The organism is Bradyrhizobium monzae, from assembly GCF_021458635.1.
Taxonomy (GTDB): Bacteria; Pseudomonadota; Alphaproteobacteria; order Rhizobiales; family Xanthobacteraceae; genus Bradyrhizobium.
The window spans coordinates 911-115,004 of sequence record NZ_JAIRDQ010000006.1; the positions used below are offsets into that span (position 1 = coordinate 911).

The 114,094-nt window shown below is 64.2% G+C and carries 109 protein-coding genes, 1 other RNA gene and 2 pseudogenes (1 of these 112 only partly in view); 53 read left to right on the forward strand and 59 right to left on the reverse strand.

Going from position 1 to position 114,094, the window contains the following annotated elements; translation table 11 throughout:
- Positions 1-33 precede the first annotated feature (33 nt).
- A pseudogene (locus tag K3F49_RS39660) lies at positions 34-105 on the forward strand (hypothetical protein); the annotation flags it as partial.
- 280 nt (positions 106-385) lie between these two features.
- Here K3F49_RS39660 and K3F49_RS21865 read toward each other — a convergent pair.
- From K3F49_RS21865 to K3F49_RS21885, 5 genes are all read right to left on the reverse strand, one after another.
- On the reverse strand, positions 386-1,210 hold the full coding sequence (locus K3F49_RS21865) for a TIGR00282 family metallophosphoesterase (protein WP_234683023.1): 825 nt from the start codon (positions 1,208-1,210) through the stop codon (positions 386-388).
- Positions 1,188-1,784: a 5-formyltetrahydrofolate cyclo-ligase gene (locus K3F49_RS21870; RefSeq protein ID WP_234683024.1), complete on the reverse strand. Its 597-nt coding sequence runs from the start codon at positions 1,782-1,784 to the stop codon at positions 1,188-1,190. The genes K3F49_RS21865 and K3F49_RS21870 overlap by 23 nt, the downstream gene beginning before the upstream one ends.
- A gap of 99 nt (positions 1,785-1,883) precedes the next feature.
- Positions 1,884-2,044: non-coding RNA, 6S RNA (ssrS, locus tag K3F49_RS21875), on the reverse strand.
- Between the two features lie 186 nt (positions 2,045-2,230).
- A complete protein-coding gene (locus tag K3F49_RS21880) occupies positions 2,231-2,614 on the reverse strand; it encodes a cell division protein ZapA (RefSeq protein ID WP_234683025.1) in 384 nt (127 codons plus the stop codon).
- Positions 2,611-2,931 (reverse strand): DUF4164 domain-containing protein, encoded by a 321-nt coding sequence (locus K3F49_RS21885; protein WP_375143609.1) that lies wholly within the window; start codon positions 2,929-2,931, stop codon positions 2,611-2,613. The genes K3F49_RS21880 and K3F49_RS21885 overlap by 4 nt, the downstream gene beginning before the upstream one ends.
- A gap of 289 nt (positions 2,932-3,220) precedes the next feature.
- On the opposite strand from K3F49_RS21885, the gene tkt reads away from it, so the two are divergent.
- From tkt to K3F49_RS21925, 8 genes are all read left to right on the forward strand, one after another.
- Positions 3,221-5,215, forward strand: a complete 1,995-nt coding sequence (gene tkt, locus K3F49_RS21890; protein ID WP_346657342.1) for a transketolase — start codon at positions 3,221-3,223, stop codon at positions 5,213-5,215.
- Positions 5,216-5,385: 170 nt separating this feature from the next.
- Entirely contained in the window at positions 5,386-6,393 is a 1,008-nt protein-coding gene (gene gap, locus K3F49_RS21895; RefSeq protein WP_234683027.1) for a type I glyceraldehyde-3-phosphate dehydrogenase, read from the forward strand.
- Between the two features lie 143 nt (positions 6,394-6,536).
- Positions 6,537-7,733, forward strand: coding sequence for a phosphoglycerate kinase (locus K3F49_RS21900; protein ID WP_234683028.1), 1,197 nt, complete (start codon positions 6,537-6,539; stop codon positions 7,731-7,733).
- 51 nt (positions 7,734-7,784) lie between these two features.
- Positions 7,785-8,852: a class II fructose-bisphosphate aldolase gene (fba, locus tag K3F49_RS21905; RefSeq protein WP_234683029.1), complete on the forward strand. Its 1,068-nt coding sequence runs from the start codon at positions 7,785-7,787 to the stop codon at positions 8,850-8,852.
- Positions 8,853-9,083: 231 nt separating this feature from the next.
- Complete coding sequence (locus K3F49_RS21910) at positions 9,084-10,109, forward strand: class I fructose-bisphosphate aldolase (protein ID WP_234683030.1); 1,026 nt, start codon at positions 9,084-9,086, stop codon at positions 10,107-10,109.
- 3 nt (positions 10,110-10,112) lie between these two features.
- On the forward strand, positions 10,113-10,781 hold the full coding sequence (locus K3F49_RS21915) for a thiamine phosphate synthase (RefSeq protein WP_234683031.1): 669 nt from the start codon (positions 10,113-10,115) through the stop codon (positions 10,779-10,781).
- 9 nt (positions 10,782-10,790) lie between these two features.
- Positions 10,791-11,885: a tetratricopeptide repeat protein gene (locus K3F49_RS21920; protein WP_234683032.1), complete on the forward strand. Its 1,095-nt coding sequence runs from the start codon at positions 10,791-10,793 to the stop codon at positions 11,883-11,885.
- 106 nt (positions 11,886-11,991) lie between these two features.
- The gene (locus K3F49_RS21925) at positions 11,992-12,777 is read left to right on the forward strand and encodes an inositol monophosphatase family protein (protein ID WP_234683033.1); all 786 of its coding nucleotides are present in this window, start codon (positions 11,992-11,994) and stop codon (positions 12,775-12,777) included.
- Between the two features lie 29 nt (positions 12,778-12,806).
- On the opposite strand, the gene K3F49_RS21930 is transcribed toward K3F49_RS21925, so the two are convergent.
- The 4 genes and pseudogenes from K3F49_RS21930 to K3F49_RS21945 form a co-directional block, all read right to left on the reverse strand.
- Positions 12,807-13,934, reverse strand: coding sequence for an AAA family ATPase (locus K3F49_RS21930; RefSeq protein ID WP_234683034.1), 1,128 nt, complete (start codon positions 13,932-13,934; stop codon positions 12,807-12,809).
- A 170-nt stretch (positions 13,935-14,104) separates the two neighbouring features.
- A complete protein-coding gene (locus K3F49_RS21935) occupies positions 14,105-17,263 on the reverse strand; it encodes a multidrug efflux RND transporter permease subunit (RefSeq protein WP_234683035.1) in 3,159 nt (1,052 codons plus the stop codon).
- A gap of 6 nt (positions 17,264-17,269) precedes the next feature.
- The gene (locus K3F49_RS21940) at positions 17,270-18,463 is read right to left on the reverse strand and encodes an efflux RND transporter periplasmic adaptor subunit (RefSeq protein WP_234683036.1); all 1,194 of its coding nucleotides are present in this window, start codon (positions 18,461-18,463) and stop codon (positions 17,270-17,272) included.
- 232 nt (positions 18,464-18,695) lie between these two features.
- Positions 18,696-18,938 (reverse strand): annotated as a pseudogene (locus tag K3F49_RS21945) (SAM-dependent methyltransferase); the annotation flags it as partial.
- A 347-nt stretch (positions 18,939-19,285) separates the two neighbouring features.
- Here K3F49_RS21945 and K3F49_RS21950 point away from each other — a divergent pair.
- The 4 genes from K3F49_RS21950 (at position 19,286) to K3F49_RS21965 (ending at position 22,126) form a co-directional block, all read left to right on the forward strand.
- Complete coding sequence (locus K3F49_RS21950) at positions 19,286-20,308, forward strand: flagellar motor protein MotA (protein WP_234683037.1); 1,023 nt, start codon at positions 19,286-19,288, stop codon at positions 20,306-20,308.
- Positions 20,309-20,332: 24 nt separating this feature from the next.
- Positions 20,333-21,361 (forward strand): peptidoglycan -binding protein, encoded by a 1,029-nt coding sequence (locus tag K3F49_RS21955; protein WP_234683038.1) that lies wholly within the window; start codon positions 20,333-20,335, stop codon positions 21,359-21,361.
- Positions 21,361-21,807, forward strand: coding sequence for a GNAT family N-acetyltransferase (locus K3F49_RS21960; RefSeq protein WP_234683039.1), 447 nt, complete (start codon positions 21,361-21,363; stop codon positions 21,805-21,807). The genes K3F49_RS21955 and K3F49_RS21960 overlap by 1 nt, the downstream gene beginning before the upstream one ends.
- A 67-nt stretch (positions 21,808-21,874) precedes the next feature.
- Positions 21,875-22,126, forward strand: a complete 252-nt coding sequence (locus K3F49_RS21965; RefSeq protein ID WP_234683040.1) for a hypothetical protein — start codon at positions 21,875-21,877, stop codon at positions 22,124-22,126.
- Positions 22,127-22,139: 13 nt separating this feature from the next.
- On the opposite strand, the gene K3F49_RS21970 is transcribed toward K3F49_RS21965, so the two are convergent.
- A complete protein-coding gene (locus tag K3F49_RS21970) occupies positions 22,140-23,966 on the reverse strand; it encodes an ABC transporter ATP-binding protein/permease (RefSeq protein WP_234683041.1) in 1,827 nt (608 codons plus the stop codon).
- A gap of 201 nt (positions 23,967-24,167) precedes the next feature.
- Between K3F49_RS21970 and rpmE the strand changes: the two genes are divergently transcribed.
- Entirely contained in the window at positions 24,168-24,395 is a 228-nt protein-coding gene (gene rpmE, locus K3F49_RS21975; RefSeq protein ID WP_027530154.1) for a 50S ribosomal protein L31, read from the forward strand.
- A gap of 207 nt (positions 24,396-24,602) precedes the next feature.
- On the opposite strand, the gene rcdA is transcribed toward rpmE, so the two are convergent.
- Entirely contained in the window at positions 24,603-25,112 is a 510-nt protein-coding gene (rcdA, locus tag K3F49_RS21980; RefSeq protein ID WP_234683042.1) for a protease adaptor protein RcdA, read from the reverse strand.
- A 350-nt stretch (positions 25,113-25,462) separates the two neighbouring features.
- Positions 25,463-26,326, reverse strand: coding sequence for an oxidoreductase (locus K3F49_RS21985; RefSeq protein ID WP_234683043.1), 864 nt, complete (start codon positions 26,324-26,326; stop codon positions 25,463-25,465).
- Positions 26,327-26,414: 88 nt separating this feature from the next.
- On the opposite strand from K3F49_RS21985, the gene K3F49_RS21990 reads away from it, so the two are divergent.
- Positions 26,415-26,849 (forward strand): winged helix-turn-helix transcriptional regulator, encoded by a 435-nt coding sequence (locus tag K3F49_RS21990; protein WP_234683044.1) that lies wholly within the window; start codon positions 26,415-26,417, stop codon positions 26,847-26,849.
- A 27-nt stretch (positions 26,850-26,876) separates the two neighbouring features.
- On the opposite strand, the gene K3F49_RS21995 is transcribed toward K3F49_RS21990, so the two are convergent.
- Positions 26,877-27,068, reverse strand: coding sequence for a DUF1192 domain-containing protein (locus tag K3F49_RS21995; RefSeq protein WP_234683045.1), 192 nt, complete (start codon positions 27,066-27,068; stop codon positions 26,877-26,879).
- 116 nt (positions 27,069-27,184) lie between these two features.
- On the opposite strand from K3F49_RS21995, the gene K3F49_RS22000 reads away from it, so the two are divergent.
- Together K3F49_RS22000 and K3F49_RS22005 are read left to right on the forward strand one after the other, a co-directional pair.
- The gene (locus tag K3F49_RS22000) at positions 27,185-28,183 is read left to right on the forward strand and encodes an NAD(P)H-quinone oxidoreductase (protein WP_234683046.1); all 999 of its coding nucleotides are present in this window, start codon (positions 27,185-27,187) and stop codon (positions 28,181-28,183) included.
- A gap of 138 nt (positions 28,184-28,321) precedes the next feature.
- Positions 28,322-31,198 carry an EAL domain-containing protein gene (locus K3F49_RS22005; protein ID WP_234683047.1) on the forward strand — a complete coding sequence of 959 codons (2,877 nt, stop codon included), beginning with the start codon at positions 28,322-28,324 and terminating at the stop codon, positions 31,196-31,198.
- 149 nt (positions 31,199-31,347) lie between these two features.
- Here K3F49_RS22005 and K3F49_RS22010 read toward each other — a convergent pair whose 3' ends face one another.
- Positions 31,348-31,611 (reverse strand): DUF7662 domain-containing protein, encoded by a 264-nt coding sequence (locus K3F49_RS22010; protein WP_234683048.1) that lies wholly within the window; start codon positions 31,609-31,611, stop codon positions 31,348-31,350.
- Between the two features lie 146 nt (positions 31,612-31,757).
- Here K3F49_RS22010 and K3F49_RS22015 point away from each other — a divergent pair, with 146 nt between their 5' ends.
- Positions 31,758-33,254 (forward strand): GGDEF domain-containing protein, encoded by a 1,497-nt coding sequence (locus K3F49_RS22015; RefSeq protein WP_234683049.1) that lies wholly within the window; start codon positions 31,758-31,760, stop codon positions 33,252-33,254.
- 115 nt (positions 33,255-33,369) lie between these two features.
- Here the strand turns inward: K3F49_RS22015 and galU are convergent, their stop codons facing one another.
- Positions 33,370-34,245 (reverse strand): UTP--glucose-1-phosphate uridylyltransferase GalU, encoded by an 876-nt coding sequence (gene galU, locus K3F49_RS22020; protein ID WP_234683050.1) that lies wholly within the window; start codon positions 34,243-34,245, stop codon positions 33,370-33,372.
- Positions 34,246-34,482: 237 nt separating this feature from the next.
- Between galU and K3F49_RS22025 the strand changes: the two genes are divergently transcribed.
- Together K3F49_RS22025 and K3F49_RS22030 are read left to right on the forward strand one after the other, a co-directional pair.
- Positions 34,483-35,847, forward strand: a complete 1,365-nt coding sequence (locus K3F49_RS22025; RefSeq protein ID WP_234683051.1) for a lytic murein transglycosylase — start codon at positions 34,483-34,485, stop codon at positions 35,845-35,847.
- A gap of 149 nt (positions 35,848-35,996) precedes the next feature.
- The gene (locus K3F49_RS22030) at positions 35,997-37,715 is read left to right on the forward strand and encodes an SGNH/GDSL hydrolase family protein (RefSeq protein ID WP_234683052.1); all 1,719 of its coding nucleotides are present in this window, start codon (positions 35,997-35,999) and stop codon (positions 37,713-37,715) included.
- Between the two features lie 133 nt (positions 37,716-37,848).
- Here K3F49_RS22030 and K3F49_RS22035 read toward each other — a convergent pair whose 3' ends face one another.
- Positions 37,849-38,223, reverse strand: a complete 375-nt coding sequence (locus K3F49_RS22035; RefSeq protein WP_234683053.1) for a CsbD family protein — start codon at positions 38,221-38,223, stop codon at positions 37,849-37,851.
- A gap of 60 nt (positions 38,224-38,283) precedes the next feature.
- The gene (locus K3F49_RS22040; RefSeq protein WP_234683054.1) at positions 38,284-39,021 is read right to left on the reverse strand and encodes an SDR family NAD(P)-dependent oxidoreductase; all 738 of its coding nucleotides are present in this window, start codon (positions 39,019-39,021) and stop codon (positions 38,284-38,286) included.
- A 98-nt stretch (positions 39,022-39,119) separates the two neighbouring features.
- Between K3F49_RS22040 and K3F49_RS22045 the strand changes: the two genes are divergently transcribed.
- The gene (locus K3F49_RS22045; protein WP_234683055.1) at positions 39,120-39,899 is read left to right on the forward strand and encodes an SDR family NAD(P)-dependent oxidoreductase; all 780 of its coding nucleotides are present in this window, start codon (positions 39,120-39,122) and stop codon (positions 39,897-39,899) included.
- Between the two features lie 113 nt (positions 39,900-40,012).
- A complete protein-coding gene (locus tag K3F49_RS22050; RefSeq protein ID WP_234683056.1) occupies positions 40,013-40,900 on the forward strand; it encodes a TauD/TfdA dioxygenase family protein in 888 nt (295 codons plus the stop codon).
- Between the two features lie 196 nt (positions 40,901-41,096).
- Here the strand turns inward: K3F49_RS22050 and K3F49_RS22055 are convergent, their stop codons facing one another.
- The gene (locus K3F49_RS22055; RefSeq protein WP_234683057.1) at positions 41,097-41,741 is read right to left on the reverse strand and encodes a YqgE/AlgH family protein; all 645 of its coding nucleotides are present in this window, start codon (positions 41,739-41,741) and stop codon (positions 41,097-41,099) included.
- Between the two features lie 142 nt (positions 41,742-41,883).
- Between K3F49_RS22055 and K3F49_RS22060 the strand changes: the two genes are divergently transcribed.
- From K3F49_RS22060 to K3F49_RS22070, 3 genes are all read left to right on the forward strand, one after another.
- The gene (locus K3F49_RS22060; protein ID WP_234683058.1) at positions 41,884-42,723 is read left to right on the forward strand and encodes a protein-disulfide reductase DsbD domain-containing protein; all 840 of its coding nucleotides are present in this window, start codon (positions 41,884-41,886) and stop codon (positions 42,721-42,723) included.
- Between the two features lie 295 nt (positions 42,724-43,018).
- Entirely contained in the window at positions 43,019-44,386 is a 1,368-nt protein-coding gene (locus K3F49_RS22065; protein ID WP_234683059.1) for an oligosaccharide flippase family protein, read from the forward strand.
- A 196-nt stretch (positions 44,387-44,582) separates the two neighbouring features.
- Positions 44,583-45,407, forward strand: coding sequence for a sulfite exporter TauE/SafE family protein (locus tag K3F49_RS22070; protein ID WP_234683060.1), 825 nt, complete (start codon positions 44,583-44,585; stop codon positions 45,405-45,407).
- Between the two features lie 134 nt (positions 45,408-45,541).
- Here the strand turns inward: K3F49_RS22070 and K3F49_RS22075 are convergent, their stop codons facing one another.
- The 12 genes from K3F49_RS22075 to cysG form a co-directional block, all read right to left on the reverse strand.
- On the reverse strand, positions 45,542-46,330 hold the full coding sequence (locus tag K3F49_RS22075; RefSeq protein ID WP_200471838.1) for a 3-hydroxybutyrate dehydrogenase: 789 nt from the start codon (positions 46,328-46,330) through the stop codon (positions 45,542-45,544).
- 1 nt (position 46,331) lies between these two features.
- On the reverse strand, positions 46,332-47,507 hold the full coding sequence (locus K3F49_RS22080; RefSeq protein WP_234683061.1) for a DUF3734 domain-containing protein: 1,176 nt from the start codon (positions 47,505-47,507) through the stop codon (positions 46,332-46,334).
- 89 nt (positions 47,508-47,596) lie between these two features.
- Positions 47,597-48,100 carry a CAP domain-containing protein gene (locus K3F49_RS22085; RefSeq protein WP_234683062.1) on the reverse strand — a complete coding sequence of 168 codons (504 nt, stop codon included), beginning with the start codon at positions 48,098-48,100 and terminating at the stop codon, positions 47,597-47,599.
- A 90-nt stretch (positions 48,101-48,190) separates the two neighbouring features.
- A complete protein-coding gene (locus K3F49_RS22090) occupies positions 48,191-49,228 on the reverse strand; it encodes a sulfate/molybdate ABC transporter ATP-binding protein (RefSeq protein WP_234683063.1) in 1,038 nt (345 codons plus the stop codon).
- A complete protein-coding gene (gene cysW / locus K3F49_RS22095) occupies positions 49,218-50,129 on the reverse strand; it encodes a sulfate ABC transporter permease subunit CysW (protein ID WP_234683064.1) in 912 nt (303 codons plus the stop codon). Before cysW ends, K3F49_RS22090 begins: the two co-directional genes overlap by 11 nt.
- An 11-nt stretch (positions 50,130-50,140) precedes the next feature.
- Positions 50,141-50,977 carry a sulfate ABC transporter permease subunit CysT gene (cysT, locus tag K3F49_RS22100; RefSeq protein ID WP_346657338.1) on the reverse strand — a complete coding sequence of 279 codons (837 nt, stop codon included), beginning with the start codon at positions 50,975-50,977 and terminating at the stop codon, positions 50,141-50,143.
- A 36-nt stretch (positions 50,978-51,013) separates the two neighbouring features.
- Positions 51,014-52,015, reverse strand: a complete 1,002-nt coding sequence (locus K3F49_RS22105; RefSeq protein ID WP_452101113.1) for a sulfate ABC transporter substrate-binding protein — start codon at positions 52,013-52,015, stop codon at positions 51,014-51,016.
- Between the two features lie 112 nt (positions 52,016-52,127).
- Positions 52,128-52,850, reverse strand: coding sequence for a phosphoadenylyl-sulfate reductase (locus K3F49_RS22110; RefSeq protein WP_249794890.1), 723 nt, complete (start codon positions 52,848-52,850; stop codon positions 52,128-52,130).
- A 5-nt stretch (positions 52,851-52,855) separates the two neighbouring features.
- Entirely contained in the window at positions 52,856-53,371 is a 516-nt protein-coding gene (locus K3F49_RS22115; RefSeq protein WP_234683067.1) for a DUF934 domain-containing protein, read from the reverse strand.
- Positions 53,358-55,013 (reverse strand): nitrite/sulfite reductase, encoded by a 1,656-nt coding sequence (locus K3F49_RS22120; protein ID WP_234683068.1) that lies wholly within the window; start codon positions 55,011-55,013, stop codon positions 53,358-53,360. The genes K3F49_RS22115 and K3F49_RS22120 overlap by 14 nt, the downstream gene beginning before the upstream one ends.
- Before the next feature lie 11 nt (positions 55,014-55,024).
- A complete protein-coding gene (locus tag K3F49_RS22125; protein ID WP_234683069.1) occupies positions 55,025-55,342 on the reverse strand; it encodes a DUF2849 domain-containing protein in 318 nt (105 codons plus the stop codon).
- Complete coding sequence (gene cysG / locus K3F49_RS22130; RefSeq protein WP_234683070.1) at positions 55,339-56,775, reverse strand: siroheme synthase CysG; 1,437 nt, start codon at positions 56,773-56,775, stop codon at positions 55,339-55,341. Before cysG ends, K3F49_RS22125 begins: the two co-directional genes overlap by 4 nt.
- Positions 56,776-57,011: 236 nt before the next feature.
- Between cysG and cysD the strand changes: the two genes are divergently transcribed.
- The 3 genes from cysD (at position 57,012) to K3F49_RS22145 (ending at position 62,218) form a co-directional block, all read left to right on the forward strand.
- Positions 57,012-57,806, forward strand: coding sequence for a sulfate adenylyltransferase subunit CysD (gene cysD, locus K3F49_RS22135; protein ID WP_234683071.1), 795 nt, complete (start codon positions 57,012-57,014; stop codon positions 57,804-57,806).
- 17 nt (positions 57,807-57,823) lie between these two features.
- Positions 57,824-59,761, forward strand: a complete 1,938-nt coding sequence (cysC, locus tag K3F49_RS22140; RefSeq protein ID WP_234683072.1) for an adenylyl-sulfate kinase — start codon at positions 57,824-57,826, stop codon at positions 59,759-59,761.
- A 291-nt stretch (positions 59,762-60,052) separates the two neighbouring features.
- Positions 60,053-62,218: a malate synthase G gene (locus K3F49_RS22145; RefSeq protein ID WP_234683073.1), complete on the forward strand. Its 2,166-nt coding sequence runs from the start codon at positions 60,053-60,055 to the stop codon at positions 62,216-62,218.
- Between the two features lie 71 nt (positions 62,219-62,289).
- On the opposite strand, the gene K3F49_RS22150 is transcribed toward K3F49_RS22145, so the two are convergent.
- Positions 62,290-62,445, reverse strand: coding sequence for a Thivi_2564 family membrane protein (locus K3F49_RS22150; RefSeq protein WP_084292245.1), 156 nt, complete (start codon positions 62,443-62,445; stop codon positions 62,290-62,292).
- Between the two features lie 275 nt (positions 62,446-62,720).
- Here K3F49_RS22150 and K3F49_RS22155 point away from each other — a divergent pair, with 275 nt between their 5' ends.
- Positions 62,721-64,814, forward strand: coding sequence for a methyl-accepting chemotaxis protein (locus K3F49_RS22155; RefSeq protein WP_234683074.1), 2,094 nt, complete (start codon positions 62,721-62,723; stop codon positions 64,812-64,814).
- Between the two features lie 18 nt (positions 64,815-64,832).
- Here the strand turns inward: K3F49_RS22155 and K3F49_RS22160 are convergent, their stop codons facing one another.
- Positions 64,833-65,486 carry a DUF2865 domain-containing protein gene (locus K3F49_RS22160; RefSeq protein WP_234683075.1) on the reverse strand — a complete coding sequence of 218 codons (654 nt, stop codon included), beginning with the start codon at positions 65,484-65,486 and terminating at the stop codon, positions 64,833-64,835.
- Between the two features lie 18 nt (positions 65,487-65,504).
- Positions 65,505-66,287, reverse strand: coding sequence for a L,D-transpeptidase (locus K3F49_RS22165; protein WP_234683076.1), 783 nt, complete (start codon positions 66,285-66,287; stop codon positions 65,505-65,507).
- Positions 66,288-66,497: 210 nt separating this feature from the next.
- Here K3F49_RS22165 and K3F49_RS22170 point away from each other — a divergent pair, with 210 nt between their 5' ends.
- The 5 genes from K3F49_RS22170 to K3F49_RS22190 all read left to right on the forward strand — a co-directional run bounded on the left by K3F49_RS22170 (position 66,498) and on the right by K3F49_RS22190 (position 70,665).
- A complete protein-coding gene (locus K3F49_RS22170; RefSeq protein ID WP_234683077.1) occupies positions 66,498-67,610 on the forward strand; it encodes an AI-2E family transporter in 1,113 nt (370 codons plus the stop codon).
- Positions 67,611-67,686: 76 nt separating this feature from the next.
- Positions 67,687-68,058, forward strand: coding sequence for a DUF883 family protein (locus K3F49_RS22175; protein WP_234683078.1), 372 nt, complete (start codon positions 67,687-67,689; stop codon positions 68,056-68,058).
- Between the two features lie 90 nt (positions 68,059-68,148).
- Positions 68,149-68,601 (forward strand): hypothetical protein, encoded by a 453-nt coding sequence (locus tag K3F49_RS22180; RefSeq protein ID WP_234683079.1) that lies wholly within the window; start codon positions 68,149-68,151, stop codon positions 68,599-68,601.
- 189 nt (positions 68,602-68,790) lie between these two features.
- The gene (locus K3F49_RS22185) at positions 68,791-69,933 is read left to right on the forward strand and encodes an OpgC domain-containing protein (RefSeq protein ID WP_234683080.1); all 1,143 of its coding nucleotides are present in this window, start codon (positions 68,791-68,793) and stop codon (positions 69,931-69,933) included.
- Between the two features lie 123 nt (positions 69,934-70,056).
- Entirely contained in the window at positions 70,057-70,665 is a 609-nt protein-coding gene (locus K3F49_RS22190; protein ID WP_234683081.1) for a TetR/AcrR family transcriptional regulator, read from the forward strand.
- On the opposite strand, the gene K3F49_RS22195 is transcribed toward K3F49_RS22190, so the two are convergent.
- The 15 genes from K3F49_RS22195 to urtA all read right to left on the reverse strand — a co-directional run bounded on the left by K3F49_RS22195 (position 70,662) and on the right by urtA (position 84,612).
- The gene (locus K3F49_RS22195; protein WP_234683082.1) at positions 70,662-72,320 is read right to left on the reverse strand and encodes a CHASE domain-containing protein; all 1,659 of its coding nucleotides are present in this window, start codon (positions 72,318-72,320) and stop codon (positions 70,662-70,664) included. The genes K3F49_RS22190 and K3F49_RS22195 overlap by 4 nt on opposite strands.
- A gap of 314 nt (positions 72,321-72,634) precedes the next feature.
- Complete coding sequence (gene ureG, locus K3F49_RS22200) at positions 72,635-73,258, reverse strand: urease accessory protein UreG (RefSeq protein ID WP_234683083.1); 624 nt, start codon at positions 73,256-73,258, stop codon at positions 72,635-72,637.
- Positions 73,259-73,296: 38 nt separating this feature from the next.
- Positions 73,297-74,025 (reverse strand): urease accessory protein UreF, encoded by a 729-nt coding sequence (locus tag K3F49_RS22205; RefSeq protein WP_234683457.1) that lies wholly within the window; start codon positions 74,023-74,025, stop codon positions 73,297-73,299.
- Positions 74,006-74,674, reverse strand: a complete 669-nt coding sequence (gene ureE, locus K3F49_RS22210) for an urease accessory protein UreE (RefSeq protein ID WP_234683084.1) — start codon at positions 74,672-74,674, stop codon at positions 74,006-74,008. The genes K3F49_RS22205 and ureE overlap by 20 nt, the downstream gene beginning before the upstream one ends.
- Positions 74,675-74,680: 6 nt before the next feature.
- Complete coding sequence (locus K3F49_RS22215; protein ID WP_234683085.1) at positions 74,681-74,980, reverse strand: putative quinol monooxygenase; 300 nt, start codon at positions 74,978-74,980, stop codon at positions 74,681-74,683.
- 140 nt (positions 74,981-75,120) lie between these two features.
- Positions 75,121-76,836, reverse strand: coding sequence for an urease subunit alpha (ureC, locus tag K3F49_RS22220; protein ID WP_234683086.1), 1,716 nt, complete (start codon positions 76,834-76,836; stop codon positions 75,121-75,123).
- A gap of 37 nt (positions 76,837-76,873) precedes the next feature.
- Positions 76,874-77,413: an HD domain-containing protein gene (locus K3F49_RS22225; protein ID WP_234683087.1), complete on the reverse strand. Its 540-nt coding sequence runs from the start codon at positions 77,411-77,413 to the stop codon at positions 76,874-76,876.
- 3 nt (positions 77,414-77,416) lie between these two features.
- A complete protein-coding gene (locus K3F49_RS22230; RefSeq protein WP_234683088.1) occupies positions 77,417-77,722 on the reverse strand; it encodes an urease subunit beta in 306 nt (101 codons plus the stop codon).
- 11 nt (positions 77,723-77,733) lie between these two features.
- Positions 77,734-78,036 (reverse strand): urease subunit gamma, encoded by a 303-nt coding sequence (locus K3F49_RS22235; protein ID WP_007605424.1) that lies wholly within the window; start codon positions 78,034-78,036, stop codon positions 77,734-77,736.
- 40 nt (positions 78,037-78,076) lie between these two features.
- Complete coding sequence (locus K3F49_RS22240) at positions 78,077-78,919, reverse strand: urease accessory protein UreD (RefSeq protein WP_234683089.1); 843 nt, start codon at positions 78,917-78,919, stop codon at positions 78,077-78,079.
- Between the two features lie 54 nt (positions 78,920-78,973).
- Positions 78,974-79,669, reverse strand: coding sequence for an urea ABC transporter ATP-binding subunit UrtE (gene urtE / locus K3F49_RS22245; protein WP_234683090.1), 696 nt, complete (start codon positions 79,667-79,669; stop codon positions 78,974-78,976).
- 3 nt (positions 79,670-79,672) lie between these two features.
- On the reverse strand, positions 79,673-80,434 hold the full coding sequence (gene urtD / locus K3F49_RS22250) for an urea ABC transporter ATP-binding protein UrtD (RefSeq protein ID WP_234683091.1): 762 nt from the start codon (positions 80,432-80,434) through the stop codon (positions 79,673-79,675).
- The gene (gene urtC, locus K3F49_RS22255; protein ID WP_234683092.1) at positions 80,431-81,600 is read right to left on the reverse strand and encodes an urea ABC transporter permease subunit UrtC; all 1,170 of its coding nucleotides are present in this window, start codon (positions 81,598-81,600) and stop codon (positions 80,431-80,433) included. Before urtC ends, urtD begins: the two co-directional genes overlap by 4 nt.
- On the reverse strand, positions 81,597-83,207 hold the full coding sequence (urtB, locus tag K3F49_RS22260; RefSeq protein ID WP_234683093.1) for an urea ABC transporter permease subunit UrtB: 1,611 nt from the start codon (positions 83,205-83,207) through the stop codon (positions 81,597-81,599). The genes urtC and urtB overlap by 4 nt, the downstream gene beginning before the upstream one ends.
- A gap of 82 nt (positions 83,208-83,289) precedes the next feature.
- Positions 83,290-84,612 (reverse strand): urea ABC transporter substrate-binding protein, encoded by a 1,323-nt coding sequence (urtA, locus tag K3F49_RS22265; RefSeq protein ID WP_234683094.1) that lies wholly within the window; start codon positions 84,610-84,612, stop codon positions 83,290-83,292.
- Positions 84,613-85,087: 475 nt separating this feature from the next.
- Here urtA and K3F49_RS22270 point away from each other — a divergent pair, with 475 nt between their 5' ends.
- The 3 genes from K3F49_RS22270 to K3F49_RS22280 all read left to right on the forward strand — a co-directional run bounded on the left by K3F49_RS22270 (position 85,088) and on the right by K3F49_RS22280 (position 87,443).
- The gene (locus tag K3F49_RS22270; protein ID WP_234683095.1) at positions 85,088-86,653 is read left to right on the forward strand and encodes a DEAD/DEAH box helicase; all 1,566 of its coding nucleotides are present in this window, start codon (positions 85,088-85,090) and stop codon (positions 86,651-86,653) included.
- A gap of 23 nt (positions 86,654-86,676) precedes the next feature.
- Complete coding sequence (gene infA / locus K3F49_RS22275) at positions 86,677-86,964, forward strand: translation initiation factor IF-1 (protein WP_008131890.1); 288 nt, start codon at positions 86,677-86,679, stop codon at positions 86,962-86,964.
- Between the two features lie 266 nt (positions 86,965-87,230).
- The gene (locus tag K3F49_RS22280; protein WP_027530211.1) at positions 87,231-87,443 is read left to right on the forward strand and encodes a cold-shock protein; all 213 of its coding nucleotides are present in this window, start codon (positions 87,231-87,233) and stop codon (positions 87,441-87,443) included.
- A gap of 183 nt (positions 87,444-87,626) precedes the next feature.
- On the opposite strand, the gene K3F49_RS22285 is transcribed toward K3F49_RS22280, so the two are convergent.
- Entirely contained in the window at positions 87,627-88,124 is a 498-nt protein-coding gene (locus K3F49_RS22285; RefSeq protein ID WP_234683096.1) for a pilus assembly protein N-terminal domain-containing protein, read from the reverse strand.
- 158 nt (positions 88,125-88,282) lie between these two features.
- Positions 88,283-89,110 (reverse strand): sterol desaturase family protein, encoded by an 828-nt coding sequence (locus K3F49_RS22290; protein ID WP_234683097.1) that lies wholly within the window; start codon positions 89,108-89,110, stop codon positions 88,283-88,285.
- 257 nt (positions 89,111-89,367) lie between these two features.
- Between K3F49_RS22290 and K3F49_RS22295 the strand changes: the two genes are divergently transcribed.
- The 10 genes from K3F49_RS22295 (at position 89,368) to K3F49_RS22340 (ending at position 98,275) form a co-directional block, all read left to right on the forward strand.
- Entirely contained in the window at positions 89,368-89,532 is a 165-nt protein-coding gene (locus tag K3F49_RS22295; RefSeq protein ID WP_234683098.1) for a Flp family type IVb pilin, read from the forward strand.
- A 77-nt stretch (positions 89,533-89,609) separates the two neighbouring features.
- Entirely contained in the window at positions 89,610-89,750 is a 141-nt protein-coding gene (locus K3F49_RS22300) for a hypothetical protein (protein WP_234683477.1), read from the forward strand.
- Positions 89,751-89,873: 123 nt separating this feature from the next.
- Positions 89,874-90,398 (forward strand): A24 family peptidase, encoded by a 525-nt coding sequence (locus K3F49_RS22305; RefSeq protein WP_234683099.1) that lies wholly within the window; start codon positions 89,874-89,876, stop codon positions 90,396-90,398.
- A 124-nt stretch (positions 90,399-90,522) separates the two neighbouring features.
- Positions 90,523-91,320, forward strand: a complete 798-nt coding sequence (cpaB, locus tag K3F49_RS22310; RefSeq protein WP_234683100.1) for a Flp pilus assembly protein CpaB — start codon at positions 90,523-90,525, stop codon at positions 91,318-91,320.
- An 11-nt stretch (positions 91,321-91,331) separates the two neighbouring features.
- Positions 91,332-92,807 (forward strand): type II and III secretion system protein family protein, encoded by a 1,476-nt coding sequence (locus K3F49_RS22315; protein ID WP_234683101.1) that lies wholly within the window; start codon positions 91,332-91,334, stop codon positions 92,805-92,807.
- 20 nt (positions 92,808-92,827) lie between these two features.
- Positions 92,828-93,562 (forward strand): CpaD family pilus assembly protein, encoded by a 735-nt coding sequence (locus tag K3F49_RS22320; RefSeq protein WP_234683102.1) that lies wholly within the window; start codon positions 92,828-92,830, stop codon positions 93,560-93,562.
- Positions 93,559-94,824 carry an AAA family ATPase gene (locus K3F49_RS22325; protein WP_234683103.1) on the forward strand — a complete coding sequence of 422 codons (1,266 nt, stop codon included), beginning with the start codon at positions 93,559-93,561 and terminating at the stop codon, positions 94,822-94,824. Before K3F49_RS22320 ends, K3F49_RS22325 begins: the two co-directional genes overlap by 4 nt.
- Before the next feature lie 21 nt (positions 94,825-94,845).
- Positions 94,846-96,297 (forward strand): CpaF family protein, encoded by a 1,452-nt coding sequence (locus tag K3F49_RS22330; protein ID WP_234683104.1) that lies wholly within the window; start codon positions 94,846-94,848, stop codon positions 96,295-96,297.
- A gap of 16 nt (positions 96,298-96,313) precedes the next feature.
- The gene (locus K3F49_RS22335; RefSeq protein WP_234683105.1) at positions 96,314-97,291 is read left to right on the forward strand and encodes a type II secretion system F family protein; all 978 of its coding nucleotides are present in this window, start codon (positions 96,314-96,316) and stop codon (positions 97,289-97,291) included.
- Between the two features lie 9 nt (positions 97,292-97,300).
- A complete protein-coding gene (locus K3F49_RS22340; RefSeq protein WP_234683106.1) occupies positions 97,301-98,275 on the forward strand; it encodes a type II secretion system F family protein in 975 nt (324 codons plus the stop codon).
- Positions 98,276-98,338: 63 nt separating this feature from the next.
- Here K3F49_RS22340 and K3F49_RS22345 read toward each other — a convergent pair whose 3' ends face one another.
- The gene (locus tag K3F49_RS22345) at positions 98,339-99,151 is read right to left on the reverse strand and encodes a tetratricopeptide repeat protein (RefSeq protein WP_234683107.1); all 813 of its coding nucleotides are present in this window, start codon (positions 99,149-99,151) and stop codon (positions 98,339-98,341) included.
- Between the two features lie 169 nt (positions 99,152-99,320).
- Positions 99,321-99,524, reverse strand: a complete 204-nt coding sequence (locus K3F49_RS22350) for a hypothetical protein (protein ID WP_234683108.1) — start codon at positions 99,522-99,524, stop codon at positions 99,321-99,323.
- Between the two features lie 190 nt (positions 99,525-99,714).
- On the opposite strand from K3F49_RS22350, the gene K3F49_RS22355 reads away from it, so the two are divergent.
- Both K3F49_RS22355 and K3F49_RS22360 read left to right on the forward strand, forming a co-directional pair.
- Positions 99,715-101,088 (forward strand): leucyl aminopeptidase family protein, encoded by a 1,374-nt coding sequence (locus K3F49_RS22355; RefSeq protein ID WP_234683109.1) that lies wholly within the window; start codon positions 99,715-99,717, stop codon positions 101,086-101,088.
- Positions 101,081-101,935 (forward strand): C40 family peptidase, encoded by an 855-nt coding sequence (locus tag K3F49_RS22360; RefSeq protein ID WP_234683110.1) that lies wholly within the window; start codon positions 101,081-101,083, stop codon positions 101,933-101,935. Before K3F49_RS22355 ends, K3F49_RS22360 begins: the two co-directional genes overlap by 8 nt.
- A 43-nt stretch (positions 101,936-101,978) precedes the next feature.
- On the opposite strand, the gene K3F49_RS22365 is transcribed toward K3F49_RS22360, so the two are convergent.
- Positions 101,979-102,866, reverse strand: coding sequence for an MBL fold metallo-hydrolase (locus tag K3F49_RS22365; RefSeq protein ID WP_234683111.1), 888 nt, complete (start codon positions 102,864-102,866; stop codon positions 101,979-101,981).
- A gap of 91 nt (positions 102,867-102,957) precedes the next feature.
- Here K3F49_RS22365 and K3F49_RS22370 point away from each other — a divergent pair, with 91 nt between their 5' ends.
- The 3 genes from K3F49_RS22370 to K3F49_RS22380 are packed head-to-tail and all read left to right on the forward strand — an operon-like array spanning position 102,958 to position 104,669.
- The gene (locus K3F49_RS22370; protein WP_234683112.1) at positions 102,958-103,287 is read left to right on the forward strand and encodes an ArsR/SmtB family transcription factor; all 330 of its coding nucleotides are present in this window, start codon (positions 102,958-102,960) and stop codon (positions 103,285-103,287) included.
- 24 nt (positions 103,288-103,311) lie between these two features.
- Positions 103,312-103,860, forward strand: a complete 549-nt coding sequence (locus tag K3F49_RS22375; RefSeq protein ID WP_234683113.1) for a rhodanese family protein — start codon at positions 103,312-103,314, stop codon at positions 103,858-103,860.
- 29 nt (positions 103,861-103,889) lie between these two features.
- Positions 103,890-104,669 (forward strand): sulfite exporter TauE/SafE family protein, encoded by a 780-nt coding sequence (locus K3F49_RS22380; protein WP_234683114.1) that lies wholly within the window; start codon positions 103,890-103,892, stop codon positions 104,667-104,669.
- Between the two features lie 90 nt (positions 104,670-104,759).
- On the opposite strand, the gene K3F49_RS22385 is transcribed toward K3F49_RS22380, so the two are convergent.
- The 6 genes from K3F49_RS22385 to K3F49_RS22410 all read right to left on the reverse strand — a co-directional run bounded on the left by K3F49_RS22385 (position 104,760) and on the right by K3F49_RS22410 (position 113,239).
- Positions 104,760-106,397 (reverse strand): ABC transporter ATP-binding protein, encoded by a 1,638-nt coding sequence (locus K3F49_RS22385; protein WP_234683115.1) that lies wholly within the window; start codon positions 106,395-106,397, stop codon positions 104,760-104,762.
- Between the two features lie 7 nt (positions 106,398-106,404).
- Complete coding sequence (locus tag K3F49_RS22390) at positions 106,405-107,583, reverse strand: ABC transporter permease (RefSeq protein WP_234683116.1); 1,179 nt, start codon at positions 107,581-107,583, stop codon at positions 106,405-106,407.
- The gene (locus tag K3F49_RS22395; protein WP_234683117.1) at positions 107,583-108,692 is read right to left on the reverse strand and encodes a microcin C ABC transporter permease YejB; all 1,110 of its coding nucleotides are present in this window, start codon (positions 108,690-108,692) and stop codon (positions 107,583-107,585) included. Before K3F49_RS22395 ends, K3F49_RS22390 begins: the two co-directional genes overlap by 1 nt.
- 2 nt (positions 108,693-108,694) lie before the next feature.
- On the reverse strand, positions 108,695-110,563 hold the full coding sequence (locus K3F49_RS22400) for an extracellular solute-binding protein (protein ID WP_234683118.1): 1,869 nt from the start codon (positions 110,561-110,563) through the stop codon (positions 108,695-108,697).
- Between the two features lie 14 nt (positions 110,564-110,577).
- Entirely contained in the window at positions 110,578-112,473 is a 1,896-nt protein-coding gene (locus tag K3F49_RS22405) for an ABC transporter substrate-binding protein (protein WP_234683119.1), read from the reverse strand.
- Between the two features lie 211 nt (positions 112,474-112,684).
- Positions 112,685-113,239, reverse strand: coding sequence for a c-type cytochrome (locus K3F49_RS22410; protein ID WP_234683120.1), 555 nt, complete (start codon positions 113,237-113,239; stop codon positions 112,685-112,687).
- A gap of 219 nt (positions 113,240-113,458) precedes the next feature.
- On the opposite strand from K3F49_RS22410, the gene K3F49_RS22415 reads away from it, so the two are divergent.
- Positions 113,459-114,094, forward strand: partial view of a 3-deoxy-manno-octulosonate cytidylyltransferase gene (locus K3F49_RS22415; protein ID WP_234683121.1) — the 5' portion only. Its footprint extends 105 nt past the window's final position; 636 of the gene's 741 nt are visible here — the first part of the coding sequence; it begins with the start codon at positions 113,459-113,461; the stop codon falls past the right edge of the window.

Consider the following 114,094-nt stretch of genomic DNA (forward strand, 5'->3'; position numbering starts at 1 on the left):
GGCACCTACTCTAACAGGGCCATTGCCAAGCTCGTGGGTCTCGCCCCAATCGCCGACGATAGCGGCAAGCGAAGAGGCAAGCGGCCGGTCCGCGGGGGACGTTCAGGCGTGCGCTCGATTCTGTTCCTGGTCGCCGCCATCGTCGCCCGCTACGACAAAGCCCTCGGCGCCTTCCGTGACAGGCTGCTCGCCANGAGGAAAGGAAAAAATGGTGGTCCGCATCGCGATCGCCCGCAAGCTGCTCGTTCGCCTCAACGCAAAAGCACGCGATGCGCGTGCCGCCTACGCCAATGCAACTTGACAACACAGATAGTCGCTCATCCGGCGCTTCGCGCCACCTTCTCCCACAAGGGGAGAAGGTGCAGCGAGCCTGCCGCTCGAGCATTCAGCTCAACCAGAATTTTGGCGTCGCCGGCTCCAGCCGGCCGCCCGCGCGCACCGGTGCAATCTTCAGCGCGAGCCCGGTCGCATCATCGGTCTCCACCGCGACGCCGCTCAGCGTCGCCACACCCGCCGCCGGCTCGAACCGGCCCGACGGAATTCCCGAGGTGAACCGCCGCAGCGGCTCTTCCTTCTGCATGCCGATGATGGAGTCGTAGTCGCCGGTCATGCCGGCATCCGTCATGTAGGCGGTGCCGCCGGTGAGGATTTGATGATCGGCGGTCGGCACATGGGTGTGGGTGCCGACAACGAGGCTGGCGCGGCCGTCGCAGAAGAAGCCGACGCCCTGCTTCTCGCTGCTCGCCTCGCAATGGAAATCGACGACGATGGCATCGGCCGCAACGCCGAGCGGACAGGCGCCGAGCTCGCGCTCGAGCGCGGCAAAGGGATCGTCGAACGGGGTCATGAAGACGCGCCCCAAAGCGTTGACGACGAGCGCATGCTTGCCGTTCTTGGTCTCGACCAGGGCGGCGCCGCGTCCAGGCGTGCCGCGCGGGTAGTTCGCCGGCCGCACCAGGCGCTCGGCGCGCTCGATGAAGACGAGCGCCTCGCGCTGGTCCCAGGAGTGATTGCCGAGCGTCACCGCATCGGCGCCGGCATCGAGAAATTCCTGATAGATCGCTTCCGTGATGCCGAAGCCGCCGGCGGAATTCTCGCCATTGACGACGACGAAATCGAGCGACCAGTCCTTGACCATGCCGGGCAGATATTCGGCGATGGCATTGCGGCCGCTACGGCCGACGACATCACCCACGAAGAGAATGCGCAACTTCAGAACTCCGGAAATCAAACACGTCCGATTCCGTTAGCACATAATCCAGCGCCACGTCGTGCGATAGTGCCGGAACCGCCTTGATCTCCTGCGCCGCAAAAGCGAGCCCGATGCCGAGGATATTCTTGACCTTGCGCAGATGCGCGAAGGTGAAGTCGTAGTGCCCCGCACCATAGCCGATGCGGTGGCCGAGACGGTCGAACGCCGCAAGCGGCGTCAGCATGATGTCGGGGATGACTTCGCTTGCTGCCGGCGACGGCTCGGGAATACCGAGCGGGCCGAGCATCAGGCGGTCGTTCGGATGGAAGATGCGGAAGACCAGCGACTGGCCGCGCGCGGTGACGCAGGGCAGCGCCAGCTTCGCGCCCTCCTCGGCGAGCTTCTTCAGCAGCGGCATCGGATCGATCTCGCTGCGGATCGGCGAGTAGCCGGAGACGATGCTGCCTGGCAGCAACTCGAACGGCAGCCCGCGCTTGGCGAGTTTTGCAGCGGCCGCGATGCGCTTCTTCTCGCTCAACGCGTCACGCGCCGCGAGGGCTTTGGCGCGGAGTTCGGATTTCGAATTGGCCATGCTTCCCCCCAAAGGTCGCCTGCAAATGCGAGGCGATCCGATAGTCCAGAAACGCCAGAGCATGCGATTTCGGTAGGCACGACCAGAAGCAAACAAAAGTGCGAAGCCGCGGACGCCGTTGAAGCACTCGATCCCGGAGTTCCCTACGAAAGTAGGTGGGCACCATATGACCGAGCCCACGGGCCCGGCCAGGGACAGTTCCCTAAAGGATCGATAAGGCCCCGGGGATATATGGCTCCGGACGCGCGTCGCAGCCTCGCTCGGGCAATGTAACAACGATGCTGACGAATCGCCAGCCCGGCTCTTGGTTACTCACCTCTCCCGCTTGCGGGAGAGGTCGCGCCGAAGGCGCGGGTGAGGGCTTTCTCCTCTTGGGGATTGTCCCATTGCGGAGACACCCTCTCCCCGACCCTCCCCCGCAAGCGGGGGAGGGAGAAGAAAGCCTCTCAGCCGATCGCGATCCCGTTGCCGACGGTCCGGTTCAGGACCTGGGTCGACTTTTCGATGCGCTCGGCGGCGGCGTTCAGCGCGTTGACCACGGCGGTCTGGGTCATGCGGGCGCGCTCGACGGCGGCATTGCGGAAATCCCGCAATTCGGTCAGCTCCTGCTCCATGGCGCGGATGCGGTTGCCGGCGTCGATCAGCTCGTCGCACACGGTCAGCGCTGCCATCACGGTGAGGCGCGCATCGCCGATCTCGCCGAATTTTCCGCGCAGCGACTGAATCCGCGTCTCCAGGCCTTCGGCGAGCTTCAACAGCCGCACCTCCTGGCCCTCCTCGCAGGCCATGCGGTATTGCCGGGCGTTGATGGTGACGTTGATGTGGCTCATCCATCCTCTCCGGTATCGAGCACCGAACGTATCGTGACGATCGCGGAATCCAGCCGATCGGAGATCTCGCGGTTGGTGCGCTCGAGCTTGCGCGCCTTCACCAATGCGCCGTCGAGCTCGTCGGCAAGCCGCGAGCGGTCCGCGCCCAGCGCCTGGATTCGCGTCGCGAGCTCGTTCTCATCGCGATCGGCATCACGCCTTCGCTCGACCGCGCTTTCGAGCGCGTCGAGCGCGGCCGTGAGCCTGCGGGTCGCAATCTCGATCTCGACGGCAGAGGACTCCGTCATGGCAGCGCTGTTGGATACGCGATCGTTCATGCAGTCAGCGGCGGAACCTGTGGGCCTTGCCCGTGGCCATTACCTGGGAGCTTGCCGTCCGGCAAAAGACTCGGTTCGGCAAGCGGTTAGAAGCAGAAATTTACGTGGCAAGCTAGCGAAGCGCAACGCCGCCGCGAAACTATGCACTGCTAAGCAACTTTTACGGCCAAACCGGCGTTTGATTGCCTTGGCCTGCCGGAACCGAGATGCTATCCCAGCCGCGACTCCAGCCGCCGAAAGGCTCTTTCCGGCGCGACGATGACTGCCACAAGCGCCTCATTTCAGACGGATTTCAGACATGACGCAGGTCGACCCCAACCGTATGGCCAACGCGATCCGCGGCCTCTCGATGGATGCCGTCGAGAAGGCGAAGTCGGGTCATCCCGGCCTGCCGATGGGCGCCGCCGACATCGCCACGGTGCTGTTCACGCAATTCCTGAAATTCGACGCTGCTGCAACCAACTGGCCCGACCGCGATCGCTTCGTGCTCTCGGCCGGCCACGGCTCGATGCTGCTGTATTCGCTGCTGTACTTGACCGGCAATGCCGCCATGACGCTGGACCAGCTCAAGCAATTCCGCCAGCTCGGCGGATTGACGCCGGGTCACCCCGAGAACTTCCACACCAAGGGCATCGAGACCACCACCGGCCCGCTCGGCCAGGGCATCTCGACCGCGGTCGGCATGGCGCTCGCCGAGAAGATGCTCGCCGCCGAGTTCGGCAAGAAGATCGTCGATCACCACACCTACGTGCTCGCCTCCGACGGCGACCTGATGGAGGGCGTGTCGCAGGAAGCGATCGCGATGGCCGGGCACTGGAAGCTCGGCAAGCTGATCGTGCTCTACGACGACAACGGCATCTCGATCGACGGCCCGACCTCGATCGCCGATTCCGTCGACCAGGTGAAGCGCTTCAAGGCGTGCGGCTGGGCCGCCGAGAAGATCGACGGCCATGACCAGGCCGCGATTGCTGCTGCGATCACCCGCGCGCAAAAATCCAACAAGCCGACGCTGATCGCCTGCCGCACCACCATCGGCTTCGGCGCGCCGCACAAGGCCGGCACGGCGAAGGCGCATGGCGAAGCGCTCGGCGCCGACGAGCTCAAGGCCGCCAAGGAAAATCTCGGCATCTCGCTCGAGCCGTTCTCGGTGCCGGATGACGTGCTGAAGGCCTGGCGCGCGGCCGGCTCACGCGGCGCTGTAGCCCGGCAGGAATGGGAAGGCCGGCTCGGTGAGCTCGGCAGCCGCAAGCGCGCCGAGTTCGAGCGCCGCCTGCGCCACGAGCGTCCGGCGTCGCTCGCCAAGGCCGTGCGCGCCTACAAGAAGGAGCTGCTGGAAAAGCCGATGAATGCGGCCACCCGCAAATCGTCGGAAGCCGTGATCGAGGTGATTGCCGGCGCGATGCCGATGGAATTCCTCGCGGGCTCCGCTGACCTCACCGGCTCCAACAACAACAAGGCGAAGTCGGCGACCGCCTTCTCCGCCAAGACGCCGAAGGGCCGCTTCATTCACTACGGCATTCGCGAGCACGGCATGTGTGCCGCGATGAACGGCATCTTCCTGCACGGCGGTTTTGCGCCGAACGGCGCGACCTTCCTGGTGTTCACCGATTACGCACGTCCGGCGATGCGCTTGGCCGCGCTGATGGGCACCGGCGTCGTCTACGTGATGACGCACGATTCCATCGGCCTCGGCGAAGACGGCCCGACCCATCAGCCGGTCGAGCATCTCGCCGCACTCCGCGCCATTCCGAACATGCGCGTGTTCCGCCCCGCTGATTCCATCGAGGTCGCCGAGTGCTGGGAGCTCGCGCTCAATCGCATCGACGGTCCGACCGTGCTGGCGCTGACGCGGCAGAACCTGCCGCAGCTCCGCACCAATGCGCCGAACGAAATTCCCTGCGCGGCCGGCGCCTACGAGCTGGTCGCCGCCCAGGGCGAAGCCAAGGCGACGCTGTTCGCCTCCGGCTCCGAGGTCGAGATCGCAGTGGCCGCCCAGAAGCAGCTCGCCGAGCGCGGCATCCCGTCGCGGGTGGTCTCGGTGCCCTCGCTCGAGCTGTTGTTAGCGCAACCAGAGGCCAAGCGTGCCGCCATCATCGGCAACGCGCCGGTGAAGGTCGCGATCGAGGCCGCGGTGCGCTGGGGCTGGGATGCCGTGATCGGCCAGGATGGCGAATTTATCGGCATGCATTCGTTCGGCGCGAGCGCGCCGGCGAAGGATCTCTACAAGCACTTCGGCATTACCGCCGAGGCCGCGGTTAACGCTGTGCTGAAGCGCGTTTCCTGAGAGTTGAGCTTGCCAAAAAAAAGGACTACGTAATCTCTCATATGATCAAGCACCGCCCGGCCGAACCGGGCGTCCGCCCCTAAAAAACCTTCGCAGGCGCGTAGAGCGCGTTGTGCGGGAAGACTAGGCGTTATCGAGCCCGTCATTGAACGGTCATAAGGAGATGAAACATGACAGTCCGCGTTGGAATTAACGGTTTTGGCCGCATCGGCCGCAACATCCTGCGGGCTATCGCCGAGTCCGGCCGCAAGGACATCGAGGTCGTCGGCATCAACGATCTCGGTCCGGTCGAGACCAACGCTCATCTCCTCCGCTTCGACAGCGTCCATGGCCGCTTCCCCGGCACCGTCACCGTCGACGGCGACACGATCAGCCTCGGGGCTAACAAGATCAAGGTGACCGCCGAGCGCGATCCCTCGAAGCTGCCGTGGAAGGATCTCGGCGTCGACATCGCGATGGAATGCACCGGCATCTTCACCTCGAAGGACAAGGCCTCCGCGCATCTCGCCGCCGGCGCCAAGCGCGTGCTGGTCTCCGCGCCCGCCGACGGCGCCGATGCCACCATCGTCTACGGTGTCAACCACGACACGCTGACCAAGGATCATCTGGTCGTCTCCAACGGCTCCTGCACCACCAACTGCCTGGCGCCGGTCGCCAAGGTGCTGAACGACCTCGTCGGCATCGAGACCGGCTTCATGACCACGATCCACGCCTACACCGGCGACCAGCCGACGCTGGACACGCTGCACAAGGATCTCTATCGCGGCCGTGCGGCTGCGATGTCGATGATCCCGACCTCGACCGGCGCCGCCAAGGCGATCGGCCTCGTCCTGCCCGAGCTGAAGGGCAAGCTCGACGGCGTCTCGATCCGCGTGCCGTCGCCGAACGTCTCGGTCATCGACCTCAAGATCGTCGCCAAGCGCGCCACCGACGCCAAGGAAATCAACGCGGCGATGAAGCGCGCCTCCGAGCAGCAGCTCAAGGGCATTCTCGGCTACACCAACGCGCCGAACGTCTCGATCGACTTCAACCACGACCCGCACTCCTCGACCTTCCACGAGGACCAGACCAAGGTGCAGAACGGCACGCTGGTGCGCGTGATGTCCTGGTACGACAACGAGTGGGGTTTCTCGAACCGCATGGCGGACACCGCCGTCGCGTTCGCGAAGGTGATCTAAGAACGTAGGTCTCGTGTCCCGGACGCGGTGCAGCGCGGTTGCGCTGCTCCGCAGAGCCGGGACCCATCTCCCCGCGTAAGTCCCGGTTCTGCAGCGCACCGCTTCGCGGCTCAGGCAGCGCCCGGGACAAGAGAGAATATCCGATGGCCAACAAATTCCGCACCCTCGACGACGTCGACGTGAAGGGCAAGCGCGTGCTGCTGCGCGTCGACCTCAACGTGCCCATGGACAACGGCCGCGTCAGCGACGCGACCCGGCTCGAGCGCGTCGCGCCGACCATCACCGAAATCTCGGACAAGGGCGGCAAGGTCATCCTGCTCGCGCATTTCGGCCGACCGAAGGGCCGCGATGCCAAGGACTCGCTTCTGCCCGTTGCGGAGGCGTTGTCGAATGTCGTGAAGAAGCCCGTCGCCTTCGCCGATGACTGCATCGGCGAGCCCGCAGCGAAAGCTGTGGCGGCGCTGAAGGACGGCGACATCCTTTGTCTGGAAAACACCCGCTTCCACAAGGAAGAGGAAAAGAACGATCCGGCCTTCGTCGCGGAGCTGGCGAAGCTCGGCGACATCTGGGTCAGCGACGCGTTCTCGGCCGCGCACCGCGCCCACGCCTCGACCGAGGGCCTCGGCCACAAGCTGCCGGCCTATGCCGGCCGCACCATGCAGGCCGAGCTCGATGCGCTGGAGAAGGCACTGGGCTCGCCGACCAAACCGGTCATCGCGATCATCGGCGGCGCAAAGGTCTCGACCAAGATCGACCTGCTCGAAAACCTCGTCACCAAGGTCGACGCGCTGGTGATCGGCGGCGGCATGGCCAACACCTTCCTGCACGCCCAGGGCGTCGGAATCGGCAAGTCGCTGGCGGAGAAGGATCTCGCGCCCACGGCGCTGCGCATCATGGAGAAGGCGGAAGCCGCCAACTGCGCCATCATCCTGCCGGTAGACGCCACCGTCGCCTATCACTTCGCCGCCAACGCGCCGTCGCACGCCTATGGGCTCGATGCGATCCCGGCCGACGGCATGATCCTCGACGTCGGCCCGCAATCGATCGCGCGCATCCACGCGGCCATCGACGATGCCGCCACGCTGGTCTGGAACGGACCGCTCGGCGCGTTCGAGATGCAGCCTTTCGACCGCGGTACGATGGCAGCCGCCAAGCATGCCGCCGAGCGCACCAAGGCCAAGAAGCTGATCTCGATCGCGGGCGGCGGCGACACCGTTGCGGCCCTCAACCAGGCCCATGTGGCCGGTCAGTTCACCTATGTCTCGACCGCCGGTGGCGCATTTCTTGAATGGATGGAGGGCAAGCCCCTGCCCGGCGTCGAAGTCCTGCGCATCAAGTAATCAGACGGCAAGAAACAAGCGGCCCTGAGGCCCGAACGGAGAAAAAGACAGATGGCTCGGATCACGTTGCGTCAATTGCTCGACCATGCGGCGGAGAACGATTACGGCGTCCCGGCCTTCAACATCAACAACATGGAGCAGGCGCTGGCGATCATGGACGCGGCCAACCAGGTCGACGCGCCCGTCATCATCCAGGCCTCGCGCGGCGCGCGCTCCTACGCCAACGACGTCATGCTCAAGCACATGATGGACGCGGTGACCGAGATCTACCCGCACATCCCGGTCTGCGTGCATCTCGACCACGGCAACGAGGCCGCGACCTGCATGACCGCGATCCAGGCCGGCTTCACCTCGGTGATGATGGACGGCTCGCTCAAGGCAGACGGCAAGACCCCCGGTGACTGGACCTACAATGTCGGCGTCACCAAGACCGTGACCGACATGGCCCATCTCGGCGGCATCTCGGTCGAGGGTGAGCTCGGCGTGCTCGGCTCGCTCGAGACCGGCATGGGCGACAAGGAGGACGGCCACGGCGCCGAAGGCAAGCTGAGCCACGACCAGCTCCTGACCAATCCGGACGAGGCCGTGAAGTTCGTGCAGGAGACCAAGGTCGACGCGCTCGCGATCGCAATGGGGACTTCTCACGGTGCGTACAAATTTACCCGCAAGCCGGACGGCGACATCCTCGCCATGAACGTGATCGAGGAGATCCACCGCAAGCTGCCGAACACGCATCTGGTGATGCACGGATCCTCCTCGGTGCCGCAGGACCTGCAGGACATCATCAACACCTATGGCGGCAAGATGAAGCCGACCTGGGGCGTGCCGGTCGCCGAAATCCAGCGCGGCATCAAGCACGGCGTACGCAAGATCAACATCGACACCGACAACCGCATGGCCATGACCGGCCAGATCCGCAAGGTCCTCAAGGACAATCCGGAAGAGTTCGATCCGCGCAAATACCTGAAGCCGGCGATGGAAGCCATGACCAAGCTGTGCAAGCAGCGACTCCAGGAGTTCAACACGGCCGGCCAGGCCTCCAAGTTCAAGAAGATCCTGACCCCCGCCGACATGGCCAAGCGCTACGCCAAGGGCGAGCTGGATCCCAAGGTCGCGTAAAGGCCCGCCCCGCAGGCACCCTCTCCCGTCATTCCGGGGCGCCGCCAAGCGGCGAACCCGGAATCCATGGTGCCACCGTCGACGCGGATCAATGGATTCCGGGCTCGCGCCAAGGGGCCCGCCCCGGAATGACCGATGCCCCCTCCCCTGCGACGAACGTTAACTCGGCAATTGCCCGAGAACCGTCTATTTTCACAGGCAAGGGCAGAATCGTTTTGGGAGGACCTCTCGATGAATCTGACTGAGCTCAACGGAATCGCGACCGCCATGGTCGCCCCCGGCAAGGGCATCCTTGCCGCCGACGAATCCTCCGGCACCATCAAGAAGCGGTTCGACGCGATCGGCGTGGAATCGACGGAAGACAACCGCCGCGACTATCGCGAGATGCTGTTTCGGTCGAAGGAGGCCATGAGCCAGTACATCTCGGGCGTGATCCTCTATGACGAGACGATCTGGCAGAATGCCAAGGACGGCACGCCGCTGGTCAAGCTGATCGAGCAAAGCGGCGCCATTCCCGGCATCAAGGTCGACGAGGGCACGCAAGCCCTGCCGATGTGCCCGGGCGAGCTTGTCACCGTCGGGCTGGACAAGCTCGCCGAACGCCTGACAAGATATTACGAGCGCGGCGCGCGCTTCGCCAAATGGCGCGCGGTGATCGATATTGGCAGCGGTATTCCCTCGATGACCGCGATCAGCGTCAATGCCCATGCGCTGGCGCGCTATGCCGCGCTGTGCCAGGCCGCGCAGATCGTGCCGATCGTCGAGCCGGAGGTGCTGATGGACGGCGATCACGACATCGACCGCTGCTATGAGGTCACGAGTCGCGTGCTCAACAAGACGTTCCAGGAATTGCGCGTGCAGCGCGTCGCGCTCGAAGGCATGGTGCTGAAGCCGAACATGGCGATCTCAGGCAAGAAGTCACCGAAGCAGGCCTCCGTCGAGGAGGTCGCTGACAAGACCATCCGGCTGCTGAAGGCGTGCGTGCCGGCGGCGGTGCCCGGCATCGCCTTCCTCTCCGGTGGCCAGTCGGACGAAGAGGCGACTGCGCACCTCAACGCCATGCACAAGCTCGGCCCGCTGCCCTGGGGCCTGACCTTCTCCTATGGCCGCGCGCTGCAGGCCGCGCCGCAGAAGGCCTGGTCCGGCAAGGCCGAGAATGTCGCGGCCGGACAGAACGCATTCAGTCACCGTGCACGCATGAATGGCCTCGCCTCCAAAGGCGAATGGCAAAGCAGCCTGGAAAAGAAGGCGGCCTAGATCTTGTCGAACAAATCGCCTCCGCCGCGCCCGGCGCCGCGCCTTTATCTCGCGACGCCCGTTGTCGATGATCCCGCCTCGCTCGTCGCCGAATTGCCGGCGCTGCTCGCAGCGGTCGATGTCGCAGCCGTGCTGGTGCGGCTGAAGGAGACCGACCAGCGCACCATGATCTCGCGGATCAAGGCGTTGGCGCCGATCGTGCAGACCGCGGGCGCGGCCCTGCTCGTCGACGGCCATCCCGAGATCGTCGCACGCGGCGGCGCCGACGGCGCGCACCTGCCGGGCATCGCCGCGCTGAAAGAGGCGATGCCGTCGCTCAAGCCCGATCGCATCGCCGGCGTCGGTGGGCTGACGACGCGGCACCATTCCATGGATGCGGGCGAGATCGGCGCGGACTACTTGCTGTTCGGCGAGCCCGACGCCAAGGGTGAGCGACCGTCATCCCAGGCCATTGCCGAACGGATCGACTGGTGGGCCGAGCTGTTCGAGCCGCCTTGCGTCGGCTTCGCGATCTCGTTCGAGGAGGCTCACGACTTCGCCGCCAGCGGCGCCGATTTCGTGCTGGTCGGCGATCTCGTCTGGGCGGATTCGCGCGGGCCGAAGGCCGCGCTGATCGAGGCCGACGCCGCGATCAAGAAGGCCTTCGCGGCTGTTGCCATGGGCCAGGGCTAGCGCGCCGCCATGACGCTCCCGCGCATCATCGCTCTCGCCACGCTGCTGCTGGCGGCGCCGGCGGCCGCGCAGCTCCAGATCACGCCGCCGGCGACGATCCCGAGCCCTGCGCCGGAAAAGCAGAAGCCCAGAGAGCCGGCAAAGGACAAGCCGAAGGTCGCGCCGCACACGATCACCAAGAAGAAGGAGGCCGCACCCGCAGCAAAGCCGTCGGCCTCGCCGAGCCCGACGCTGCCGGCCACCGTGATCCCGGCGCCGGCCACCGACAATTCCAACGTCGATCTGGTGTTCGGCGCCTATCAGCGCGGCCAGTACAAGACCGCCTTCGACCTCGCCAGCGCGCGCGCCAAGACCGGCGACGCCAAGGCCATGACCATGCTGGGCGAGCTCTATTCCAACGCCATGGGCATCCGGCGCGACTACGCCAAGGCGATCGAATGGTACAAGCGCGCCTCCGACGCCGGCGACCGCGAGGCGATGTTCGCGCTCGCCATGCTGCGCATCGCCGGCCGCGGCGGCCCCGTCGACAAGGGCGAAGCGGTCAAGCTGATGGCCTCCGCCGCCAAGCTCGGCGAGCCCAGGGCGGCTTATAACCTCGCTCTGCTTTATCTTGATGGCCAGACCCTGCCGCAGGACGTCAAGCGCGCCGCCGAGTTGTTGCGCCAGGCGGCAGATGCCGGCCTGCCAGAGGCGCAATACGCACTCGCGACCTTCTACAAGGAAGGCACCGGCGTGCCGAAGGACGCCGAAAGGTCGGTGCGGCTGCTGCAGGCGGCGTCGCTGGCCGACAATGTCGATGCCGAGGTCGAATATGCCATCGCGATGTTCAACGGCACCGGCACGCCGAAGAACCAGCCCGCGGCCGTGGCATTGCTGCGCAAGGCGTCCCGCCAGGGCAGCGCGATCGCGCAGAACCGCCTCGCCTGGGTCCTGATCAACGGCATGGGTACATCCGTGGACAAGATCGAGGGGTTCAAATGGCATCTGGTGGCCAAAACCGCCGGCAAGGGCGATCCGGAGCTCGACAAGCAGCTGTCCGATCTACCCGCTGACGATCGCGCCAAAGCGGAGGCCGACGCCAAGAAATGGCTCGGGAACAAATGACCTTGCGCCAAATGGACCGAATGACTTGACGTTTGGCCCCTCGCGGGGCACCCAATCTCCTCAAATAGCGCCCTTTCGCGCCTCCTCCCCATCAAGACCAGAGCTCATGCTGTATTCCGCCACTATCAACGTCATGGTCAAAGCCGCGCGCCGCGCCGGCCGCAGCCTCAAGCGCGATCTCGGCGAGATCGAGCATCTGCAGGTCTCGCTGAAGGGGCCGGCCAACTTCGTCTCGCTCGCCGACAAGCGCGCAGAAGAAATCCTCTATCAGGACCTCGCCAAGGCCCGGCCAGGCTACGGCTTCATCGGCGAGGAAGGCGGCGCGCGGGAAGGCTCCGACAAGAGCCACACCTGGATCGTCGACCCGCTCGACGGCACCACCAACTTCCTGCACGGCATCCCGCAATTCGCGATCTCGATCGGCCTCGTGCGCGAGGGCACCATCATCGCCGGCGTGATCTACAATCCCGCCAATGACGAGCTCTACATCGCCGAGCGCGGCAAGGGCGTCTTCCTCAACGACCAGCGCTTGCGTGTGGCCGGCCGCCGCCAGCTCAACGAATGCGTGGTGGCCTGCGGCCTGCCTCATATCGGCCGCGGCGACCACGAGGAATTCCGCCGCGAGATGACCGCGATCCAGGACCGCGTCGCAGGCCTGCGCCGCTTCGGCGCCGCCTCCCTCGACCTGGCCTTCGTCGCCGCCGGTCGCCTCGACGGCTACTGGGAACGCAACCTGCAATCCTGGGACATCGCCGCCGGCATGCTGATGGTGCGCGAGGCCGGCGGTACCGTGAGTGACATCAGCACGCCGGGCGACGCCCTGGTCACCGGCGACGTCGTATGCGGCAACGAATTCGTGCACGGCGAGCTGGTGAAGATTTTGCGGAAATAGGGGCCGTAGTACGACGGCTCGACCAACGACTAAGAGTCGTCTTCGTCGGATTCCTCGTCGCGATATTCACCGCCAATGGTCAAGCCCTCAATGGTCGTGGCGCCTTTCGACTTGATCACCCGGCGAAGCGGGACCGAGCTCTCGCTTCGCAATGCTTCCATCAGCTGCTCCGAATGGGTGACGATCCAGATGTCGGCGCGGCGTGATGCTTTGACGATCAGCCGGGCCAATGGCGCCAGCAGCGACGGATGCAGGCTGGTCTCGGGTTCGTTCAGTGCAATGAACGGCGGAAGCCGATAGCCCATGAACACCGCGAGCAGGCAAATGTATTTCAGCGTCCCGTCGGATAATTCGTGCGCCCTGAACGGCCGCGGCATATCCGTCAGTTGCAGGTCAAAATCACACAAGCCGTTTTGTTCCCATGCGCGGAGCTCGGCGCCCGGGAATGCATCCTCGATTGCATCCTGCAGATCGGTCGCGTCTTCCCGAATGGTGTAGAGCGTCGCCAGCGCTGCAGCCAAATCGCTTCCATCGGCACTGAGCGAGGGCGTCGTGATCGCCAGACAGGGCTTTCGTATCGGTGACGCCGGATCGGTGCGAAAGTCGTGATAGAATCGCCAACCCAGCATTGCATTTCTGATCAGATCGATCTCGGGGCATTCCTTGCCATCGAAAAAACCCGCAAGCGCCGGCTCGGACGGCAGCACCGCATCCTTGTGGCTGCTCCATGCGCCGCTCTCGCCGCGAACGCTGACGAGCGAATTCTTCCGCTCCATCAATTGGACCGTTCGCTTGCCCTGCGTCGCCTCGATGCTTTCGGCCTTGATCATCGGCTCGCCGGAAAACGCCGCCTCGAGCGGGCCGGGAAATCCGATCTCGATGGAATATTTGATCCTGTCGAATTTGGCCGACAACCGCAGCCGCCCATCTTCGCCGCGTTTGCGAACGCCGGACCAGGAGACGGAATTCAATCCGCCTTCGTCGGCGATCGTGCGCGTGATGCGCCCGGTTGCCGCGTCGCGCAACAGCGACAAGGACTTGTAGAGATTGGATTTGCCCACACCATTCTCGCCCACAAAGACGGACAGGGGATGGATCGGTATGGAGAGCCGCCGGATGGAGCGATAGTTCGAGATCGCAATGTCGGTCGGACGCATCACATGCTCTCAATCGGCAGGTCGGGTGCATTCGCGGCGTAGCGCGAACACACATTTTTCAATCCAGGGATGCAGTCTGGATCGACGCTCCTGCGAGAGCAAGCCGAACGCTCGTTGGACCTCACGCGACCTAGCACCCACGCCCGAAGCAAGCGGGATCGATTCGGCCCTTAGTGGCCGGCCCTTGCCGGCGCTGGCGGACCATACCCTCCGCCCTCGCTCGCGGCCTTCTGCTCCCGGTCCCCAGCCAGCACGCGCTGCACGGAGACAAAGAACACCGGCACCATCAACAAGGCCAAAATCACCACCGCGATCATGCCACCCATCACGATGGTGCCAAGCGATTGCTGGCTGGCGCCGCCGGCGCCGTGGGCAATCGCCATCGGCAGCACGCCGCAGATGAAGGCAAGGCCGGTCATCAGGATCGGGCGAAAACGGAGACGACAGGCCTCGATGGTGGCCTCCACCAGCGGCTTGCCCTCTTTACGCAGATCCTTGGCGAATTCGATGATCAGGATCGCGTCCTTGGCGGCGAGGCCGATGATGGTGATGAGGCCGACGGTGAAATAGACGTCGTTGGGCAGGCCGCGCAGCATGGCCGCAACCACGGCGCCGACGATGCCGAGCGGCACGGTCAAGAGCACTGCGAGCGGAATGGTCCAGCTCTCGTAGAGCGCGGCGAGACACAGGAACACCACGAACACGGACAGCGCGAGCAGGAACGGCGCCTGCGATCCTGACAGCTTTTCCTGAAGCGACTGTCCGGTCCATTCGTAGCCGAAGCCGCGCGGCAGCTTTCCGGCGAGCCGCTCCATCTCGGCGATCGCGTCGCCGGAGGTGAAGCCGGGCTTGGCTTCGCCCGAGATGCGCACGGCGGGATAGTAATTGAACCCGGCGATCTGCGTCGGACCGCGCGACCATTCGACCGTCGCGAAGGAGGAGAACGGCACCAGCTGGCCGCCGGAGTTCTTGACGTTGTAATTGAGGATGTCCTCGGTCTTCATGCGGTCGCGGCTGTCGGCCTGCACCACGACGCGCTGCATGCGGCCGCGGTTCGGGAAGTCGTTGATGTAGTTCGAGCCGAGATTGGTCGAGATGGTGTTGTTGATGTCCTCGAAGGTGACGCCGAAGGCGCCGGCCTTCTCGCGGTCGATCACGAGATTGACCACGCCGGCCTCGGGCAGGCCCTCGACATAGACTTTCTGAAGCACCGAACTCGCATTCGCTTCCGCGATCAGCTGATCGGCCGCGCGCATCAGGGCCGGATAGCCCTTCTGGCCGCGGTCCTGAAGCCGGAACGAGAAGCCGGACGAGTTACCGAGATTGTCGATCGGCGGCGGCTGCAGCGCCGAGATCTTTGCGTCGCGGATCGACGACAGATCGCGGTTGATGTCGTTGACGATCGCAGCAGCGGACTCCCTCGGCCCACGCTCCGACCAGTCCTTCAGCGTGATGAAGGCCTGCGCGGTATTCATGCCCTGGCCGGAGAAGCTGAAGCCGGTGAGGAAGGTGACGTTGTCGACACCCGGCCGCTGCGCCAGATATTTTTCGACCTTTTCGATCACGGCCTCGGTGCGGCCGTAGGACGAGTCGGACGGCGTCTGGACGTCGGTGGTGACAAAACCCTGGTCGTCGACGGGCAGGAAGCCGCCGGGCAGGCTGACGAAGGCCCAGGACAGGCCGACGAGCAGCGCGACATAGACCATCATCAGGCGACCGGTGCGCTTCAGCGAGAAGCCGACGGTGCGGGAGTAACCCTCCTTGCCGCCTTCGAGCATGCGGTTGAACCAGCCGAATACGCCCTTCTTCGCGTGGCCGTGACCGGCCGCAACCGGCTTCAGAATCGTCGCGCACAGTGCCGGCGTCAGCGACAGCGCCAGAAACGCGGAGAAGCCGATCGCCGCGACCATGGTCACCGAGAACTGGCGGTAGATGATGCCGACCGAGCCCGGGAAGAACGCCATCGGCACGAACACCGCCATCAGCACCAGCGTGATGCCGATGATGGCGCCCGAGATCTGCGACATCGCTTTCCGTGTCGCTTCCTTCGGCGGCAAGCCCTCCTCTGTCATGATGCGCTCGACGTTCTCGACCACGACGATGGCGTCGTCGACGAGAATGCCGACCGCGAGCACCATGCCGAACATCGAGAGCATGTTGATGGAGTAGCCGGCAAGCAGCAGCGTGGTACAGGCGCCCAGCAGCGCCACCGGCACCACGATGGTCGGGATGATGGTATAGCGGATGTTCTGGAGAAACAGGAACATCACGACGAACACCAGCACCACGGCTTCGACCAGCGTCGTCAGCACCTTCTTGATCGAGGCTTCGACCACGGGCGTGATGTTGTAGGGGATCTCGTAGGAGATGTTGGCCGGGAAGAAGCGCGACAGCTCCTTCATCTTCTCCTCGACCGCGCTCGCAGTCGCCAGCGCGTTGCCGGTCGGCGACATCAGCACGGAAAGACCGGCCGTCGGCTTGCCGTTCAGGCGCGTGTTGAACTGGTAGCTGAGACCGCCGACCTCGACCCGCGCGACGTCGCGCAGCCGTACGGTCGAGCCGTCGGCATTGGCACGCAGGATGATGGCGCCGAACTCGTCGGGCGACGACAGCTGGCCCTTCACCAGCACCAGCGCGGAGGTGCGCTGGCTGCTCGTCGACGGCTCCGCGCCGATGCTGCCCGAGGCGACCTGCGCGTTCTGTGCGGCAATCGCCTTGTTGACGTCGTCAGCGGTCAGCCCATAGCCGACGAGTTTGGCCGGATCGACCCAGACGCGAAGACTGCGCTCGGTCGAATAGAGCGTTGCGCGGCCGACGCCGGGGATGCGGCGGATTTCGCCGAGCACGTTGCGGATCATGAAGTCGCCCAGGCCGACCTCGTCGAGGCTGCCGTCGGTCGAATTCAGCGTGATGATCTGGAGGACGGCACTGGAGGCTTCCTCGATCAGGATGCCTTGCTGGATCACCGCGCGCGGCAGGCGTGCCTCGACGCGCTTGATGCGGTTCTGCACCTCGACGGACGCCGCGCTGGTGTCAGTGCCCGGCTGGAAATTGGCGATGATCTCGACCTGGCCGAGCGAATCGCTGGTCGATTCGAAATTGAGGATGCCGGAGGCGCCGTTGAGCTCCTCCTCGATCAGGCGGGTGACGCTGTTGTAGAGGTTTTCCGGCGACGCGCCCGGGTAACTCGTCGAGATCGAGATCGAGGGCGGCGCGATGATCGGATATTGCGCGATCGGCAACAGCGGGACCGAGATCGCGCCGATCAGACAGATGAACAGCGCGACGACCCAGGCGAAGATCGGCCTGTCGATGAAGAAGCTCGCCATGGTGCGTTACCGCGCGACCTTGAGGGCGTGCCGGTTGTCCGCGCTCGCCTCGGCTTCGGACCAGGATTGCGGCCTGACCTTGTCGCCGGCCGCGAACTTCTGAAAACCCTCGACCACGACCTTGTCGCCGGCCTTGAGGCCGTCGGTGACGAACCAGACGCCATCCTGCACCGAGCCGGTGCGCACCGGCTGCACGACGATGCGGTTGTCGTCCTTGACGACGAACACCTCGCTGCCACCGCCGCCATTGCGCTGGACCGCCTGCTGCGGCACCGCGATCGCATCGGAATCAAGGCCCTGGTCGAGCCGCACGCGGACATACATGCCCGGCAGCAGCTCGCGCTTGGGATTGCGGAATTCGCCGCGCAACGTCACCTGGCCGGTATGGGCGTCGACCTTGGCTTCGGAGAACAGCAGCTTGCCGTCGAGCCCATAGATGGTGTTGTCGTCGAGCACGAGCCGCACCTTGACGGCATCGGACTCGATGCGATCGAGGTCACCGTTTTCGAAAGCGCGGCGAAGCTGATTGAGCTCGGTGACCGACTGCGTGAAATCGGCATAGATCGGATCGAGCTGCTGCACGGTGGCGAGATTGGTCTCGTTCTGCACCACGAGTGCGCCTTCGCTGACCAGCGCGGCACCGACCACGCCGTCGATCGGCGCGCGCACGGTGGCATAATCGAGATTGAGCTTGGCGCGCGCGAGGTCGGCCTTGCGGCCTTCGACTTCAGCCTGCGCCTGTCGCTCGGCGGCAATGGTCTTTTCGTTCTCGGCTTCGGGCGCGGCGCGCTGGCTGGTCAGCGTCGCGATGCGGCGCGCCTGCTGCTGCGCCTGCATCAAGGCGGCCTCGGCCTTGTCGACCGCCGCGTCGTTGGCCATCACCTCGACCTCGAACGGACGCGGGTCGATGCGATAGAGCGCATCGCCCGCCTTCACCTCGCTGCCCTGGCGGAACAGCCGCTCGACCACGATGCCCGACACGCGCGGCCGCACCTCGGCGACACGCGTCGGCGAGATCCGGCCCGGCAGCTCGCGCACCACGGCGCGCGGTTGCGGCTTGACGGTGACGATGCTGACATCGGGTTCGGAGGGTTGGGCAGCGGAGACGGCGGAAGAGGATTCGTCGCACGCGCCTAGCAGCGGCGCAAAGGCCGCGAGCATCATTGCAACGCATGCCGATCGCGCTCGAAGTCCTGACATGAAGTGGGGTGCCCCAAAATTGTTGAAACTTATCTCGCGTCTCGCGCAACGCCCGTTCTGGGCAATTCAGCGCCGCTGATGCGATCAAAATAGAGGGGACTTGCTGCGGCGCAACGGATCGCGCGGCGGCTCAATGTCACACGCGCTATCGCGCTGAGTTCAGGCTGATTTTTGGGACTCACCAGATTGTGAGTCGGGTTCCATCGTTGCACGCTGCGACAGAACATCGCAATCAGGAGGCCGCCTTCATCCGATAGTGGCTCACGCCCCACTCCGTTCCGTTGGCGTAGCCGAACAGGCCGGCGGTGGCGAGGAAGAACCAGCGCCAGCGCCGCATCCACAAATAGGTCTCGTCGCCATAGACGTTGCGCAAGGAGGCTTCGATCGCATCGCGATGCGCATCGACTTTGGCGAGCCAGTCGATTGCGGTGCGCTGATAATGCGTGCCGCTCCGGCGCCATTCCTTCTCGATGGCGAGCGGCCACAGAGCGCTGCCGGCGCCGACCAGCCCCTCTGCAAAGGTCCAGATCGTATCGACCCAGCCGGAATTGCCGGTGCGCTCTCGCACAACCCAGGCGAACCCCATCAGGAGCGCGAGCGAGAACGCGATGGCCGCCAGTCCCCCAAGAAACATCGCCATGCAAAAAATCCGACCTAAGCCTGTGGAATGCCGACGTTTTGCAAAATACGTCTGTCTCAAAGCCGGGTTTCAGCTGTGGGTTCCCCACACCTCCCCGAAATCCGCACATCCGGCGCTTTTTTTGGGCGAGCGCTGTGCCATAGTACGGATGCAAGCAAGCTTCGTAACGGATGATACCGGCCATGCCGTCAGGCGCCTCGCCCCGCTCCTCCCTCGACATCGAGTACACAAAACTATCCTCCCCCAGCGTCTTCCTGGTGCGGATGCTGGTTTTCCTGGTGCTGTGCACACTGGTCGGCGTGGTGCTCTACAAGCAGATCATCCAGGCATTCTTCGCCAATCCCGGGCTCAATGCCCTGATCGGCGGCGTGATGTTCATCGGCATCATCCTGGCCTTCCGCCAGGTGATCCGGCTCTATCCCGAGGTGTCCTGGGTCAACAATTTCCGCATCGCCGACCCCGGCCTGGCGCCGGCCCGGCATCCCAAGCTGCTGGCACCGATGGCGATGATCCTGGGCGGCGAACGCAGCGGACGGATGTCGATCACGCAGACGACGATGCGGCATCTGCTCGATTCGATCGCGACCCGCCTGGACGAAGCCCGCGACATCTCCCGCTACATGACCGGCCTCTTGGTCTTCCTCGGCCTGCTCGGCACCTTCTGGGGCCTGATCGAGACGGTCGGCTCGGTCGGCAAGGTGATCGACGGCCTCAAGGTCGGCGGTGATTCCGGCGCGCTGTTCGACACGCTGAAGGAGGGCCTGGCCGCCCCGCTCGGCGGCATGGGCATCTCGTTCTCGAGCTCCCTGTTCGGCCTCGCCGGCTCGCTGATCCTCGGCTTCCTCGACCTGCAATCGAGCCAGGCCCAGAACCGCTTCTACACCGACCTCGAAGACTGGCTCGCCACCACCGTGCGCGAGTACGGCAACGGCGAGGTTGCGGTCGCAGCCTCCGGCGGTGGCGGGGTTGCCAGCGGCGAGCTTCAGGCCGCGGTCGAGCGCTTGCGTGGCGTGCTCGAGGAAGGCAGCGCCAGCCGCGGCACCACCGCGGCGATGGCGAGCCTCGCCGAGGCGATCCAGGCACTGGTCTCGCACATGCGCACCGAGCAGCAGATGATCCGCGAATGGGCCGACGGCCAGGGCGAGCAGAACCGCGAGATCCGCCGCCTCTTGGAACGCATCGCGCGTCAACCCGAGAAGAGTTAAGCAATCAGCATTTGAGAGGCGAGCATGGCTCTAGCCCGCGGCCGCCGCAGTGAAGGCGCCTTCAACTACTGGCCCGGATTCGTCGACGCGCTGTCGACGCTGGTGCTGTCGATCGTGTTCCTGCTGTCTGTGTTCCTAGTCGTGCAGTTCTTCCTGTCGCAGGAGGTCACCGGCAAGGACAAGGCGCTCGAGCAGCTCAACGCCAAGATCGCCCAGCTCAACGAGCTGCTGTCGCTGGAGAAGCTCGGCAAGCTCACGCTCGACGACCAGGTCTCGTCATTGAGGGCCGGCCTCGCTTCGGCCGAGTCCGAGCGCGACCGCATCAAGGGCCTCTATGACGGCTTAGCTGCCGCCGGCAACGACGCGCAAGGCAAGACGTCCGAGCTCGGCAAGGCGCTCGACTCAGAGAAGGCGGTCTCGGCGCGGGCGCTGGCGCAGATCGAGGTGCTGAACCAGCAGATCAGCGCGCTGCGCCGGCAATTGGCAGCCCTCGAAGAGGCGCTCGACGCCAGCGAGAAGCGCGACAAGGAATCGCAGAACCGCATCGCCGATCTCGGCTCACGCCTGAACGTCGCGCTGGCGCAGCGCGTGCAGGAATTGTCGCGTTACCGCTCGGAGTTCTTCGGGCGCTTGCGCGCCATTCTCGGCAACCGTCCTGATATCCGCGTGGTCGGCGACCGCTTCGTGTTCCAGTCCGAAGTGTTCTTCGACACCGGTCAGGCAACGCTGCTGCCCGAGGGCCGCGCCGAGCTCGACACCGTCGCCGCCGCGCTGATCGAGCTCGACAAGAAGATCCCGGCCGAGATCGCCTGGGTGCTGCGCGTCGACGGCCACACCGACGTGCGGCCGGTCAGCGGCGCGAACTTCAAGTCGAACTGGGACCTGTCCGCGGCGCGCGCGATCTCGGTGGTGCAATATCTGATCACGCTCGGCGTGCCCGCCCAGCGCCTCGTTGCCGCCGGCTTCGGCGAATTCCAGCCGCTCGACACCGCCAACACCGAGGACGCCTACAAGCGTAACCGCCGCATCGAGCTGAAGCTGACGGAGCGGTAGTGAGCGCGCTCCACCTCCGCCGCTACGTGGACGCTGACGAAGCGGCAACGATCGACCTCTGGCACCGCACCTGGCAGCAGGCCTATCCGCAGATCGATTTCGCCGCGCGGGTGGACTGGTGGCGCGAGCGCTGGCGCAACGAGCTGGTGCCGAAGGCCGCGATCGTGGTTGCCGAACAGGACGGCGCGCTGACCGGTTTCGTCACCATCGACGGCGACGGCTATCTCGACCAGCTCGTGGTCGATCCCGCCCATTGGGGCTCGGACGCGGCAAGGCTGCTGGTCATTGAGGCCAAGCGCCTGTCCCCATCGGGCGTGACGCTGCTGGTCAACAAGGACAACAGCCGCGCCATCCGCTTCTACGAGCGCAACGGCTTCGCGCACGCCGGCGAGGACGTGAACCCGACCTCGGGCCGGCCCGTGCTGAAGATGATATGGCGGCCGTGACCGGTGTCACGGCGAGGCCCGACGCGGTTGCCAGTCGTGGCAACCAACAAGCAGATGGAGAAGATCGATGCGGCTGAACGATCTGGCCAAGGGGTCTTCGGTCCTTCTGGGCGTCATCGTCGCCGGCTATGTGTCGACGATCTATGTCGACCAGCGTCTCGCGCCGCCGCCCAAGACAGCAAGCGAGCCGACGAGCACTTCTGCTCCGACGGACAGCCCGGCTCCGGCCAACGGCGGGTCGCCTTGCATCGGCGAGGGTGGCAGCTGGAAGAACTGGCCGTGGCCGAATGTGCCGATGGGCTCACCGAAGTGCCCGTGAGATCAGCGACGCCTCACGCCCCCTCGAACTGCAACCGCGCCAGCCTGGCATAGAGCCCGTTCGCCGCAACCAGCTCGGCATGCGTGCCCTGCTCGACGATCTTGCCCTGGTCCATCACCAGGATGCGGTCGCAGGACAGCACGGTGGCGAGGCGGTGCGCGATCACCAGGGTGGTGCGATGGCTCATCAGCTCTTCGAGCGCGGTCTGCACCAGCGTCTCGCTTTCGGCGTCGAGTGCGGAGGTGGCTTCGTCGAGCAGCAACAGCGGCGCGTCGCGCAGGATGGCGCGCGCGATCGCGATGCGCTGGCGCTGGCCGCCCGAGAGCGTCACGCCGCGCTCGCCGAGCGGGGTCTCGAAACCTTCGGGCAGGCGGCGGATGAACTCGGTGGCATGCGCGAGCTCGGCGGCACGCTCGACTTCGGCATCGGTCGCATCGGGCCGGCCGAAGCGGATGTTTTCGCGCGCGCTGGCGGCGAACACGTTGGATTCCTGCGGCACCAAGGCGATGTGTGACCGGAAATCGCGCGGGTCGGCAGACTTCACCGGGACACCGTCGAGCGAGATCGCGCCATTGCGCGGATCGTAGAAGCGCAGCAGCAGATGGAAGATCGTGCTCTTGCCGGCGCCGGACGGGCCGACGATCGCGACCTTCTCGCCGGGCCGCACCGCAAACGACACGGTGTCGAGCACGTTGACGTCGGGCCGCGCCGGATAAGAGAAGCTGACGCGATCGAAGCCGACCTCGCCGCGGCCGGGCACCGGCAACGCGCGCGGCGATGCGGGCGCCCTGATGTCGGGCTGCACGTGCAAAATCTCGAACAGGCGTTCGGCAGCGCCTGATGCCGCCGACACCTCGCCCCAGACCTCGCTGAGCTGGCCGAGACCTGCGGCCGCGAAGGCCGCATAGAGCACGAACTGGCCGAGCCGCCCCGGCGTGATCGCGCCGGTCAGCACATCATGCGAGCCGATCCAGAGGATTCCGACCACGCTCGCGAACACGATGAAGATGACGATGGCGGTGAGAACCGCGCGGGCCTGGGTCGAGGTGCGCGCCGCCTCATAGGCCTGCTCGACCTCGCCGCCGAAACGCTTCGCGGCCAGCCCCTCGCTGGTATAGGCCTGCACGGTGCGGATCGCGCCGACCAGCTCGCCGGCGTAGGCGGACGCGTCGGCCAGCGTGTCCTGGGCATTGCGCGACAGCCGCCGCACCCAGCGCCCGAAGGCGACCAGCGGCAACACGATCAGGGGAATCGCAAGCAGCACGAAGCCGGAGAGACGCGGGCTGGTGATCACCATCATCGCGGCCGCGCCAAAGAACATCATGAGATTGCGCAGCGCGATCGACACGGAAGCGCCGACCGCGGATTTGATTTGCGTGGTGTCGGCGGTGAGCCGCGACACCAGTTCGCCGCTGCGCGCGGAATCGAAGAAGGCCGGCGAGAGCGAGAGCAGATGCGCAAACACGTCGCGCCTGAGATCGGCGACGATGCGCTCGCCGATCGTCATCACGAGGTAGTAGCGTGACGCGCTCGCGAGCGCGAGCACGGCGACGACCGCGATCATCACCGAGAAGTAGCTGTTGATCAGCGCGATGCCTTCCGGCGTCAGACCGAAATCGATCATCCGGCGCACTGCGACCGGCACCAGCAACGTAGTGAGGGCGGCAACCGTCAGCGCGACAAAGGCGAGCGCCGCCCGGCCGCGATAACGGGCCACGTAGGGCGCGAGCGCCATCAGCGGTCGCAGCTTGGCGCGGCCCTTCTCAGGCTGCTCGATCAGCTCGGCTTCGATCGACGGGACTTCTGCCGGCCCGGTTTCAAGCCGTTCTACTGCGCTCATGGGATCCGACCAAAAGAGAGACGTTGGCTCCACATAGGCCGCGGCAAGGGGCGAGGCAAATCCGGGATGTCCCTTAGGGGACGGCCCGGTTCTGCTGTTCCCACAATGGCTTGTTTTAGAGCCCCCCGTGAGGTATAGACCCGGCCAAATCCGTCATTCGATAGCCACTCAAGCAAGGCGCCGGGCGCCCTAGGAATTGCCATGAAAGCCGAAATTCATCCGGATTATCATACGATTAAGGTCGTCATGACCGACGGAACCGAGTACCTGACCCGCTCCACCTGGGGCAAGGAAGGCGACACGCTGAACCTCGACATCGACCCGAAGTCGCACCCGGCCTGGACCGGCGGCAACGCCCAGCTGATGGATCGCGGCGGCCGCGTCTCGCGCTTCCAGAAGAAGTTTTCGGGCTTCCTCAAAAAGGATTGATCCGGTCGCAAGGCTGGAGACGAAAAACGCCCCCGGGAGACCGGGGGCGTTTTTGTTTTCAGATCCGTCATCCTGAGGTGCCGGAGCGAAGCGGAGGCCGGGAAGGATGAACGGCCACGGACGCGGCCGGGCCGTCGCCCTTCGAGGCTCGCCGAAGAGGCGAGCACCTCAGGGTGACGGTTCAACATCAAGTGCGCGGATTGAAACTTACCGCTCGAACGCGGCCTTCAGCGCGTTGAGATGCGGCACCAGCGGGTTGCCGATCGCGGGGAGCTCGGCCGGCGGGGTGTGGATGGTGGTGTCGAGGCGGCGGACGCGGGTCTGCAGGCTCATCGAGCGATGGATCAGTTCCTGGAGCAACGACGGCAGCTTCTCGATGGTGTCGGCGGGGCCGGGATCGGCGGCAGTGAGCTTGACCTTGGTCTTCTCGCGGTTGGCCTGCACCAGCGTCATCTCGCCTTCCTTCACCGCGCGGTGCAGCAGCAGCCACGAAGCCAGCTGCATCAGGCGCGTGGTGAGGCGCATGCTCTCGGTCGCGTAGGTGAGGCTGACGGCGCGATCGAGCGCCTTCGCCTCGTTGCGGCCGGCGCCGTCGAGATAGGCGGCGGTCTCTTCGACGAGATCCATGCCTTCGCGGAACAGGGCGCCGAACGCCGCAGAATTGGTGAACCGCTCGCTGAGTTGAACGAGAGCGCCGTCGGCCTGCAAACGTTCCATGGTTAACGCCCCTTACGCAACTGTTTACCCGTCCGGCTTTGGCGCCGGCTTATGATGAACAAATCATTGCGCGGGGGAAGCGCCGAGTCCAGCGGCAAGCGCGGATATGGTTTCCGCGGGTCATTCCTCGAAATTCAACCGGAGTGAGAGCCGAAAAACGAAAAAAGAGCCGCCGGAAAACCGGCGGCTTTGAAAGTTGATAACAGGGAGGCGTCAAACAGAGTGGACAGGAGCCACTCGGTGTCCAAACGAGGACAGTTCCAGTCATAAAGTGAAAAGCTTAATCGACCGTAAACGAACGAATTTTTTGAGGGTTCGTTAGCCATGTCGGTCAGTGGACGAGTGCATTCTCAAGAGGCTTGATGCGCAGCCGATGTCGAAGACGCCGGCGGCGTCAGTTCGAGCGGAAGCTTGTTGTATTTGCGAAGGCCTTTGTCGACGAAGGATTCCGGCAGGAAGCGGCGCATCAGGCTGACCTGCCTCGCCACCTTTCCCGCGGTGTAGCGTCGTCGGGGCGTTGCCGCATTGGCCGCCTTCACGACCGTATCGGCGACCACCTCCACTGCATCTCCCGTCTCGACGATCTCGCGCATCAGCTTCTCCGCGTCGGCGCGCACAGCGTCATACGCTGCCAGCGGATGATCCGCCCGCGTCAGGTTTTCCTCGAATGAGGTGCGGGTGGCGCCGGGCTCCACCAGCACGACGCGGATGCCGTGCGTTCGCACTTCGTGGTCGAGCGATTCCGAGTATCCTTCGAGCGCATGCTTGGTCGATGCATAAAGAGCGTTGTACGGCGCGGGGATCAACCCGAGGATGGAGCTGAGGTTGACGATCCGGCCCGCACGCTGCCGTCTCATCACGGGCAGGACCGCATTGGTCAGACGCACCACGCCGAACACATTCACGTCGAACAATGCCTTGGCCTGTGCCGTGGAGGACTCTTCCGCAGCGCCGAGAAGTCCAATCCCGGCATTGTTGACGAGGAGATCGATCCGCCCTGCGCGGCTCACGACGTCGTCGACCAGACCCTGTACGGAGGCATCATCCGTGACGTCGCAGACCAGCATCGTCACCCCGTCCGAGGTGTTGGCGGCCGGTTTCCGGCTGGTTCCGAAGACCCGGTAGCCGTCGCGCCGGAGCGCTCGGGCCGTCGCGAGCCCGATGCCGGAGGAGGCGCCGGTGACCAGTGCAACGCCGCGTGTTGTCTTGCTCATTGGCTTCGCTTTCATTTTGTCGTGGAATATCGATGCGTTGGATGTTACTATCAATTCAATAGTAATTAACTATCGAAAAGATACGGACATGGCCAAGTTGTCAGATCAACCCTGCGTGATCGCCCGGTGCGTCGCGCTCGTGGGGGACGTCTGGAGCATCCTGATCCTGCGGGACGCACATGCCGGGCTCACCCGGTTCGACGAATTCAGGAAAAACCTGAGTATTGCTCCGACGATTTTGACCCGCCGGCTGGCCACCTTGACCGAGGAAGGGTTCCTGGAGAAACGCCGCTACTCGGAGCGGCCACCGCGCGACGAATACGTTCTGACCGCGGCTGGCGAGGACTTCCTGCCGGTGCTGTTCGCGTTCGGTGCGTGGGGACGGAAACACCGCGGCGGGGGAAAGGATGTCACCCGGTTCTTCGACGCCGAGGCCGGAACCGAGATCGACCCCGTCACCATCGACCGCGCCACCGGCGCGCCGATCGGAACGCGTCCCATTCGAATTGTCGCTCCGGAGTAGAATGCTCCGGAGTAGAATGACGGGTCGTTACTTCTTGAAAAAACTATCCGCCGCATTGCGCGAGGCGCGCTTTTTGGTGGCGGCTTCTTCGAGCCTTGCGATCTCGGTCTGCAGCAGGGCGACGCGCTCGGTCAGTTCCTCGACTGACAACAGTGAGAGGTCCTGTCCGATCTCGTGGGTGACCTTCTTGCGCGGGCGGTCGTCGTCTTCCGTCGGCATCGTCGTTCCTCCTGCGTCCGCGGACCGGACCACACGGCCGAGGCGGTTGCCAGCCCGGACCGCGCTGGCTAATCAAAGGCCTCGTTCCTCCTCGCACCTTTGCTCAAGGACACATCATGGACAAGCTGCCCGCGCGAATGACCGTGGTCGCCATCTCCAAGCCCGGCGGACCTGAGGTGCTGGTGCCGGAACAACGGGCACTGCCGCAGCCCGGTCCCGATGAGATCCTGGTCAAGGTCCAGGCCGCCGGCGTCAACCGGCCCGACGTGGCGCAGCGTTCCGGCGCCTATCCGCCGCCGCCCGGCGCCAGCGACCTGCCCGGTCTCGAGATCGCGGGTGAGGTGGTGGCGGTCGGCAGCAACGCCAAAAAGCACAAGATCGGCGACAAGGTGATGTCGCTCGTCGCGGGTGGCGGCTATGCGCAGTACTGCATCGCGCAGGATGCCCAGGCGATGAGCGTGCCGCCGGCGCTGTCGATCAGGGAAGCCGGCGCGTTGCCGGAAACCCTGATGACGGTCTGGCACAATGTGTTCGAGCGCGGCGGGCTGAAAGCCGGCGAAACGCTGTTGATCCATGGCGGCTCTTCCGGCATCGGCACCATGGCGATCCAGCTCGCGAAGGCGTTCGGCGCGAAGGTGTTCGTCACCGTGGGATCGCAGGACAAGATCGACGCCTGCCTCAAGCTCGGTGCCGACCGCGCCATCAATTACAAGACCGAAGACTTCGTCGCCGTGGTCAAGGAAGAGACCAACAAGGAAGGCGTCAATCTGATCCTCGACATGGTCGCCGGCGACTATGTCGACCGCAACTATGACGCCGCCGCGGTCGACGGCCGCATCGTGCAGATCGCCACCCTCAACGGCCCCAAGATCAGCGTCAACATCGCCAAGGTGATGGTGAAGCGGTTGACCCATACCGGCTCGACCTTGCGCCCCCGTAGTAATGCGGACAAGGCGGCGATGGTGGCCGCTATTGAAGCGAAAGTGATGCCGCTTTTGCGCGAAGGCCGGGTCAAACCGCTGATGGACAGCTCTTTCCCGCTGGAAAAGGCATCCGACGCGCACCGGCGCATGGAGACCTCCGCACATATTGGCAAAATTGTGTTGGAGGTCTAGGCCGCTGGCCCACCAAACCGGGCGGAAACCCTTTGATTTTCCTCGCTTTCGTGGCATCTATCGCGACGCGCCGAACCACTTCTGTTCGGTATGAAATCGTCTTGCACACGAGTTTGCGTCGAACGCGGAGAACTGACCTTGCGTCTGATCAGGTGCCTCGCGCCCATCGCGCTGGGCCTCATGATTCTTGTCGCCGCGTCGCCTGTACGCGCGCTTGACGCTGTCAGCGTCCGCGGCGATGCGCCCGCGATCGACCTCACAGGCGTGCTCGAGCATCAGCGCAGCGATGCCGACCGCATCCAGGTCTCCACAGCGCCGGGCACCGATGGCATCGTCCGCCGCATCGAGGTGCGCGCCCGTGAAGGCGGCCAGAACTGGGTGGTGTTCGCGCTCGCCAACAACACCGACGACCAGCTCGACCGTCTGATCGTCGCGCCGCATTACCGTATCGTGTCGTCGGGGCTGTTGTGGCCCGACCTCGGGCTGTCGCGCATCGCGACCATTACGCCCTCGACCGGCGACCGGCCAGAGCGGCAGGAAAGCCCCACCGCCGACGTCTTCCGCATCACGCTCGACCCGGGTGCCGTCGTCACCTTCGTCGCGGAACTGCGCACCGACAAGCTGCCGCAGCTCTATCTGTGGGAGCCGGAAGCCTACAAGGATAAGGTCAACTCGTTCACGCTGTACCAGGGCATCGTGATCGGCATCTCCGGGCTTCTCGCCCTCGTGCTCACGATTCTATTTGTGGTGAAGGGCAGCATCATGTTCCCGGCCGCCGCGGCGCTGGCCTGGGCGGTGCTGGTTTATATCGGCGTCGATTTCGGCTTCTGGGGCAAGGTGCTCGACATGTCGAACAACGCCGAGCGCATCTGGCGCGCGGCGGGTGAAGCGATATTGGCGGCGACGCTGCTGGTGTTCCTGTTCGCCTATCTCAACCTCAGTCGATGGCATGTGCGCTATTCCCACATCACGGTGGGCTGGCTGGCGTTCCTGGGCTCGCTGGTTGCGCTGGCTCTGTTCGACCCGGCCGTCGCCTCCGGCATCGCGCGCATCTCGCTGGTGCTGATCGCCTTCGCCGGCTTCGCGCTGATCGTCTATCTCTCGACCCACGGCTTCGACCGCGCGGTGCTGCTGATCCCGACCTGGTTCCTCCTTGTGGTCTGGGTGGTCGCGGCCGGCATGACGGTGGCCGGCTCCGTCACCAACGACATCGTCGGCCCCGCCTTGCTCGGCGGCCTCGTGCTGATCGTGATGCTGATCGGCTTCACGGTGATGCAGCACGCCTTCGCCGGCGGCGGCGCCACCACCGGCGTCGTCTCCGACATCGAGCGACGCGCGCTGGCGCTGGCCGGTTCCGGCGATCTGATCTGGGACTGGGACGTTTCCGCCGACAAGGTTTTCACCAGCCCCGAGACGGAAGCGCTGCTCGGGCTGAAGCGCGGCACGCTGGAAGGCCCCGCGGCTTCCTGGTTGGAGGTGCTGCATCCGCTCGACCAGGATCGTTTCCGTGCCGCGCTCGACAGCGTGCTCGACCAGCGCCGCGGCCGGCTGGTGCAGGATTTCCGCCTGCGTACCCCCGACGGCCACTTCATGTGGTTCGCATTGAAGGCGCGCCCGGTGGTCGGCTCGGATGGCGAGGTCTCCCGCGTGGTCGGCACGCTCACCGACGTCACTGAGCTGCGCAACGCCGAGGAACGCCTGCTGCACGATTCCGTGCACGACAATTTGACCGGCCTGCCCAACCGCAAGCTGTTCATGGATCGGCTCGGTGCGGTCGCGCATTTCGCCAAGTCGATGCCGACGCTGCGGCCGACGCTGATGGTGATCGACCTCGACCGCTTCAAGCAGGTCAACGATTCCGTCGGCATCGCGGTCGGCGATTCCATCCTGCTGACGCTCGCACGCCGCCTCACCCGCATCCTGAAGCCGCAGGACACGCTGGCGCGGCTTGCCGGCGACCAGTTCGGCCTGATCCTGCTGTCGGAGCAGGACCCGGCCCGCATCACCGCCTTCGCCGAAACCATCCGCAAGACCATCCGCGCGCCGATCGCCTTCAACGACCGCGAGATTTTCCTCACCGCCTCGATCGGACTGGCCCTTTCCGATCCGCAAGTTCAACTGACGGACGAGATCATCAAGGACGCCGAGCTTGCGATGTATCATTCCAAGCGCATCGGCGGCGATCGCATCGACGTCTACAAGTCCGCGATGCGGGCGCGGAAGACCGATCGCCTGACGCTGGAGAGCGAGCTGCGCCGCGCCATCGAGCGGCAGGAGCTCACCATCCTGTACCAGCCGATCGTCCGGCTGGAGGACCGTTCGGTCGCCGGCTTCGAGGCGCTGGCGCGCTGGGATCATCCGAAGCTCGGTCGCATGGCGCCGTCGGAATTCATCACGATCGCGGAAGAGACCGGCCTGATCGTCGACCTCGGCATGTTCGTGCTCGACCAGACCGCAAAGCAGCTCTCGATCTGGCAGCGCGCGATGCGCTCGCGCGAGCCGATCTTCGCCAGTGTCAACGTCTCCTCGCGGCAGTTGCTGCGCCACGACCTGATCCACGACATCCGCACCGTACTGTCGCGCTCCTCGGTGGCGCGCGGCACGCTGAAGCTGGAATTGACGGAATCGCTGGTGATGGAGAATCCGGAGCACGCAGCACAGATGCTGACGCGGATCCGCGAGCTCGGAACCGGACTATCGCTCGACGATTTCGGCACCGGCCATTCGTCGCTCGCCTATCTGCAGCGCTTCCCGTTCGACACCATCAAGATCGACCAGTCCTTTGTCCGCACCACCAATCGCGGCACGCGGCCGGTGATCCTGAAGTCGATCATCGCGCTCGCGCATGATCTCGGCATGGACGTGGTGGCGGAAGGCGCCGAGACCGATTCCGACGCGGTCGAGCTGTACCAATTGGGCTGCGAATACGCACAGGGCTTCGCCTTCGGCGAGCCCATGGACGCGGACGCGGCGATGCGGCTGCTGACCGAAGTGCGGCTCGAAGCGGCAAGCTGATCTCGCCGCGAATCCGGTGCCGTAGGGTGGGCAAAGGCGCACTTGCGCCGTGCCCACCATCGATCGAACACAGCGACAAAAATGGTGGGCACGCTTCGCTTGCCCACCCTACGAGACTGTTGGATTGGGAGAGACGGCCACTCGCCACGCTATCGCCGCCCGTCCTTCTTCAGCTTCGTGAACCGCACCGTCTGGCCGTCGGGCATCCGCGTGGCCTTGAAGCCCGCGGCGAGGCAGGCTTCGCGCTGCGGCATCTGGATATCCGGGCTGCGCGAGGTGTCCCACCAAGACGCACGATTCGCCGCGCGCGGCAGGGCCGCGTCGATGATCTCCTCGATCTGCTCGAAGGTCAGCGTGAATTCCATCTGCTTCTGCCGCAGCAGGTAATCGCGTAGCGCGTCGTAATCGTTCACCGCCGTCCTCTATCCCTTTGCCCGCGATCTGATCTGCTCAAAAGCAGGGCACGCGGAAACCAATCCTTAACTGATTGCAGCAGCGCCGTCGCGGCTTAAACACTACGCAAGCTTTCAGGCGCATCCACTATTGTCGGGAGCAAAGGATGCTGTCTGCATGGCGCAACACCACGGCCCGCCGGCCGTGGCGCATTTCGGCAAAGCTGCTGATCATCTCGTCCGTCGTGACGGTGATCGGCTTTTCCGCCATTTGCGTCAACGTCATGCTCGACATGCGCCGCGGCGAGGAGGCGCTGGCTCGCCAGACGCTGGAAAACCTGGCGACCTCGATCGACGCCGACATCAGCCGCAACATCGATATCTACGATTTGTCCCTGAAGGCGGTGGCCAGCAACATGCTGCTGCCCGAGATCAACACGGTCTCGAAGCCGATCCGCCAGCTCATCCTGTTCGACCACGCCACGACCGCAAAGCATTTCGGCGCCATCCAGGTGTTCGATGCGGACGGCAATCTGACCATCGACGCCTCGACGCTCGACCCGGTTCCTGAAAATCGCGGCAGTGAGGACTATTTCACGGTCCACCGCGACAATCCCAATGTCGGCCTCTTCATCAGCCGCCCGATGCTGTTTCGTGGCGCCTACTCCATCGTGCTGAGCCGGCGTCTCAGCGATACCGACGGCGGCTTCCTGGGCGTTGTCGCCGGCTCGATCCGCTTCACCTATTTCCACGAATTGTTCGAGCGGCTGACCCTCGACCCCGAAGACACCATCACCGTGCTCAGGCGCGACCGCACCATCATGATGCGGCGGCCGTTCGATCTCGACATCATCGGCAGGAATCTGAACGACAGCCAGGCCTGGAAGGCCGACAATCTCCGCGTCGGCGGCTCGTTTGCGGGACAGGGCCCGGTCGATCCGACCGCGCGGCTCTATGCGCGCAGCAATGACACCGGCCCGCTATTCGTGGTAGCGGGCAAGCCGCTCAGCACGGTGTTCGCGCTGTGGCAGAGGGAAGCGCTTCGCATCGGCGCCGTGGTTCTGGTGCTCGCACTGTTCGTGCTGGGCTCGGCCATCGTGCTCGCCCGCGAGATCGGCCGGCGTGCGGATGCCGAGAGCAAGCTCGAGGAGATGGCGACGACCGACGCGCTCACGGGCCTGCGCAACCGCCGCAAGTTCGATCATGTCATCGACAGCGAGTGGCGCCGCGCCGTGCGTCAGAAGACGCCGGTCGCGCTGCTGATGATCGATGCCGATCACTTCAAGGCCTACAACGACACCTTCGGTCACCAGGCCGGCGACCAGGTGCTGGTCGGCATCGCCATCTGCATCTCCGATTCGGTGCGCCGCGCCGGCGACTGCGCCGCGCGCTATGGCGGCGAGGAGTTCGCCGTGCTGCTGCCGAACACGTCCGCCACCGACGCCTTCAAGATCGCCGAGACCATCCGGGCCAAGGTGCTGGGCTGGTCCGACGGCGGCGCGGGATCGACCGTCTCCTGCGGCATCGCCAGCCTCGCGCCCACCAGCGGCATGGACTGGGCCGTGCTGGTCGCCGCCGCCGACAAGGCGCTCTATGCGGCCAAAGCCGGCGGCCGCAATCAGTCGGTGGTGGCGAGCCTGCCGAAGCTGTCGCTGGTGGCGTGAGGCCCGGCTCTCTCGCCGTCATTGCGAGCAAAGCGAAGCAATCCAGACTTCCTCCTCGGAAGCAGCAGTCTGGATTGCTTCGTCGCTTCGCTCCTCGCAATGACGAGGGGCGCGGCTACTGCCCCAAATACTTCTTCATCTCAGCGATCAGGCCATCACGCAATTCCGGCCGCTTGAGGCCGTAGGCGATGTTGGCGCGGAGGAAGCCGGGCTTGGAGCCGCAATCGTGGCGCTCGCCCTCGAATTCGACGCCGTAGAACTTTTGCGACTTGGCCAGACCGATCATGGCGTCGGTGAGCTGGATCTCGCCGCCGGCGCCGCGCTCCTGGGTCTCCAGGATCTTGAAGATCTCGGGCTGGAGAATGTAGCGGCCGGTGATCGAGAGGTTGGAGGGCGCGGTGCCCTTGGCCGGCTTCTCGACCATGCCGTCGACCTCGAACATCTTGCCGGTGCGTTTTCCGACGCCGCAGATGCCGTATTGATGGGTGAGATGGTCGGGCACCGCCTCGACCGCGATGACGTTGGATTTTTCGCCGAGCTTGCTGGCGGTCTCGATCATCTGCTTCAGGCAGCCGGGCGTGTTGAGCACGAGCTCGTCGGGCAGCACCACCGCGAACGGCTCGTTGCCGACGATATCGCGCGCGCACCAGACCGCGTGGCCGAGGCCGAGCGGCGCCTGCTGGCGGGTGAAGCTGACGGCGCCGGCTTCCGGCTGGTTCTGCGCCAAAATCTCCTGCTCGGCCTTCTTGCCCCGCGCAGTGAGCGTCGAGTCGAGCTCGAACATCTTGTCGAAATGATCTTCGATGACATTTTTGTTGCGGCCGGTAACGAAGATGAAGTGCTCGATGCCGGCCTCCCTCGCCTCGTCATAGACGTACTGGATCAGCGGCTTGTCGACGATGGTGAGCATTTCCTTCGGCATCGCCTTGGTGGCGGGCAAGACGCGGGTGCCGAGGCCGGCGACGGGGAATACAGCTTTGCGGATTTTCATGTGATTGATCGAATACCTTGGGGCGCACGTGATAGGAGCAATGGCATCTTGCTAGCCGTTTTGCAGCCGGTAACAAAGGCGGATGTAGGGCTCGGTCTCCTGGAATTCGAGAAAAAGGTGACCAGCAGAATTTCACCTTTGTTAAGATATTGGCAACCGTAACGAGGCCTCCTGATGGCTGATTTTTGGCCGGACGGGTGCGACATGAGGCAATTGGTGACAGCGGCAGCTTTATCTTTGACCGGCGCGACAATGCTCGCGGCCGCGCTCCTGTTCCCCGTGGCCGCGCAGGCTCAAGGACAGCAAGGGCAAAACGGCCTGTCGAACCTGTTCGGCGGCATCTTCTCCGGCTCGAACCCGGCGCCTTCGCAACCCGCCCCCGGACCGGGTGGCGTCCAAACGGGAGCTCAGCCTTGGAGCGGCGAGGACGGCGCCTCCGGCCATCCGCTGATGACGGCAGCCGCGATCCGCGAGGCGGCTGGTAATTTCGACAATTGCGTTGCCGGGATGTGGCCTGATGCCGCACGGCGCAACATCACGCAGGAGAATTTTCAGCGCTTCACTGCGGGCCTTTCGCCCGATCTGCGCATCATGGACCTGATGGATTCGCAGCCCGAGTTCACCAAATCGATCTGGGACTATCTCGACATCCTCGTGAACGACAACCGGCTCGCCAAGGGCAAGGAAGTGCTCGCCAAGTACAAGGCGCAGTTCGACGCGACCGAGAAGGCAACCGGCGTCGACCGCTACATCATCGCGGCGATCTGGGGTATCGAGTCCAATTATTCGACACAGATGGGCGACCGCAGCGTGCTGCAATCGACCGCGACGCTCGCCTGTGTCGGCCGCCGCCAGGCCTATTTCAAGGACGAATTCCTCTCGGCGCTGGAGATCCTCAACCGCGGCGATTTGCGCCCGGAGCAGATGCGCGGCTCCTGGGCCGGCGCGTTCGGCCCGACCCAGTTCATGCCGACCGCGTTCAAGCGCTTCGCCGTGGACGGCGACGGCGACGGACGGCGCGACGTCGTCGACAACCCGAGTGACCTGATCGCCTCCACCGCCAACAATCTGAAGAAGGACGGCTGGCAGAGCGGCCAGACCTGGGGTTTTGAGGTCGTGGTGCCACAGGGCTTCAACTACATGCTGGCCGATCGCGCCAAGGCGATGACGATCGCGCAATGGGAAAAGCTGGGGCTCAAGCGCGCAACCAACCAGCCTTTCCCGCATCCGGCGGAAAAGGCCTATCTGCTGGCGCCGGCCGGCGCGCAGGGCCCCGGCTTCCTGATGCTGCAGAATTTCCGGGTCATCATGAAGTACAATCCGGCCGAGGCCTATGCGATGGCGATCGGCCATTTCGCCGACCGCTTGCGCGGCGGCCAGCCCTTCGTGCAGCCATGGCCGCGGCAGGAGCGGGAATTGTCGAGGGGCGAGCGGCTGGAACTCCAGCAGCTGCTGGCCCAGCGCGGCTTCTACAAGGGCACCCCGGACGGCCAGTTCGGCGGCCAGACCCGGGACGCGCTGCGCAACTTCCAGGCCTCGATCGGGGTGCCTGCGGACGGGTTCGCCTCCTCCGACGTGCTGGACCGGCTGCGCGGGCGGTGAAATCGCGCCGAAAGTAACCCTGAAGCGGGATTTTGGCCGATCGGCGGTGGTTTGCCCCAAGAATCTGCAAGAGAATTTGCCCGTTTGGCGCCCGATTCCGTTATTATATTGAGCCAAATCCAGAGCCCTTTGCGCGCGCCCGAGATCGCATGTCGAAGCCAAAATCCTTTTTCAAGGCGCTGACCGAGACCGGCCCGTTGATCGCGCTGGGGACGGCGCTCGCGATCATGGTCTCGATCGCGGGACCGGCTTCGGCGCAGTTCTTCAACTTCCCCGGCTTCGGCGGCCCGCCGCAACGCCAGGCCCCGCCGCCGCGCCAAGGTGGTGGTGGCGGCGGATGGTTCGGTGGCGATTTCTTCGCGCCGTTCCAGCAGCAACAGCCGCAGGCCCCGCGCCAGGATTTTTCACGCGCGCCGTCGCCCGCCAAACGCGACACCATTCCCGACAAGAACGTGCTGGTGATCGGCGACGCCATGGCCGACTGGCTCGCCTACGGCCTGGAAGACGCCTACACCGAACAGCCCGACATGGGCGTGATCCGCAAGCACAAGACCACGTCCGGCCTGATCAGGTATCAGCCGAAGGGTGAGCCCTCGGATTGGACGGCGGCCGCGAAGGGCATCCTGGAGGCCGAGAAGCCCGACGTCATCGTCGTCATGCTCGGCCTCAACGACCGCATCGCGATCCGCGAGGCTGCGCCCGACAAGCCGGCGGATAAGGACAAAGACAAGAAGAACGACAAGGGCGCGCGCGCCAAGCAACCGGCCAAGCCCGGTGACGCCAAGCCCGACACCGCCAAGCCCGACACCGCCGCAAAACCCGACGACAAGCCGGTTGACACCGACCTGCCCCAGGACGACGCCGACAACGCCGATACGCCGGCCGCCGCGCCCGAAAAGACCGCGCGCAATCCGAACGGCCTCTACGAATTCCGCGACGACCATTGGGTCGAGCTCTACGGCAAGAAGATCGAGGAGCTCGCCAACGTCCTCAAGGCCAAGGGCGTGCCGGTGCTCTGGGTCGGCCTGCCCGCGATCCGCGGGCCGAAGGGCACCGCGGACATGCTGTTCCTGGATTCGCTCTACCGCGAAGGCGCGGCCAAGGCCGGCATCACCTATGTCGACGTCTGGGATGGCTTTGTCGACGAAGCCGGCCGCTTCCTGCAGAAGGGCCCCGATTTCGAAGGCCAGATCCGCCAGCTGCGCAGCGGTGACGGCGTCTACTTCACCAAGCCGGGCGCGCGCAAGCTCGCCCACTATGTCGAACGCGAGATCACGCGCCTGCTGGCGGGACGCTCCGGCCCGATCGCGCTGCCGAGCGAGCCGGCGACGCCCGACACCAGCGCCGAGCCCGGCAAGCCCGCGCCGCGGCCGCTCGCGGGCCCGATCGTGCCGCTGGTCGCGGCCTCGATCTCGACCGATCAATTGCTGGGTGGACCGGGCACGCGCCCCGCCGCCGTCGATGCGCTCGCGGCGAAGACGATGGTGAAGGGCGAGCCGCTCGCCGCGCCCGCAGGCCGTGCGGACGATTATGCCTGGCCGCGCCGCGAAGTCGGTCGCGAGCAGGCCAAGGGCGATACGCCGATGGCAGCGACGACGCCTGACGGCGCCGTTGCGGCTCCCGGCACGCCGGGTCCAGCCGCTGCGATCGCACCGCCCAAGCCGCTCGCGCCGAAGAAACCTACGCCGCCGCAGCAGCCGGCACAGGCGACGCCGTCAATTCGCGATTTCTTCGGCTTCGGCTTCGGCTCACCGTCAGCACCGCCGCGTCAATTGGCGCCGGCGCCAGGACCGCGCAATCCAAATTCGCCCCCAGCGATTCCGCGCCCCCCAGGCAATGTCGGGCGATCGGCGGAAGTGATCCGGTAGTCGTTACTCTGAACTAAATTGTCATTCCGGGGCGCGCCTCTTGGCGCGAGCCCGGAATCCATTCATCGACATTGACGGTGGCTCGATGGATTCCGGGTTCGCGCTTCGCGCGCCCCGGAATGACGAGCAGCTATTAGCCGTAATAGCGCCAGCGCGGCGGCGGGCGACGCGCGGGGCGCGACATCAGAAGCGCGAGCGCAAAGCCGATGCCGCCGGCGATGAGCAGCGAGCCAAGCGGATTGTCCTGCACCTTCTTTGAAATCGCCTGCGTGCCGTCGCGAAAGGTCTCGCCGCTGTTGTCATAGGCATCCTTGGCGTAGCTTGCTGCAGTGTCCGTGGCATCACGAACGGCGTCCTTGGCCTGGCCGTAGAGATTCTGCACGGTGCCGGCCGCTTCCCGCGCCTTGCCCGATGCCTGTGTCTGTGCGTCACCAGCGAGATCACCGACGGCGCCCTCTGCGCGTCCAGCGAATTCCTTGGCCGATCCGACGATCCTGTCCTTGTCCATGATGCTCCTCCTCGGGGGTCTGCCGGAGTAACCGATCAGGAGCAGCGCAGTTCCAATCGCCTAGAGAATGAGTCCACCGTCGACGACCAGCGTTTGCCCAATAATGTACGACGACAGAGCTGACGCCAGGAACAGCGCCGCGCCCGCCATGTCCGCCGGCGTGCCCAATCGCCGCAGCGGAATGCGTGATAATGCACCTTCGAGCCGCTTGGGATTGTCGGTCGTCACCTTCGTCATCTTGGTGTCGACCAGACCGGGCGCGATGCCGTTGACGCGGATGCCGTCCTCGGCCCAGGCCTCGCCCAAAGTCCGCGTCAATCCGACCGCGCCGGTCTTCGAGGCGTTGTAGGCGGGATTGCCCATGGTGGAATGATAGGCCGCGGTCGAGGACACCATGATCAGCGCACCCCTGGAATCCCGCAACATGGAATGAAATCGCGTCGCACACGCCATCAGGCTCATCAGATTGACCTCGACGACCTTGCGGAAGCCGGCCATCTCGAACTCGCCGCGGCGATAGATCACCGCGCCCTGCGCGAGCACCAGGATATCGAGCCGCTCGAAGGACGGCTTGAACGCTTCGATCGCACCGGGATTGCTGACGTCGAGCTGCGCGTAAGCAAGACCGGTGAGATCGGAGCCCTCCTCCACCGAATATTCCGTTTGCCGGGCTCGCGTGCCGCACACCGCGACCGCTGCGCCCCGTGCGCGAAAAGCCTGCGCGATGCCGTTGCCGATACCGCTGGAACCACCCACGACCAGCACCTGCTTGCCGGAGAAATCGAGCTCGTTCGCCATCGCGGCCTCCCCTTTTGTTTTGCTTGTTTGACCTGTCTGCGGATCGATGCCAGCCTTGTCAATCTCATAACAAGAAACAAGAGACGCGAGGAAACAGCATGTCCGAGTTCAAACGGCTCAGCCGCTCCGTGCAAGGCTTAACCGTTCTCGTCACCGGCGCAGCCAGCGGCATGGGGCGCGCCACTGCGCGCGTGTTTGCGTCTGAAGGCGCCAACGTCGCCGTCACCGATTATGACGAGCAAGGCGCGCAAGCGGTCGCGAAGGAGATTGCAGCGAGCGGCGGTTCGGCGAAGGCATGGAGGCTCGATGTCGCCGACGGCGACGAGATCAAGCGCGTGGTTGGTGATGTCGCCGCGCATTTCCACGGGCTCGATGTCGTCGTCAACAACGCCGGCATCTCCGTGCGCGTCGCGATCGACGACGAGGCTTACGAAGACGCCTGGGCCAAGGGCATCGCGGTGATGCTGACGGCGCATCCGCGCATCATCCGCGCCGCCCTGCCTCACTTGCGCAAATCGAAATCCCCTCGCATCGTCAATATTGCGTCTACCGAAGCGCTCGGCGCCACCGCATTGCACAGTCCGTATTCGGCCGCGAAAGGTGGCGTCGCCAGCCTGACCCGCTCGCTCGCGGTCGAGCTCGGCCGTGAGGGCATCACCGTCAATTGCATCTGCCCGGGCCCGATCCGCACCGCCATCACCGACCGCATCTCCGAGGAGCACAAGACCATCTACGCCAAGCGCCGCACCGCACTCGGCCGTTACGGCGATCCCGAGGAGGTCGCGCATATGACACTGAGCCTGTGCCTGCCGGCGGCGTCCTTCCTCACCGGCGCGGTCATTCCCGTCGACGGCGGGTTGATGGCGCGGAACGCATAAGAGCCATAACGCGTAAGAGCCATGCAGGCCGGGCGTTGACATCAACCGGCGCGGGAGTAGCTTTTTCACGAACAGAGCGGGGCCAACCGCTCGCGGTTCGCGGGAGAGACGCCATGACGATCGCCATCCGGCAGCTTCAGAAGCATTTTGTCGGCGAGGTTTCCGGCCTCGACCTGCGAAAGCCTCTCACACCGGATGAGGCCCGCGAGGTCGAGTCCGCCATGGACAAATATGCGGTGCTCGTCTTCCACGACCAGGACATCACCGACGAGCAGCAGATGGCCTTTGCGCTCAATTTCGGTCAGCGCGAGGATGCACGCGGCGGCACCGTCACCAAGGAAAAAGACTACCGGCTCCAGTCCGGCCTCAACGACGTCTCAAATCTCGGCAAGGACGGCAAGCCGCTCCCGAAGGACAGCCGCTCGCATTTGTTCAATCTCGGCAATTGCCTTTGGCATTCCGACAGCTCGTTCCGCCCGATCCCGGCAAAATTCTCGCTGCTGTCGGCGCGCGTGGTGAATCCGAAGGGCGGCAACACCGAATTCGCCGACATGCGCGCGGCCTATGACGCGCTCGACGACGAAACCAAGGCCGAGATCGACGGTCTCGTCTGCGAGCACTCGCTGATGTATTCGCGCGGATCTCTTGGCTTCACCGAATATGCCGACGACGAGAAGGCGATGTTCAAGCCTGTGCTGCAGCGGCTGGTGCGGACCCATCCGGTGCATCGCCGCAAGTCGCTGTATCTCTCATCGCATGCCGGCAAGATCGTCAGCATGAGCGTTCCGGAGGGACGGCTGTTGCTGCGCGATCTCAACGAGCACGCGACCAACGCAGAATTCGTCTACATCCACAAATGGAAGCTGCATGATCTCGTGATGTGGGACAACCGCCAGACCATGCACCGCGTCCGCCGCTATGACCAATCCCAGCCCCGCGACATGCGGAGGGCGACGGTGGCGGGGACCGAGCCGACGGTTCAGCAGCAAGCGGCGGAGTAGGTCCGACCGTCCTGGTGAGGATAGGACGAGATCGAAGGACGCGAGGCGGCGATGAGCGCGAGACGGCCTCAACAAACTCCGTCATTGCGAGCGAAGCGAAGCAATCCAGACTGCCGCCGCGACAAAGGCTGGATTGCTTCGTCGCTTCGCTCCTCGCAATGACGGCTGTGAGGACTTCGCTATGCCAATCACAGCGCTACGCGTGCCCCGCCTCGTTCGACAGCATCCCGGGATCGATGCCGATCTTGCGCAAGGCGCGGCCGTATTTCTCGTCGACGTCGTCGCCGAAGATCAGATCCGCATCCGCGTCGCAATGCAGCCAGCCGTTGCTCTGGATCTCGGTCTCGAGCTGGCCCGGCGCCCAGCCGGCGTAGCCGAGCGCGAGGATGGCGTGCTTGGGGCCGGAGCCGTTGGCGATCGCGCGCAGGATGTCGACGGTCGCGGTGAGGCAGACGCCGTCATCGATCCGCAATGTCGCGTGCTCGATGTAGAAGTCGCTGGAATGCAGCACGAAGCCGCGGCCCGTGTCGACCGGGCCGCCGGCCAGCACCTTCATGCTTTCGGCATTTTGCGGCAGCTTGATGTGCTCGCCTTTCTTGACGATGCCGAGCTGCTCCAGCAGCTCCGGGAAATCGATGCTGCCGGCCGGATGATTGACGATAATGCCCATCGCACCCTCGGCCGAATGCGCACAAAGATAAATCACGGAGCGCTCGAAGCGGGAATCGCCCATCACAGGCATCGCGATCAGAAGGCGGCCGTCGAGATAACCGGCCGAACTGGGGAGCCCAACGCCTGCGCTGCGGGTGCTTTCGCCCGTCCTCTTGCCTGTGGGAGCCATGGATCAAGCACTCCGGTTTCAATTCCTATCCTGATGTCGGGCCGCCCTGCTGTCAAATCAAGGCTTGCAGGGACCTGATTCAAGTGCATCCATCACAAGCAATTCAATGGTTTGCCCCGAAACGACCCTGTAAAGACGTGCCATGCTGACAAGAGTTCCCCTGCATGCGGCGATTGGCGTCGCGACAACCTTGCTTGCGTCGTCGCTGGCGATGGACGCCCATGCCGATGATGCATCACTGTGGCAGCGCGACGGCCATTCCGCGGTGCGGCTGCTCGCGGGATCGCGCAGCGGCGCGGTGCTGCTCGGCGGTATCGCGTTCCAGCTCCAGCCCGGCTGGAAGACCTACTGGCGCATGCCCGGCGATTCCGGCGTGCCACCGCGGTTCGACTTCTCCAAGTCGGACAATGTCGAAGCGGTGACCGTGATGTGGCCGGCACCGCTGAAGTTCGACGACGGTGCGGGCGGACATTCGATCGGCTACCACGACCAGATCGTGCTGCCCTTGCGCATCGTCGCCAAGGCCGCCGACAAGCCGGTGACGCTGCGCGCTGAGATCAACTACGCGGTGTGCGAAAAGCTCTGCATTCCGGTCGAGGCCAATGTCGAGCTCGGCTTCAACAACGTCGCCTCGACCGAAGATGCCAATCTGCGCACGGCACTCGACACCGTGCCGAAGCCCGCCGCGATCGGCGATCCCAATCCGCTGACCATCCGCGAGGTCAAGCGCAACGGGCCCAAGAACGTGGTGGTCGACGTCGTTGCGCCCGAGAACAGCAAGGTCAATCTGTTCGTGGAAGGGCCGACGCCCGAGTGGTCGTTGCCGATTCCTGATCCGGTCGAGCACAGCCCGCCCGGCGTGAAGCGATTTTCCTTCGAGCTCGACGGATTGCCGCCGGGCGTCAAGCCCGACGGTGCGGCGCTGAAGTTCACGCTGGTGGGGCCGGAGAGATCATACGAGTTCAATACGAATTTGGAGTGAGCCTGAGCCGGCGCCCCACTCTCGACTTCGTCCCGGACAAGCGAAGCGCAGATCCGGGACCCATGCGCCGCAGCAATAGTTTTGCGAAGACTCGGAGTTAGAAGACTCGGAGCTACCAGCTTCGCGCACAAACTTCTCCCTGGGGTTATGGGTCCTCGCGGACCGCGAGAACGACAGCGGAGGATGGGGCGACAGCGTGCCCACCCAACCGAATCTTAACGAATGGTTGCTAATCCCCGGGATCACCGCACCAAGTCTGCCGCAGCATGCGGAAAACGCCCGGGGGTTCCCAGAATTGGCCGTGATGGATGCAGAACCCGCAACGACCGGAACGGCCGGGCTGATCGCACGGCTGCGCGGAAAACTGACGGACGGATCGCGCGAAGCGTCGCTGACGCGGCGGCTGGCCGGCACCATCTTCATCATTCGCGTCATCAGCGCGGGCCTCGCCTATTTCTCGCAGATCCTGCTCGCGCGCTGGATGGGGACGTCCGACTACGGCATCTATGTCTACGTCTGGACCTGGGTGCTGCTGCTCGGCAGCATGATGGATTTCGGCATCTCCGCCTCCGCGCAAAAGATCATTCCGGAATATCGCGCCGGTGGTGATCACGCACTGCTGCGCGGCTTTCTCTCCGGCAGCCGCTGGCTCACCTTCGCAGTCTCCACGCTGGTCTCACTCGGCCTTGCCGGCATCGTCACATTGCTGTCGCCCTGGATCGATCCTGCCGAGGCGCTGCCGCTCTATATCGGCTGCATGACGCTGCCGGCCTTCGTCGTCGCCAACACCCAGGACGGCATCGCGCGCTCGCATGACTGGATGCAACTCGGCCTGATGCCGCAATTCATCATCCGCCAGGGGCTGATCATCGGCATCACGGCCGGCGCCTTCCTGCTCGGCTATCATCTCGGCGCGGTCGCCGCCATGGTGGCGAGCGCCGGCGCGGTGTGGATCGCGATGACCGGGCAGATGGTGGTGCTGAACCGCAAGCTCGCCGATCACATCGCACCCGGCCCCAAGACCTATGACATCAGCGGCTGGCTCGCGGTGTCCCTCCCGATCCTGCTGGTCGAAAGTTTCTATCTGCTCTTGTCCTATACTGACGTGCTGGTGCTGCAGCAGTTCCGCCCGTCCGACGAAGTCGGCGTGTACTTCGCGGTGGTAAAGACGCTGGCGCTGGTGTCTTTCATCCACTACGCGATGTCGGCAACGACGGCGCATCGCTTCGCCGAATACAACGCGCTCGGCGACAAGGCGCGGCTGTCGGCCTATGTCGCGCACGCCATCAACTGGACGTTCTGGCCGTCGCTGGCGGCGACCGCCGTGCTGCTCGCGCTGGGCAAGCCGCTGCTCTGGCTGTTCGGGCCGCAATTCGTTGTTGGCTATGACATCATGTTCGTCGCCGCCATCGGCCTCGTTGTGCGCGCCGCGATCGGCCCGGTGGAGCGCCTGCTCAACATGCTCGGCCAGCAGAAGATCTGCGCGCTGGCCTACGCGTTGGCGTTCGTGATGAACGTCGTGCTCTGCATCGCGCTGGTGCCGCGCTTCGGCGGCCACGGCGCCGCGGCCGCGACCTCGATCTCGCTCACCTTCGAGACGGTGCTGCTGTTCTGGATCGTGCGGCAGCGGCTGGGGCTGCACGTGCTGGCGTTTGGGAAATAGGTACGACACGCCGGTCCCGGCCCGCCCTTCGGGGAACGGCTGTTTCGCAACGCGCCCAAGGACGACGCGAAACACCTGCCGATTTCCGGCTCGGAGTACAATTTTTCTTATTCTACCCAAGCGGTTGCGCCCCAGGGGAAATTTATTCTACGTCGTATTGCCCAACTGACGAGATAAATCTAGATTCCCTCAGACCATGATTGATCCGCTTTACGTCGCCTCGGGATTCGGCGTCGGCCTGCTTGTCGGGCTGACCGGCGTAGGAGGCGGCTCGTTGATGACGCCGCTGCTGATCCTGCTGTTCGGCATTCACCCGACCACCGCCGTCGGCACCGACCTGCTTTATGCCGCCGCCACCAAGACCGGCGGCAGCGTCGTGCACGGCTGGTCGCGCAGCGTGCACTGGCCGGCCGTGCTGCGGCTTGCCTGCGGCAGCATTCCGGCGAGCGCGCTGACGCTGCTGGTGCTGTGGAAGCTCGATCTCAGGGGCGACGCCGAACGGAATCTCGTCAATCTGGTGCTGTGCTTTGCACTGATCCTGACCGCGACGTCGCTGATCTTCCGCAAGTCGATGATTGAGCGCTATCGCCGGCGCATGGAGCAGGTCAGCGAGCGCACCACGGTGATTGCGACCGTGGTCACCGGCATCGTGCTCGGCGTCCTGGTCTCGATTTCGTCGGTCGGCGCCGGCGCGGTTGGCGTCACCGTGCTGCTGCTGCTCTATCCGCGCCTGCCGATGGCAACCATCGTCGGCTCCGACATCGCGCACGCGGTGCCGCTGACGCTGGTGGCCGGCATCGGACATTGGATGCTCGGTTCGGTCGACTGGGCCCTGATGGGCGTACTGCTGCTGGGATCGCTGCCCGGCATCGTCATCGGCAGCTACAGCGCGACACGCGTGCCGGAGACGGTGCTGCGCCTGGCGCTCGCCAGCGTCCTCGTCGTGGTCGCCGCCAAGATCATGTTCACGGAGCTGAACCTGCAATCCGCGATCGTGACGGCGCTGGCCTGGAGCCATTGAGGCCCGACCGAGGGACGGAATCGTAGGTCTAGTAGGGTGGGCAAAGCGGAGCGTGCCCACCACCGTTTTCGATCAGGGAGAGATGATGGGCACGGCGCTTTCGCGCCTTTGCCCACCCTACCGCAGCGGAGCCTTTACTCCGCGGTCCAGCCACCGTCGATCGAGAGGTTGGTACCGGTGATCTGCGCGGCATCGTCGCTGCACAGGAACAACGCCAGCGCTGCAACCTGCTCGGACGTCACGAACTCCTTGGTCGGCTGCGCGTCGAGCAGCACGTCGTTGATGACCTGCTCGCGGGTGAGGTTGCGGGCCTTCATCGTGTCCGGAATCTGCTTCTCGACCAGCGGCGTCCAGACGTAGCCGGGGCTGATGCAGTTGCAGGTGATCTTGTTGGTCGCGACTTCCAGCGCAACGGTCTTGGTCAGGCCGGCGATGCCGTGCTTGGCCGACACATAAGCCGACTTGAACGGCGAAGCGACCAGCGAGTGAGCCGACGCGGTGTTGATGATGCGGCCCCAGCCCTTCTTCTTCATTCCGGGCACCGCAGCGCGAATGGCATGGAAGGCCGAGGACAGGTTGATCGCGATGATCTGGTCCCACTTCTCCGGCGGGAATTCCTCGATCGGCGAGACGAACTGGATGCCGGCATTGTTGACGAGGATATCGACCGAGCCGAACGACTTCTCGCCGAGCGCGATCATCCCGGCGATCTCGGCCGGCTTGGTCATGTCGGCGGGCGAATAGACCGCCTTCACGCCGAAATCGGACTCGATCTTGGCGCGCTCCTTCTCGATGTCCTCCGGCGACCCGAATCCGTTGATGACGACGTTGGCGCCGGCAGCCGCAAAGGCGCGCGCATAGGCGAGCCCGATGCCGCTGGTCGAACCGGTCACGACGGCGTTCTTGCCTGACAGAGTACCCATATTATTCGCTCCTTTTTGGCGGGGGCGCAGTGACGTCCCCCGTGAGATCGTAGGTCACCATGGTCTCGCCGGATTGCGGCTTCTCGAGCCAGTCCTTGTGGCGCATCGACAGATGCACGTCGCGCACGCCGCCTTCCCAATGCTCGACCATCGCGACATGCGAGAAGTCATAGTCCTTGGACGAGGATTCGTAGTTCTTGCTGCGATAGATCAGATGTACCACCGTGACAGTGCTCTCACGCGAGACCTTCGCAAGGAATTCGACGGACGGGTCGTTCTTGAGATAATCGGGCAATTTGGAAATCAGGTCGCGCACCGCCCTGCGGGCGTTGTGGATCTGCTTGTTCTTGTCGGTGTTCATCCGTGTCCGGCTGGAGAAGCGGATGTCCTTTTCGCGCTCGGTGGCCTCGAGCAGCGAGGTCGGCAGATCACCGCGCGCGCTGAAGAGGTCGACCTGGAAGATCAGCATGTCGCGATCGACCTCGGCATCGAGCACGAAGTCGAGCGGCGTGTTGGAGGCGATGCCGCCGTCCCAATAATGCTCGCCGTCGATCACGACCGACGGAAAGCCCGGCGGCAGCGCGCCGGAGGCCATGATGTGCTCGGGGCCGATTTTCTTGCCGAGCTTCTTGAACTCGTAATTGTCGAAATATTTGAAGTTGCCGGAGGTGACGCCGACCGCGCCGACCGACAGGCGGGTCTTCAGGTCGTTGATGCGGTCGAAATCGACCAGCCGCTCCAGCGTCTTCTTCAGCGGCGCGGTGTCGTAATAGCTCTCGGCCTGCGGGCTGCCCGGCGGCCAGAGCGGCGCGGGCGGAATGCGCGGCGTGAAGAAGCCGGGCACGCCGAAGGTGGCGATCAATGCGGCGCTGGTGGAATTGAACAGCTCGCGGCTGTGGTCGCTCTTGCCGATCGGCTTCCACGGCACCGGCTTGGAAACCATCTCCCAGAATTCCTTGAGCCGGCTGACCCGGGTGTGGCCCTCGTTGCCGGCGATAATGGCGGCGTTGACCGCACCGATCGAGATGCCGGCAACCCATTCGGGCTCGAAGTCGAAATGGCACAGCGCTTGATAGGCGCCGGCCTGATAGGAGCCGAGTGCGCCGCCGCCCTGGAGAACCAGGACGCGTTGTGCTTTCGCGGGGACTGTTGCGACTTCCGGGCTATGATCTGTCATTCGGGAGACATTAACAAAAAAACGCAAAACGCGAGCCACCGTGGCGACAGTCTGCCGCGGCGTCAATGTATCCCGGGATCAAGTCTGGCTTATCGGGGATCGGTCGACGCCAGGATCATGGTCCAGAACACCTTGTATTTGGTGCCTGGAGCATAGCTTGCCGCTATGCCTAATTTTGTGACACCGCCCTTGAGCATGTTGGCGCGGTGCGGAGGCGAGTCGCGCCAGCCGGAAAACGCTTCAGCCAGCGTATGATAGCCGGCCGAGATGTTCTCGACCGCCACGGTCGCGGGATAGCCGCCGGCGGCAAGGCGCTTGGCGAGCGGCGCGCGGACGTCATGGTCCATCTTGTTGGCTGCGGCCATGGCATTGGACTGGGATTCTGCGAGCCGCATCAGATCGGGATCGACGATGACGGTGCCGAGGCCGTTGTTCTGGCGGTATTGCGAGATCATGATCGCAGCGGCCGGCGCATCGAGCTTGGCGCCCGGGACCGACATGTCGGCATACATCGACGGCTGCTGGACCGGCGCTTCGTTGCCGGCGCAGCCGGAGAGAAGCAAAGTGATGAGAATTGCGGCCGCAGCGCGCATGAATCGAGGCCCCCAGATGAAGGGGCGTTGTTGCATACCAACCGTGGCTGAAAGGTGAATTTTGAGGAAAATTCGACCCGCGAAGCCGGCTCAGGCGCCCGCAAATATGCGGTAGCGGCGAGGCTCGAGGCCAATCGTGTCGCCGGCGCGCAGTTCGCGGTCGCGGGGGGCGTCGATCTCGATGGTCTCGCCGCCGGACAGCGCGACCTCGGCCCGCTGCACGGGACCGAAATTCCGGACGTGCTGCACGGCGCCCTCGAAGGCGCCCGAGCCGGGCGGGCCGACCAGCATGTCGTGTCGCCGTACGAACAGTTTTGACGCGCCAGGCGCAAGCCCGTCTGCCGCAAGCCGCAGCGGGCGGTCGCCGAGCCTGATGACGCCACCCTCGACCTGGACCGGCAGCTCAATGGATTCGCCGATGAAGCCGTGCACGAAGGCGGTCGCCGGCGTCTCGTAGACGTCGTCGGGCGAGCCGATCTGCTCGATCCTGCCCTTGTCCATCACGACGACGCGGTTGGCGACTTCGAGCGCCTCTTCCTGGTCGTGGGTGACGAAGATCGAGGTGACGTTGATCTCGTGATGCAGCGAGCGCAGCCATTTGCGCAGTTCTTTACGCACCTTCGCATCGAGTGCGCCGAAGGGCTCGTCGAGCAACAGGATGCGCGGTTCGATCGCAAGCGCGCGGGCCAGCGCAATGCGCTGGCGCTGGCCGCCGGAGAGCTGGCTCGGGTAGCGGTCGGCGAGCCAGTCGAGCTGCACGAGATCGAGCAGCTCCTTGACCCGGGCGCGGATCGTCGCCTCGTCCTTGCGGACCGCGCGCGGCTGCACACGCAGGCCGAAAGCGACGTTCTCGAACACGCTCATGTGGCGGAACAGCGCGTAGTGCTGGAACACGAAGCCGACGTGACGCTCACGCGCGCCTTGCGCCAGCGCATCCTCACCGTTGAAGGCAACCTCGCCCGAGTCTGGCCAGTCGAGCCCGGCGATGATCCGCAGCAGCGTGGTCTTGCCGGAGCCGGAGGGGCCGAGCAGCGCGAGCAGCTCGCCGTCATTGACCTTGAGGTCGACGCCGTCGAGCGCTGCAAAATTGCCGAACCTCTTGACGAGATTTTTGACTTCAATGGTCATTGACGTCGTGTCCTTCGTCGAGATGATGTTCGAGAATTGTCTTGGCGATCAGCGTGATCAGCGCCAGCATCGCAAGCAGCGAGGCGATCGCGAACGCAGCGACGAACTGGTACTCATTGTACAGAATCTCGACCAAGAGCGGCATGGTGTTGGTCTCGCCGCGGATATGGCCAGAGACGACCGAGACCGCGCCGAACTCACCCATCGCGCGTGCATTACAAAGCAGAACGCCGTAGAGCACGCCCCATTTGATGTTGGGCAGCGTGACGCGGAAGAAGGTTTGCAGGCCGGAGGCGCCGAGCGAAATCGCGGCCTCTTCCTCTTGCGTGCCCTGCTCCTGCATCAACGGGATCAGCGCGCGCGCCACGAAGGGGAAAGTCACGAAGGTGGTAGCGAGCGCGATGCCGGGCACCGCGAACAGGATCTGGATGTCGTGATCTCTGAGCCAGCCGCCGAAATAGCCCTGCGCGCCGAACAACAGCACGAAGACGAGGCCCGAGATCACCGGGCTCACCGAGAACGGCAGATCGATCAGCGTGACCAGGAAGGTTTTTCCGCTGAATTCGAACTTGGCGATCGCCCAGGCGGCGACGAGGCCGAACACGAGGTTGAGGCCGACCGAGATCGCCGCGACCACAAGCGTCAGCTTGATCGCAGCCAATGCCTCCGGCTCGGCGAGCGCATCGAAATAGGCCAGAATGCCCTTCGAGAAGGCTTGCGCGAACACCAGCACCAGCGGCAGCACGACAAAGACGGAGAGGAACAATATCGCCAGCGTGATGATGGCGATGCGCACCGCTTTTGGCTCGGTGCGAAGATTGTTACGCACAGCAGCCGCATGCGCACGCGCCTTCGCCTCGGGCGAGGAGAGCGAAACGGAATCGGCGATCTGCATCGTCATCGCATCCCGCCTCAGTGCACCGGAATCCGGTTCTGCGCCCAGCGCTGCAACCGGTTCACCGCGAAGATGATGACGAAGGAGACGACCAGCATGATGACCGCGATCGCGGTCGCGTCGGCGTAGCGGAATTCGGACAGACGGATCACGATCAAGAGCGGCGCGATCTCGGAGACGTTGGGAAGATTGCCGGCGATAAAGATCACCGAGCCGTATTCGCCGACCGCGCGCGCAAAGGCGAGCGCGAGCCCGGTGAGCAGCGCCGGCGCAAGCGACGGCAGGATCACGCGGACGATGGTCTGCCAGCGGCTTGCGCCGAGGCTGCCGGCTGCCTCCTCGATCTCGACATCGAGATCCTGCAGCACCGGCTGCACCGTGCGCACCACAAAGGGAATGCCGATGAAGATCATGGCGACGAAGATGCCGAGCGGCGTGAACGCCACCTTGATGCCGAGCGCGGCGAGCGGCGCCCCCAGCCAGCCCTTCTCGGCGAACAGCGAGGTCAGCGCGACGCCGGCCACTGCCGTCGGCAATGCAAACGGCACATCGACGATTGCGTCGAACAGCCGCCGGCCCGGGAAGCGGTAGCGCACCAGCGCCCAGACGATGATGCTGCCCATCACGAGGTTGACGCAGGCCGCGGCAAACGCGAGCCCGAAGGAGACGCGGAGCGCGTTCAGGGTGCGGCGGCTGGACAGGATGTTCCAGAATTGCTCGGGGCTGAGCTCGAGCGATTTCAGGAACAGCCCGGCGAGCGGAATCAGGATGATGACGGACAGCCAGGTCAGCGTCAGTCCCATCGTGAGACCGAAGCCCGGCAATGTCCGGCGTCGTGCTGCGATTGCGCTCACCAGGTCCCCTGTAAAAACCTCTCCGACGGCGCCCGATCAGTTCTTGTAGATCTGGTCGAAGACGCCACCGTCGGCAAAATGTTCCTTCTGCGCCTTGGTCCAGCCGCCGAACACATCGTCGATCGTGAACAGCTCGACCTTTGCGAAGGAGTTTTCATACTTTTTGGCGATCTCGGCATCGCGCGGACGGTAGAAGTTGCGCGCGGCAATCTCCTGCCCCTCCTTGGTGTACCAGTACTGGAGATAGGCATCCGCGACGTTACGCGTGCCTTTTTTGTCGGCAACCCTATCGACGATCGCGACCGGCGGCTCGGCGAGGATCGACAGCGGCGGTGCCACGATCTCGAATTTCTCCGGACCGAATTCCTTCAGCGCGAGATACGCCTCGTTCTCCCAGGCGAGCAGCACGTCACCCACGCCGCGCTCGACGAAGGTCACGGTCGCGCCGCGCGCACCGGTGTCGAGCACCGGCACCTGCTGATAGAGCTTGCCGACGAATTCCTTGGCCTTGTCGGCAGAGCCGTATTTCTTCTGCGCAAAGCCCCAGGCCGCCAAATAGTTCCAGCGCGCGCCGCCCGACGTCTTCGGGTTCGGCGTGATGACGGCGACGCCTGGCTTGAGCAGATCGTCCCAGTCCTTGATGCCCTTGGGATTGCCCTTGCGCACCAGGAATACGATCGTCGATGTGTAGGGTGATGAATTCTGCGGCAGCCGCTTCTGCCAGTCGGCCGCGGTGAGACCCTTGCCGGCGATGGCATCGATGTCATAGGCGAGCGCGAGCGTCACCACATCGGCCTGCAGTCCATCGATCACGCTGCGCGCCTGCGAGCCGCTGCCGCCATGCGACTGCTTGATCTCGACGCTCTTGCCGGTCTCCCTCTGATAGGCGTTCGCGAACGCCTTGTTGAACTCGACATAGAGTTCGCGCGTCGGATCGTATGACACGTTCAAGAGGTTGATATCAGCAGCGAGAGCCGCGCTTGCCCAGAGGATACCTGCAGCGAGCGGAACGATACGGCGCATCATGTCCATCTCCATTCACTTCGGCGACGTCAATGTCGGCGAAGGCATGCAGGCGAAACTCGTGGCGAAACGCTCTCAAGTCAACGGAACCGGATTTTCTTGTTCGGTGCCGCGCAGTTCGACTGTGCTACGAAGTCTTCATCGTGTGGATGCCGCATTCTGTCTTGGCGCGGCCGCGCCAGCGACCCGCGCGCTCATCCTCGCCCTCGGTCGTTCTGCTCGTGCAAGGCATACACCCAACCGAGCGAAAACCGGACGCCGCAAGTGGATGACGCGGCAATTTGGCGCGGGTGAAGATCGCTTCGAGTTCCTCGCGAGAGACGTTGGCGAACGGGTTGAACTTCAATCGCGCGCCATCGTCCTCGACGACGGGAATGTCGGCGCGCGCATTGCCCTGGAAACGCTTGCGACCGTTGAGCCAAGCCGAGAACGGCCCGAGCGCGCGCGCCAGCGGTTCGACTTTGCGGATACGGCAGCAGGCATCGGGATCGGAAAACCAGAGGTCCCGGTCGGGATCCTCGCGCGACAGCGTTTCCTCGGCCGGCTTGATCGAGCGAACGTCCTTCAGCCCGAGCATCACGATCAGCTTGTCGCGATAGGCCAGCGTCTCCTCGAACAGCCAGCCGGTGTCGAGGAAGATCACCGGGATCGCCGGATCGACATCCGCCACCACTTTGAGCAGCGTCGCCGATTCCGTACCGAAGGACGACAACAGCGCGAGCTTCTCGCGCCCGACCGCCTTCAACGCGGCCGAAACGACCTCCGCGGGAGACGCGTCGCGCAAGGCGCGGTCAAACTCGTCCGCGGTCGGCAACACCGCCGCGGATGGGGATGCAAATTGAGTAGCCATGGCGTTCACGTGCCGACACCCTCGGAGTGACGTAGCTGCATGCGCCGGTGCAGCGCCGTGATCCGGCCGTCGCCGGTCGGCTGGTAGAACACCGAATAGCGCTTCGCGGTCTGCATGAAGGCTTCCGCATCCGCCTGCTTCTTGACCTCGAAGGAATCGAAGCCGGCGCGCAGCATGAACACAAACTGGTCGCGCAGGATCTGGCCCGTCGCGCGCAAATCGCCGCGATAATTGTAGCGCTCACGCAGCAACCGTGCCTGGCTGTAAGCGCGCCCATCGCGGAAGGTCGGGAACACCAGGGCGACTGTGGCTACCTTGCCGAGATAGGGCACGAGCTCGTCGATGTCGCAGTTATTCGGCCAGATCACGCCGACCTTACCGGCGCGCTTGAGCAACGCCCCCGCCTCGCCGACGAAACGCTCGGCCGGCACCAGGATGTCGCCGCTCTCGGGCAGCGGCGTGTCGACGGCCAGCTTGACGAAACTGTCGTCGGCGATTTTTCCGCCGTTAACGAGTGGCATAGACGCGCTCCTTGAAGGGTTCGACGCCGAGACGCTTCACCGTGTCGATGAACAGCTCCTCGGGCCGCTCGCGCAGCGCAAGATAGGCTTCCACGACGTCCTCGATGACATCGGCCACCTCGTCGAACTTGACGCCGGGGCCGATCAGATTGCCGAGCGCAGCACCTTCGTCGGCACGGCCACCGATGGTGATCTGGTAGACCTCCTCGCCGTTCTTCTCGACGCCGAGAATCCCGATATGGCCGACATGGTGATGACCGCAGGCATTGATGCAGCCGGAGATATTGATGTGCAGCCGGCCGATCAGATTGGCCAGCTCGTGGTTGGCGAAGCGCCGCGTCAGCTCCTGCGCGATCGGAATAGAGCGAGCATTGGCCAGCGAGCAATAGTCGAGACCCGGGCAGGCGATGATGTCGGTGATCAAATTGACGTTCGGCGTGGCGAGCCCGAGCTTGTCGAGCGCCTTCCACAGCGCCGGCAGGTCGCGCTTGGCGACGTGCGGCAGTGCCAGGTTCTGCTCGTGGCCGACGCGGATCTCACCGAAGGAATATTTGTCGGCGAGATCGGCCAGCGCATCCATCTGCTCGGCCGTGGCGTCGCCGGGAGGCGCGCCGATCGGCTTCAGCGAGACCGTGACGATGGAATAGCCCTGCACCTTGTGCGGCGACACCGAATTCTTGCGCCACGCCTCGAACTCGGGATCAGCCGCGGCCTGACGCAGCTCATCCGGCATGTGCGGCAGCTTCTCGTAGTTCGGATAGGTGAAGCGCGAGCGGATGTCCTCGATCACCTCGTCGTCGATCTGGAGCGAGGAGTTGCGGATATGCTGCCACTCCTCCTCGACCTCGCGCGAGAATTTTTCGATGCCGAGCTCGTGCACCAGGATCTTGATGCGCGCCTTGTAGATGTTATCGCGGCGGCCATACTGATTGTAGACGCGCAGGATCGCCTCGATATAGCTGAGGATATCGCGGCCGTGGACGAAGTGCTTGATGGTCTTGCCGATGAACGGCGTACGGCCGAGACCGCCGCCGACCAGCACCTCGAATCCGGTCTCGCCCTTCTCGTTCTTGATCAGCTTCAGTCCGATGTCGTGAATCTTGATCGCGGCGCGGTCATGGTCCGACGCGGTGATCGCGATCTTGAACTTGCGCGGCAGGAACGAGAATTCCGGATGCAGCGTGGTGTGCTGGCGGATCAGCTCCGACCAGATGCGCGGGTCCTCGATCTCGCCGGGCGCGACGCCGGCCCACTGGTCCGAGGTGACGTTGCGCATGTTGTTGCCGGAGGTCTGCATCGCATGGATGCCGACCTCGGCAAGATCTGCAAGCGCGTCCGGCAGCTCGGCGAGCTTGATCCAGTTGAACTGGATGTTCTGCCGCGTCGTGAAATGGCCGTAGCCGCGGTCGTATTTGCGCGCGACATGGGCGAGCGCCCGCAACTGGTTCGTCGCCAGCGTGCCGTAGGGAATGGCAACGCGGAACATGTAGGCGTGCAGCTGCAGATAGACGCCGTTCTGGAGGCGCAGGATCTTGAACTCGTCCTCGGTCAGCTCGCCCGAGAGGCGGCGCTGCACCTGGTCGCGGAATTCCGAGACGCGCTCATTGACGAGCGTGCGGTCGATTTCATCGTAAGCATACATCAGAGAGTGCCTTAAGCCTGGGCCGTCGACCCGATGGTCACGCCGGTGCGGCGGATCTGTTCGCGCAGATTGCCGGGTTCGATCTTGCCGTCCGCGCCGACCTGCACCGGGGCGATATAGGGACCGATCGCGCCGACGTCATCGGCCACCGACTCCGCAAGCAGCGCTTTCGCTTCATCCGAGTCGCGCACGATCGCGGCTTCCGACAGGTCCGCGGACCAGCTTTTGGCGGCAGTGCGATACACCACGATGCCGTCCCAGGTACGGTTGGCGGTCACCACCGAGGGGCCGGCGATTTTGATCTTCTTCTGTTCAAGCGGGGAGGTCATTCGGCTGCATCCAATAGGTCAGAGATGATTTGAGCTGAGTTTTTCTTGGGTGTTTGACGGCGGAGCGACCCGGCATGCCGGACCACGTCGCCGATGATGAGGATGGCGGGACCACCATTGGTTCGCTTCACGAGCTCGGGCAGGTCGCGCAGCGTGCCGATTGCGCCTTGCGCATCGGGCCGCGTGACCCGGGCGAACACGCCGACCGGCGTCTCCGGCGAACGGCCGGCGGCGAACAGGCCGGCACGAATAGCGGGCGCGGCGGTCATGCCCATGTAGACCACGACGGTCATCCTGGTGTCGGTCAGCGTCGACCAATCCACCGTCTCCGCATCGCGCGCCTTGTGCGCGGTGAGGAAGGTGATGCGGGTCGCTTCGTGACGATAGGTCAGCGGCACCTCGAAATCGGCAGCGCCGCCGAGGCCGGCGGTGATGCCGGGGATGATCGAATAGGCGATACCGGCCGCGCGCAGCGCTTCCACCTCTTCGCCGCCGCGGCCGAACACGAAGGGGTCGCCGCCCTTCAGCCGCACGACACGTTGGCCAGCTTGCGCGGCCTCGATCATGCGCTTGTTGATGGCGTCCTGGCCGATGCCGGGCTTGCCGACGCGGCGGCCGACCGGAACGCGTGTGGTGTCGCGACGGATGCGGTCGAGAATGTCCGGAGAGACCAGCTCGTCGTGGAAGACGATGTCGGCATCCTGCAGCGCGCGCAGCGCCTTGACGGTGAGGAGATCCGGATCGCCGGGGCCGGCACCGACCAGTGCGACCGAGCCTTCCGGCTTGTCGGCGCGCGCGAAGTCCGACGGATCGGAAATCTGCTTGAAGACCGCTTCAGCCTCGTCCTTGCGGCCGGCCAGCACGGCAGCGCCGATCGGGCCGTCGATGACGCGCTCCCAGAAGCGGCGGCGCAGCGGAAACTCGGCGATGCGCTCGTTGATGGATTTGCGGAAGCCACCAATGAACTCGGCGAGTTCGCCGATGCGCGCGGGCAGCAGCGCCTCGATCTTCTCGCGCACGCGCCGGGCCACCACCGGTGACGTTCCGCCGGTACCGACTGCGACCACGACATCGCCGCGATCGACGATGGCCGGGAAGATGAAGCTCGAATGCTCGAGATCGTCCATGACGTTGACGGGCAGACCGAGCGACTTCGCGCGTGCCGACATCGCCACGCCGACATCGCCGGCGCCCGCGCAGACGATGGCGATGACACCGGCAAGATCGGCGATGAGCGGATCGCCCGTCGCGATCTCGATACGCGCCGCATCATCGGAGCTCAGACCCAGATCCTGACTGCCGTCGATCGCATGCACACGGATGCGCGCGCCGGCGGCGGAAAGTACGCGCAATTTTGCGCGCAACAGCTCACCCGCGCCGACGAGAACCACCGGACCGTGACTGAGATCGAGGAACACCGGCAAGAACCGCATACGATACTCGCTTGCCCCACATTCGGGGTTGACTGGAATTATTTTCTATATATGTGTCCTTTCGAGCGCGCAAAGAGAAAATTTTTTCTTCTCTTCTGCATCGCAACTATAGAAAATTCGCCTCCAAACGCAAAGTGGCAGAGATGCATCTTCTCAGGACCGATTCCGGTGCAGATGGACGGGACTCCCAGACTCTCGTTTCCGAGCAAATTTCCGTCGCGCTGACCGCCCCCAGTATGGATCATCTCGACCAGCTGGAGGCGCAGAGCATCTACATCTTCCGCGAGGCTTTCGCCCGTCTGAAGAAGATCGCCCTGCTGTGGTCGCTCGGCAAGGACTCCAACGTGATGATCTGGCTGGCGCGCAAGGCGTTCTTCGGCCGCCTGCCGTTCCCGGCCCTTCACGTCGATACCGGCAAGAAGTTTCCGGAGATGTATCGGTTCCGCGATCACTACGGGAAAGAATGGGAGCTCGATCTGCGCGTCGAGCCCTGCCCGCCCATCGATGCCGTCGACCCGACGCTGCCGCCGGCCGCCCGTTCCGCCGCGCGCAAGACCGAAGGCCTCAAGATGGCGCTCGGCAAATACGGCTTCGACGGCCTCATCGCCGGCATTCGCCGCGACGAGGAAGCCACCCGCGCCAAGGAGCGCGTATTCTCGCCGCGCGGTCTCGAAGGCAATTGGGATGTGCGCGACCAGCCGCCGGAGTTCTGGGACCATTTCAACGCGTCGCCGCCGCAGGGCGCGCATCTGCGCATCCACCCGATCCTGCATTGGACCGAGGCCGATATCTGGGCCTACACCAAGCGCGAGAACATCCCGATCATCCCGCTCTATTTGTCGCAGAAGGGCAAGCGTTATCGCTCGCTGGGCGATCAGGACATCACCAATCCGGTCGCTTCGACGGCAACGAACATTGACGAGATCCTGATCGAGCTCGAGCAGACCAAGGTGCCGGAGCGCGCTGGACGCGCGCTGGACCACGAGACCGAGGACGCTTTCGAGCGCCTGCGCGTCGCCGGCTATCTCTGATCTCGGGACGCATCACGATGAACATGATCGTCACCCCCGCTTCGCCCGCCACGCCGAACGGCGCCACGTCGATGCCAAATGGCACGACGCGTCCCCAGGTCCGCATCGTCATCGTCGGCCATGTCGACCACGGCAAGTCGACACTGGTCGGACGCCTGCTGCACGAGACCGGTAGCCTGCCCGACGGCAAGCTCGAGATGCTGAAGGCCGTCAGCGCGCGGCGCGGCATGCCGTTCGAATGGTCGTTCCTGCTCGACGCGCTGCAGACCGAGCGCGACCAGGGCATCACCATCGACACCACGCAGATCCGCTTCCGCACCAATTCGCGCGACATCGTGCTGATCGACGCGCCCGGCCATGCCGAATTCCTGCGCAATATGATCACCGGCGCCTCGCAGGCCGACGGCGCGGTGCTGATCATCGACGCGCTCGAAGGCGTGCGCGACCAGACCCGCCGGCACGGCTATCTGCTGCATCTGCTCGGCGTGAAGCAGGTCGCGGTCGTCGTCAACAAGATGGACCGCGTCGATTTCTCGGACCTGCGCTTCAAGGAGATCAGCGACGAGATCTCCGCGCATCTCAACGGCCTCGGCGTGACGCCGGCCGCAATTATCCCGATTTCCGCGCGCGACGGCGACGGCGTTGCCGACCGCACCGACCGCATCGGCTGGTACAAGGGTCCGACCGTGGTCGAGGCGCTTGACCGGCTCGAGCCGGCGCGGCCGCTGGAAGCGCTGGCGCTGCGCTTGCCCGTGCAGGCGATCTACAAGTTCGACGATCGCCGCATTGTCGCAGGCCGCATCGAATCCGGCAGCCTGGTTGCCGGCGACGAGATCGTGATCATGCCGGCCGGCAAGATCGCGAAGATCAAGACGGTCGAGAGCTGGCCGGTGACCCCGGTCGCGGGCCGTCAGGGCGCGGGCCGCTCGGTCGGCATCACGCTCGACCGCGAATTGTTCATCGAGCGCGGCGACATCATCGCCCATGCCGACACCGCTCCGCGCGAGACACGGCGGCTGCGCGCGCGCATCTTCTGGCTGCACGACAAGCCGCTCGCCAAGGGCGACCAGCTCCTGGTCCGCTGCGGTCCGAAGGAAAGCCGCGCCACCGTCGTCGCCATCGAGAAGGCGGTCGACCCCGGCGAGCTCGAGAGCCGCGAGAACAAGGCAATCGGCCGCAACCATGTCGGCGAGATCGACATCTCCCTGTCCAACCCGATTGCTGCCGATCCCTATACGGAGAATCCGCGCACCGGCCGCCTCGTGATCGAGGTGTCCGGGCGCATCGCCGGCGGCGGCCTGGTGCTGTCGGTCGATGCCGGCCAGCGCGCCGTGCCGGTCGATATCGTGCCGGTGGAATCGGCGCTGCGGCCTGATGAGCGCTCGGCGCGGTACCAGCACAATGGCGCGGTGGTCTGGCTTACCGGCCTTCCGGCTTCCGGCAAGTCGACGCTGGCGAAGGCACTGGAGCGACGGCTCTTCACCAATGGCGGCTCGCCGATCCTGCTCGACGGCGACACGCTGCGCGCCGGGCTCAACAGCGATCTCGGCTTCTCCGCAGCCGATCGCAGCGAGAACATCCGCAGGCTTGCCGAGGTCGCAACCCATCTCGCCCGCAACGGCCACATTGCCATTGTCGCCGCGGTCTCGCCGGCCCGCGAGGACCGCGCCACGGCGCGCCGCATCGCCGATGCCGCGTTCCGCGAGATCCATGTCGCGACACCGGCCGAGATCTGCGAGGAGCGCGATCCCAAGGGCCATTACAAGAAGGCCCGCGCCGGCACGCTTACCTCCTTTACAGGCATCGGCAACGACTACGAGCGGCCCGAGGCCGCCGAGCTCGTGATCGACACCTCGACGCGGACGGTTGCCGAGGCTGCAGATGAGATCGAACAGATGCTGAAGACGACCGGCGTGCTGTTCGACGAGCTCGTGGACCTCGCCGCGAATATTTGAGGGCGTCCTATTCCCAGCTGTCGTCGCCCGGCTTGACCGGGCGACCCACTATTCCAGAGACAGCGTTGGGATGCGGAGAAGCCGCAGCGTACTGGATTCCCCGCTTTCGCGGGGAATCCAGCGGAGCGCCGGGCCGCCCCCTCTCCTTGACATTTTGACAGACGCCGGGGGTCTTCTCACCGCCCCGATTTTGAGGCTAATAAGTCTCGAAAGCCGCCCCGCGTGGGCGCATTTTGCTGCTGTCGGGTCAAAAGCAGCCAAAAACAGCCATTTCCAACAAGAAAGACCATCATGAAACGCGTCGACGCCCACGGATTGAAGATCGCCCCCGTCCTTTTCGATTTCATCGCCAAGGAAGCCACCCCGAAAACGGGAATCGCGCCGGATGCGTTCTGGGCCGGGCTTGCCGCCATCACCAAGGAGCTGGGGCCAAAGAACCGGTCGCTGCTCGCCTTCCGTGACTCGCTTCAGGCCAAGATCGACGACTGGCATCGCGCCAACAAGGGCAAGGCGTTCGACCTCGACGCCTACACCGCCTTCCTGAAGGAGATCGGCTATCTCGTCCCCGAGCCGGCGACGCAGAAGGTCGAGACCACCAACGTCGATGAAGAGATCGGCAAGATCTGCGGCCCGCAGCTTGTCGTGCCCCTTACCAACGCACGCTACGCGCTGAACGCGGCGAATGCGCGCTGGGGCTCACTCTACGACGCCTTCTACGGCACCGACGCGATCCCTCACGACGCTGCCGAGAGCGGCAAGGGTTACAACAAGGCGCGCGGCGACAAGGTGATCGCGAAAGCAAAAGCCTTCCTCGACGCCGCCGTGCCGCTGGCGACAGGCAGCCACACCGACGTCACCGCCTATAGCGTCGTCGCGGGCCAGCTCGCCGTGAAGCTGAAGAGCGGCAACGCCACCGCGCTGAAGAACGCCGCGCAGTTCGCTGGCTTCCAGGGCGATGCGGCCGCGCCGAGCGCCGTGCTGCTCGCCAACAACGGCCTGCATGTCGAGGTCAAGATCGACCGCAACAGCGTGATCGGCAAGGACGATCCGGCCGGCGTTGCCGACATGATCATGGAATCGGCCGTGTCGACCATCCTCGACATGGAAGACTCGGTCGCCGCGGTCGACGCCGAAGACAAGGTGCTGGTCTATCGCAACACGCTCGGCCTGATGAACGGCACGCTGTCGGCGGACTTCGAAAAAGGCGGCAAGACGCTAACGCGCTCGCTCAACGCCGACCGCTCCTACAAGACGCGGGACGGCAAGGGCGAGGTCAAGCTGCACGGCCGCAGTCTGCTGTTGATGCGCAATTGCGGTCACCACATGTTCACCGACGCGGTGCTGGACGAGGCCGGCGAGGAAGTCCCGGAAGGCCTGCTCGATGCCGCCGTCTCAGGGCTGCTCGCCATTCACGACCTCAAAGGCAATTCAAAGGTCAAGAACAGCCGCACGGGATCTGCCTATATCGTCAAGCCGAAGATGCACGGCCCCGACGAGGTGTCGTTCACCTGCGAGATCTTCGACCGCGTCGAGAAAATGCTGGGCCTGCCGGAGAACACACTCAAGGTCGGCATCATGGACGAGGAACGGCGCACCACCGTCAACCTCAAGGCCTGCATCCAGCGCGCCTCCAAGCGCATCATGTTCATCAACACCGGCTTCCTCGACCGCACCGGCGACGAGATCCACACCTCGATGGAAGCGGGTCCGATGATCCGCAAGAATGAAATGAAGGCGCAGGCCTGGATCAAGGCCTATGAAGACTGGAACGTCGACATGGGCCTGATCGACGGCCTGCCCGGCCACGCCCAGATCGGCAAGGGCATGTGGGCTGCACCGGACAAGATGGCGGACATGCTGGCCCAGAAGCTCGCCCATCCGCAGGCCGGCGCCACCACGGCTTGGGTGCCCTCGCCGACCGCGGCGACCTTGCACGCGCTGCACTACCACCAGGTCAACGTCATTGCGCGCCAGCAGGAATTGACCAAGGGCGGCCCGCGCGCCAAGCTTTCGGACATCCTCACCATTCCGGTGTCGAAGTCGAATTGGGCGCCCGACGACGTCAAGCAGGAGATCGACAACAACTGCCAGGGCATTCTGGGTTACGTCGTGCGCTGGATCGACCAGGGCGTCGGCTGCTCCAAGGTGCCCGACATCCACGATGTCGGCCTGATGGAAGACCGCGCCACCTTGCGCATTTCCAGCCAGCATCTCGCCAACTGGCTGCATCAGGGCATCATCACCGAAGCGCAGGTGATGGAATCCTTGAAGCGCATGGCCGTGGTCGTCGACAAGCAGAATGCGGGCGATGCGATCTACAAGCCGATGGCGCCCGCCTTCGACGGCGTTGCCTTCAAGGCCGCCTGTGACCTCATCTTCAAGGGCCGCGAGCAGCCGAACGGCTACACCGAATACATCCTCACCGCGCGCCGCCGCGAGGCGAAAGCGGCGGGCTGACAAGGCCGCCTGTTGCACCATCGAAAGCCCCGGCTCACGCCGGGGCTTTTTTGTTGTGGCGATAACACCCGCTAAAACACCGCGAGATATTTCAGCAGCGACACAATGCCGATGATGATGACGACGACGCGCGCGATCTGCTTGGCGCGACCGTCCATCGGCAGCATGTTGATGAGATAGAGAACGAGAATAATGACGAGAAAGGTGACGAGTACGCCGACCAACATCGCAAGGCCCCCTTCAGGCAAATTGCCAACGAGGTCTCTAACGCCCGTCTCACGCGCCGGTTCCATTCGCGCAACCCGCTACAACTTCTAGTAAATGCGTAATTCTACCGGCAGGCTGCCTGCCTAAAACTTTACCCTTTTCGTTTCAGATGCAGAAACCGTACGGCCTGCGTGCCGCGAACGGTATGCAATTGCCGATGCGACCGCCCCCCGTTTTCCCGATTTTACCGGGGCGTCTTTGCCGAACTTTGAAATGGGAATTTGGGGGGACTTCGATGCTCAATCGTCTGACCGTGTCCGCGCTGTTGAAGACAGTGATCGCGATCACGTCGATCTGCGTGGTGATCGCACTCTCGCTCACCGCCTACGAGTCCTGGGATCGCCTGAAGACCGCCAACCGCATCTCGGCGATTGCCGACGCCTCCGCCGATCTATTCAAGGCGATGCACAATCTGCGGACCGATCGCTCGACCACCTCGCGGCTGCTGAACGCCACCGAACCGATGGACTCCGAGATCGAGAAATATCTGCGCAGCCTGCGTGATGCGCAGATGCCGGCAATGGCACGCGCGCTGGGGCTGCTGCCGAGCATGGACTTCCCGCGATCCGGCACGCTGGTACCGGAGCTCGCGCGCCTCAACAAGCTGCTGATCGAGGAGCAGAAGGAGTTTTGGGAGAACGTCACCAAGCCGAAGGATCAGCGCCGCGCGGGCCTGACCAGGGAATACATGGAGACGACGCAGGGCCTGCTCGACGTCCTCGACAATCTCGGGAACACGCTGGCCGCCACCGTCAACCATCAGGACGCCGAGATCGACCAATTGCTGTCGATCAAGCAGAACGCCTGGCTATTGCGCAACACCGCGGGCGAGGCTTCGCTGATCGTCTCGACCGGACTTGCGGCCGGCAAGATCACGCCGGAAGCCCGCTACAACTATACCCAATATGTCGGCGGCACGAGCGCGATGTGGAAGGCGCTGGAATTGTCGACCTCCGGCATGCAGCTACCGCCGGCGCTCGCCTCCGCCATGGCCGGCGCCAAGACCGCCTATTTCGAGCCGCAATATCTGACCCTGCGCGACCGCCTCGCCGACGCGCTGGTCAAGGGCGAGAAGGCCGAGATGACGGCCAACCAGTGGAGCCCGCTCACGGTCGGCCGCATGGCAAGCGCAGTCGCGGTGGCCGAAGCCGCCCTCGACGCAGCGAGGACGCATACCCTCGATCAACGCGGCGCGGCGCAACGCGCGCTGATCGTGCAGCTCGTGCTGCTGACGCTCGCGATCGGTCTCGCCGTCGGCGCGATCATGCTGGTCAGCCGCCGCGTCATCAACCCGCTCAACACCATCCGCGATGCGATGCTCAAGGTCGCGGGCGGCGATCTCGCCGTCGACAGCGGCTATCTCGATCGCAACGACGAGATCGGCGCGCTCGCCGGCGCACTGGAAACCTTCAAGCAGCAGGCTACCGAAAAGCTCAAGATCGAGGAGCACGAGCGCGAACGTAATGCGGGCGCCGCCGCGCGCCAGCGCGCTGTCGAAGCCTATGTCGGTGAGTTCGAAGGCGCCGTGCAAAAGACGCTGGGCGAGCTGAATGATGCGTCGGGCCGGATGCGCAAGACCTCGGGCGATCTTTCCGCGGTCTCGCGCCAGACCTACGACCGCGTCCAGGTCGCCGGCAAGGCCTCCAACGACGCCTCCATGAGCGTCGACAGCGTCGCGGCCGCCGCCGAAGAGCTCTCGGCCTCGATCAATGACATCAGCCAGCAGGCCGCGCATGCCGCCGGGATCGCCGGTCGCGCCGTCACGCAGGCGCGCGAGACCGACGGCACCGTGCAGGGCCTGCAAAAGTCTGCCGGGCGCATCGGCGAGGTCGTCGGCCTGATCAACACGATCGCGGCGCAGACCAATCTGCTCGCGCTCAACGCCACCATCGAAGCCGCGCGCGCCGGCGAAGCGGGCCGTGGCTTTGCGGTCGTCGCCTCCGAGGTGAAGTCGCTGGCAAGCCAGACGGCGAAGGCGACGGAGGAAATCTCCGAGCAGATCGCCGACATCCAGAAGGTCGCCGGCGATGCCATCCACGCGATCCAGACCATCGGCGGCATCATCGGCGAGGTCAACGAGGTCGCGACCGCGATTGCGGCTGCCGTGCAGGAGCAGGGCGCGGCGACGCAGGAGATCACGCGCAGCACCCAATATGCGGCGCAGGGCACCAAGAATGTCTCCGACAACATCACCGGCGTGAAGGCAGATGCGGACGCAGCGGCCGCGGCCGCCGACAATGTGAAGAGCGCATCCGAGATGCTCGAGACCCAGAGCAACCAGCTCGGCCACGAGGTCAGCGACTTCCTCGGCAAGATCCGCGCGGCATAAGCAACGCTGGTCCTGGTCCTACTCCTTCGCCACCACCGGCACTTGGTGGAATTTTGCGCGGATCTTTTCCGGCAATGGCGAGAAGTTCATCGCGACACCGCGGCGCTCGTTGGCGTTGCGGTTGGCAACGACGAGGCCGTCGCTGCCTGCCACGATATCACCTTTGCGCAGGGTCGGGTCGTCCTCGGCCTTGAGCGAAGCGAGGCCGGCCGGATCCTTGCCGTTGCAGGTGCACCCGGACACGATCTCATTGCGATAGCGGAAGGCGTTCGGCAGATCGGAATAGGACTTGCCGCTGTCGGTCGTGGCGTCGTCGATGTTGCTGCCATAGACCAGCGAGGTCTCTGACGCCGGGCAGAAGCTCTTGCAGGATTGCGCCTTGCTCTCGGCATCGTTGCCTTGCGCCGGGAAATAACGCCCGTCACAACCACGCACGCAATAGGCCGTGCCGCCGCCATAGGACGCGCGCTGGCGCGGCGTGTCGTAGCGCGGCATGTCGTCGTTCGGGAACGGCACCCGGATTTCCGGCGGCGGCCGCATGCGGAAACCGCCGAACAGCGCCGAGAAAAAATCCTCCGCATGCGCCGAAGGCGCCAGCGCAAGGCCGAGGGAAGCGATCGTGACGAACGCGGCCGCTCCGCCAGCCAATCTGCCGATCGAACGTCTCATCATGTGACCTCACTTAAACTCTTAGTCCACCGACGACGGTGCCGAAATGTTCAGCGCCTGGCGGCCGGAGGGCAGCGTCGTTACCGCCGGCCGCTGCTTGCGCACGGGATCGCCGCCGCGCGCCATCAGCGGCGCTTTCTTCGGCAGCACCACGACCCTGGCGCCGACATTGACGCGACTGAAGAGGTCGCTCACGTCCTCATTGGTGAGGCGGATGCAGCCGGAGGAGACGAACTTACCGATCGTGGTCGGATCGTTGGTGCCGTGGATGCGGTATTCGCTGGAGCCAAGATACATCGCGCGGGCGCCGAGCGGATTACCGGGGCCGCCGGCGACGAAGCGCGGCAGATAGGGCTGACGCGCGATCATCTCTGCCGGCGGGTGCCAATCCGGCCATTCCGCCTTGCGGGTGATGCTTTGCACGCCCGACCAGGTGAAACCTTCGCGGCCGACGCCGACGCCGTAGCGCATGGCGCGGCCGTTGCCGAGCACATAATAGAGATAGGTGTTGGCGGTATCGATGACGATGGTGCCGGCGGGCTCGTTACGGTCGAAGCTGACGATCTGACGGCGCAGGCGATCGGGCAATGCCGCATCCTCGTCGGCCGCCTGCGGCGCCTCGCTCGCATAGCCCTGCGAATAATAGGACTGGTCCTGCGGCAGATAGGCCTGCGGCCGCACCGGCGAATAGCCGAGCGTTTGAGCCTGCGCTGCGAACGGCACCGTCAGCAGGGCTGTCGCAAAGGCAAAAGCGGTGACGACGCGCGGCGAGAAGCTGCGACCGACTGCGAAGAACTTTGTCATGGTGCTGCCCCGTGTGATGTTTGCATCTTGAGTGATGCGGCTTCCCAACAAACGCAGCAGAACCGACTCAAGTTCCGCCCGCTCCTGCGGCAACGACGTCACAGTCAAGCGAGTACAACTTCACGAAGCCGCGATGGAACCGCAGCAGGCGTCGGGAGTTTCCTGATGACCAAATGGGCGCCCGGACACCTCCGTGCGGGGAGAGAAATTGTGCGCGTCCTTCCCAGTGAACGTCTGATTTCCGGCAATGACGAGGGTACTCCGCTTCCCGACAGCCATACCGAGCTGCCGCCGGTGATCCGGCGCACCGAGTTCGTTGCCTTTGCGCTTGCCGGCCTGCTCCTGATCGCCATCGTCGCCGTGCTCTACGTTGCCAAGGGGTTTTTCCTGCCGGTCGTGATGGCCATCGTCGCCGGCACCATGCTGTCGCCGGCCGCGACCTTTCTGGAAAAGCGGCACGTGCCGCGGGCCCTCGGCGCCGTGCTCATCGTGATCGCGGTGACCGCTATGGTCGCTTTCATCTTCGCGCTGATTGCCGCACCTGCCATGGAATGGAGCTCGCGTCTGCCGGAGCTGGGCGCGCAGCTCAAGGATAAGATGCACGTCTTCGACCGGCCCCTGGCGCTGTGGCGAGAGCTGCAAACCATGGTCGGTGGCTCTGAGGGATTACCGAACCTCCAGTTGCCCAAGTTCGAATGGGTGCAGCCGACGCTGGAATTCCTGTCACCGACTTTCGCCGAATTCCTGCTGTTTTTCGCCACCCTGATCCTGTTCATCGCGAGCTGGCGTGACCTGCGGCGCGCCATGATCATGAATTTCAGCGATCGCGACGCGCGGCTGCGCACGTTGCGGATCCTGAACGAGATCGAGGTCCATCTCGGCAACTACCTCCTGACCGTGACCGTCATCAATATCGGCGTCGGCATTGCAGCCGGTATCGTCTGTGCGGTCACCGGAATGCCCAATCCGGCGGGCCTGGGTGCGCTCGCGGCGACGCTCAACTTCATCCCGATCATCGGGCCGGTCGCCATGTTCGTCATATTGGCCGTCGTCGGCGTCGTGGCGTTCCCGACCATCGGCGGCGGACTGGCTGCGGCGATCGCCTTTGGAGGGATTACCTTCATGGAGGGGCACTTCGTCACGCCGACCATCATCGGCCGCAGACTGGCGCTCAATGCGCTCGCCGTGTTCATCGCACTGGCGTTCTGGACCTGGCTGTGGGGACCGATGGGCGCATTCCTGTCGTCTCCGCTCCTCATCGTCGGACTGATTCTGAAGGAGCATCTGTTGCCGGAGAATTCGCCGCAATTGCCGCAGGGATGACGGGCTCCGCAAACGGAACTTCCGCCACAACCAAACGTTTTCCGCCCATCTCACCGCCAACAGTTCGGAGCTTGTGATGTCAATAGCCGATGGCGAAGCCAGAATGAGAGACTGGACCGACAAAGCCACCGCAGAGCGCCTCGAGAAGGATGTAGCAGCCGTGAAAAGCGATATCGCCGCCCTCACCGACCAGATCACCGACGCCCTCAACACGTTCGCCAACGCGACGGGCAAGCAGGCCCGGCGCGGTTACAAGCAGGCGCGCGACAACGTGGATTCGACGCTCGACGACTTCTCCGAGCGCGGCAGCGCCATGATGGACGCAGCGCAGGATGCCTATGGCTCGATTGAGGAGACGCTGGAAGACGCGATCACGCAGCGGCCGCTCGCGACCGTCGGTGTCGCGCTCGGCATCGGCTTCCTGATCGGCTTCGCCTGGCGCCGCTAGGGCGCATGATGAATTTTGAGGTCACGACGGCCTCCGTCGCCGTGACCGGCACGTGACGAATTGGCTTGTGGGGACCTGAGGAGCAAGACCGTGTTCCAGCGCATCATCGACGGCATCAGCGCATCGACCGGCACGACTGTGCGGCTGACCTCGCTGGCGGCGGGCGCGGCGTTCGCGCTGTTCATCACGACATGCTTCCTCTGCGCGGCGGCCTTCATCTCGGTGCTGGAAAAATACGGTCCCGTGCAGGCTTGCCTTGCGGGCGCCGGCATCTTCTTCCTGCTGACGCTTGCGGCCGCAGGAAGCTATTGGGGCTACAAGCGCGAGATGCGGAAACGCGCCCGCATCGCCGCAGAGCGCGCCGCGAAGGCGGCGCCGAGCATGCTCGCCGACCCCATGCTGATCGCAACCGGCTTGCAGATCGTCCGCGCCATCGGCGTCAAGCGCCTGTTGCCGATCCTGGCCATCGGCAGTGTTGCGCTCGGAATCATGGCAAGCCGCGCCGGCACCGCGGATGAGACATCAGTCGAGCCGGCAGAGTAAGGGTCGAGATCTCGTTAAGAAAGTTGCGCTGCCGGCCGGGCAAGCAAGCTCGCGGGAATTGAACAGCCCATCTCTGCGCAATTATTCATCAATGACCCCAAAACCGTCCGCCTTCACGTAATCGCTACTCGGATAGGCGGACGGTTGCCGCTAAAAGCATCGCCCCTGATTCCAAAAGCCATTTTCGCAATGAAGCCGTCCGTCAAGGCTAACCTCGCCGCATTCGACCACGACGCAAGGCTGTATTTGACGCTCGGCATTGCGACCTGGTCGGTCTTCGTCGATCACATCCCGAACAATGTCGTCAACCTGCTGACGCTGCGCAACTTCGGCTTCAGCGGCGCGGCCGACCTGTTCGTGTTCGTGGTGGGCTATGGCGTTGCCATCATCCACGGCAAGATGGCGCTAGAGCGCGGCTATGTCGTCGCCGCGACGCGCATCTTCCGCCGCGTCTGGCGGCTCTATGCCGCCTATGTCGTGCTGTTCGTGATCTACATCGACACCATCGCCTATGTCGCCTCGCAATCGATGGCGCCAGAGATCATCAGCGACTACAACATCTCGGGAATACTCGAGCATCCGCTGCGCATCCTGGTCCGTGGCCTCGTGCTTCAGGAAGAGCCGCTGAACCTCGACCTGCTGCAATTGATGATCCCGCTGATGGCGTTCTTTCCGTTTGCCCTGTGGGGGCTGCTGCGGCGCCCGAACGTGACGCTGGCGCTCTCTGTCGCGTTCTATTTCGCGGCGCGCTGGTTCGAGTGGGGTTTCCGGACCTACCCGGACCAGGAATGGACGTTCAACCCGTACTGCTGGCAGATGCTGATGGTGTTGGGCGGCTGGTTTGCCGTCACCGGCGCGTCGGGCAGCGCCTTGCGCAACCTGCCCTGGCTCCGCATGCTGGCGGGCGCCTATCTGGTGTCGGCGATGGCCATCACCCTGATGCGTCATTCGCCGACATTGTCCGCCTATTTGCCGGATGTCGTACTTGAGGGCATCTCGCCGACCGACAAGGAAAACCTCGCGCCGTATCGCGTGATTCATTTCCTCGCGCTCGCTTTCATCGCGACCCACCTCATCCCGGCCGACCATCCGGGGCTGCAATGGAAGCCGCTCCAGATGGTGATCAAATGCGGCGAGGAATGGCTCGCCGTGTTCTGCGTTGGCGTATTCCTGTCCTTCGCCGGCCATCTCATCCTGATCACCGGCGCCAATCTGGTCGTGATGCAGATCGGGGTGAGCCTTGCCGGTTTCGCGGCGATGACGGCGGTGGCCTATTACATCTCCTGGTCGAAGCGTCAGGATGAGCCGGCAGCCTTACGGCAGCGTGCCTAGGCACGGCGAGGCCCCAAGGCTCTCGCGCGATTTCGCTAGGCCGGAGACCTCGGCTACGCTATGCGGGACGAGGGGGGCAGCCTTTGGGAATGGCGGCCTCTGCGCAGGGAGACCGACTTGGTCATGGCGAAAGGCACGAGCGATGCGGCCGAGGGCGCCCCCCGGCGCGGCCGACCGCGCTCGATCGAGACCACGAACGCCATCCTCGAAAGCGCTTATACGCTGATGGCGACGACCGGCCTTGCCGCGACCACGATCGATGCCGTCGCGCGTCACTCCAACGTCTCCAAGATGACAATCTACAAATGGTGGCCGTCGCGTGAGGCGCTGTTGATCGACGCCTTCCTCCATCACGCCGCGCAAATGCTACCGCTGCCCCCGGTGAGCGCGGGCACGCCCGCGGCGCGCGCACGCCGTCACGCTGCGGCCTATGCCGAAGCCTTGCAGGGCGAGTTCGGCAAGGTGCAGCTTGCGGTCATCTCCGAATGCATCTCCAAGACCGGCTCGGCGAAGCTGTTCTATGCCCGCTACCTCCAGTTCCGCCGCGATGCGCTGGTGGATATGATCGCGACCGGCCAACATGACGGCAGCATTCTGGCCGAAGCTCCGGCGGAAGACCTCTACGACGCCATCTATGGCAGCCTGTTCTACCGCTACGTCTTCGGCATCGCGCCGATCACGCCCGCTTATGCGCGCAACCTGGTCGACCTCGTGTTGCGGCCGAAGGGTTAGCGCACCGGCTTCACCGGCTGCGACAGCTTTTCCGTGCGGTCGCGCTCCGTCATGTCCACGACTGTCTCCATCGGCGCCGTCAGTTCGTAGACATAGGAGACATCCGTGAAGTAGCGCTTGGCGGTGCCGCCGAGCGCTTCGGGCGCGACGCGGTCGAGCAGGATAAGGCCGAAATCCGAATCCGGCCGGCGCGTCGCCTCGCTGGTGTTGAACTCCTCCCAGCGGAAATGAAACACCGTCTCGGGCTCCTCGCCCGTCACCGTCCAGTTTGCGGTGATGTGCGGATGCTTGCCGACCAGCGAAAGGCCTTCGTCCGAGTGCGAGGCAAGCTCGAAGAACAGCAGCGACAGGCTCTGGGCAGCACGCGCACTGACGGCGATATCCGGGCCACTGACTGCGATGCGATCGGCATGCGGAATGGCACGCGCTTCGAACAGGCCCTTCAGCTTGACGCCCTGCCACTGGCTCTCGCTGAGCAGCGAGACCACGTTGGACATGGCGTGGATGCGGCCGATCAGCAGCTCGCGCGCGACATCGATGTCCGAGCCGTGGCGCAGCGTGCGCGTCACGATCGACTGGATCACCGCGAGGATGTTCTTGACCCGGTGATTGAGCTCGTCGATGACCGCCGTCAACCGCCGCTCGAAGCCGATTCGCACCTGGATTTCGCGGCTGAGCCTCAAGTTATTGTAGGCGACGTAGCCGAACAGGCCGCAGACCATCGCGGTGATGGCGAAGCCGATCGCCGCGACGATGATCGCGGTCTGCTCGGCGCGCCGTGCCGAATTGGTCTTGGCGTAATAGCCGAGCTGCCAGTCGCGGCCGCCGAAGCTGATGGTGCGCGTCGCCGACGGGGGCGGCCCATCCGGCGTCGTCATGCGGGTGGAGACGACACCCTGGTCGTTGGCAACGAGCTCGCTGCCCTCCTTGCGCGGGTCCTTGAGTGCGACCGAGAACAACGACAGATCGTCATTGGTCAGCATCAGCGAAGCCAGCTCGTAGGAAAAGGTGACGAAGCCGACCGGCTCGGTGGCGCCCTCGGGAATGACGGGGGCGGCCACGATGACGCCGATCGGCCCGTTGTCGCGCAAGAGAGGTATGGGGTCGGAGGCAACCGACCGCTTCTCGACCCTGGCGCGCGTCAGCATGGCGTTGCGAACCGGCTCGTCATCGTAGCTGCGGCCCGGCAGCGCCTTGGTCTCGTCGCTGCGCGGCTCGAGGTCCATCAGCACGTCGATCGGCTGGGTCAGGCTTGCCGGGTCGATCGGCTTGTCGCTGTAGTCACGGATCCGTGGTTTCGGGAAGCCCGCGGCGGCGATCGCGGTCTGCGCCGCGGCGAGCTCGCTCGGCTGCAGCCGGGCGACCCAGCCAGCCACGACGAAATCGGTCTTGAAGGCGTAGATCGCCGAACGCAGCGGCTCCAGCATGTTGGGCTTCAGCACCGACGGGGCGCGGAACAGGCCAGAGGCGACACGCGCCAGCAGCTCACGCTCGGTCGACCTGTCTTGGACAAGGCTCGCATGAACGTCGATCGCGCGGGCCAGCGCAATCCGGTCTAGCGCCAGCTCCTGGTCGTGGACGCGATAGGCCGCAAGCCCGGAGAGCAAGGCTCCGAGCAGAGCGATGAAGCCGATGATGAAACCCAGCCGGACCACGCGACTACTCAGGCGAAGGCAGGAGGTCGGCAATAAACACGGAGCATATCAACGCCGCTCGAACGGCCATGTGCCGAAACAGGGTGGACCCCAGTGGCAGGGATAATGACGGAGGAGGCATCTGTACGCAACTTCGGTCGCCGAAAAAGCTTAATTCGCCCGGCCGATCGTCTGGCCAACAGCGGCTCTGCTCCGGGCACCGGAGGTAGATAATCGCCGTGTCCGAAATTTGTTCCGCGGATGCGGCTTTGCCTCAGACGTTAACGGCGGAAAACGCCTGCGCCACGTCGCCGCGGCCCGTCAGCCCGCCCGTTTCAATCCACCCGTTTCAATCCACCCTTGGCCTCGATGAAGCCGACAATGCGGTCGAGCCCCTCGCTCTTCTTCAAGTTGGTCATGACGAAGGGGCGCTCGCCGCGCATGCGCCTGGCGTCCGTGTCCATCTTCTCGAGGGAGGCACCGACATGGGGCGCAAGGTCGATCTTGTTGATGACCAGAAGGTCGGAGCGGGTGATGCCGGGGCCGCCCTTGGACGGGATCTTGTCGCCGGCGGCAACGTCGATGACATAGATAGTGAGGTCGGCCAGTTCCGGCGAGAAGGTCGCCGCCAGATTGTCGCCGCCGGATTCGATCAGCACGAGATCAAGCCCGGGGAATTTCGCGCGCATGTCGGCCACCGCGGCGAGATTCATCGAAGCGTCCTCGCGGATCGCGGTGTGTGGACAGCCGCCGGTCTCGACGCCGGCAATGCGGTCAGGCGTCAGCGAGCCGGATCGCACGAGGAATTCAGCATCCCATTTGGTGTAGATGTCGTTGGTGATCGCGGCGATGTCGTAGCGCTCGCGCATGGTCTTGCAGAGCAGATCCATCAGCGCAGTCTTGCCCGATCCAACTGGGCCGCCAACGCCGACACGCAGGGGGCCATGAGAAGTTGCCATGTCGTTGCTCTCTCTTGATTAGTTGAAGGCCGTATCGCTCACGAGCGAAACAGCCGCGTATATTGCGTCTCGTGCCGCAGGCTGGCGAGATCGGCGCGGAAGGTCGCGCTGCCGAGATCGTGCAATGTCGCCCCCAGCGCCCGATTGGCGGTTGCGGCGACGGCGGCTTCCAATTTCACCAGCACGCGCTGGCTGTCGGTCTGACCGAGCGGAATGAGCCGGCTGGCCGCCGAAATCCAGTTCGAAACCAGCGCATGCAGGAAGGCGTGCAGCGTCGGCCCCAGCGGCACGCCGTGCAACGCGGCGACGACGCCAACGGCGACGGGATAGACCAATGGCGTGCGGCATGACGCGACCATGGCATCCAGGCCCTCGGCATTCCACGCCGCGCGGGAGATGTCGATAAAGGCGCGCCCCTGCGAGGTCGTCTCGAGCTGCCGTTCGCGCGACGGCACGAAGGCCGCTGCAAGCTCGGCGATATCATTCAAGGCTGCCCCTTCGCCGGCTTCAGTGGCGCGATATGCGTGGACCAGAAACGTCGCGTCGCAAAAGCCGGAGCCGTCGCCGAGCATGGCATCCAGCCAATCGGCCAGCGCCGCGATGTCGGTGACGTCCCCCGCTTCGACCGCCCACTCGATGCCGCTGGAATAGGAGAACCCGCCGACGGGAAAGGCCGGCGACAGCCACGTCATCAGCCGGTACAGCGCCGCCGCCTCGCGCTCGGCGAGACCACCGTTACCGACTGGCTCATTTGTGGTCGTGAGCATGCTTGTGGCCGTGGTGATGGTCGGGATGGTCGCAATGCTCGTCGTGGTGATGGTGATGATCATGCCCATGGTCATGCGCGGCATGATCATGTTGATGGTCGTGCCCATGGTGATCATGGTCATGGTGGCCATGATCGTGGTGACCATGATCATGATGACCGTGGTCGTGATGCGCGTGGTCATCGTGCCCGCGGTCATCGTGACCATGCGCATGGCTGGCCTCGGCATAGGCGCCGCCTTCGGGATCGAACGGCGCCTCGATCTCGACGACGCGTGCACCGAGGCCCTTCACCATCGCTTCGATGACGTGGTCGCGGCGAATGCGCAAAGCTTTAGCCATGAGCTGCGTCGGCAGATGGCGGTTGCCGAGATGCCAGGCGACGCGAATGAGATGGTGCGGATCGTGGCCGCGGATCTCCAGCAGCGGCTCGGGCGCCGCGACCACTTCGACCAGCCTTCCGTCCTCCAGCACCAGCGCATCGCCACCGCGCAGTGCAACGGCATTCTCCAGGTCGAGCAGGAAATTGAGCCCCCGCGTCCCCGTCATCGCCATGCGGCGGCGGTGCCGATCGTCGAAATCGAGCACGACCGAATCCGCCGGCGTTTCCGTGAAGCGGTGCTGTCCCTTAACCTGCGTCGCCCGGATCATGCGCTGTTACCTCGTCTCGACCTTCTCGGGCGTGATGACTTCGATCTTCGGCGGCGCCGTGAAGCATTTCACCGCGACACGGCCGAACGTCTTCATGTGTTCCTGGCCGCGATGCGGCACCAGCGCCTCGGCATTCTCCCACTGCTCGACGAACACCATCTTCGAGGGATCGGTGACGCTTTCATGCAGATCGTAGGCGATATTGCCGGATTCCTTCCGCGTCTCCTTGATGCAGGCGGTCGCAGCTGCGATGAATTCGGCGCGCGTTTCGGGCTTGATGGTCAGGGTAGCAACGACGTAAATCACGAGAAATCCTCCCGGCTTTTTCTTCTAAGGTTACGATACCGGGCGGGACATTAGACCAGCCGGGATCGAACGCAAAACCGGAAAAGCCGCCCCAGGACATGGAGTGAGACATGCGCCGGGGACATGCGTTGAGGCGCTATTCAGTACATGAAATATCGCTGCGCCATCGGCAGCACCTCGGCGGGCGCGCAGGTGAGCAGCTCGCCGTCGGCGCGCACCTCGTAGGTTTCCGGATCGACCTCGATATTGGGCGTGGCGTCGTTGTGGATCATGCTCTTCTTCGAGATCTTGCTGCGGGTGTTCTGGACCGCATAGAGCTTCTTCTCGATGCCGAGCTTTCGCGCGAGGCCGCCGGTGATGGCTGCTTTCGAGGTGAACACCACGGAGGATGCCGTGCGCGCCTTGCCGAAAGCAGCAAACATCGGCTGATAATGCACCGGCTGCGGCGTCGGGATCGAGGCGTTGGGATCGCCCATGGGCGCGGCGACGATCGAGCCGCCCTTGACGATGCAGTCCGGCTTGACGCCGAAGAAGGCCGGCGACCACAGCACGAGATCGGCGAGCTTGCCCTTCTCCACCGAACCGATCAGCTTCGACACGCCATGGGCGATCGCGGGGTTGATCGTGTACTTGGCGATGAAGCGCTTCACCCGAAAATTGTCATTGTCCTTGCCCTTGTCCTGCGGCAGCGATCCGCGCTGCTTCTTCATCTTGTCGGCGGTCTGCCAGGTCCGGATGATGACCTCGCCGAGGCGCCCCATCGCTTGCGAATCTGAAGACATCATCGAGAGCGCACCGAGATCGTGCAGGATATCCTCGGCCGCGATGGTCTCCTTGCGGATACGGCTTTCCGCGAAGGCCAGATCCTCCGCGATCGAGGGATCGAGGTGATGGCATACCATCAACATATCGAGATGTTCGTCGATGGTGTTGCGGGTGAACGGTCGCGTCGGATTGGTCGAGGACGGCAGCACGTTCTTCAGGCCGGCGACCTTGATGATATCAGGGGCGTGACCACCGCCCGCACCTTCGGTGTGGAAGGCGTGGATGGTGCGGCCCTTGAACGCCTTGATGGTGTCCTCGACGAAGCCGGATTCGTTCAGCGTATCGGAATGCAGCATGACCTGAACGTCGTAATCGTCGGCCACCGATAGGCAATTGTCGATCGCGGCCGGCGTCGTGCCCCAATCCTCGTGCAGTTTCAGCGCGCAGGCGCCGCCCTTGATCATCTCGACCAGCGCCGCGGGACGCGAGGCGTTGCCCTTGCCGGAAATGCCGAGATTGACCGGGAAGGCATCGAACGACTGGATCATCCGTCCCATGTGCCAGGGGCCGGGCGTGCAGGTGGTGGCGAAGGTGCCGTGCGAGGGGCCGGTGCCGCCGCCCAGCATCGAAGTGACGCCGGACATCAGCGCGTGCTCGATCTGCTGCGGGCAGATGAAATGGATGTGGCTGTCGAAGCCGCCGGCGGTGAGGATTTTTCCCTCACCCGCGATCACGTCGGTGCCGGGGCCGATGATGATGGTGACGCCCGGCTGGATGTCGGGATTGCCGGCCTTGCCGATCGCCGAAATCATGCCGTCCTTGATGGCGACATCAGCCTTGACGATACCCCAATGGTCGACGATCAGCGCATTGGTGATGACGGTGTCGGCCGCGCCCTGCTTGTTAGTGACCTGCGACTGCCCCATGCCGTCACGGATCACCTTGCCGCCGCCGAACTTCACCTCTTCACCATAAATGGTGAAATCCTTCTCGACCTCGATGATGAGATCGGTATCCGCCAGCCGCACCTTGTCGCCGGTGGTCGGACCGAACATGTCGGCATAGACGGAACGCTTCATCTTGACGGACATCACAAGCCCCGTTTGCGTTTGAATGTTTTGATGGTGCTCACAGCAAGGCCCTCGCGGTTCGCACCATGTTGTCGAATGTCGTGTCGAGCCAGGCATTGCCGCCGCGGCAACCAGCGACGACCTGCTCGGCCCAGCCAGTGTAGTCGATCAGATCCTCGCGCTCCGCCCCGGTCGGGTTGACTTGAATGCGCGCGCCGATATTGCTGACCTTGTCGGCGATCTTGATCAGTTTTGCGCTTGCCGATTTCTTCGGCGCATCGACGACCTGCAGGCGTCGCCGCTCGGCTTTCGGCAAGCTCATATCGTCGGTGCATTCGACGACGAGAGAGGCGACACGGTCGGAGAATTTTTGCGCGAGCTCCTCCCGTGTGGTCTCGGTGTCCTCGATCACATCGTGCAGCCAGCCCGCGGCGACGAGCTCGGCATCGGCCCCATCGGTCGCGGTCGCGAGCAGGTTTGCGACCTCCGCGAGATGGTTGATGTAAGGCTCGTTGCCTCGCCCTTTGCGCGCCATGCCATTATGCCGACGCGCGGCCAGCTCAGCAGCTTCGGAGATGAACCGGACGGGCGGCAGCATGCCTCACAGCTTCCCCATCACATCGCCACGGAAGCCGTAGATCGTCTTCTTGCCGGCGAGCGCGACGAGCTGGACGTCGCGGGTCTGGCCGGGCTCGAAGCGGACGGCGGTGCCGGCGGCGATGTCGAGGCGCATGCCGCGCGACTTCTTGCGGTCGAACTTCAGCGCCGGGTTGGTCTCGAAGAAATGGTAGTGCGAGCCGACCTGGATCGGACGGTCGCCGGTGTTGGCCACCGTCAGCGTCACGGTCTTGCGGCCGGCATTGAGCTCGATCTCGCCGTCCTTGATGAAGAGTTCGCCGGGGATCATGCGTCTTACTCCTATCGGATCGGTTCGTGCACGGTGACGAGCTTCGTCCCGTCCGGAAAGGTCGCCTCGACCTGGATGTCGTGGATCATCTCGGGGATTCCAGGCATCACCTGATCGCGGGTCAACACCTGCGCGCCGGATTGCATCAGCTCGGCAACGGTGCGGCCATCGCGCGCGCCTTCGAGGATGAAATCGGAGATGATCGCGATCGCCTCGGGATGGTTGAGCTTGACGCCGCGGTCGAGCCTGCGGCGCGCCACGATCGCCGCCATCGAGATCAGAAGCTTGTCCTTTTCGCGGGGAGACAGGTTCATGAAGAATCTCTTCCGTTCAACACTTCAATTCAGCCAGCCATCAATTCAGCCAGAGTCGCGGCAAGACCGCACCGGTGCGCGCCAGCACGGCCATCATATCGGCGCGCAAACGCGCCGCATCTTGGGCACAGAACCGCGCCATTGCAAAGCCATTCCAGGCCGAGATTCCGACCTCGCCGGCGAAAGATTCCGATGCCTCGCGAATGCGCTCGACCAGTGCCTCGTCGCCGGGCACGATCAGGGCCGTGCCGATCGCAGCACCCGCCTTGGCAACCGCCGATCGCGCGAGCTTGGCGCCGATATCGCCGTCGAGCCTGATCGTCTCGGCAAAGACCAGCCTGCCGCCACGGCGGAGCCGCCAGCCGTCGACGAACTCGCCCTGCTCCATGCGCTCGCCCATGGCAGTGCGGCCGAATACGACGATTTCACAAAGCAGGAGCGAGGCGGCATCATCGATTTCGATGTCGAAGCGGCGATGAACCCGGGCGCGATCGAACAAGATCGTCTCCTGGGGCAACCAGCCGAGATGCGCGCCGGCGGCGACCTTCAGGGAAATGTTGAGCTGCGCAGCCGCGCCTGGCGCACGATAGACCTTTTCGGCGGCCGCCGTGGTCAGCGTCAAACGCGAGCTATCCGCGGCCGAGATCTCGATGTCGAAGCGATCGCCGCCGGCGACCCCGCCCGCCGTGTTGACGAACACGCCGGACAGGCCATCGTCCTCCGGCGAGGGAAAGCGCACGCGGAGCGAGCCGGATTCATGCAAAGCACCACGCCGCGTCACGCCGTCGCGGGCGTGCACATCGAAGCGCACCGCGCCGCGGGCACGATTGGCTTCGAACACCGAAGAAGTCGCCAAAGATGTCACCAAGGCGTCGTTGCGCATCCGTCTCCCCCAGCCGGCCGCGGCAGGATTTTTTGCAGCCTGCGATTTCCCGGCTTACAGCGCCATCTGGCGGCTGATCTCGCTGGCGTCGAGATTGGAGCGGTCGCAGGTGAACTTCACCGCACCGCGATCCATCACCGCGAAACTGTCGCCGAGCTCGCAGGCAAAGTCGAGATATTGTTCGACCAGCACGATGGCGATGTTGCCGAGGTTGCGCAAGTAGGAGATGGCGCGGCCGATGTCCTTGATGATCGAGGGCTGGATGCCCTCGGTCGGCTCGTCGAGCAGCAGCAATTTCGGCCGCATCACCAGCGCACGCCCGATCGCCAGCTGTTGCTGCTGGCCGCCGGAGAGATCGCCGCCGCGCCGCCCGAGCATGGACTCCAGCACCGGAAACAGCGAGAACACGTCGTCCGGGATATGCTTGTCCTCGCGCTTGAGCGGGCCGAAGCCGGTCTTGAGGTTCTCCTCGACCGTTAGAAGCGGAAAGATCTCGCGACCCTGCGGCACGAAGCCGATGCCCTTGCGTGCCCGCTCATAGGGCTTGAGGCCCGTGATGTCGCTGCCGTCGAACACGATCGCGCCCGAGGAGATCGGATATTGCCCGACCATGGCGCGTAACAGCGACGTCTTGCCGACGCCGTTACGCCCGAGCACGCACGTCACCTTGCCCGGCTCGGCCGCGATCGACACGCCGCGCAGCGCCTGCGCTGCGCCGTAGAACAGGTTGATGTCGTTGACCTCTAGCATCGCTCAGCGTCCCAGATAGACTTCGATGACCCGCTCGTTGGACGAGACCTGGTCGATGGTTCCTTCGGCGAGCACCGTGCCTTCATGCAGGCAGGTGACCTTGACCCCGAGTTCGCGCACGAACGTCATGTCGTGCTCGACCACCATGACCGTATGGGTCTTGTTGATCTCCTTGAGCAGCTCGGCAGTGAGATGCGTCTCGACGTCGGTCATCCCTGCGACGGGCTCGTCGACGAGGAGCAGTTTTGGGTCCTGCGCCAGCAGCATGCCGATCTCGAGCCATTGCTTCTGGCCGTGGCTGAGGCTGCCGGCGAGGCGGTTGCGGGCGTCGGCGAGGCGGATCGTCTCCAGCACCTTGTCGATCCGCTCCGACTCCGCCCTGCTGCCGCGCCAGAACAGCGTGCCCTTGACACTGTGATCGACATTGAGCGCCAGCAGGAGGTTGTCCTGCACGGTCTGGCTTTCGAACACCGTCGGCTTCTGGAATTTGCGGCCGATGCCGAGCTCGGCGATGCGGGTCTCGTCCAGCCGCGTCAGATCGGTAACGCCGTCGAACAGCACCGTGCCCTCGTCCGGCTTGGTCTTGCCGGTGATGATGTCCATCATCGTGGTCTTGCCGGCACCGTTTGGGCCGATGATGGCGCGCATCTCGCCGGGCTCGAGCGTCAGCGACAGATTGTTGATGGCGTGAAAGCCGTCGAACGAGACGTGCACGCCGTCGAGATAGAGCATCGCGGAAGTCGCGCGGGTATCCATGACGTTCATCGCGCCTTCTCCGCCATCTTCGGTTCGGTGACGCCGTCTTCGGCCGCCGCACTTGCGGCGGGGCGCCTCTCTTTCGATGTTTCCCGCCAAGCGTTGAAGGTACCGACGATGCCCTTCGGCAGCAACAGCGTCACCAGGATGAACAGCGCTCCCAGCATGAACAGCCAGTACGGTGCGAGCATGCCGGAGGTGAAGAAGGTCTTGGCATAGTTGACGACGATCGCGCCGAGTGCCGCGCCGACCAGCGTGCCACGGCCGCCGACCGCGACCCAGATCACCGCCTCGATCGAATTGCCCGGCGCGAATTCGCTCGGGTTGATGATGCCGACCTGCGGCACATAGAGCGCGCCGGCGACGCCGGCCATGCAGGCCGACAGCGTGAACACGAACAGCTTGTAGGACTCGACGCGGTAGCCGAGGAAGCGGCTGCGCGATTCCGCGTCGCGAATCGCGATCAGCACCTTGCCGAGCTTGGAGGACACCACGGCGCGGCAGATCAGGAAGCTGAGGATCAGCGCCAGGCAACTCAGCGCGAACAACGCCGCGCGCGTGCCCTCGGCCTGGACGTTGAAGCCCAGAATATCCTTGAAATCGGTCAGGCCGTTGTTGCCGCCGAAGCCGAAATCGTTGCGGAAGAAGGCGAGCAGCAGCGCATAGGTCATCGCCTGCGTGATGATCGACAGATACACGCCGGTGACGCGGGAGCGGAAGGCGAGCCAGCCGAAGCAGAAGGCGAGCAGGCCGGGCACGAACAGCACCATCAACGCCGCGAACCAGAACATATCGAAGCCGTACCAGTACCAGGGCAGCTTCTGCCAGTTCAGGAACACCATGAAGTCGGGCAGGATCGGATTGCCGTAGACGCCGCGGGTGCCGATCTGCCGCATCAAATACATGCCCATGGCGTAGCCGCCGAGCGCGAAGAAGGCGCCGTGGCCGAGCGAGAGGATGCCGCAGTAACCCCAGATCAGATCGATCGAGAGCGCCAGGATGGCGTAACAGACATATTTGCCCCAGAGCGCGACCAGATAGGTCGGCACCTGCAGGAACGAGCCCGCCGGCAGCAACAGGTTGGAGAGCGGGATGAGGATGCCGCAGGCAGCGACGACGGCGAGGAAGATCGCGGCGCCGCGGTCCAGCGATCGCGTCAGCATGTGAGGGCTCATGCTTCCACCGCACGGCCCTTGAGCGCGAACAGGCCGCGCGGCCGTTTTTGAATGAACAGGATGATCAGGACCAGGATCGCGATCTTGCCGAGCACGGCACCGGCGACCGGCTCCAGGAACTTGTTGGCGATGCCGAGCGTGAAGGCGCCGACCAGCGTGCCCCAGAGATTGCCGACCCCGCCGAACACCACGACCATGAAACTGTCGATGATGTAGCTCTGGCCGAGATTCGGGCTGACATTGTCGATCTGCGACAGCGCCACGCCGGCGATGCCGGCAATGCCCGAGCCGAGCCCGAAGGTCAGCGCGTCGACGCGCGAGGTGGCGATGCCCATCGAGGCCGCCATGCGGCGGTTCTGCGTCACCGCGCGCATCTCGAGGCCGAGCGCGGTGTAGCGCAGCATCGCGAGCAGGATCATGAACACGGCCAGCGTGAAGACGAGGATCCAGAGCCGGTTATAGGTGATGGTGATCTGGCCGAGATCGAACGCGCCGCTCATCCAGGAGGGGTTGCCGACCTCGCGGTTGGTCGGGCCGAACATGGTGCGCACTGCCTGTTGCAAAACCAGCGACAGGCCCCAGGTCGCAAGCAACGTCTCCAGCGGCCGGCCATAGAGGAAGCGGATGATGCTGCGCTCGATCAGCACCCCGATGGCGCCTGCGACGAGAAAGGCGAGCGGCACGGCGATCAGCAGCGAATAGTCGAACAGAGCGGGATAGCGGGTGCGGATCACCTCCTGCACGACAAAGGTGGTGTAGGCCCCGATCATCACCATCTCGCCATGGGCCATGTTGATGACGCCCATCACGCCGAAAGTGATGGCGAGCCCGATCGCGGCGAGCAGCAGGACCGAACCGAGCGACAGACCGTACCAGGCGTTCTGTACCGTGGACCAGACCGCGAGCGAGCTCTGGATCGAGCCGATGGCGCTCGCAGCAGCCTTGGTGACGGAGGCCGGCTGATCGGTGCCGATGTCGGACAGCAGCGCCAGCGCTTCCTGATCGCCACGCGCCTTGATGGTGGCGACGGCCTCGAGCTTCTGCACTTCGGTGGCGTCGGACTTGAACAGCAGAATGGCCGCGCGCGCTTCACCGAGCGCAGTCTTGACCGATTTGTTGGTTTCCTTGGCGAGCGCGCCCTCGACGGGCTCGAGCGCCGTCTCCTCATGCGACTTGAAGACGGATTGCGCGGCCTGGAGCCGTGCACCGAGATCGGGCGACTGCAGCGTCAGGCTGCCGAGCGCGGCATCGACGCTGCGGCGCAGGCGGTTATTGAGCCGCACAGCGCTTGCGCTGTCCGGCACGCTGGCCACGGGCTCGCCGGTCGCGGCGTCAATCGACTTGCCGTCGGTGCCGGTGACGTAAACTTTCTTGCTGTCCGGGTCGGCCATGAGACGGCCGTCTTGGAGCGCGCTGATGATGGGAAAGGCAAGCTTGTTGCCGCTGCTTGCGACCACGCCGATCGCTTCGTCCGTATCGGAATAATCGTCGTTGGCGAATTTGGCGACCGCATCTTCGAACGGACCGGCAAAGGCCGGCAGCGCGAACGCGATCAGGAATAGCGAGAGGACAAAGGTGCAGAGACGAGCGGATAGATTGGTTGGCACTGTAAATCACCCCGGCAGAAGTGGGGAGAAGGCGGCGGAATAGCCGTCTTCTCCCATTGTGCAGTCGAATGTCAGATCCGGATCAGGAGCCCGAGCCGAGGCACTTGTTGGTCTTGGTATTGAAGTTGCCGCACTTCTTGCCGACCCAGTCGCCGATCAGGTCCTTGGAGCCGTCGAGCTCCTTCGACCAGGCGTCGCCCGCGACGAGACCCGGGGTCTTCCAGACCACGTCGAACTGACCGTTGGCCTTGATCTCGCCGATGAACACCGGCTTGGTGATGTGGTGGTTCGGCAGCATCTTCGAGGTGCCACCGGTCAGGTTCGCAGCCTCGATGCCGGGAAGCGCGTCGATCACCTTGTCCGGATCGGTCGACTTCACCTTCTCGACGGCCTTCACCCACATGTTGAAGCCGATCACGTGGGCTTCCATCGGATCGTTGGTCGTACGCTTCGGATTCTTGGTGTAGGCCTGCCAGTCCTTGATGAACTTCTCGTTCGCCGGCGTCTTGATCGACTCGAAGTAGTTCCAGGCGGCGAGATGGCCGACCAGCGGCTTGGTGTCGAGGCCGGCAAGTTCTTCCTCACCCACCGAGAACGCGACCACCGGGATGTCCTTCGCCTTGATGCCCTGGTTGCCGAGCTCCTTGTAGAAGGGAACGTTGGCGTCGCCGTTGATGGTCGAGACCACCGCCGTCTTCTTGCCAGCCGAGCCGAACTTCTTGATGTCGGCCACGATCGTCTGCCAATCGGAGTGACCGAACGGCGTGTAGTTGATCATGATGTCTTCCTGGGCGACACCCTTGGACTTCAGGTAGGCTTCCAGGATCTTGTTGGTGGTGCGCGGATAGACGTAGTCGGTGCCCGCGAGCACCCAGCGCTTCACCTTCTCGTCCTTCATCAGATAATCGACGGCCGGGATCGCCTGCTGGTTCGGCGCCGCACCGGTGTAAAACACGTTACGCTCGGACTCTTCGCCCTCGTACTGCACGGGGTAGAACAGGATGTTGTTGAGTTCCTTGAACACCGGCAGCACCGACTTGCGCGACACCGAGGTCCAGCAGCCGAACACGACCGAGACCTTGTCCTTGGTGATCAGCTCGCGCGCCTTCTCGGCGAACAGCGGCCAGTTCGAGGCGGGGTCGACGACGACGGCCTCGAGCTTCTTGCCGAGCACGCCGCCCTTCTTGTTCTGCTCGTCGATCAGGAAAAGGATGGTGTCCTTCAGCGTGGTTTCGCTGATGGCCATGGTGCCGGAGAGGGAGTGCAGGACGCCGACCTTGATGGTGTCGTCCGCGGCCTTGGCACCGGAAATGGACGCCAGACCGAGCATCAGTCCGGTGGTCGCGGCGAGAACGCCGCGGCGGCTAAATGACGCCGCTATATCGTGAATGGATTTGGTAGGCATGGATGTATCATCTCCCTGACGCAGACGTGAAAAACGCTGCGAAACGGCCCCACGGCCGCCTGCGATTAACGGAATCGCAAGAACCATGCCATGGACTGGGCACCTGCCAAGTGTTTGGTCAGTCTAGATAATTCCGCCGCAATCAAAGTTTAGCCGCAGTCTGATTGCTCAAAACTTGGGCAAATAAAATGGTTGCTTATGCGGCAGCCAGTTCATTTTCTGAGCAGAATGGCTGTGGTGACTAAAATTCCGGCATAACTATTTCTGCACCGCAATCGAGGCCATGTGAACGCTTGCCTTGAAAACGCCGCGCCGATGTTCCATATGAGGGTACAGATCGCGAATCGAGCGGTCGTTGCGAGCCGCGTGTTCTTAAGCCCGTACGGGCGTCTGGCTTGCCCCATATCTCCCAAGCCATCCGACACCCCAAACACGCAGGTGTCCTCTCGACACCCTTTTGCGTGCGCCGCGCTGAATGCGCCGGGCGCCCGCTGTTGACATGGAAAGAACCCCTCTTTTGACTTCCTTTCAGGACTTCGGCCTCGCCGAACCTATCGCGCGTGCTCTCGCTGAAGAGAATTACGTCACCCCCACCCCCATCCAGGCCCAGACCATTCCCACGGCGTTGACCGGCCGCGACGTCGTCGGCATCGCCCAGACTGGAACCGGCAAGACCGCATCCTTTGCACTGCCGATCCTGCACCGCCTGCTCGAGAACCGTATCAAGCCGCAGCCCAAGACGGCGCGCGTGCTGGTGCTGTCGCCCACCCGCGAACTTTCGGGGCAGATCCTCGACAGCTTTAACGCCTATGGCCGCCACATCCGCCTGTCCTCGACGCTTGCTATCGGCGGCGTGCCGATGGGCCGTCAGGTCCGCTCATTGATGCAGGGCGTCGAGGTGCTGGTCGCCACGCCCGGCCGCCTGCTCGACCTCGTGCAGAGCAATGGGCTGAAGCTCGGCAGCGTCGAATTCCTCGTGCTCGACGAGGCCGACCGCATGCTCGACATGGGCTTCATCAACGACATCCGCAAAATCGTCGCCAAGCTGCCGATCAAGCGGCAGACGCTGTTCTTCTCGGCCACCATGCCGAAAGACATTGCCGAGCTTGCTGACGCCATGCTGCGCGACCCCGCCCGCGTCGCCGTGACCCCGGTCTCCTCGACCGTGGAGCGCATCCAGCAGCGCATCATCCAGGTCGACTTCTCGGCCAAGCCGGCGTTCCTTGCCAAGCTGTTGAAACAAGAGCCGGTCAACCGCGCATTGGTTTTCACCCGCACCAAGCACGGCGCCGACAAGGTCGTGAAGACGCTTGAGAAGGCCGGCATTCCCGCCAGTGCCATCCATGGCAACAAGTCGCAGAATCATCGCGAACGGACGCTGGCGCAGTTCCGCTCCGGTGATATCCGCACCCTGGTCGCCACCGACATCGCAGCTCGCGGTATCGACGTCGACGGCATCACCCACGTCATCAATTTCGACCTCCCCAACGTGCCCGAGACCTATGTGCACCGGATCGGCCGCACCGCGCGCGCCGGCGCCGACGGCACCGCGATCTCGCTGGTCGCTGGCGGCGAGGAGCTCAGCTATCTCCGCGACATCGAGAAGCTGATCCGCGTGGCGCTGCCGCGCGAGGATCTGCGCACTGATGCCGGCCGCCGCGATGCGGGCGCTCCCCCGCAGCAACAACGCCAGGGCCGGCCGGGCGGCCGTCCGGGCCAGCGCCCGCAAGGCGCGAGGCATGGCGAGGGACGCCACGGCGACGGCCGTCGCGGTGACGACAGCCGTAGCGACGGACGGCCTGGCGAAGGCCGGCATGGTGACAGCAGGCATGTTGACGGACGGCCTGGCGGTAGCCAGAAGGTCTCGAAGGGGTCTCGCCGCCAACGGCCCGGTGGCAAGTCGCACTCTTCGCCAAACGACCGGCCGGAGCAGCGTTCCGCGCATAGCGCCGCCAAGCCTGATGGGATACAAGGCGTAGCCTTTTTGCGCCGCGAGAGTCGGCCGATGGGCCAACCGACCCGCAAACCCTATTCGCACTAGCCGTCCACGACCTGGAGAAATTCATGGCTAAGGAAGAGCTGATCCAGTTCGAAGGACTGGTCACCGAAATCCTCCCCGACGCGCGCTACCGCGTGCAGCTCGACGCCGGGCACGAGATCGTCGCCTACACCGCCGGCAAGATGAAGAAGAACCGCATCAAGACGCTGGCGGGAGACCGCGTGACGGTAGAGATGTCGCCCTACGACCTCGAAAAGGGCCGGCTGATTTTCCGCCACAAGGACGAACGTCCCAGCGGCGTGGGCGGGCCTCCTCGTCCCGGGCAACGCGGTGGCCAGTTCCGCCGCCGCTAAGCGGCCATCCGCGCGCGAGCGCGGAAGTAAAATGCCGACCTGTATGCTGGTCCGCCGTGGACATCACGGCGGATCAAAAAATCGTGCTCGTCAGGATTGTTTCGGCGCCTTATTTCCAATAAAATCCGCTAATCGATTTTCGGCCGGACGACATTAGCATCCACCGGTACAGCCGGTTCAGACACGCTGACGACCCTTCCAGAAATTCGATCTAACCTGCCTGCGCGAGCGGGCTCTTACATTGTGTATCTGAGAAGGAACTACCCATGAGCATGGGAACCGTGAAGTGGTTTAACGCGACCAAGGGCTTTGGCTTCATCCAGCCCGACGATGGCGGCCAGGACGTGTTCGTTCACATCAGCGCCGTCGAGCGTGCGGGCCTCGGCTCGCTGCGCGAAGGCCAGAAGATCTCCTACGAGATCGTCGCCGATCGCCGGTCCGGCAAGTCGGCTGCCGACAACCTCCGCGACGCAGGCTGATCTCCAGCGCGGACGCACCGAACAACGAAAAGGCCGTGCGGTATGCACGGCCTTTTTTTATGCGTTATCGGCGGGCCCGCCCGCCATTGAGGCTCAGCACGCCGTCGGAACGCCACCACAGGCAACGCAAGTGAGTAACTCACCTGGCTGACGATGAGATAGGTCAGCCTCTCGGCGATCCCGCTAGTTCGTCTTGGCAGCCGCGGCGCTGTTGCCGCTGGCAGTGCTGCTCAGCGAGCCGGCCTGACTCATCGTGGTGCTGAAGTAATTGTCGCTGTCGCCGAGCGTGACGCGGCGCTGGCAGATCGGCAGGCAGCTATACGACTCACGCTCGATCCCGCGATAGACGGTGACGAGCCGGTCGCTCGGGCCTTCGACCTGGATTTGTCGATCGACCAGAATCTCGCCGCCGCGGTCGAGCGCGATGAAGTTGGTGGCGCCGTAGCCCTTGCCGGTCACCACGATCATCCCGCCGGGCTGTAGCGTCACGTCGGCGATCAGAGGATTCCCGACCACGATCGTTGCCACCTTGCCGGGCAGCCGCACGAGCTTGGCCTGGTCGACATTGACCGCGATGGTATCGGCAGTGGGCTCGGCAAGGCCAATGGCCGGCGAAGCCAGCATGGCAGCCGCAGCCAGAAGACAGATGCGCGCATGACGGCGCAGGAACTCGTTACGCATACTCTTACCCCGGGACGTCACAAGCCGGCAGAATCGATCAGAAAGCGGAGCCGGCGCCCGACCCGGTTAACCTGCCTGTAATTCGTGAACGTTCCGCAAACTCGGCGGCTATTGTTTGAACGGACTGGCGTTTTTGTCGCCCCGGCGCCGGACCCATCCTATTGCCGGAACGGATAGGCGAGCTGGCCGCCGATCTCCTTCGGCATCGTCGCTTCATCCTTGCCGTAGTCCTGCGGCAGCTCGCCCTTGGGCATGCGGAAGGTCCCGAACAGCACGTCCCAGATCGGGAAGGTGCCGGCAAAATTGGTGTCGCCGCCCTCCTCGAGCGAGGTGTGGTGCCAGCGGTGGAACACCGGCGTCGCCAGCACGTATCTGAATGGGCCGAAGGTCCAGTTCAGATTGGCGTGCACGAAGGCCGAATGGAACGTCGTGAACGGGCCGACCCAGATCATCACGTTCGGCGAAATGCCAGCCATCAGCAGCACGACGTCGACGCCGATGGTGCCGAGCATCAGATTGACCGGATGGAAGCGGGCCGCCGAGATCCAGCTGATCTCCTCGGAGGAGTGATGGATCGCATGATATTTCCAGAACCCGCCGCCGTGAAACAGCCGGTGCAGCCAGTACAGCATGAAGTCGGCCAGGACCAGGAACAGCACGCCCTGCACCCAGAGCGGCAGCTGCGACAACGGGCCGTGGCCGTTGTCGTAGAAGGCGATCAGTTCGTCGGCGTCGTGGATGTTGAAGACGAGTCCGGCGGTGACGATCAGGAGCCCGATCCGCATGGTACGGGCGAACACCGGAACGAAGAACCAGTAGCAGATGTCGGTCAAGATCTCGCGCTTGCGCCACCACGACGGACCGGCATTGCAGGCCCAGAAATACTCGAGCACGGTGAAAACCACTGCGAGCATGAAGGTGACGGGGATTACCTTCTCGATGGTTTCGCCCAGCATCAGGGCGACTTGCATGGGTAGGCTCGACATCATCGCTTCTGTTCCGGTCTGCTGATCCTCTTACGCCTACTCCGCGAAATTTAAGGGAGGATGAAGTTGACGGCCCGTTCGGAACTGGAATGAATTCGAGATGGCCGCCTTAAGGCGAAATTCACTCTGGCCAAAAGCATCGCGCGAGGCGCGGCTTTGACGGATCGAATTAACTCTACCGAAAGAGCTCGGCTCACATGCTCGTCGTGTCAAGACAGCGCCGATCGAGGCGACCTCACCCAGATGGAGTTTAGCTCATGAAGAACGTGATTGTGCGTTTCGCGAAGGATGAATCCGGCGCCACCGCCATCGAATACGGTCTGATCGCCGCCGGCATCGCGCTGGCCATCATCACCGTCGTCAACAACCTCGGCACCACGCTGAACGCCAAGTTCGGCTCGATCAGCTCCTCGCTGAAGTAAGCCGACCGGCAGACGATGGCAAAAGCCCCGGACCTCCGGGGCCTTTGTTTTTTTGGACAGTGCGAGTTCCAGTGGCGTTGCGTAAGCACAGAACCGATGCCGCGATTGCGGCGAACGAGACGGACACGGCGCGGGGCGACGCGTCGGCCTATTGGGTCTGCCTTGCGCTACTGCTCGCCATGGTCACGCTCGCGATGCGCGTAGCCAGCATGTGGTGAGCCTTCCGGCGCCGGATGACCGGCCCCGAGACTGCTGCGGCCGTTGTCGGTTTGTTTAGCACTGCCGCCTAGCATGCCGACGCCCCGATCCGGGCGACAGACCCAGGCCTCAAGACGCAGCCCATGATCCTCGACCTCGCGCGCCTTCTGCTCTTCCCGGCCTTGATGGCGTTCGCAGCCGCCAGCGATCTCTTCACCATGACGATCTCGAACCGCGTCTCGCTGGCGCTGGTGGCAGGTTTCTTCGTGCTCGCCCTTGCCGGCGGCATGGCACCTTACGAGATGCTGAGCCATGTCGGCGCCGGCGCGCTGCTCCTCGTCGTGGCCTTTGCCTGTTTTGCGATGGGCTGGATGGGCGGCGGCGACGCCAAGGTCGCAGCTTCCGTGGCGCTCTGGTTCGGCTTCGGCCCATTGATGGACTTCCTGCTTTACGCTGCGCTGTTCGGCGGCGCGCTGACCCTGCTCCTGCTCCAGTTTCGGCAATGGCCGTTGCCTTACGGGCTTGCCGGCCAGGCCTGGCTCGCACGGCTCCACGACAAGCAGACCGGCATCCCCTACGGCATCGCGCTCGCACTTGGCGCACTGATGCTCTACCCCGAGACCGAATGGGTGAAGGCGATCAACCTCGCGCACCTCGCGCTACGCTGAACGCCCGGAAACCCTGCGTTAAGCCGATTTAGATACGCCTCATTAACCATGCTTTGACGAATAGCTGGTCAACTGCCGATTACGGCGGCGGCAGCGTCGCGGCGTACTGTGGAAAGTGAAGCGTATGAATAGGGCACGCATAGTCGTCCTGACGGTCGCCATCTGCGCCGGCGGCATCGCCGCGTATCTGGCGAGCGGCTCGGACTCTGCGCCGCCTCCAGCGACTCCGGTCGCACAGCTTCCCACCACCGACGTGCTGGTCGCCAAGAACGACATCGGGCTCGGGCAGACCGTGAAGCCGGAAGATGTGCAATGGCAGACCTGGCCGACCGCGACCGCCAGTTCCACCTTCATCCGCCGCAACGAACGCCCCGAGGGCGCGACCCAGGTCGTGGGCTCGATCGCGCGCGCCCCCTTTATCCAGGGTGAGCCGATCCGCGACCAGAAGCTGGTCAAGGCTGATGGATCCGGCTTCATGGCTGCGATCCTGCCGAGCGGCATGCGTGCCATCTCCACCGAAATCTCGCCGGAGACCGGCGCTGGCGGCTTCATCCTGCCGAACGATCGCGTCGATGTGCTGCTGACGCGCCGTCTCAAGAACCCGGACCAGGGCGCCGGCGCCCAGGATATCGTCACGTCCGAGGTCATTCTGGTCAATGTCCGCGTGCTCGCCATCGACCAGGCGCCGAAGGAGAAGGACGGCCAGAACGCGGTGATTGGCAAAACCGTGACGCTGGAGCTCAACTCCGCACAAACCCAGCTGCTTTCGTCATCCCGCCAGTCTGGATCGCTGTCATTGGCGCTGCGCAGCATTGCCGACGTCAAGATGAGCGAGATCACACTGGATGAATCCGCGCAGAAGCGCGATGGCGTTTCGATCATTCGCTACGGCATTCCGACCCAGGCGGCGAAGGCACGATGAGGGCAGTCGATATGAAATGCAGGGCAGACCTGGCGACGATGCGGACCTCGATGGTTCGTGCCCTGTCGTTCTCCGCCGCTCTCGCGCTGACGCTCAACCCCGCGCTGACACCCGTGATCGCAGCGGATTACCGTCCCGCGGCGCCGATTGCAGCCGACGGCCAGATGAACGCGCGCTTCCTCTCGCTCGGCGTCGGCAAGTCGATCGTGATCGACCTGCCGCGCGACATCAAGGATGTGCTGGTTGCCGATCCCAAGATCGCCAACGCAGTGGTCCGCTCGTCCCAGCGCGCCTACATCATCGGCGCCACGGTCGGCCAGACCAACATCGTGTTCTTCGATTCCGCCGGCCAGCAGATCGCCGCCTATGACATCGCGGTCAAGCGCGATCTCAACGGCTTGCGTGCGGCGCTGAAGCAGATCCTGCCCAATTCCGACATCCAGATCGACGGTCTCGGCGACGGCGTCGTCCTGACCGGGACTGCGGCCAACCCGCTTGAAGCGCAGCAGGCCAACGATCTCGCCGCACGCCTTGCCGGCGGCCCTGAAAAGGTGGTGAATTCGATCGTGGTCCGCGGCCGCGACCAGGTGATGCTGAAGGTGACGGTCGCCGAAGTCGCGCGCACCATCGTCAAGCAGCTCGGCATCGATCTCACTGCGAACCTGAACTACGGCACCTCGGTGGTGAGCTTCACCAACTCCAACCCGTTCACCGCGCTTGGTAAAAATCTCGTCGACGGCAACGCTCTGACCACCAAGTTCGGCGCAACGCCGTCGGTGCAGGCCACCCTGCGCGCGATGGAAACCGCAGGCGTGATCCGGACGCTGGCCGAGCCAAACCTGACCGCGATCTCCGGCGAGTCCGCGACCTTCATCGCCGGCGGCGAATTCCCGGTGCCGGCAGGTTATGCCTGCGATCCCACCACGCATGTCTGTACCACCCAGATCAGCTTCAAGAAGTTCGGCATCTCGCTCAACTTCACCCCCGTGGTGCTGACCGAGGGCAAGATCAGCCTGCGGGTGATGACCGAGGTCTCCGAACTGTCGAACGAAAATGCGATCACGCTGTCGCAGGCCGTGACCTCGACCTCGGTCAACTCGCTAACGGTGCCGTCGATCAAGACCCGCCGCGCCGAAACCTCGCTCGAAATTCCCTCAGGCGGCGCGATGGCGATGGCCGGCCTGATCCAGCAGCAGACCAAGCAGGCGATCAGCGGATTGCCTGGGCTCATGCAGCTCCCGATCCTCGGCACGCTGTTCCGCAGCCGCGACTTCGTCAACAACTCGACCGAGCTGGTCGTGATCGTGACGCCCTATATCGTTCGCGCAGCGGCGCCAAAGGACCTGTCGCGGCCGGATGACGGCTTTGCGGCGCCCGCGGACCCGCAGGCAGAACTGATCGGCAACATCAATCGCATCTATGGCGTGCCGGGCCGGACCGAACCGGCAAAGAACTACCGCGGCACCTACGGCTTCATCACGGACTGATGGCGGAACGGGGACATAGTATGATGACAACACGACCCCGGATCCGCTACCGCGCCGCCGGCTTCGGTGGCGCGCTTGTCGGTATCGCGCTCGCGCTCGGCGGCTGCCAGCATGATGAGCTGGCCACCGCTTCCATTCCCGACGATTACAAGCAGCGTCATCCGATCGCGATCGAGGAACAGAACCGTTCGATCGTCGTGTTCGTCGGTCACGCCCGTGGCGGCCTGACCGCAGCTCAGCGCGCCGACGTGATGGGCCTGGCCTCGACCTGGATGCACGAGGGCACCGGCGCCATCCACATCGACGTGCCATCCGGAACGCCGAATGCGCGTCCGGTGGCCGAATCGATGCGCGAGATCCAGGCGATGCTGGCGGCGGCGGGCGTTCCCACGCGCGGCATCATCGCCCGCCCCTACCAGCCGGAAGACAAGCGCTTCCTGCCGCCGATCCGGCTGACCTATTCCAAGATCGCCGCGGTCGCGGGCCCCTGCGGCCTCTGGCCGGAGGATCTCGGCCCCTCGATAAAGAACAAGAGCTGGTTCGAGAACAAGGACTATTACAATTACGGCTGCGCCTATCAGCGCAATATCGCGGCCATGGTCGACAATCCGTCGGACCTCGAGCAGCCGCGGTCTGAAACTCCGGCCTACACGGCGCGCCGCACTGCCGCCCTCGAGAAGTATCGCAAAGGAACTCCGACGGCGATTGCCTATCCCGAGGCCGAAAAGGCCAAACTCAGCGACACCGGCAAATGATCAACTACGCGCGCCAGACTCAAGAAGAACAGCCGGAAGCCCCTGCGCCGGTCGAGGAGCATATTGCACCCGCGCCGCGCGTCTCGGTTCAGGCCTTCTGCGAAACCGTGGAGACTGCGGCCGCCGTGCAGTCGGCAGGCGAGGACCGCCGTCTCGGCAAGGCCCATCTGAAGATCCAGATGGGTGGCATGGCGGCTGCGATTGAAGCTTATCGGTCTGCTCCCACTCCCAATGTGATCGTGCTGGAGAGCGACGCCCGCAACGATTTGCTGGCCGGGCTCGACCAGCTTGCTACAGTCTGCGACGCCGGCACCCGGGTGGTCGTGATCGGCCGCATCAACGACGTCATGCTCTATCGCGAGCTGGTGCGCCGCGGCGTCAGCGACTATGTGCTCGCGCCGGTTGGTGCGATCGACGTCGTGCGCTCGATCTGCAACCTGTTCTCGGCACCGGAAGCCAAGGCAGTCGGCCGCATCATTGCCGTGGTCGGCGCCAAGGGTGGCGTCGGCGCCTCCACGATCTCCCACAACGTCGCCTGGGCGATCGCGCGGGATCTCGCGATGGACGCCGTGGTCGCCGATCTCGACCTCGCCTTCGGCACCGCGGGGCTCGACTACAATCAGGACCCGCCGCAGGGTATCGCGGATGCCGTGTTCTCGCCCGATCGCGTCGATACCGCCTTCATCGACCGGCTGCTGTCGAAATGCACCGACCACCTCAGCCTGCTGGCGGCGCCGGCGACGCTCGACCGGGTCTATGATTTCGGCACCGATGCCTTCGACGCGGTGTTCGACACGTTGCGCGCGACCATGCCCTGCATCGTGCTCGACATCCCACATCAATGGTCGGGCTGGACCAAGCGCGCTTTGATCGGCGCCGACGACATCCTGATCGTGGCGGCGCCGGACCTCGCCAACCTGCGCAACACCAAAAACCTGTTCGATCTCCTGAAGGCCGCGCGTCCCAACGACCGCCCACCGCTGTACTGCCTGAACCAGGTCGGCGTTCCAAAGCGGCCGGAGATCGCGGCGACCGAATTCGCCAAGGCAATCGAGAGCCAGCCGGTCGTCTCGATCCCGTTCGAGCCTCAGATCTTCGGGGCGGCCGCCAACAACGGCCAGATGATCGCGGAGATCTCCGCCAACCACAAGTCGATCGAGATGTTCCTCCAGATCGCCCAGCGCCTGACCGGCCGCAGCGAGACGAAGAAACAAAAGTCGTCCTTGCTTTCACCGCTGATTGACAAGTTGCGGGGAAAATAGGCCGCCGCATGGAGTTGTTAAGTGTTCGGTAAGCGTAGCGGAACAGACACCGACCTTCGGGGCGCCGTGTCGCCAGAGCCTGCCCCGGCTCCGGCGCCGACGGTGTCGCGCGCGCCGCCCCCGCCGGCCGTCACCTCCCCGCCGCTCGCTCCCTCCCGGCCCGCTCCAGCCATGGAGAGCCGCCGCTCGGACAATTATTACGAGGTCAAGGCGACCATCTTCGGCGCGCTGATCGAGGCCATCGACCTCGCCCAGCTCGCCAAGCTCGATTCCGAGTCCGCACGCGAGGAAATCCGCGACATCGTCAACGAGATCATCGCGATCAAGAACATCGTGATGTCGATCGCCGAGCAGGAAGAGCTGCTCGACGACATCTGCAACGACGTGCTCGGCTACGGTCCGCTCGAGCCGCTGCTCGCCCGCGACGACATCGCCGACATCATGGTCAACGGCGCCGGCACCGTCTTCATCGAAGTCAACGGCAAGATCCAGAAAACCGGCATCCGCTTCCGCGACAACCAGCAGCTCCTCAATATCTGCCAACGCATCGTCAGCCAGGTCGGCCGGCGCGTCGACGAGTCCTCGCCGATCTGCGACGCACGCCTCGCCGACGGCTCCCGCGTCAACGCCATCGTGCCGCCGCTCGCGATCGACGGCCCCGCGCTCACCATTCGTAAGTTCAAAAAAGACAAGCTGACGCTGGATCAGCTGGTCAAGTTCGGCGCGATCTCGCCGGAAGGCGCGGAAATCCTCCAGATCATCGGACGTGTCCGTTGCAACGTGCTGATCTCCGGCGGTACCGGCTCGGGCAAGACCACGCTGCTCAACTGTCTGACCAATTACATCGAGCACGACGAGCGCGTCATCACCTGTGAAGACGCCGCCGAACTCCAGCTCCAGCAGCCCCACGTGGTACGGCTCGAAACCCGGCCGCCCAACATCGAGGGCGAAGGTCAGGTCACCATGCGCGAGCTGGTGCGCAACTGTCTGCGTATGCGCCCCGAACGCATCATCGTCGGCGAAGTCCGCGGTCCGGAGGCCTTCGACCTCCTCCAAGCCATGAACACCGGCCATGACGGCTCGATGGGAACGCTGCACGCCAACAATCCCCGCGAAGCGCTGTCGCGCTGCGAATCCATGATCACGATGGGCGGCTTCTCGCTGCCCTCGCGTACCATTCGCGAAATGATCTGCGCCTCCATCGACGTCATCGTCCAGGCCGCGCGCCTGCGCGACGGCTCGCGCCGCATCACCCACATCACCGAGGTGATGGGCATGGAAGGCGACACCATCATCACCCAGGACGTCTTCCTCTACGACCTGGTCGGCGAGGACGCCAACGGCAAGATCATCGGCAAGCACCGCTCGACCGGCATCGGCCGCCCGAAATTCTGGGAACGCGCCCGCTATTACGGCGAAGAGAAACGCCTTGCCGCCGCGCTGGACGCCGCGGAATCGACACCGAAGACGTGAGCAGGTCGGCGCAATCATGAACATGCAGGTCCTCGCCCTCGCCTTCCTCGCCACCGCCGCCGTCGGCGGCATCGCCTGGGTCTTCCTCTATCCGCTGCTGTCAGGCGAGCGGAAGGCCGAGAGCCGCCGGGCCTCGATCGGGCGCGCCGACGCACCCGCGGCCAAGCAGGCCGAAAAGAGCCAGCGTTCGCGCCGTGAGCAGGTCGAGAGTTCGCTCAAGGACCTCGAGGCACGGCGTACGCAGGAGAAGAGCGTACCGCTCCACGTCCGCATTTCGCAGGCAGGGCTCGACTGGAGCCCGCAGAAATTCTGGATTGCGTCCGCCGTCGTGGCCGGCGTGTTTTTCTTTGGCGCGCTGTTCGGCGGCGGCGGCCTGATCGGTGCGGCCGGGCTCGCCTTCGCAGGCGGTCTCGGCCTGCCGCGCTGGGCGCTCGGCTTCCTGAAGAAACGCCGCGAGAACAAATTCCTGAAGGCACTGCCCGACGCCGTCGACGTCATCGTCCGCGGCATCAAGGCCGGCCTGCCGCTGTTCGAATCCATCAAGGTCGTCGCGGCCGACGCGCCGGAGCCGCTGCGCAGTGAGTTCCTCGCCATCATCGAGACGCAGGCCATCGGCATGCCGCTCGGCGAGGCCTGCTCGCGACTCTACGATCGCATGCCGCTGCCGGAGGCCAATTTCTTCGGCATCGTGGTGTCGATCCAGCAGAAGTCGGGCGGCAACCTCTCCGAAGCGCTGGGCAACCTCTCCAAGGTGCTGCGCGACCGCAAGAAGATGAAGGAAAAGATCCAGGCGATGTCGATGGAAGCCAAGGCCTCGGCCGGCATCATCGGCTCGTTGCCGCCGATCGTGATGTTCCTCGTATATCTCACGACGCCCGGCTACATCTCCCTGCTGTGGACCCATCCCACCGGCCAGCTCATGCTGGTCGGCTGCGTTGCCTGGATGTCGATCGGCATCATGGTGATGAAGAAGATGATCAACTTCGATTTCTGACGGTGCCGTATGGTCGATTTCCTCGTTACGAAACTGCATGACCCGCATTTCATGACGATGCTGCTGGCGGCCATCGCCGCCAGCGCCACCGTGTATACGCTGGTGATGCCGCTGTTCGCCGGCGAGGGCCTCGCCAAGCGCATGAAGGCGGTGGCGAGCGAGCGCGAGCGGATCCGGCAGCGCGAGCGCGAACGCCTCAACAAGAGCGAGAAGGTCTCGCTGCGCCAGACGCCCAAGCAGCTCGTCTCCAAGGTGGTCGACGATTTCAACCTGACCAAATGGCTGGCGCAGGAAGCTGCGCGCGACAAACTGATCATGGCGGGCTACCGCGGCCAGGCGCCGTACGTCACGTTCCTGTTCGCCCGCCTGGTGGCGCCGCTCGTACTGTTCGTCGGCTCGGTCATCTACGTGTTCCTGATCGCACATATGGATCGCCCGATGCCGATCAAGATCGGCATCTGCGTCGGCGCGGCCTATCTCGGCCTGCAGGCGCCGATGCTGTTCCTGAAGAACGCAATCTCCAAGCGCCAGCTCTCGATCAAGCGCGCCTTTCCCGATGCGCTCGACTTGCTGCTGATCTGTATCGAATCCGGCATGTCGGTGGAAATGGCGTTCCGCAAGGTCGCGACCGAAATCGTCGGCCAGTCGATCGCGCTGTCGGAGGAGTTCACGCTGACCACCGCCGAGCTGTCCTATTTGCAGGACCGCAAGGTGGCCTATGAAAACCTGGCGAAGCGCACCGGGCTCGAAGGCGTGAAATCGGTGTGCTTGGCACTTCAGCAGGCGGAACGCTACGGCACCCCGCTCGGCCAATCCCTGCGCGTCATGGCACAGGAAAACCGCGACATGCGCATGAACGAAGCAGAGAAGAAGGCCGCCGCCCTTCCGCCGAAGCTGACGGTGCCGATGATCCTGTTCTTCCTGCCGGTGCTGTTCGTCGTCATTCTCGGACCGACCGGCATCAAGATCTCCGAGTTGCACTGACGCCAGAGATTGCGGACCGTACGCGGTCCGCAGCCAATTTCAGGAACGGAAGATCGGGTCTGATCAGTCGGGTTGGCTGAGCGAAGCAACCGGCGTCCGCTTCGACGCACCGCGCGGGCCATCGTTGCGGTTCAGCATTTCCTTGAGATACGCGACATTGGCCGCCGCCTGCTCCGGCGGCAGGTCCGCCTTCACGATGGTCTCGGCCTCGGCGAAGCGGCCCTGGAGGCCGACCACAAGGCCGAGATTCTGTCGCACCCGGGAGCTTGCACGCGGTGAAGCATAGGCCTGCCGCAGCGCCTCTTCCGCCTTGGGCAGGTCCCGCGACAGCATGTAGGACAGGCCGAGATTGGAGAGAACGCCAGGATCGCCCGGCGCAATCTTCAAAGCGCTCGCGTAATAAGCGCGCGCCTCATCGTGGCGCCCCATCTGGTCGAGCGCGGCGCCCTGCACCGACAGCAAATGCCAGTCCGGATTGTCGGGCGAATGCGCCTTCGACAGCACGTCGAAGGCCTGCTGGAAATTACCATTGTCGGCGAGCGCGCGGCCATATTGGGCAAGCAGCTGCTTGTTGCCGGGATTGGCGATGGTCGCCTGTTCGAGCACGGCCGCGGCCTGGGCGCGTTGGCCGTTGGCACGCAGAGCCTGGCCATAGGCCAGCGCCACGTCGGGATCCTTGGGATTGGCGCGGTAGCGCTCGCTATAGGTCTCGATGGCGCGCGCCGGATCGGCCGGGGTGGCTTCCGCCTTCGGACCGATCGAGCCGGTAATATCGGAGAGTTTTGACATTGCCGTGCAGCCGCCGAGACTCGCGGCCGCCAGTGCGATCAGCGAGGCGGAGGCAAGAAGCCGGGCAGGACGGAACCATTGACGCATGACGCTTTGACTCTCGAGCCGATTGATCGAGCCGAACGCGCCAGCAATAGACTGTTAACCCTAATGGCCGGTTAACGCGCAGGACCGCTGCCGCCCTGCGGCAACGCGCTCGTGAACGACAGTTCTCGAACGACATACCAGCGCAATCAGCAGGTGGTTTCAGGGCCGATCAATATTCGACGGCGAGACGCTTGCGGATTTCGTCAATGCGCTTGTCGAGCGCATCAAACCGCGCATGAATCGATCGGTCATGAAGATAGAAGACGTAGCCTCCGGCGAGGAACGCAAAGACCCAGTGGTGATGCTCGACATAGCCAAAGACGGCCTCGATGGCCTGGCCGATGAATGTGATCACGCCCCACACAAATTCCATCGCAATTCCTCCCGGCACGCTTCGTCTTCGGTCACCGCCGTTCTCTGCGCAACTGGCAACCGCCGCCCGAACCTAGCATGGCTGCTTCTCTGCGAGTAGCGGCTCACTGAGCGGTGACCGCAAAGCCGATTGCAGCCACCGCAAAACTCTGCGAAGTCTCCTCCAACTGAATGACCTTGCGGACCCGCCAATGCCATCCGTCTTCGAGACGTCCACGACTGCCACCCCGATTACCTTCGTCACCAAATCGAGCTGGGATGCCGTGCGCGAGACGCTGCCGCCGGCGCAACGCCAGTTCGCCACCGCGAGCGCCTTTGCCGCCAAGGCGGGCGGCTATCTTGCACTGCCCGCGCCCGACGGCACCATCGCGCAAGTGCTGTTCGGGCTCGAGGACGACGGCGCCAGAGCCCGCGATCCGTTCCGGCCGGGCGCATTGCCAGGCCTGTTGCCGCCGGGCACCTATCGCTTTGCCAACGCACCGCACGACGCGCGACTGGCGGCGCTGGCCTTTGCACTCGGCAGCTACCGCTTCGCCCGTTATCGCAAGGTTGACCGCCCCGACGTCCGGCTGGTGCCTCCTGACGGCGTCGACCCCGCCGAGATCAACCGCATGGCGGATGCCGCGATGCTGGCGCGCGACCTCATTAATGCCCCGTCCAACGACATGGGACCGGACGAGCTCGCCGCGACCGCGCAAGAACTCGCCGCCGAGTTCGGCGCAAGCTGCGCATGCACCATCGGCGAGGATCTCAAGACGAACTTTCCGCTGATCCACGCCGTCGGCATGGCCTCGGATCGTGCGCCGCGGCTGATCGACATCGCCTGGGGCGATCCCGGCCATCCCAAGGTGACGCTGGTCGGCAAGGGTGTCTGTTTCGACACCGGCGGGCTCGATCTGAAGCCGTCGAGCGGCATGCTGATCATGAAGAAGGACATGGGCGGCGCCGCCAACGTGCTGGCGCTGGCGCGCATGGTGATGGATGCGAAGCTGAAAGTCCGCCTGCGCGTGCTGATTCCGGCGGTCGAGAACGCGGTCTCCGGCAATGCCTTCCGCCCGCTCGACATCTTCACCTCCCGCAAGGGCATCACCGTCGAGATCGGCAATACCGACGCGGAAGGCCGGCTGGTGCTCGCCGACGCGCTGGCGCTGGCCGACGAGGAGAAACCCGAGCTGCTGATCGATCTCGGCACGCTGACCGGCGCCGCGCGCGTCGCGCTGGGGCCGGATTTACCGCCCTTTTACACCAATGATGAGACCCTGGCCGCCGACGTCGCGCGCTGCGCGGTGACGGAGAACGATCCCTTGTGGCGCATGCCGTTGTGGCCGCCCTACGATGCGTGGCTGGACTCCAAGACCGCCACCATCACCAACGCACCGTCCGGCGGCTTTGCCGGCTCGATCACCTGCGCGCTGTTCCTGCAGCGCTTCGTCGAGCAGGCCAGGAGCTGGCTTCACGTGGATATTTATGGCTGGACGCCGTCGGCCAAGCCGGCGCGGCCCGAGGGGGGCGAATGCCAGGCCGCCCGCGCCATCTACAAGATGCTGAGCGAGCGCTATGGATAATCCAAGCAACGATCCAAGGCTGACACCGGCGCGCGGCGACCTCGCCGCGGCCTATCTCGAAGGTAAGGTGCAAGCCGATCGCTTCGTCACGGGCGAGGAATTCGAGGTGGTCGCAGCGATCGCGCCGGTGCGCGAGCAAGCCTCCTCGAACGCGATGCTGATGACCGAGGCGCTGCACGGTGAGCGCGTCACGGTCTATGACCGCAACGGCGAAGGCTGGGCCTGGGGCCAGCTCGGCGGCGATGGCTATGTCGGCTGGCTGCCTGACGCGACGCTGATGAAGCCGGCGGCTGCGCCGACCCACAAGGTCAGCGCGTTGCGGACACTTGCCTTCCCCGGTCCCTCGATCAAGCTGCCACCGGTCGACACGCTGGTGCTGGGATCGAAGCTCACGATCGCGCGCGAGGACGGCATCTTCGCCGTCACGCGCGAGGGCACATTCCTGCCGAAGACCCATCTCGCGCCGCTCGACCATCGCGAGTCGGACTTTGTTGCGGTCGCCGAGCGCTTCGTTGGCACGCCCTATCTCTGGGGCGGCAAGAGCAGTTTTGGCATCGACTGCTCCGGCCTGGTCCAGGTCTCGCTGACCTCAGCCGGCACCGGCTGCCCGCGCGACAGCGACATGCAGCAGGCCGGACTCGGCCGCTCGCTGGAGCCGCACGAGCGAAACAGACTGCAGCGCGGCGATCTGATCTTCTGGAAGGGCCATGTGGCCATCGTGCGCGACAGCAGCACGATGGTTCACGCCAACGCGCATCATATGGCAACCGTGATCGAGCCGATCGAGCCGGCCATCGCGCGGATCAAGGCGGCCGGCAGCGACGTCGTCGCGATCAAGCGGCTCTGAAGGGATTCACGTCGCCCGCTGGAGTTCGTACAAAGTCGCGTGCCTAAACGCAGGTCTGCGCCCCGCCCTTCAGCGTCACGGGAATGGTGAGATAGCGAACGCCGTTGGCTTCGGCCGGCGGGAATTTGCCGGCGCGGATGTTGACCTGGATAGAAGGCAACAGCAGCCTCGGCGCCGAGAGCTTTGCATCGCGCGCCTGGCGCATGGCCACGAACTCGTCCTCCGTGACGCCCTCCTTGACCTGGATGTTCTTCTCGCGCTGTTCGCGTACCGTGGTCTCCCAGGCGTAGGTGTCGCGGCCGGGAGCCTTATAGTCGTGACACATGAATAGCCGCGTCTCGGGCGGCAGCGCCAGGAGGCGCTTGATCGACCGGTAGAGCTGGTGCGCGTCGCCGCCAGGGAAGTCGGCCCGCGCAGTGCCGTAGTCCGGCATGAACAGGGTGTCGCCGACGAACACGATTTCCCCGATCTTGTAAGAGACGTCGGCGGGCGTGTGCCCGGGCGTGTAGATCACCTCCACGTCGAGTTCGCCGATCTTGAAGCGCTCGCCGTCCCGAAAGAGACGATCGAAGTCGCTGCCGTCCGTCTTCAGGTCGGTGGCGTTGAAGATCGGCCGGAAGATGCGCTGCACGTCCTTGATGTGTTCACCAATGCCGATCTGTGCGCCGGTCTTTGCCTTGATGAAGGGGGCGCCCGAGAGGTGGTCGGCATGGGCATGCGTCTCGAGCACCCATTCGATCGTGTAGCGCGCCTCTGCGGCGGCGTTCAGCATGGCATCGACCGAGTGCGTGTCCACCTCGCCCGTATTGTGGTCGTAGTCAAACACCGGGTCGATGATGGCGGCCTTCTTCGTCGCTGGATCGGCGACCAGATAACTCACCGTGTTGGTCGGCTCGTCGAAGAACGCTCTGATAGCGGGTTGTCCTGACATGGCTTGAACCTCCTGATGCCACGGGTTCGGTTGGTCTTGACAACATATTAGCATCTGCTAAATAAGCAATAGCTAAAATAAGGAGCGGCCAATGGCCTCCCGAACCTTGGATCTAGAGAATTTCGAAAAAAAAGCGGTTGAGGTCGCCGCCACTCTGCGCGCGCTCGCTAACGAGCGTCGTCTGATGATCCTGTGTCAACTCGTCGAATGCGGCGAGAGCAACGTGAGTTCCCTCGCGGAAGCCGTGGGTCTGTCGCAATCTGCCCTGTCGCAGCATCTCGCAAAGATGCGCGAGGAGGGCGTCGTCGCCTTTCGGCGCGAAAGCCAGACACTCTGGTACCGCATCGCCGATCCGCGCATCGAGCAACTCCTTGCCACGCTGCACAGGCTCTTTTGCAAACCCGTCAAAGCGAAGAACTAATTCAGGAAAGTTGAGGAGCTAGTCATGTCACTACCCACAATCAAGCCATCCGAGGCGCGCCGTCTTCTCGACAGCGGCGCCCTGCTCATCGATATCCGCGAAGCCGATGAGCACGCCCGCGAGAAAATCCCCGGCGCGCATCACCTGCCCTTGTCGAAGCTGGACGAGGCAGACCTCGCCGTGCATCGGGGCAAGCCGGTCATCTTTCATTGCAGGAGCGGCATGCGCACCCAGGCGAACGCGCTACGGTTCGCCACGAAGCTCGGCGAGACCTGCGAGGCTTATATCGTCGAAGGCGGGCTCGACGCCTGGCGCAAGGCCGGCCTGCCGGTCGTGAGCGATCGGTACCAACCGCTGGAACTTCAGCGCCAGGTGCAGATTGGAGCCGGAACTCTTGCCTTCGTTGGCACGCTGCTCGGTCTCTTCGTGTCGTCGTGGTTTTTCGCTGTGCCGGCCTTCGTCGGCGCAGGGTTGATCACGGCCGGCGTCACCGGCTTTTGCGGCGTGGCCCGCATTCTCATGCGCGCACCTTGGAACCGCAGCGTCTACGGCGCCCGCACACAGGCCGCGTGACAGTGGCTTGAAATGAGGAGCCGCCCATCATGTTCTCGCTGACCCAAGGCGCGCTCGGCCTCGCTTCTGGCTCGCTAGTCGGCTTTTCGCTCGGGCTGGTTGGAGGCGGCGGCTCGATTTTGGCCGTGCCGCTCCTCGTCTATCTGGTTGGGGTGTCCGATCCTCACGTGGCGATCGGGACCAGCGCCATCGCCGTTGCGACGAACGCTGCTGCGAACCTCGTCAACCACGCCCGCGCCGGCAACGTGAAATGGCGCTGCGCTTCCGTATTCGCACTCGCAGGCGTGGCCGGCGCCTTCCTCGGCTCCACGCTGGGCAAGATCGTCGAGGGCCATAAGTTGCTGGCGTTGTTCGCGATTGTGATGATAGTGGTCGGCGCGCTGATGCTGAAGGGCCGCTCCGACGCAGGCCAGCCTTCGGTCCGGCTCAACCGGGAGAATCTGCCGAAGCTCCTCGCCTTGGGGCTCGCCACCGGAGCTTTGTCCGGCTTCTTCGGGATCGGCGGCGGCTTTTTGATCGTACCGGCGCTCATCGCTGCCACAGGCATGCCGATCCTCTATGCGGTCGGCTCCTCTCTTGTGGCGGTGACCGCCTTTGGGCTGACTACGGCTGCCAACTACGCACTGTCCGGCCTGGTGGATTGGTATCTTGCCGCGTTGTTCATCTTCGGCGGAGTTCTCGGCGGACTGCTCGGCGCCCGCTCCGCCGGCTCACTCGCCGCGCGCAAGGGCGCATTGAACACCGTGTTCGCGGCGCTCATCTTCGCGGTAGCGATCTATATGCTGGTTCGCAATCTCGGCCTGATGTGATTGATATCCCGGAGGCGCGCCAGCGCGCGAACCAAGATGTGCAACTGCGCATCTGAGGTTCGAACTTCGCGCGCCCCGGAACGACGGAGGTCATGTCGCGACCGAGCCGTTGCCCGCCGTCTCGAGCCGGAACGCCGCCGCGAACAGTGCGCGGGTGTAATCCGTCTTCGGATTCTTGAACAGCTCGGCCGCCTGGCCTTCCTCGACCACCTTGCCGCCGCGCATCACGATGAGATGGCTTGCGAGCGAGGCGACGACGCGCAGATCGTGCGAGATAAACATATAGGTGAGATCGCGCCTGCGCTGCAATTCACGCAGCAGGTCGACCATCTGCGCCTGAATGAGCATGTCGAGCGCGCTGGTCGGCTCGTCCAGCACGACGAAATCCGGCTCCAGCACCACCGCACGCGCGATGCTGATGCGCTGGCGCTGGCCGCCGGAGAATTCATGCGGATAGCGGTAGCGGGTGTCCGGCTTCAGCCCGACGTCCTCCAGCGCCTTGACGACGCGCGCCTCCCGTTCCTCGCGCGACAGCTTCGGCTGATGCACGGAAAGGCCTTCGACGATGATGTCGGCCACCGACATGCGCGGGCTGAGCGAGCCGAACGGATCCTGGAACACGATCTGCATGTCGCGCCGGAAAGGCCGCATCTCCTTGAAGCGCAGGCCCTGGATATCCTTGCCCAGAAACACGATCCGCCCGTTCGACGAGATCAGCCGCATCAGCGCCAGCCCGAGCGTGGTCTTGCCCGAACCGGATTCACCGACGACGCCGAGCGTCTCGCCCTTGCGTACGGCAATGCTGACGCCGTCGACCGCCTTGATATGGCCGACCGTCTTGCGCATCAGGCCGCGCTTGATCGGAAACCACACCTTCAGATCATCGGCCGACATCACCACCGGCGCACCCGGCTGCGGTGGCGCCGGATCCGGCTTCGGCTCGGCCGCGAGCAGATCACGCGTATAGGGATGTTTCGGGGCCTTGAAGACTTGCTCGACCGGCCCCTGCTCGACGATCACGCCCCCCTTCATGACGCAGACGGTGTCGGCGATGCGACGCACGATACCGAGATCGTGGGTGATGAAGAGCAGGCTCATGCCGAGCCGGGCGCGGATCTCGGCGAGCAGCGTCAGGATCTGCGCCTGTACGGTAACGTCGAGCGCCGTGGTCGGCTCGTCCGCGATCAGCAAATCCGGCTCGTTGGCGAGCGCCATCGCGATCATCACGCGCTGGCGCTGGCCGCCGGAAAGCTGGTGCGGATAGCTGTTCAGCCGCGTCTCCGGCTCGGGAATGCCGACCTGCGTCAGTAATTCCAAAGTCCGTTTGCGCGCCTGCGCGTTGCTGGTCGGGTTGTGCAGCTGGATGATCTCGCCGATCTGCGCCTCGATCGTGTGCAGCGGATTGAGCGAGGTCATCGGCTCCTGGAAGATGATGGAGATGTCGCTGCCGCGAATCTCCCGCATCTGCTGCTCGGACTGGTCGATCAGCTCCTGCCCCTTGAAGCGAATGCTGCCCGAGGGATGCGAAGCGCTGGGATAGGGCAGCAGTTTCAGGATCGAGAGCGCGCTGACCGACTTGCCCGAACCGGACTCGCCGACCAGCGCGACGCATTCGCCGCGCTTGATCTGGAACGAGACCTTGTCGACCGCAAGCGTCGTGTTACCGCCCTGGTGGAAGGCCACCGAGAGGTCGCGCACGGCAAGCAGGGGCTGGTTGATCGCGTCCATCACGCCCTCACTTGAACGTCTTGCGCGGATCAAAGGCGTCGCGCACGGCTTCGCCGATGAAGATCAGCAGCGACAGCATGATCGCGACCGAGAAGAAGCCGGAGAAACCGAGCCAAGGCGCCTGCACGTTCGACTTGCCCTGCGACAGCAGCTCACCGAGCGACGGCGAGCCGGGCGGCAGCCCGAAGCCGAGGAAGTCGAGGGCCGTCAGCGTCATCACCGAACTCGACACGATGAACGGCAGGAACGTCATGGTCGCGACCATCGCGTTCGGCAGCAAATGCTTGAACATGATCACGGAGCTCGACACACCGAGCGCTCGCGCCGCCTGGATGTACTCGAAATTGCGCCCGCGCAAAAACTCCGCACGCACGAGTCCGACCAGCGACACCCAGGAAAACAACAGCAGGATGCCAAGAAGCACGAAGAAGCCGGGCACGAGCACCGACGACAGGATGAGCAGCAGATAGAGCGACGGGATCGCGGTCCATATCTCGATGAAACGCTGGAACAACAGATCGATCCAGCCGCCGAAATAGCCCTGCACCGCGCCGGCGGCGATGCCGATGATGGAGGAGACGATGGTCAGGCAGAGGCCGAACAGCACCGAGATGCGGAAGCCGTAGATCAGCCGCGCCACCACGTCGCGGCCCTGATCGTCGGTGCCGAGCCAGTTGTATTCGAGGTCACGGCAGCTTTTGAGGCCCTTCTTCTCGACGACAGGCTTGCACTGCGCCTCCGTCAGCATCCAGGTTGGCGGCGACGGCGCCGGCGTCGGCAGATCGAGATTGTGGGTGTCGTAGGAGTAGCGGATCAGCGGCCAGACGATGCTGCCACCCTTGTCCTTGATCAGCTTCTGCAGATAGGGATCGCGATAGTCCGCCGCCGTCTCGAAGTCGCCGCCGAAGGTCGTCTCCGAATAGGTGACAAAGGCCGGCCAGTAGAGATGGCCGTCATAGTTGATCATGAACGGCCGGTCGTTGGCGATCAGCTCGGCGAACAGAGACACCACGAACAGGATCATGAAGATCCAGAATGACCAGTAGCCGCGCCGGTTCGCCTTGAAATTATCCCAGCGCCGTCTGTTGAGCGGCGACGGCGCGAACGGCTTGCGCGTGATCGGCACCGCGTCGCCGAGCGGCGACTTCGCGGTGGTCTCGATCGGGGTGGGGGCGGTCAGCGTCATCAGACCTCCCGCGCTTCGAAATCGATCCGCGGGTCGATCCACATATAGGTGATGTCCGAGATCAGGTTGACCACGAGGCCGACGAGCGAAAAGATGAAGAGCGTGCCGAACACCACGGGATAGTCGCGGTTGAGAACGCTTTCGAAACTGAGCAATCCCAGCCCGTCCAGCGAGAAGATGGTCTCGATCAGAAGCGAGCCCGAGAAGAAGGCATGGATGAAGGTGCTCGGAAAGCCTGCGATGACAATGAGCATCGCGTTGCGGAAGACGTGACCATAGAGCACCCGGTTCTCGCTGCAGCCCTTCGCGCGCGCGGTCATCACGTATTGCTTGCGAATTTCGTCCAGGAACGAGTTCTTGGTCAGGAACGTCATCGTGGTGAACGCGCCGAGCCCCATCGCGATCAGCGGCAGCGTCAAATGCCAGAAGTAATCGATGATCTTCCAGTACCAGGGAAATTGCGACCAGCCGTCCGACGTCAGGCCGCGCAGCGGGAACCAGTTGAAGAACGAGCCGCCGGCGAACAGGATGATCAGGAGGATCGCGAACAGGAAGCCGGGGATCGCGTAGCCGAGCACGAGCACGGTCGACGTCCAGGTGTCGAAGCGCGTGCCGTCCTTGACCGCTTTGCGAATGCCTAGCGGTATCGAGATCAGGTAGGTCAGGAACGTCAGCCAGATGCCGAGCGAGATCGAGACCGGCAGCTTTTCCTTGATCAGCTGGAGCACGCTGACATCGCGGAAATAGCTGTTGCCGAAATCGAAGCGGGCGAAATTCCACACCATCAGCGCGAAGCGTTCCGGTGCCGGCTTGTCGAAGCCGAATTGCTTCTCCAGCTTCTTGATGAAGTCGGGGTCGAGGCCCTGCGCGCCGCGATATTTCGAGTTGATGGCATCGCCGCCGGCGCCCAGCTGTCCGGGCGCGCGTTGCGCAAAATCGCCACCGCCCGAGATGCGGGAGCTGCCGCCGGTGTCGGCGCCCGAAAGCTGCGCGATCACACGCTCGACCGGACCGCCCGGCGCGAACTGCACGACGATGAAGGAGACGAAGAGGATTCCGAGCAATGTCGGGATCATCAGGAGGATGCGGCGGGCGATATAGGCGCTCATGATTATTTCGCCTGCTCGAGCTTGGCCGCCTTGGAGGCATCGAACCACCAATTTTCCGGCGCGCCGACGCCTTGTGCATATTTCGGCGGCTTGTCGGGATGACTGAACTGGTCCCAATAGGCCACGCGATGGAAGTTCGCGTACCATTGCGGCACCCAATAGCGTCCGGCCCGGAACACGCGATCGAAAGCCCGACACGCCGTGGTCAGCTCAGCCCTGGTTTGAGCTGCAATGATCTTGTCGATCAACGCGTCGATGATGGGATCGGAGATGCCGGCGAGATTGTACGAGCCCTTGGTCTTGGCCGCCTGTGACGAGAAGAACGCCCGCATGGCATCGCCGGGCGTCGCCGACATCGAGAAGCGTTCGATCGTCATGTCGAAATCGAAATCCTCGAGTCGCGCGCGGTACTGCACGGCGTCGACCAGGCGGAAAGTGGCGTCGATGCCCAGCGTCGCGAGGTTCTTCAAATAGGGCCCGTGATGCGGCTGGATCGACTGCTCATCGTTCAGGAACTCGATCGTGAACGGCTCGCCATTGGGCAGCACCCGCTTGCGGTCCTTGACGACGAAGCCGGCTTCGTTGAGCAGCTCGCTCGCCTTGCGCAGCAGACTTCGGTCCTGTCCGGAGCCGTCCGACACCGGCGGCACGAAAGGCTGGCCGAACACTTCATCGGGCACCTTGCCACGGAAGGGCTCCAGCAGTGCAAGCTCTTCAGGCGAAGGCGGGCCGGATACCATCATGTCGGAGTTCTGGAACGGCGAGTGCGTGCGCGCGTAGGCGCCGTACATGATCGACTTGTTGGTCCACTCGAAGTCGAATGCGTAGATCAGCGCTTCACGCACCCGTGGATCCCTGAACTTGTCGCGGCGAAGATTGATGAACCAGCCCTGCGCACCCGACGGGGTCTCGTCCGGCAGCTGCTCCTGCTTGACGCGGCCGTCCTTCACCGCCGGGAAATCATACCGCGTGGCCCAGATACGCGCCGTGAGCTCCTCGCGGAACAGATAATTCTTGCCGGTAAAGCCTTCGAAAGCGACGTCGCGATCGCGGTAGAATTCGTAGCGCACCGTATCGAAATTATAGCTGCCGCGGCAAACCGGCAGGTCGGCGCCCCACCAGTCCTTGACGCGCTCGTATTCGATGTAGCGATTGACCTCGAACTTGCCGACCTTGTACGGGCCGGAGCCCAGCGGCGTATCAAGCGTCGATTCATCGAAGGCCCGCGTGGAATAATACGCCTTCGAGAAGATCGGCAGACTTGCGACATAGAGCGGCACGTCGCGTGCGCGGTTCGGCGCGAAGGTGACGACCACAGTGGCGTCGTCGAGCGCTTCAGCCTTCACGAAATCGCGGAGCTGCACGACGATCAGCGGATGGCCCTTCTCCTTCAGAGTGTTGAGCGAGAAGGCGACGTCATTTGCGGAGAGCTTCGAGCCGTCGTGGAAGCGCGCCTCGGGCCGTATCGTGAAGGTGTAGGCCAGCTTGTCCGGCGAGATCCGCACCGATTTTGCGGCTAGCCCATACATCGCGTCGGGTTCGTCATTGGCGCGCGCCATCAACGGCGCGAAGGTCATGTCCATGCCCTGCGCGCCCTCGCCCTTCAAGATGTAGGCGTTGAGCGAGGAGAACGTGAAATAGGACTGGTTGTAGGCCCGTACCGAGGGGATGAGCGAGAACGCGCCCCCCTTCGGCGCGTCGACATTGACGTAGCCGAAATGGTGGAAGTCGACCGGATATTTGAGATCGCCGAAGGCCGAGATGCCGTGAGCGTCGGCAGCTCCCTCCGACGCCCGCGCACCGCGCAACAGCGGGGCGCTCAACGCACCGACACCCAAAGCCAGGACATGCCGGCGTGAAAGCTGCGCCATGCGCAATTGCTTCCTCAAGAGCGTTTTCCGATGCGCGCCGCCTTTTCAGCGTCGTACCACCACAGCGTCGGCAGGCCGGAGCGGCCGTACTTCGGCAGCGGCTCGGCATGGCCAAAGCGATCCCAGCGGGCATAACGCGAGAAGCCGTAGGTGAATTGCGGCACGAGGTAGAAATTCCACAACAGCACGCGGTCAAGTGCGTGGGTCGCGGCGACCAGCTCGCCCCGGTCCTTGGCGTAGATCACCTTCTCGATCAAGGCATCGACCGCAGGATTCTTGATGCCGATGGTGTTGCGCGCACCCGGCATGTCGGCGGCCTGCGAGCCCCAGAACTCGCGCTGCTCGTTACCGGGCGAGAGCGACTCGCCCCACTGATCGATGATCATGTCGAAGTCGAAGCTGCGCAGCCTGTTCTGGTATTGCGCATCATCGACCACGCGGATCGAGGTGCTGACGCCGATCCGCTCCAGCGACGGCTTGTAGAACAGCGCGATGCGCTCCGACGACGGATCCTGCACCAGGATCTCGACCGTGAGCGGCTTGCCGGTGCTATCGACCAGCTTGTGGTCGCGCACCTCGAAGCCGGCTTCCTTCAAAAGCTTTGCTGCCTCTCGCAAATTGGCGCGCACTGCCTCCGGATTGCCGCCGACCGGATTCTGGTAGGCCGTGGTGAAGACCTCCGGCGGCACCTTGTCCTTCACGGTTTGAAGGATCTCCAGCTCCTGCCCCTGCGGCAGGCCGGAGGCAGCAAGTTCAGTCCCCTCGAAATAGCTGCCGATGCGCTTGTACTGGCCGTAGAAGAGCTGCTTGTTCATCTCCTCGAAGTCGAAGGCGTAGTTGAAGGCACGGCGCAGCCGCGCGTCCTTGAATTGATCGCGGCGGATGTTGAAAACGAAGGCCTGCATGCGGCCGGAATCGTTGATCGGGAATTCTTCCTTGACCACCCGCTTGTCGGCCACCGCCGGAAAGTCGTAGGCCGTGGCCCACTGCTTGGCGGAGTTTTCGGCGATCCAGTCGGCCTGATCGGCCTTGAACGCCTCCAGCGCGACGAGGTTGTCGCGGAAGAACTCGAAACGCAGCTCGTCGAAATTGTTGGTGCCGACCTGGCTGGGGACCTTGGCGCCCCAATAATCCTTGACCCGCTCGAGCTTGATCGAGCGCCCGGCCACGAATTCCTTGATCTTGTACGGCCCGGAGCCGAGCGGCGGCTCCAGCGTGGTCGCGCCGATGTCGCGCTTGCGCCCCTGCGCGTCAGTACCCTCCCACCAATGCTTCGGCAGCACGGTGAGCTCACCCACGATGGTCGGCAATTCGCGATTGCCGGGCGCGTCGAAGGTGAACTTGACGTCGCGCTCGCCGCTCTTCTCCACCTTCGTCACATGGCGGTAGTAAGAGGCATACATCGGGCTCAGCTTCTTCAGGGATTCCAGCGAGAAGATCACGTCCTCCGGCGTCACCGGCTTGCCATCGTGCCAGCGCGCCTCTTTCCGCAAGCGGTAGGTCACCCAGGAAAAATCGTCCGGGTGCTGCGCGGTTTCCGCGAGCTCGCCATATTCGGTGGCGACCTCGTCCTGGGCACGCGTCATCAGCGTCTCATAGATCAGCGCCGCGGCCGGCGCGAGCGAGCCCTTGATGCCGGCCACCGCGATGTTGAAATTGTCGAAAGTGCCGAGCGAGATCAGGCGCGCGACGCCGCCCTTGGGCGCATCCGCATTGACATAGTCGAAGCGCTTGAAGTCGGCGGGATATTTGATGTCGCCGAACAGCGACAGCGCATGGCGCCAGGGGAGTTCACCAGCCGATTGCGCCTCTGCCGTGCGGACGACGGGAACACCCGCCACGGAGCCGAGGGCGGGGAGCGCAGCGACGGCTGCGCCGGTGAGAAGCAGATCGCGTCGGGTAATGGCCAAATCAACATCCCAGTCTTGAAGGAGGTTACCCCTTTAAGTGCTCAATATAGGCGAGGTTTCGACGGAATATGTTGCTTTTTCCTCATGTTGGAAGGCCGGACAGCCTGTCAGATGCGGCCAAACGCCCCGATAACAACGCCGCGAGGCCCGGATATGCAAACGGCCAGGCTTTGGGGCCTGGCCGCACATCCAAGTTAGAGACCGAGGAGCCTTATTTCGCCGCCGTCGGGAGCGGTTTCGGGCTGTCGGAGAGGCTGTTCAGATAGGCGATGACGTCGGCGCGTTCGCTGTCCTTCGGGATGCCGGCAAAGCCCATCGCGGTGCCGGGGATGGCGCCCTTCGGGTTGGCGATGAACTTGTTCAGCTCGTCGATGGTCCAGGTGCCGCCCTTGGCCTTCATCGCGGCCGAGAAGTTGAAGCCGTTGCGGCCTTCGCCGCGGTGGTCGTCAACAATCCCAAAGAGGTTGGGACCAACGCGATTCGGGCCGCCCTTCTCGAAGGTGTGGCAGGCGGCGCACTTCTTGGCGGCAGAGGCACCCTTCTCGACGGAGGCGGTCTGGAGCAGCTTTTCGATCGGCTCGGACGGGGCGGCGGCGGCCGCGCCACCTTCCTTGTCGCCGGCCACTTCCTTCACGGCGATCTCGAAGCCCGGCTTTTCCGGCATCTTGGGCGAGAACAGCGCCTGCGCGGTGAAGCTCGTCACCAGCAGAATGAGACAGGTGCCGAGCACGGCCCCGAGAATCTTGTTGAGTTCGAAAGAGTCCATTTCCGGCCAGGCCCCACACCGCAAGAAGGAACAGGCGGCCGTGCGGCCGCCAGGACGAGCCTCGGGAGAATCAAACGTTCCTTATTGTTTCCCCGAGTTTTGCCATTGAGATATCGGTTTGCCCGGGGTCTGGCAACCCGTATAAGCGACCCTTCTATCAGCCCGTCCCCACCCCATTTCTCGACGCGGAAAGCGTCGCGTTTCCAGGGCCTTCAACCGATGACCGATCCCCGCATCCTGGTGCTGATCCCGGCCCGCATGGCCGCCACCCGCCTGCCCGGCAAGCCGCTCGCCGATATCGCGGGCCTGCCGATGATCGTGCATGTGATGCGGCGTGCCGAGGCCGCCGGAATCGGCCGGGTTGCGGTGGCAACCGATACGGCAGAGATCGCCGCGGTCGTGACCGCCCATGGCGGCGAGGCGGTGATGACCCGCATGGAGCACCCCTCAGGCTCCGACCGCATCCACGAGGCCATGCAGAAGCTCGATCCGGACGGAAAGGCCGAGATCGTGGTCAATCTCCAGGGCGATTTCCCGACGATCACGATCGACAATATCCGCGAGGTGCTGCCGCCGCTGCAAGACCCGGCCGTGGACATCGCCACGCTGGCCTCGCAGATCCACACCGAGGAGGAGGACCTCGCCCCGAGCGTCGTCAAGGCAATCGGAACCTCGCTCGGGGGCAAGCGGATGCGCGCTCTTTACTTCACCCGCGCCACCGCGCCGACCGGGGACGGACCGCGCTACCACCATATCGGCCTCTATGCCTATCGCCGCGCCGCGCTGGAGCGCTACGTTTCGCTGCCGCCCTCGCCACTGGAGCTGCAGGAGAAACTCGAGCAGCTCCGCGCCCTG

Coding starts and splice junctions, on each gene's coding strand:
- K3F49_RS21880 (WP_234683025.1), bottom strand. CDS start 2,614: ATGAGCCACATCAACGTCACCATCAACGCCCGGCAATACCGCATGGCC.
- K3F49_RS21910 (WP_234683030.1), top strand. CDS start 9,084: ATGAATCTGACTGAGCTCAACGGAATCGCGACCGCCATGGTCGCCCCC.
- K3F49_RS22240 (WP_234683089.1), bottom strand. CDS start 78,919: ATGCGCAACGACGCCTTGGTGACATCTTTGGCGACTTCTTCGGTGTTC.
- K3F49_RS22145 (WP_234683073.1), top strand. CDS start 60,053: ATGAAACGCGTCGACGCCCACGGATTGAAGATCGCCCCCGTCCTTTTC.
- K3F49_RS22110 (WP_249794890.1), bottom strand. CDS start 52,850: ATGGCTACTCAATTTGCATCCCCATCCGCGGCGGTGTTGCCGACCGCG.
- cysW (WP_234683064.1), bottom strand. CDS start 50,129: ATGACGATGCAGATCGCCGATTCCGTTTCGCTCTCCTCGCCCGAGGCG.
- K3F49_RS22035 (WP_234683053.1), bottom strand. CDS start 38,223: ATGGACAAGGACAGGATCGTCGGATCGGCCAAGGAATTCGCTGGACGC.
- K3F49_RS22360 (WP_234683110.1), top strand. CDS start 101,081: ATGGATAATCCAAGCAACGATCCAAGGCTGACACCGGCGCGCGGCGAC.
- fba (WP_234683029.1), top strand. CDS start 7,785: ATGGCTCGGATCACGTTGCGTCAATTGCTCGACCATGCGGCGGAGAAC.
- K3F49_RS22395 (WP_234683117.1), bottom strand. CDS start 108,692: ATGAGCGCCTATATCGCCCGCCGCATCCTCCTGATGATCCCGACATTG.
- K3F49_RS22325 (WP_234683103.1), top strand. CDS start 93,559: ATGATCAACTACGCGCGCCAGACTCAAGAAGAACAGCCGGAAGCCCCT.
- K3F49_RS22090 (WP_234683063.1), bottom strand. CDS start 49,228: ATGACCATTGAAGTCAAAAATCTCGTCAAGAGGTTCGGCAATTTTGCA.
- K3F49_RS22355 (WP_234683109.1), top strand. CDS start 99,715: ATGCCATCCGTCTTCGAGACGTCCACGACTGCCACCCCGATTACCTTC.
- K3F49_RS22125 (WP_234683069.1), bottom strand. CDS start 55,342: ATGACCTCCCCGCTTGAACAGAAGAAGATCAAAATCGCCGGCCCCTCG.
- K3F49_RS22345 (WP_234683107.1), bottom strand. CDS start 99,151: ATGCGTCAATGGTTCCGTCCTGCCCGGCTTCTTGCCTCCGCCTCGCTG.
- K3F49_RS21900 (WP_234683028.1), top strand. CDS start 6,537: ATGGCCAACAAATTCCGCACCCTCGACGACGTCGACGTGAAGGGCAAG.
- K3F49_RS22075 (WP_200471838.1), bottom strand. CDS start 46,330: ATGGGTACTCTGTCAGGCAAGAACGCCGTCGTGACCGGTTCGACCAGC.
- K3F49_RS22380 (WP_234683114.1), top strand. CDS start 103,890: ATGTTCTCGCTGACCCAAGGCGCGCTCGGCCTCGCTTCTGGCTCGCTA.
- K3F49_RS22060 (WP_234683058.1), top strand. CDS start 41,884: ATGCTGACAAGAGTTCCCCTGCATGCGGCGATTGGCGTCGCGACAACC.
- K3F49_RS21970 (WP_234683041.1), bottom strand. CDS start 23,966: ATGAGCGCAGTAGAACGGCTTGAAACCGGGCCGGCAGAAGTCCCGTCG.
- K3F49_RS22040 (WP_234683054.1), bottom strand. CDS start 39,021: ATGGCGAACGAGCTCGATTTCTCCGGCAAGCAGGTGCTGGTCGTGGGT.
- K3F49_RS21885 (WP_375143609.1), bottom strand. CDS start 2,931: ATGAACGATCGCGTATCCAACAGCGCTGCCATGACGGAGTCCTCTGCC.
- urtA (WP_234683094.1), bottom strand. CDS start 84,612: ATGCCTACCAAATCCATTCACGATATAGCGGCGTCATTTAGCCGCCGC.
- K3F49_RS22375 (WP_234683113.1), top strand. CDS start 103,312: ATGTCACTACCCACAATCAAGCCATCCGAGGCGCGCCGTCTTCTCGAC.
- K3F49_RS21925 (WP_234683033.1), top strand. CDS start 11,992: ATGCTGTATTCCGCCACTATCAACGTCATGGTCAAAGCCGCGCGCCGC.
- K3F49_RS22120 (WP_234683068.1), bottom strand. CDS start 55,013: ATGTATGCTTACGATGAAATCGACCGCACGCTCGTCAATGAGCGCGTC.
- gap (WP_234683027.1), top strand. CDS start 5,386: ATGACAGTCCGCGTTGGAATTAACGGTTTTGGCCGCATCGGCCGCAAC.
- K3F49_RS21935 (WP_234683035.1), bottom strand. CDS start 17,263: ATGGCGAGCTTCTTCATCGACAGGCCGATCTTCGCCTGGGTCGTCGCG.
- urtD (WP_234683091.1), bottom strand. CDS start 80,434: ATGAACGTCATGGATACCCGCGCGACTTCCGCGATGCTCTATCTCGAC.
- infA (WP_008131890.1), top strand. CDS start 86,677: ATGGCTAAGGAAGAGCTGATCCAGTTCGAAGGACTGGTCACCGAAATC.
- K3F49_RS22400 (WP_234683118.1), bottom strand. CDS start 110,563: ATGGCGCAGCTTTCACGCCGGCATGTCCTGGCTTTGGGTGTCGGTGCG.
- urtC (WP_234683092.1), bottom strand. CDS start 81,600: ATGAGCCCTCACATGCTGACGCGATCGCTGGACCGCGGCGCCGCGATC.
- K3F49_RS22155 (WP_234683074.1), top strand. CDS start 62,721: ATGCTCAATCGTCTGACCGTGTCCGCGCTGTTGAAGACAGTGATCGCG.
- cysC (WP_234683072.1), top strand. CDS start 57,824: ATGAACATGATCGTCACCCCCGCTTCGCCCGCCACGCCGAACGGCGCC.
- K3F49_RS21995 (WP_234683045.1), bottom strand. CDS start 27,068: ATGCCGACGGAAGACGACGACCGCCCGCGCAAGAAGGTCACCCACGAG.
- K3F49_RS22305 (WP_234683099.1), top strand. CDS start 89,874: ATGATCCTCGACCTCGCGCGCCTTCTGCTCTTCCCGGCCTTGATGGCG.
- K3F49_RS22320 (WP_234683102.1), top strand. CDS start 92,828: ATGATGACAACACGACCCCGGATCCGCTACCGCGCCGCCGGCTTCGGT.
- K3F49_RS22270 (WP_234683095.1), top strand. CDS start 85,088: ATGCGCCGGGCGCCCGCTGTTGACATGGAAAGAACCCCTCTTTTGACT.
- K3F49_RS22230 (WP_234683088.1), bottom strand. CDS start 77,722: ATGATCCCCGGCGAACTCTTCATCAAGGACGGCGAGATCGAGCTCAAT.
- K3F49_RS22030 (WP_234683052.1), top strand. CDS start 35,997: ATGTCGAAGCCAAAATCCTTTTTCAAGGCGCTGACCGAGACCGGCCCG.
- K3F49_RS22370 (WP_234683112.1), top strand. CDS start 102,958: ATGGCCTCCCGAACCTTGGATCTAGAGAATTTCGAAAAAAAAGCGGTT.
- galU (WP_234683050.1), bottom strand. CDS start 34,245: ATGAAAATCCGCAAAGCTGTATTCCCCGTCGCCGGCCTCGGCACCCGC.
- K3F49_RS22115 (WP_234683067.1), bottom strand. CDS start 53,371: ATGCCACTCGTTAACGGCGGAAAAATCGCCGACGACAGTTTCGTCAAG.
- K3F49_RS21990 (WP_234683044.1), top strand. CDS start 26,415: ATGGCCAAGTTGTCAGATCAACCCTGCGTGATCGCCCGGTGCGTCGCG.
- K3F49_RS22045 (WP_234683055.1), top strand. CDS start 39,120: ATGTCCGAGTTCAAACGGCTCAGCCGCTCCGTGCAAGGCTTAACCGTT.
- K3F49_RS22085 (WP_234683062.1), bottom strand. CDS start 48,100: ATGCGCGCTGCGGCCGCAATTCTCATCACTTTGCTTCTCTCCGGCTGC.
- cysG (WP_234683070.1), bottom strand. CDS start 56,775: ATGCGGTTCTTGCCGGTGTTCCTCGATCTCAGTCACGGTCCGGTGGTT.
- K3F49_RS21870 (WP_234683024.1), bottom strand. CDS start 1,784: ATGGCCAATTCGAAATCCGAACTCCGCGCCAAAGCCCTCGCGGCGCGT.
- K3F49_RS22285 (WP_234683096.1), bottom strand. CDS start 88,124: ATGCGTAACGAGTTCCTGCGCCGTCATGCGCGCATCTGTCTTCTGGCT.
- ureC (WP_234683086.1), bottom strand. CDS start 76,836: ATGTCCGTCAAGATGAAGCGTTCCGTCTATGCCGACATGTTCGGTCCG.
- rcdA (WP_234683042.1), bottom strand. CDS start 25,112: ATGGAACGTTTGCAGGCCGACGGCGCTCTCGTTCAACTCAGCGAGCGG.
- K3F49_RS22185 (WP_234683080.1), top strand. CDS start 68,791: ATGAAGCCGTCCGTCAAGGCTAACCTCGCCGCATTCGACCACGACGCA.
- K3F49_RS22050 (WP_234683056.1), top strand. CDS start 40,013: ATGACGATCGCCATCCGGCAGCTTCAGAAGCATTTTGTCGGCGAGGTT.
- K3F49_RS21985 (WP_234683043.1), bottom strand. CDS start 26,326: ATGAGCAAGACAACACGCGGCGTTGCACTGGTCACCGGCGCCTCCTCC.
- K3F49_RS22335 (WP_234683105.1), top strand. CDS start 96,314: ATGAACATGCAGGTCCTCGCCCTCGCCTTCCTCGCCACCGCCGCCGTC.
- K3F49_RS22290 (WP_234683097.1), bottom strand. CDS start 89,110: ATGTCGAGCCTACCCATGCAAGTCGCCCTGATGCTGGGCGAAACCATC.
- rpmE (WP_027530154.1), top strand. CDS start 24,168: ATGAAAGCCGAAATTCATCCGGATTATCATACGATTAAGGTCGTCATG.
- K3F49_RS22070 (WP_234683060.1), top strand. CDS start 44,583: ATGATTGATCCGCTTTACGTCGCCTCGGGATTCGGCGTCGGCCTGCTT.
- K3F49_RS21955 (WP_234683038.1), top strand. CDS start 20,333: ATGGCTCTAGCCCGCGGCCGCCGCAGTGAAGGCGCCTTCAACTACTGG.
- K3F49_RS22390 (WP_234683116.1), bottom strand. CDS start 107,583: ATGACGCTGACCGCCCCCACCCCGATCGAGACCACCGCGAAGTCGCCG.
- K3F49_RS22410 (WP_234683120.1), bottom strand. CDS start 113,239: ATGGACTCTTTCGAACTCAACAAGATTCTCGGGGCCGTGCTCGGCACC.
- K3F49_RS22280 (WP_027530211.1), top strand. CDS start 87,231: ATGAGCATGGGAACCGTGAAGTGGTTTAACGCGACCAAGGGCTTTGGC.
- ureG (WP_234683083.1), bottom strand. CDS start 73,258: ATGGCAACTTCTCATGGCCCCCTGCGTGTCGGCGTTGGCGGCCCAGTT.
- K3F49_RS22225 (WP_234683087.1), bottom strand. CDS start 77,413: ATGCTGCCGCCCGTCCGGTTCATCTCCGAAGCTGCTGAGCTGGCCGCG.
- K3F49_RS21940 (WP_234683036.1), bottom strand. CDS start 18,463: ATGTCAGGACTTCGAGCGCGATCGGCATGCGTTGCAATGATGCTCGCG.
- K3F49_RS22080 (WP_234683061.1), bottom strand. CDS start 47,507: ATGACAGATCATAGCCCGGAAGTCGCAACAGTCCCCGCGAAAGCACAA.
- K3F49_RS22150 (WP_084292245.1), bottom strand. CDS start 62,445: ATGTTGGTCGGCGTACTCGTCACCTTTCTCGTCATTATTCTCGTTCTC.
- cysD (WP_234683071.1), top strand. CDS start 57,012: ATGGATCATCTCGACCAGCTGGAGGCGCAGAGCATCTACATCTTCCGC.
- K3F49_RS22385 (WP_234683115.1), bottom strand. CDS start 106,397: ATGGACGCGATCAACCAGCCCCTGCTTGCCGTGCGCGACCTCTCGGTG.
- K3F49_RS22015 (WP_234683049.1), top strand. CDS start 31,758: ATGCTGTCTGCATGGCGCAACACCACGGCCCGCCGGCCGTGGCGCATT.
- K3F49_RS21920 (WP_234683032.1), top strand. CDS start 10,791: ATGACGCTCCCGCGCATCATCGCTCTCGCCACGCTGCTGCTGGCGGCG.
- K3F49_RS22000 (WP_234683046.1), top strand. CDS start 27,185: ATGGACAAGCTGCCCGCGCGAATGACCGTGGTCGCCATCTCCAAGCCC.
- K3F49_RS22190 (WP_234683081.1), top strand. CDS start 70,057: ATGGCGAAAGGCACGAGCGATGCGGCCGAGGGCGCCCCCCGGCGCGGC.
- K3F49_RS22205 (WP_234683457.1), bottom strand. CDS start 74,025: ATGCTCACGACCACAAATGAGCCAGTCGGTAACGGTGGTCTCGCCGAG.
- K3F49_RS22165 (WP_234683076.1), bottom strand. CDS start 66,287: ATGACAAAGTTCTTCGCAGTCGGTCGCAGCTTCTCGCCGCGCGTCGTC.
- K3F49_RS21950 (WP_234683037.1), top strand. CDS start 19,286: ATGCCGTCAGGCGCCTCGCCCCGCTCCTCCCTCGACATCGAGTACACA.
- cpaB (WP_234683100.1), top strand. CDS start 90,523: ATGAATAGGGCACGCATAGTCGTCCTGACGGTCGCCATCTGCGCCGGC.
- K3F49_RS22365 (WP_234683111.1), bottom strand. CDS start 102,866: ATGTCAGGACAACCCGCTATCAGAGCGTTCTTCGACGAGCCGACCAAC.
- K3F49_RS21930 (WP_234683034.1), bottom strand. CDS start 13,934: ATGCGTCCGACCGACATTGCGATCTCGAACTATCGCTCCATCCGGCGG.
- K3F49_RS22175 (WP_234683078.1), top strand. CDS start 67,687: ATGTCAATAGCCGATGGCGAAGCCAGAATGAGAGACTGGACCGACAAA.
- urtE (WP_234683090.1), bottom strand. CDS start 79,669: ATGCTAGAGGTCAACGACATCAACCTGTTCTACGGCGCAGCGCAGGCG.
- K3F49_RS22315 (WP_234683101.1), top strand. CDS start 91,332: ATGAAATGCAGGGCAGACCTGGCGACGATGCGGACCTCGATGGTTCGT.
- K3F49_RS22160 (WP_234683075.1), bottom strand. CDS start 65,486: ATGATGAGACGTTCGATCGGCAGATTGGCTGGCGGAGCGGCCGCGTTC.
- K3F49_RS22055 (WP_234683057.1), bottom strand. CDS start 41,741: ATGGCTCCCACAGGCAAGAGGACGGGCGAAAGCACCCGCAGCGCAGGC.
- K3F49_RS22235 (WP_007605424.1), bottom strand. CDS start 78,036: ATGAACCTGTCTCCCCGCGAAAAGGACAAGCTTCTGATCTCGATGGCG.
- K3F49_RS22105 (WP_452101113.1), bottom strand. CDS start 52,015: ATGGAGATGGACATGATGCGCCGTATCGTTCCGCTCGCTGCAGGTATC.
- K3F49_RS21965 (WP_234683040.1), top strand. CDS start 21,875: ATGCGGCTGAACGATCTGGCCAAGGGGTCTTCGGTCCTTCTGGGCGTC.
- K3F49_RS22295 (WP_234683098.1), top strand. CDS start 89,368: ATGAAGAACGTGATTGTGCGTTTCGCGAAGGATGAATCCGGCGCCACC.
- ureE (WP_234683084.1), bottom strand. CDS start 74,674: ATGATCCGGGCGACGCAGGTTAAGGGACAGCACCGCTTCACGGAAACG.
- K3F49_RS22340 (WP_234683106.1), top strand. CDS start 97,301: ATGGTCGATTTCCTCGTTACGAAACTGCATGACCCGCATTTCATGACG.
- K3F49_RS22350 (WP_234683108.1), bottom strand. CDS start 99,524: ATGGAATTTGTGTGGGGCGTGATCACATTCATCGGCCAGGCCATCGAG.